The following is a 115,343-nucleotide window of genomic DNA, read 5'->3' as shown; positions in this document are numbered from 1 at the left end:
CGCTATTATTTCAATCAGATGAATCAATTTTTGCCTAAACAATTGATGCGTAACCATTCATCACGCAAACGATTGGCTCACACTTAATAAAAACCCTCCTCATTGAGATGTTGATTTTGATCTCACTACAAGTAGAATAGACGTCCAGATGTAGATACCTCTACACATATGAATGGATAAATAATCTACAATTCATATGCCCTTTATTTAATTATTAGTGGATACGCTCATGTCAAAACACCTGTTTACTTCTGAGTCAGTTTCTGAAGGTCATCCGGATAAAATTGCCGATCAGATCTCTGACGCTGTATTGGATGCCATTTTAGAACAAGACACGAAAGCACGTGTTGCCTGTGAAACCTACGTTAAAACCGGCATGGTCATGGTAGGTGGTGAGATCACAACGTCGGCTTGGGTTGATATCGAAGAGCTTACTCGCCAAACCGTCCGTGAAATCGGTTACGTTCATTCAGACATGGGCTTTGATGCCGACTCATGTGCTGTACTCAATACTATTGGTAAGCAGTCTCCTGACATTAACCAAGGTGTTGATAAGGCTGATCCAAAAGAACAAGGTGCAGGTGACCAAGGTATCATGTTTGGTTACGCCACTAACGAAACTGACGTGTTAATGCCAGCACCTATCACTTACTCTCACCGCTTGGTAGAGCGCCAAGCAGAAGTGCGCAAAAATGGCACGCTTCCTTGGTTGCGTCCAGACGCAAAAAGCCAAGTGACTTTCGCTTACGACCAAGGCAAGATCGTCGGTATTGATGCTGTTGTACTCTCAACTCAGCACTGTGATTCAATCTCTACATCAGATTTGCGTGAAGCGGTAATGGAAGAGATCATCAAGCCAGTACTACCTTCAGAGTGGCTAAACCAAGACACTAACTTCTTCATCAACCCAACTGGCCGTTTCGTTATCGGTGGCCCTATGGGTGACTGTGGTCTAACAGGCCGTAAGATCATCGTTGATACCTACGGTGGTGCAGCTCGACATGGTGGTGGTGCTTTCTCTGGTAAAGATCCATCAAAAGTTGACCGCTCAGCGGCATATGCAGCGCGTTATGTGGCGAAAAACATCGTTGCTGCAGGTATGGCTGATCGTTGTGAAATTCAATTGTCTTATGCGATTGGTGTTGCAGATCCAACTTCTATCATGGTTGAGACGTTTGGTACTGAAAAAGTACCTCACGACGTTATCATCGCAGCAGTGCGTCAGTTCTTCGACCTACGCCCTTACGGCCTACAAGAGATGCTGAACCTACTGCAACCTATCTATAAGAAGACAGCCGCATACGGTCACTTTGGTCGCGAAGAGTTCCCTTGGGAAAAAACCGACAAAGTAGACGCATTGCGCGACTTCGCAAAGCTGTAAAGCCTTGTACTTGACTGTGACATTGAAAAGCCAGAGCATTGCCTCTGGCTTTTTTTCGCTCGAGCAAACCTGTGTCGACATCGCAACAACTCACTGAAGCTGTTCAGCAGCAAATTATTCAACGTGTACATGCGTGTATAGCGTTAGCTAGCCATCGCCTGAATCGACAATTTGAACTACCGTCCATCCGCTTTAACCAGCGAGGAAAAATAGCAGGCAGTGCCCGATTGCAGAGTTGGGAGCTCAGATTTAACCTCACCCTACTCCTTGAAAATCAACCGGCCTTTCTTGATGATGTTGTGCCGCACGAAGTGGCTCACCTCATCACCTACGCACTGTATGGCAAAGTTCGCCCACACGGTAAAGAGTGGCAACAAATCATGCTAGGCGTATTCAAGCGTCCTCCCACCACCACCCACAATTTCAATATTACCAATGTGCAAGGGCAGCTCTTCTCCTATCAATGTCAATGCCAGCTTCACCAACTGACCATACGTCGACATCGCAAGGTTCAACGCGGCGAAGTCCGCTACCGTTGCAGAGACTGCGGAACGACACTCACTCCTAGCTCAGACACTCGCCAGCCTTGAGCGATGAGGAAATTGGCTCAGTTCTAACATCTCTCTGTAATTAATACTTTTATAGTTTGCATTACACTATCGCCTCACTGACAATCATCTCAATTCGTTAAGGAGTCGAGATGATTAAGACAATTTCAGTGTTCAGTATGCTCATGATCACCCCCACTTTGCTTGCCGCTACGCATCCTACTTCCTTTAGCGCCGCAAAACGCCTCCTCACCAGTGAAATTTATCACGACCATACCCAATCTTTTTATTGCGACTGTGAATTCACATGGAATGGCCGCCGTGGCGAGCCAGACTTAAACAGTTGTGGCTATACGGTAAGAAAACAGGAAAGACGTGCTAACCGTATCGAGTGGGAACATGTCGTGCCAGCATGGCAGATGGGACACCAACTACAATGTTGGCAAGAGGGCGGCCGCAAGGCATGTGGCAAAGATCCTCAATTTCGTTTAATGGAGTCAGACATGCATAACTTGACGCCAGCAATCGGTGAAGTGAACGGCGATCGCTCTAACTACCGCTTCAGTCAGTGGAATGGTGACCATGGGGCATTCTATGGCCAGTGCGAAATGAAAGTCGATTTCAAACAGCGCTCAGCAGAGCCCCCCGCAAGAGCACGCGGCGCTATCGCTCGCACCTATTTCTATATGAATGAGCGCTATCAGTTCACTTTAGCAAAAGCCCAACGCCAACTATTGCAAGCTTGGGACAAACAATACCCTGTAGATGTCTGGGAATGCGAACGTGATAAGCGCATTGCTCGTGTCCAAGGCAATCACAACCCTTACGTGCAACAAGCGTGCATGGCAGCAGGTCTATAACCGATAGTCATAATGGTAAACACGTGCTAACAACACTTGCATTCTATTCCATGCTAAGATGCCAATCAGTGTAAAAATGCGAACAAACCTATGAGAATTCCACGAATTTACCACCCACACCTTTTGCCAGACGAGGGTGTTGTTGCCTTAAGCGAAGAAGCGGCAAACCATGTAGGCCGCGTGCTCAGGATGCAAACAGGACAAGAGGTGTTACTCTTTGATGGCAGTAATGCAGAGTTTCCTGCCATTATCTCTGCCGCCTCGAAAAAGCATGTCGAGGTCACGATTCAGCAACGTATCGAGCGAAGTGTTGAATCACCACTCGACTTGCATCTCGGTCAGGTAGTCTCCCGTGGTGAAAAAATGGAGTTCACCATTCAAAAATCAGTCGAGTTAGGTGTCAATACCATCACACCGCTGATTTCTGAGCGTTGCGGCGTTAAGCTCAATGCAGAGCGATTCGAGAAAAAACGTCAACAGTGGCAGAAGATCGCCATTGCGGCTTGTGAGCAAAGTGGTCGCAATGTTGTGCCGGAAATCCGCCCCATTATGTCGCTAGAAGCTTGGTGTGAAGAAGCCTATGAGGGGTTAAAACTCAACTTACACCCACGTGCACAATACTCCATTAATACCTTGCCAGGCCCAGTCAGTAAACTAAAGCTACTGATCGGCCCTGAGGGTGGTCTCTCCGAGGAAGAGATTGCCATGACAGAAAACTATCAATTTGAAGAGATCCTGTTGGGCCCTCGTGTACTGCGTACAGAAACCGCAGCCATGACCGCGATTACAGCCTTACAAGTTCGCTTCGGAGATTTAGGATAAGGAATTGAAATGATCAAACTCGGTATCGTGATGGACCCAATAGAGTCTATCAACATCAAAAAAGACTCTAGCTTTGCCATGATGCTAGAAGCACAACGTCGTGGCTGGGAAATTCACTACATGGAGATGAATGATCTCTCTTTAGATCAAGGCGTTGCCGTTGCTCGCACTCGCGTGGTGTCATTGAAAGAAGATCCAAACGGATGGTATGAGTTTGGTAGTGAACAAGAAATTCCGCTTGCTGATCTCGATGCAGTACTGATGCGCAAGGATCCGCCGTTTGACACCGAGTACATCTACGCCACCTACATCCTAGAGCGAGCGGAAGAAGCCGGTGCGTTGATCGTCAACAAGCCGCAGAGTCTTCGTGATTGCAATGAGAAGCTTTTCACCGCTTGGTTCCCAGATCTGACGCCTACCACGATCGTTACTCGTCGCGCAGAGAAAATTCAAGCTTTCCGAGAAACGCATGGGGATGTCATCCTCAAGCCATTGGATGGTATGGGTGGCGCTTCGATCTTCCGCGTAAAACAAGGCGATCCAAACGTCTCAGTGATCATAGAAACCCTGACCAACCATGGCCAGAACTACTGCATGGCACAAACTTTTGTCCCTGACATCAGCAACGGTGATAAGCGTATCCTCGTTGTTGATGGCGAACCAATGCCATACTGCCTCGCGCGTATACCAGCAGAAGGTGAAACACGGGGTAACCTCGCTGCTGGTGGCCGTGGTGAAGCGCGCCCGCTAAGTGAAACCGATTGGGCGATAGCCAAGGCTGTCGCACCGAGCTTGAAAGAGAAAGGGCTGATTTTTGTCGGACTCGATGTCATCGGTGACAAACTGACAGAGATTAACGTCACTAGCCCGACCTGTATTCGTGAAATCGAGGCAGCCTTCGATATTTCCATCACAGGCAAGTTGATGGATGCGATCGAAAAGCGAGTACGAGCGACAAGCTAGCCATCCAATCTAACGACCGATATCACTTCTGGTACAGCTTATTTGTACCAGAAGATGACAGTTTCCATTTTCCTCTGCATACTGACGTTATTGGCCTCAATTCATACTGACACCCAATGTCCTTTGCAGTTGTAGGATCATCTGATGAATCTCAAAAACCATTTCCTTGTCGCGATGCCTGCTATGGAAGATCCGCGTTTTAAGCGTGCGGTCATCTATGTCTGTGAGCATAACGATGAAGGCGCGATGGGGCTTATCATCAATCACCCGATCGACATTAAACTCAATGCAATGCTTGAGCAGATCGAGTTAGAACGTGATCTCCCTATCGATAATCCAAACAGCCTAGAACAACCCGTGCTTAACGGTGGCCCTGTCGCCGAAGATCGGGGATTTGTTCTCCATGATCCCAGTATTCGCTTTTCAAGCAGCGAAAAGGTGAGTGAAGCGATCACGGTCACGACGTCCAAAGATGTCTTAGCCACCTTAGGGACCAAGTTGGCTCCTAACAAGTTCATGGTTGCGCTTGGCTATGCAGGCTGGGACGCAGGGCAACTTGAAAAAGAGCTGGTTGAAAATAGCTGGCTCACGGTCGAAGCGGATCCGGGGATTATCTTCTCCACCCCTATCAATGAACGCTGGGCAAAAGCTATTGAGCAATTTGGCGTCAACTCCGCGAACTTATCCAGCCAAGCAGGACACGCATGAGTCGTACAATCATCGCTTTCGATTATGGCACCAAAAGTATTGGTGTCGCCATAGGTCAAGAACTGACAGGGACAGCCAACCCGCTCGCGGCATTCAAAGCGCGAGACGGTGTCCCCAATTGGGATGACATAGAAAAACTGCTCAAAGAATGGCAGCCTGAGCTACTTGTCGTCGGTCTTCCACTCGATATGGAAGGCGGCGAGCTTGAAGCGATTACGCCGCGCGCACGCAAATTTGCTAATCGGCTACATGGGCGCTTTGGGTTGCAAGTAGAACTTCATGATGAGCGTTTAAGTACCCGTGAAGCTAAATCTGCACTCTTTGAAACGGGCGGCTATCGCGCCCTCAGTAAAGGCAATATCGACTCTCAATCTGCGGTAGTGATACTCGAAAGCTGGTTTGAACAGCAATGGGGTTAGGTAAGCCGTAGAAACAAAAAAGCTGCATAACGCAGCTTTTTTATCGTATGCTCAAGCAAACTTGAGGTGCTTGAGTCGACTACATTCGATTTTGCAACACGGTAGAGAGCTCTAACATGGCGTATCGATGTTCAATATACTCATAAACATTCCCCGCCATCGCCATTTTATACAAGGATATCGCAGAACCCTCATCACCCCGATGTTGATAGCGCTTAGCCATATAGAAATAAATTTCGCAGAGCTTTTGCGCCAGTTCGACATTGCCTTCACTGGTTCTGGCTACCTGATTCAGTAACTCCACCTCCGAGAGGTCGTCAAGATACATGGCGACAATCTCCCACCCCCATTGTGAGCGATCGGCAACATCATAACGCTTTCGCATATCCGCGTTTGCTTTAACTGGATCTATCTCGAGCTCCGTCAGGTATAACCAAATCGTACGGTATGGATCATCTGGGTTCTGGGCGTAGTGTGCCAAAAGATCTTCCGTTGCCAGTTGGTAGCGCTGACCATAATAAAGTGCTATACCCCGGTTACGTTGTGCAAAGGCATGCCCTTCTTTCAACTCCAACACAGAGTCGAACGCTTCATACGCCGCATCAAAGTGTCCTGACTGAGTGAAATAGACCCCAAGAATATTAAAAACATCTGGTTGATCAGGTTTAATCTGTAAAGACTGATTGAAGTCCAGCCTCGCCAAATCACGTAGGCCTAGCGAATCATGTAGCATACCGCGCTCAAAGTGAATCTGGGCACGGGTCACTTCATCCAAGTCTGTACGCTGCAATAATTGGTCAGTGCGTGCAAGTTGAAGCTCTTGCTGTAATGTGGACTGAAGTGGAATCGCGATCGGTGGCTGCACCCAGCCACGTTGTGCGGTTTGGGTCGCGCACCCCGTCAACGCTAAAATACATGCTACAGCCCAAAAACGTGCTCTCAATGCCTATCTCCCTGAACAAAAAAAGGGGCGTAATGCCCCTTTATACCATGCTTCGTGACCAAAAACTTAGCTTTCTGGTGTTTCATTCTGCTCTGCAGCAGGTGGGTTCAATTCCGCTTTCGCTTCCTTGATACTCAGGCGGATACGACCCTGACGGTCGATTTCCAATACTTTAACCTGAACTTCTTGACCCATTTCCAGATAGTCAGACACTTTCTCAACACGCTTGTCGTCGATTTGAGAAATATGTACCAAGCCTTCTTTAGTACCGATAACCGAGACGAACGCACCAAAGTCTACGATGCGCATTACTTTACCAGTATAGATGCGACCTACTTCGACTTCTGCAGTAATTTCTTCGATGCGACGAATCGCTTCTTTCGCTGCAGTGCCTTCCGTTGCGGCGATCTTCACCGTACCGTCATCTTCAAGCTCAATCGTTGTACCCGTCTCTTCAGTGAGCTGACGAATCACTGCACCACCTTTACCGATAACGTCTTTGATCTTCTCTGGATTGATCTTCATGGTGTGAATGCGTGGCGCAAACTCAGAGATCTCTTCACGGTGAGAGCCAATCGCCTCGTCCATCACGTTAAGGATGTGCAGACGCGCACCTTTCGCTTGGTTAAGCGCAATCTGCATGATCTCTTTGGTGATACCTTCGATCTTAATATCCATCTGCAGTGCAGTAATACCGTCGTCAGTACCTGCCACTTTAAAGTCCATGTCACCAAGGTGGTCTTCGTCACCTAGGATGTCAGAAAGGACAACGAAGTCATCGCCTTCTTTTACAAGACCCATCGCGATACCAGCAACCGATGCTTTAATTGGTACACCTGCATCCATGAGCGCAAGAGAAGTACCACAGACAGATGCCATTGATGATGAACCATTCGATTCAGTGATTTCAGACACCACACGCACTGTGTATGGGAATTCATCAGTTGAAGGCATAACTGCCGCAATACCACGCTTCGCCAGTTTACCGTGGCCGATTTCACGACGCTTAGGTGAACCAACAAAACCTGTCTCACCCACACAGTATGGAGGGAAGTTGTAGTGCAGTAGGAAGTGATCTTTACGCTCGCCAGTTAGCTCATCAATGATTTGAGCATCACGCTGAGTGCCGAGTGTTGCAGTAACCAGTGCCTGTGTCTCACCACGAGTAAACAGAGAAGAACCGTGAGTACGAGGTAGAACACCCGTGCGCACGTCAAGTGCACGCACCATGTCTTTTTCACGACCATCGATACGTGGGTTACCTGCAATGATACGGCCACGTACTGCTTTCTTCTCTAGAGAACCCAGCATGTTACGCACTTCTAGCTCATTTAGAGACTCATCTTCAGCCTGCAGAGTAGCAATCACTTCATTTTTGATCGCACCTACTTGGTCGTAACGAGCCATCTTCTCAGTGATTTGATACGCATCAGATAGACGCGTTTCTGCCAGCTCAGCCACTTTCGCTTTAAGCTCTAGATTTTCTTCTGGCGCAGTCCAATCCCATGCTGGGGTTGCAACTTCGGCAGCAAACTCTTTGATTGCGTTAACAACCGTTTGTTGCTGGTCATGACCATAAACTACCGCTGCTAGCATTTGCTCTTCGGTTAGACGGTCAGCTTCAGACTCAACCATCAATACTGCACTATCAGTACCCGCAACAACCAGGTCCAAACGGCTATCAGCCAGTTCAGTATTGCTTGGGTTTAATACCAATTCGTCGTTGATGTAACCCACACGCGCCGCACCGATTGGGCCATTGAATGGGATGCCAGAAATCGCCAGCGCTGCTGAGGTACCAATCATCGTCACGATATCTGGGTTTACGTCTGGGTTAACAGACACAACCGTTGCGATAACTTGAACTTCATTTTTGAAGCCGTCTGGGAATAGCGGACGGATTGGACGGTCGATAAGGCGAGCGATCAGCGTTTCGCCTTCAGATGGACGACCTTCACGCTTGAAGAAGCCACCCGGGATTTTACCAGCAGCGTAAGTACGCTCTTGATAGTTCACCGTAAGAGGGAAGAAATCTTGGCCTTCAGCCGCTTCTTTCTTGCCAACAACAGAAACAAATACAGAAGTATCGTCCATGCTAGCCATTACAGCGGCGGTCGCTTGACGTGCAATTACGCCAGTTTCCAGAGTCACGGTGTGATTACCGTACTGGAAAGTCTTTACGATAGGAGTCACTTGATATCCTTAATGATTTATAAGCCTTCCGGCATGGGTGCTCCAACGCTAACTTTATTCGCCATCGCGACTAATGGTAAGTCACTGTTTTCCGCCTTCAGGCGACAATGATTTGCCAATAGCCGCGACCTGCTGGTCGACAGAGACGACTGCGAATAACTCAGTGATGAAGCGAATTTTTTCGTGCTGTAGTATATACCCAAACCGCACTAATATGCGAATTTCGGCGAGTTTCACAGGCAGGTGTGAAGCGAGGATCAAAAAAAGGAGCCGAATCGGCTCCTTTTTTCTGAAATCTGGTTCGAATTAACGACGCAGACCCAGACGACCAATCAAAGATTGGTAACGGTCGTAGTCTTTACCCTTCAGGTAGTCCAGAAGTTTACGACGACGAGAAACCATACGTAGTAGGCCACGACGGCTGTGGTGATCGCCTTTGTGCTCAGCAAAGTGACCTTGCAGGTGGTTGATAGAAGCAGTCAGTAGAGCTACCTGTACTTCTGGTGAACCAGTGTCGTTTTCGCCTTGTGCGTATTCTGCAACGATTGCTGCTTTAGTTTCTGCATTCAGAGACATAATCTTTTCCTAAATGTAAAAGTTTAACTTTGTGTCAGCCAATCTCTGATTCAGCCGACACCCGAGAGCGAGAATTATACGCAGATCAATCCCTGACTGCAAGGTGCATCCTGACCTTGAATACGCTAATATTGCGCTGTTTTCTTATTCACGTACTTTCTCGAGAGTCCCCATGCCACATTACGCTATTTTGGCCAATCCCGGTCACAATCGGATCTATTTTGATACTGCGCTAACTATCGGCTGTGCCGAGCTCACCGCATTACTCACAGCGAAGGGGGTTGCCGTCAAAGATGTGGCTCAAAAAGAGATAGGCGTCCCTGCTGCTATCTGTTTTTCAACGGATGCGCCGTTGAGCGAATCGGCACTGACAGCACTAGCCGCTTCCTCACTTTATTACGCGCTATTCGAGTTGCTCTCCGATGGTTTACTTAAACCGATCACGCCACCAAGCCCGTTCACTTTTCCTGAGAGCATGAGCCAAATCTTGCGTTATACAGGCAAAACAAACGAGCAATTTACTCGATTGATGATCAATTTGGCTTATAGCGCTGCGGAAACAAACAGTGACCGACTATGTCTGATGGATCCGATGTGCGGTAAAGGTACAACGCTCTATGAAGGCTTGATTCGCGGTTTCGATGTTATTGGTGTCGAAATCAATAATAAATGGGTACATGAAACGGAAGTTTTTCTAACTAAATACATGAAACAGGGCCGATTTAAACATAAAGCCAAAAAAGAAAAACGTACTGGCTCGAACGGAAAGAAACTCGCTGATTGCTTTGTTCTCGATTGCGCTGCTGACAAAGACGCGTTCAATCAGGGCGCTGCGCAAAACCTGAAGCTACTCGCGATAGACACCCGTGAAAGCCATCAAGTGATCAAGAAAAATAGCTGCGATATGTTGGTTTCAGATTTACCCTATGGGGTACAACATGGCAGCAAGAATGCCAAAGCCCCGAAGATGGAACGCAGTCCTCTCGAACTATTGAGTGAAGCCTTACCTTCATGGAAACAGACACTCAAATCCAAAGGCGCTATCGTACTGTCATTCAATGAATTCACGCTAAAATGGAAAGAGGCGGCAGTCGCCTTTGAACAAGCGGGCTTTATTGTGAAAGATGAAGCCCCCTACGTGGATTATCTCCATCGTGTCGATCAATCCATCAACCGTAATGTCATCGTTGCGGTGAAGCCTTAATATCGGCAACACTGAAACAAAAAACGCGCCACTTCAATACTAAGTGGCGCGTTTTTTATTACTCGCGGCAAATCAGCCAGCATCACTATTCAGTAGAGCTACTCAGCGGTCTGACGAAATGCGATAACGCGTTTCGGCGCTACCATGCCTTCGGCATTGATCTCAGCAACACCGATAAACTCACGTTGCTCACCTCGAGATAGACGAACTTGCGTGCCTTCAGCAGGCAAGTTAGGTGCATTAACAGCTTGGCCATTCAATGCATAACTTGCCACTACAGGGATCAAGTTCACTTCTGGAAGATCTTGTACCGCAGTATCCGTCGGTAACAACAGCGGATCGAGCAACTCGCGTGGCTGGATCTCTTGTTCTCTCGCAGTTTCAAGCAGTGTTTCGAGCTGTTCTAACGTCACCATCTTCTCGTACGGATAACCAGAAACCCCCGTACGACGCAAATAGATAACATGCGCACCACAACCGAGCAGTTCACCAAGATCGTCAACAATAGTACGAATGTAAGTACCCTTTGAACAGTGTACTTCCATCTCGACTTCATCACCTTCAAAGCGTAACAATTCAATCGAGTAAACGGTAATCTTTCGCGATTCACGAGGCACTTCGATACCTTCACGCGCGTATTCGTAAAGCGGTTTGCCTTGATACTTCAATGCTGAAAACATAGAAGGGATTTGATCGGTCTCGCCGCGGAAAGAGGCGATACTGCGCTCTAATGTCCCACGGTCCACTTTCACTTCACGGGTTTCAACCACCTCACCATCAGAGTCAGAGGTATTGGTACGCTCACCTAACTTGGCGATAACTCGGTAACGCTTGTCCGAATCTAATAGATATTGCGAAAACTTCGTCGCCTCCCCAAAGCAGATAGGCAGCATGCCGGTTGCAAGAGGGTCAAGCGCACCTGTGTGGCCCGCTTTCTCAGCAAAGAAGATACGCTTCACTTTTTGCAGTGCATCGTTAGACGTGATCCCCGTTGGTTTATCCAACAAAATCACACCATCAACAGGACGACCGCGACGACGTGGACGACGACCCATTACGCTTCTCCAGACTCATCATCGACGTGACGATCTTCATCATCACGAACGACTTTTGATACAAGATTTGAAATGCGCATACCTTCGGTTAAGGACTCATCAAAAACGAAGCGCAGCTCAGGGGTCACACGTAGTCGAATACGTTTACCCAGTAGCGAACGAATATATGGCGCTTTCTCTTGAAGAATGCTCAACGATTCTTCGTTGGTTTGATCGCCGATGGTTAGGAAAGTCACAAAGACTTTCGCGTAACCCATATCACGAGATACTTCGACGTCAGAAATAGTTGTCATGGCTAGACGCTCTTCGCGGATCTCGCGTTGAAGGATCACGGCTAGCTCTTTTTGCACCTGCTGCGATACTCGCTGGGTGCGGCTAAATTCTTTTGACATAATAGACTTCTCTTAAGAAAGAATGGGGGGCTAAAGCCCCCCATTGGTGTATTCAACAACCTAAGTACAGAGCCTGTCGGTTATTAGTCATCAATTGAGCGTTTAATCTCAACGATTTCGAAGACTTCGATCTGGTCACCAACGCGAACGTCATTGTAGTTCTTAACGCCGATACCACACTCGTAACCATTCTTCACTTCTTGAACGTCATCTTTAAAGCGACGTAGTGATTCCAATTCACCTTCATAGATAACAACGTTATCACGTAGAACGCGGATTGGGTTGTTACGCTTGATAGTACCTTCGGTCACCATACAACCTGCGATAGCACCAAGTTTAGGCGATTTGAACACATCACGCACTTCTGCAAGACCCATGATTTCTTGCTTGAACTCAGGGGCAAGCATACCGCTCATCGCTTGCTTCACTTCATCAATTAATTGATAAATGATTGAGTAGTAACGAAGGTCAAGATTCTCGTTCTCAATAGCACGACGCGCAGACGCATCAGCACGAACGTTGAAACCAAGGATGATAGCGTTTGATGCCGCCGCGAGTACCGCGTCAGTTTCAGTGATACCACCTACACCTGAGCCCACGATGTTCACTTTCACTTCTTCAGTAGAAAGTTTACGTAGTGAATCAGCAATCGCTTCAACCGAACCTTGTACGTCCGCTTTCAGTACAACATTCAGTTCAGCAACTTCACCTTCAGCCATGTTAGAGAACATGTTCTCCAGCTTCGCTTTCTGCTGGCGAGCAAGCTTCACTTCACGGAACTTACCTTGGCGGTAGTTAGCCACTTCACGCGCTTTACGCTCATCACGTACAACAGTCGCTTCATCACCAGCCGCTGGCACACCTGATAGACCAAGAATCTCAGCAGGGATAGATGGACCCGCCTCTGTAATTTCTTGACCTGTTTCATCACGCATCGCACGTACGCGGCCATACTCTTGACCACACAGCACGATATCGCCTTTACGTAAGGTGCCAGACTGAACAAGCACTGTTGCAACAGGGCCACGGCCTTTATCTAGACGTGATTCAACAACAACACCTGTTGCCATACCATCAGCAACCGCGGTTAGCTCTAGTACTTCTGATTGCAGCAGAATAGTTTCTAGTAGCTGGTCAATGTTAGTCCCTTGTTTCGCAGAGATGTGAACAAACATGTTCTCACCGCCCCACTCTTCAGGGATAACATCGTATTGCGCCAGTTCATTCTTAACGTTGTCTGGGTTCGCGTCTTCTTTATCGATCTTGTTCACTGCAACGATAAGCGGCACTTCTGCTGCTTTCGCGTGCTGGATTGCTTCGATGGTTTGTGGCATGACGCCATCATCGGCAGCAACAACAAGAACAACGATATCCGTCGCTTGCGCACCACGTGCACGCATTGCGGTAAACGCGGCGTGTCCCGGAGTATCCAGGAAGGTGATCATACCGTTATCAGTTTCTACGTGGTAGGCACCAATATGCTGGGTAATACCACCCGCTTCACCAGACGCAACGTGAGCGCGACGGATGTAGTCAAGCGTAGATGTTTTACCATGGTCAACGTGGCCCATGATGGTAACCACTGGCGCACGAGGCATCTCGTCTGCACTGTTGTCACGGTCAGAAAGCACCGCTTCTTCAAGCTCGTTCTCTTTACGAAGAACAACTTTGTGACCCATTTCTTCTGCGACAAGTTGTGCAGTTTCTTGGTCAATCACTTGGTTGATGGTTGCCATCGCACCCATCTTCATCATCACCTTGATGACTTCAACACCCTTCACTGACATCTTATTTGCCAGCTCAGAAACAACAATGGTCTCGCCAATCACTACGTCGGCTTTCGCTACTTGTGCTTGCTTGTTAAAACCGTGTTGCATTGAAGATGGTTTAGCGACATTACCTCGCTTACCACGACCACGTTGATTACGGCCACCACGACCATTGTTGTCATCTTTATCAGATGCTTTGCGACGTTTCTTCTTACGACGACCACCTTCCTCTTGACGATCCGCTTCGTCTTCCGCTGCTCGAGCGTACTTAGAGGTCGTTGTGTGGTAATCTGCGTTTTCTTCTGCTGGGGCAGCGGCTGCTTGCGCCCAACGTTTTTCATTTACTTCTGCCATTTTGCGTGCCTCTTCTAGCTGACGCTGACTCTCTTCTTCGGCTTTACGCTTGGCTTCCTCTTCCTGACGGCGTTTCAGCTCTTCAGCTTCTTTCTTAGCCTGTTCAGCGGCTTTCTTCGCTGCTTCCTTCTCTGCAGCATCGACTTTTGTATCTTCACTGTTACGCTTAGCCGCTTCTGCTTCGCGTTTCGCTTTCTCTTCAGCGTCACGTTTCGCTTTAGCTTCAGCTTCACGTTTTGCAGCTTCTTCCGCTTCGCGTTTCGCTGTTTCTTCAGCTTCTCGTTTTGCGGCTTCTTCTGCGCGTTTAGCTTCCTCAGCGGCTAGTTGCTCTTCTTTCGCTCGCTCAACATTACGCTGCTCTTCTTCAAGAGCACTACGTTTCACGTAAGTGCGCTTTTTGCGCACTTCGACTTGAACATCTTTCTTGCCACCGGCACCTGATACGCTCAAAGTGCTGCGAGTTTTACGTTGTAAAGTAAGACGCGTCGGCTCACTGCCTGATTCAGAGCCATGCTCTTTTTTCAGGTGAGTAAGGAGCTTTTGCTTCTCATCTTGACTCACAACGTCGTCAGCTTTCTTGCTGATACCAGCATCGGATAATTGTTGAAGCAAACGCTCAACTGGGGTTTTTACCTCTTCAGCCAGCGCCTTAACGGTAACTTCTGACATGCTGCTCCTCCCTTGCTGTGTTGTAATTAGGCTTCGTCTCCGAACCAACAGATATTACGTGCGGCCATAATCAGCTCACCGGCACGTTCTTCGGTCATACCTTCAATATCTAGCAACTCATCAGTGCCTTGGTCGGCTAGATCTTCTAGCGTTACGACACCTTTTGCTGCCATCTTGAATGCAAGCTCACGCTCTAGACCTTCTAGACCCAGTAGGTCTTCTGCTGGCTCAGCACCTTCTAGAACTTCTTCTTTCGCTAGAGCAATTGTGGTAAGTGCTTCTTTAGCTCGAGAACGTAGCGCATCAATGATCTCTTCGTTCAGGCCATCCACTTCCATCAATTCGCTCACTGGTACGTAAGCAATTTCTTCTAGAGTTGTGAAACCTTCTTCAACCAATACGGTTGCAAAATCTTCATCAATATCAAGATATTTAATGAAGGCATCAATCGATTCTTGCGCTTCTTCCTGATGCTTTTTCTGCAAGTCTTCCACTGTCATGACGTTCAGTTCCCAACCGGTAAGTTGTGAAGCTAGACGAACGTTTTGACCGTTTCGGCCGATAGCCTGTGCCAGGTTACCCGCTTGTACAGCGATATCCATACTGTGGCTATCTTCATCAACGATGATAGAGTCAACCTCAGCCGGTGCCATTGCATTGATGACGTACTGAGCAGGATTCTCATCCCACAGCACGATATCAACACGCTCACCACCTAGTTCGCCGGTCACAGCTTGAACACGTGCACCTCGCATACCAACACACGCACCCACTGGGTCAATACGCTTATCGTTAGTTTTTACTGCGATTTTTGCACGAGAACCAGGATCACGAGCAGCACCCATCAGTTCGATCATCTCTTCAGCGATCTCAGGTACCTCGATACGGAAAAGCTCCATGATCATTTCAGGCTTAGAGCGAGTCATGAACAGTTGGAAACCGCGCGCTTCTGGACGTACTGCAAAGAGCAGACCACGAACACGGTCACCTGGGCGGAAGTTTTCTCGAGGTAGCTGATCTTCACGCAGAATCACCGCTTCAGCGTTGTTACCTAAATCGATAATAACTTGGTCGCGGTTTACTTTCTTAACAACACCAGTGATTAGCTCACCTTCGTTGTCAATAAATTGCTCAACTACTTGCGCGCGCTCAGCTTCACGTACTTTTTGTACGATGACTTGCTTCGCCGTTTGCGTTGTAATGCGATCAAATGTTACTGAGTCAATTTGATCTTCTACAAAGCCGCCCAGTTCGATAGTTTCATCATCGTACTGAGCCGCTTCCAATGTAATTTCTTTTGTCGGTAGTTCGACTTCTTCTACTACCAACCAACGACGGTAAGTGTCGAAGTGACCAGTTTTACGATCAATTTCTACACGTACGTCAATTTCAGCTTCATATTTTTTCTTCGTTGCCGTAGCTAGTGCAATTTCCAAAGCTTCAAAAATACGCTCACGTGGAACCGCTTTTTCGTTGGACACCGCTTCTACGACAGCCAAAATTTCTTTGTTGTTCATCTGTAATGCTCCATCTAGTCCTAGAAGGACGGAACCAAGTTCGCCTTGGAAATATTACTTAGTGCAAAGCTCTCGTCATTGCCATCAACCGTTAGGATAATTGTGTCACCCTCAACGCCAGCAATGATGCCTTTCCATTTACGACGATTACCCATCGCCATCTTCAACACCACACTCACTTCTTGACCAATAAATTGCTCGTAGTGTGCTGCTTTAAATAGAGGCCTTTCTAACCCAGGAGAAGAAACTTCTAGGTTGTAGGCAACAGTAATTGGATCTTCAACATCCATTACCGCACTGACCTGACGGCTCACATCAGCACAATCTTCGACTGTGATACCGTTCTCTTGATCAATGAACAGACGCAACGTAGAGAACTCTCCCGCACGTACAAATTCGAGTCCAACTAACTCGTAACCTAGCGCTTCAACAGGCGCTTCCAACAGCTCGGTTAATTGCTTTTCTAAGCCTGTCATGGCTACCCTCCAGAAACAAAAAAAGGGCTTAAAAGCCCAGTAAAATACCTGAATGGTCTGCTTCAGATAACAAAAAACCCCGATAATCGGGGTTAATGTTACTGGACCCTGATGTCGCTTAGCGACACCACACAAGAGAGTTGGTTTCTATGAAACGGCTATCTTGTGCGAAAGGTTGCGGTTATTGCCGCGATATTGTTTGAATAACTCGATTCGAACAATACTTCTGATTGAGTATATATGATTTTTACAGTGATAGATAAAATCGACTAGTAAAATCACACAATCAGGAAATCGGATTGGTTGCGGGAGCCGGATTTGAACCGACGACCTTCGGGTTATGAGCCCGACGAGCTACCAAGCTGCTCCATCCCGCGTCCGATATATGTAGGTTTTATCCTACCAACTGCTTATGCAGTAATAATGGTGCCGAGAGTGGGACTTGAACCCACACACCTTGCGGCACTAGCACCTCATGCTAGCGTGTCTACCAATTTCACCATCTCGGCAAAGCTATTTATTGTGGAATATCGCTGTTTTCAGTCGTTTCCACAGGAGCAACCACCTGTTCGGCTTGCTCTAGATTCTCCCATCCACTTCCTTGACCTGTGCTTTTCGCTGTCATGTTACCTAGTACAAGACTAAGTACAAAGAAGATGGTGGCAAAGATTGCAGTCATCCGGGTTAAAAAGTTTCCAGAGCCACTAGCGCCAAATACTGTATTTGATGCACCAGCCCCGAATGAAGCTCCCATATCTGCGCCTTTACCTTGTTGAATCATCACTAGGCCAATTACACCCAATGCGGCCAACAGGTAAATCACAAGTAGAATTTCATACATTTCGTTCCACCTATGTTCCAAATTGTTGAGCCAGCAGTAACGATTCACAGCTAGCGCTCGCTCTCTGAGGAGCGGGTTGAATACTAACGAAACCATTACTGGCTGACAAGCGGTTTTTTTAAATTATTCGCGACTTCTGAATCAGTTGCAGGAATTGTGAACAACTTTCACATCATTAAGGGCACTTTGCCTGCATTTAAAGCGATTTTAGATAGCACTCACCGCTGAAAGGGGAGTAGCCCTTGAAACGGGCTACTCCTTCATTAACAGTTAGCTTTCACGGCTTCGGCGATATCAAGCGCAGACTGCTGGACTAATTCGGCATCTTCGCCTTCCACCATGACACGAATCAATGGTTCAGTCCCCGACTTTCGCAATAACACGCGACCAGCATCGCCCAACTTCTCTTCAACCACCGCTTTGGCGTGCAGTACCGCTTCAGACTCTAACGGATTAGCATCACCTTTAAAACGAACGTTTTCGAGTACCTGAGGGAAAAGGCTCATGCCGTCACACAATGACTTCAGACTTTGCTTGCTCCCCACGATGGACGCTATCACTTGTAAGCCAGCCACAATGCCATCGCCCGTTGGGATCTTATTCAACAAAATAACATGCCCTGAGTTCTCAGCACCGATATTCCAGCCATGCTCTTTCAGTTTTTCCATGACGTAGCGATCACCTACTGCCGCGCGAACAAAAGGAATACCGAGATTCTTTAGTGCTACTTCCATGCCCAAGTTAGTCATCAAGGTACCCACCACGCCGCCTTTGAGCTCACCACGTCGCAAAGCATCACGAGCAATAATGAAGGCAATTTGGTCACCATCAACCTTATTGCCTTCTTCATCAACCATGATGACACGATCGCCATCGCCATCAAAGGCGATACCAAAGTCAGCTTTCTCCTCGACCACTTTTGCTTGTAGTGCACGGACATCCGTCGCCCCGACTTCGTCGTTGATGTTAGTACCATTAGGTTGGCAACCGATGGCGACAACCTCTGCACCTAACTCTTTAAATACATTTGGCGCGATATGGTATGTCGCACCATGCGCACAATCGACCACGACCTTGTAGCCAGAAAGTGAAAGTTCACTCGGAAAGGTACTTTTACAAAACTCAATATAGCGACCAGCGGCATCAGCGATACGTGTCGCTTTACCCAATTCCGCTGAATCCACACAGGTGATTGCTTTTTCGAGCTCTGCTTCGATTTCTAGCTCTACGGCGTCAGGCAACTTAGTCCCTTCTGAGGAAAAGAATTTGATACCGTTGTCATAGTAGGGGTTATGTGAAGCAGAAATCACGATCCCCGCTTCCGCACGGAAGGTTTGGGTTAAGTACGCAATCGCAGGCGTCGGCATGGGTCCAGTAAATGCCGCTTGCAATCCTGCCGCTGCGAGACCCGCTTCTAAGGCAGACTCCAGCATATAGCCGGAAATACGCGTATCCTTTCCAATTAGTACCTTTTTGGTGCCTTGCTTTGCTAATACTCGGCCAGCAGCCCACCCTAACTTTAAGGCAAAATCAGGGGTAACCGGATATTCCCCTACTTTGCCGCGAATGCCATCTGTACCAAAGTATTTTCGTTGTACCATTTGTTAGCTCCTAGCTGTTGTATTCAGCCAACCTGATCCAAGGTCATTTGACACACCTTCATGACATCTAGGGTCTCTTGAACATCATGAACACGGATAATTTGTGCACCCTTCATTGCAGCAATCGCTGCACATGCCAAACTCCCCGCGAGTGTGTCGGCTGGTTTCTTATCTAATAATTTAAATATCATCGACTTGCGGGACATGCCTACAAGTAAAGGTAGACCGAGTTGGTGAAATCGGTCTAGTTGCGCCAACATTTGATAGTTGTGCTCCAAGGTCTTACCAAAACCAAAACCCGGGTCGAGGAGCAGTTTTGACTTATCAATGCCGACATGAGCGCAAGCGTCGACACGCTCTTGTAAAAAATGTTCAACGTCTAACATCAAATCGTCATAGCTAGGCGAATGCTGCATGTCTCGAGGCTGACCTTGCATATGCATTAAACAAGCAGGTACTTGCGCCTTAGCAACGACTTCAAGCGCTCCCGGTTCGCGCAACGCTCTCACATCATTGATCAGATCAGCGCCAGCGAGAATGCCCTCTTCCATCACCTTCGCCTTGCTGGTATCAAGCGAAATCCAGCAATCAAACCGACTTCGGATAGCCTCAATAATGGGGATTACACGCGATAACTCTTCTTCAAGTTGAACATCGGGTGCACCGGGGCGCGTTGACTCGCCTCCGATATCAACCAGACTCACGCCCGCTTCAACCATGTGTTCCACATGACGAAGTGCGGTATCCAAGTGATTGAATTGTCCACCATCTGAGAATGAGTCTGGTGTCACATTTACGATACCCATGGTATGAATACGGTTTAAATCAAGGGTTTTATGTCGAGAACGTAGCTGCATAACGGTATTAGCTTATCTAGATAAAGCGGTTAATTTGAGAAAATAAAAAACCCCGCAAAATACGGGGCTTTTGTTTACTTCAAGTACGTTTAAGCACTTGGCTTGTCATTATCTGCGGATTGCGACTGTGCTGATGCTTGCTCATCGTTCTCTGAGACAGATGGCGTATCGTTATTGTCAGGTTTTGACTCAGGCTTAGAAGACGGCGTTGAACCACTGTCACCCCAACCTTTCGGCGGGCGAATCTCTTCTTTACGGGCCATTAAGTCGTGGACTTGATCAGCATCGATCGTCTCATATTTCATCAATGCATCTTTCATTGCATGCATGATGTCCATGTTCTCTTCAAGAAGCTGACGAGCACGCGCATAATTGCGATCAATTAAACCACGCACTTCGGTATCGATCAGGTTAGCAGTGTCATCAGACATATGCTTCGACTGCGTCACGCTGCGTCCCAAGAACACTTCACCTTCATCCTCAGAATAGAGAAGAGGCCCTAGTTTCTCAGAGAAGCCCCACTGAGTAACCATCTTGCGAGCAATATTGGTCGCCATCTGAATATCTGAAGAGGCACCTGTTGAAACTTTGTCGTGACCATAAATCAACTCTTCGGCGATACGACCGCCATAAGCTGTCGAAATCGCACCTTCTAAGTACTGGCGGCTCTGGCTAATCGCATCACCTTCAGGTAAGAAGAAAGTCACACCCAGTGCACGGCCACGCGGAATGATGGTGACTTTGTGGACAGGATCATAGTCAGGCATGAGGTAACCGACAATAGCATGTCCAGCTTCGTGATACGCTGTCGACTCTTTGATCTCTTCCGACATCACCATCGACTTGCGTTCAGCACCCATGTTGATCTTATCTTTGGCTTTTTCAAACTCAACCATAGAGACAACACGCTTGTTACCACGTGCAGCAAACAGTGCCGCTTCGTTAACAAGGTTGGCAAGATCGGCACCAGAGTAACCAGGGGTACCACGTGCCAATACTGATGCTTCGACATCATTATCAAGCGGCACCTTACGCATGTGAACCTTTAGAATTTGCTCTCGGCCACGTACATCAGGTAAGCCTACAACAACTTGACGGTCAAAACGGCCAGGTCGCAACAGCGCAGGGTCAAGTACATCTGGACGGTTAGTCGCGGCAATAACAATAATGCCTTCATTACCTTCAAAACCATCCATCTCTACCAGCATTTGGTTGAGTGTCTGTTCACGTTCATCATGACCGCCACCGACACCAGCACCACGCTGACGACCTACCGCATCGATTTCATCGATAAAGATGATACAAGGCGACGCCTTCTTCGCTTGGTCAAACATGTCACGTACGCGTGATGCACCAACACCAACGAACATTTCAACAAAATCTGAACCTGAAATAGTAAAGAAAGGCACTTTCGCTTCACCGGCAATGGCTTTTGCGAGTAGCGTCTTACCTGTACCAGGAGGACCAACCATCAGAACACCCGTTGGGATTTTACCGCCCAACTTCTGGAAACGACTTGGGTCACGAAGGAAGTCAACTAACTCTTTCACATCCTCTTTTGCTTCATCACAACCTGCGACGTCAGCAAACGTTGTTTTGATTTGTTCTTCACTCATCATGCGCGCTTTCGACTTACCGAAAGACATCGCACCTTTACCGCCACCGCCTTGCATTTGGCGCATAAAGAAAACCCAAACACCGATAAGTAACAGCATTGGGAACCATGAGATGAAGATGTTAGCCAGCATGCTTTGCTGCTCTGGTGGCGTACCAACGACTTTAACGTCGTTCACCAACAAATCATCGATTAACTTTTGGTCATTGAGGACAGGCAAGTAAGTCACATAGCGCGTACTGTCACGTTTGTATACCGTGATCTCGCGATCATTGAATCGTGCTTCCCTTATCTGACCCTGACCGATCTCGTTAACGAATGTTGTATAGTCGACTTGACGACCCGCATTATCGCCTGGACCGAAGCTGTTAAATACAGACATCAGAACGACGGCAATGACCAGCCACAAAATCAAGTTTTTTGCCATGTCACTCAAGGTGTTAACCTCGCATTGTTCGAATAGATGATAGTAGAGTACTACAGTTTATAACCTGTAGCTACGATGTAAACTTCTCGAGATCGAGCTCGAGAAGAATCTGGTTTGCGAATCTTGACGGCTTTAAACATGCTACGCACTTCACTTAAGTATTGATCAAAGCCTTCCCCTTGGAACACTTTAACAATAAAACTTCCGTTTGGTGCAAGAACCTGACGGCACATATCTAATGCTAGTTCAACAAGATACATTGCTCTAGGTTGATCGGCTGCTAAATTTCCGCTCATGTTAGGCGCCATATCTGACATCACTACATCAACCATATCAGGTTGAATACGATCTAACAGTGCATCCAACACGGCTTCTTCACGGAAGTCACCCTGCAAGAAACTCACACCCGGCAACGAATCCATCGGTAAGATGTCACAAGCGATGACTTGACCATCCATACCGACGATTTCAGCCGCATATTGCGACCAACCGCCCGGTGCAGCACCAAGGTCAACAACTGTCATCCCCTCTTTTAGCAACTTATCTTTGTTTTGAATCTCTTCAATCTTAAAAATGGCTCGAGAGCGATAACCTTTTTTCTGAGCTTCTTGAACGTATTTATCGTCAAAATGCTCTTTCAACCAGCGACCTGAACTAGCTGAGTGTTTATTTTTACTCATAATTGACCTGAATTCGGTAATATTCGCGAATAATGCTCATAGTCATCTAGACTAGATGGCGTTAGAATATCGCGTTTTCAACCCTTGTGACTATAAAAGATCGAGCAGAACGTATGAACCTAAGCACGAAACAGAAACAATACCTGAAAGGGCTTGCACACAACCTTAAACCCGTCGTGTTAATGGGCGCTAATGGTTTAACCGAAGCCGTACTGGCCGAAATCGAAATTGCGCTCGACCACCATGAATTGATCAAGGTTAAAGTTGCATCAGAAGATCGCGAAACGAAAGTACTGATCATCGATGCCATTGTGCGCGAAACGGGTGCTGAAAAAGTACAGACGATTGGTAAAACCTTAGTGTTGTACCGTCAAAGCGAAGAACGAAAAGTCGAAATTCCTCGCAAGTAAAACAAGCAGTTACCCTCTAAAGGCAGAGAAAAAGAAGGCTACCCATCCGGTAGCCTTTTTCTTACATACAGCCTCAGTTCACTTAGATGTACTGGACTTGGTCGATTTCTAACTCTTTCAAACCACCAGGTGTTTGAATCTGCACTTCATCGCCTTCCATTTTACCAATCAAGCCGCGCGCAATCGGCGAGTTAACCGAAATAAGGTTTTGCTTAATGTCAGCTTCATCATCACCGACAATACGGTAGGTTAATTCGTCATCCGTATTGACATCGATCACTGTCACTGTGGTGCCAAAAATCACTTTGCCATTATTTGGTATTTTTGTGACATCAATCACCTGAGCCACAGAAAGCTTATACTCGATATCGCGGATTTGCGCTTCACAAATGCCCTGCTCCTCGCGAGCAGCGTGATACTCCGCATTCTCTTTCAGGTCACCCAGCTCTCGCGCCTCAGCGATCGCTTCACTGATTAAAGGACGACGTTTCATCAATTTATCTAGTTCATCGCGCAGCGCTTGCTCACCCTGCACGGTCATTGGTACTTTTTCCATTTGCTTCAAACCTCAACATCCAAACTTTGCCGGGGCAAAAATTGGCAATAGAAAACACGGCCCGGGCACACAAAACCCAGCCGAGTCGAAATGTTGGTTTCATAGTAGCAAAATTTTAAATAGGGATGCCAGCACCGCAAGAAGAGATAATGACGTGTCGCGCAATTCCACCACCTTATTGATCTCTGTATTCGCCCAGGTAGACCTCCGAACGGCTTTTTACACTTCTCAGCAAAGTCAGCAAAATTACTTTCACTCTCAACGCAGCGTAAAAAGCAACGACGATGAGTATTCACTGAGTGAAAATGGCACGCTAGCTGTCTAACTCTGCACCATGCTCATAAGCCAAATCTGCAGCACATCCACACCACGTAACTGCCACGCAACAAATCGTTTCCGCTCAAATTATCACCAAACGCCTACTCTATTTCCTAAAAAACAAACGGGACATAAATCACGAAAGCCAATGAAAAAACAAAACTTTCACAGAAATGAAATGCGGCAAACTTCAAAAAATAGAACAATTTGAAAATGTAACGGAACTTTAACTTAGATCAGTAACATCATGTTTTTTATAGTTTTTTTATCTAAAAATCGACTAAACGATCTCAAGGCCATGATTTTTCAGTTTTTTTTACTAACTGATTTGGGAGGGAACCATTACAAAGGTTGCGAGCATTCACATACATAAACGAATGTATCCAACTAATAATCTCAAGGATATTCAAGATGAATAAAAAACTGATCGCTCTGGCAGTGGCGGCAGCTTCATTCTCTGGTGTTGCTTCAGCAGCAGAAGTTTTCTCAAACGACACTTCTTCTCTAGCTATTGGTGGCCGTGCAGAAGCGCGTCTAGCTAACAGCAAAGTAAACAGCGCAAATGACAAAGGCTACAGCACTGAGTTCCAAGACAACTCTCGTGCACGTCTAAACGTGACTGGTACTACACAAATCTCTGATAGCCTATACGCTGTAGGTTTCTTCGAAACTGAGTACGCTTCAGAGAAAGGCGGTGAGTCTTCAACTCGTCACGTATATGCGGGTGTTGGCGGTGACTTCGGCCGTGTTACTTTCGGTCTACAAGACGGTTCTGTTGGCGTTATTACTGACTTCACCGACATCATGGCTTACCACGGCGCCGAAGCTGGTGGTAAGATCGACGTTGCTGACCGTATTGAGAACAACCTAGCATACGTTGGCTCTTTCGACGCACTATCAGTTAAAGCTAACTATGTTTTCAATAACAACGAAGGCGTCTATGACCTATCAGGTTACTCTGCATCTGCAATCTATGATTTCGATATGGGTCTATCGCTAGGTGCTGGCTTCGGTCATCAAGAAGATCAGAACCAAGCGACTCGCTCTAAGATTAAAGAAGATCAGTTCTACCTAGCAGCTTCTTACACCATGGGTGATTTTTACTTTGCTGGTCTTTACCAGAATTTCGAGTCAAAAGAATCTGGTGTAACAGGTAAAGACAAAGGTCGCGGTTTTGAACTAGCAGCGGCTTACACCATGGACAAGACTACTTTCTCTGTAACTTACGGTGTTCTAGAGTCTAAAGAATACGGCGAGCGTTACACCGATGAAGCTGATGCGATCGCAATCGATGCAACACACCGTTTCAACTCTAACTTCCGTACTTACATCTCATACAAGTTCAACAACTTGAGTGCAGGTAAAGATGGTAACACTAAAGTTGATGCGTCTGACGAATTTGTACTAGGTGCACGTTACGACTTCTAATTTCGCCTTGAGATTAGACACCCAAAAGCATCGCTTCGGCGATGCTTTTTTGTTTAAGCCCGTTAAAACCTAAAAGCGCCCCCTTCTCGTTACATTGATTATTCAACAACTTTCACTTTCCATTCTGCGTTTAATCACAGTAGACTGACTGCAAACTAATCAATGCAGGCTGTTATGAATCGACTTACACGTACACTGACTTTTGCAATAGCTGGCTTCAGTGCCCTGCTACCTATCCAAGCAAAAGAGCTTCCCACGCTACCCGGCGCGAACGTTGCACTTCATATTCAAGATCTCAAAACAGGTGAAGTGTTTAACTCGTACTCAAGTGATCAGTGGATGCAACCCGCAAGCACTCAAAAGGTGCTAACCGCATTAGTGGCGAAACAACGTTTAGGGACTGACTTTCGTTACACCACGTCGATCCATCAAGATCAACGCGGCGCGGTCATCAATTTCAGTGGGGACCCAACCCTTAACCGTACCCAACTCAGCAGCCTGCTGAAACAAGCTCGCAGTCAACAGCGTAACCTCTTTGATGGCGATATCTATCTCGTTAGTAACACTTTTGTTGGTGAAAATCGCGCGGTCGGCATTCCGTGGGATACGTTAGGTGTCTGCTATGCAGCCCCTGCGACGGGAATTGCGCTGGATAAGAATTGTATTCAAGGCTCAATCTACAGTAACCGTGATGTCGGTGAACCAGCAAGGGTGCATGTCCCTGCTCATCATTTGATTAGCGTTGATAATCAAGTCACTGTCGTCAGTAAAGAACAGCAGCAGCAGACGCAGTGTGAAATGCGCTTGCAAGCCTTTGCTAATAACCACTATTTGCTCACTGGCTGCTTGGTACAACGTGACCAGCCCTTACCCTTGCGGTTTGCACTGCAAGATCCTAAGACCTATATCGCGGATGTGATTCGTGCAGAGCTTAAAAAGCAAGGTGTTAACGTTAAAGGCACTATTTATACCAGCGATAAGCCAGCCACTTCTGCAGCGTTAAGCACACATCATTCACCATCGTTAATGCCATTGTTAGCTATGGTGCTGCAAGACTCCAATAATATCCTCACTGATAGTTTGCTACGCCATATTGGCGCAAAGGATGGCAGTGGTAGCTTTAGTTTTGGGACTGAAGTAATGCGACAACACTTGGCGGCCTTGTTGAACGATGAACAGTGGCTCACCACCCCCCTGAATGACGGTTCAGGGTTATCGCGCAACAACCGCCTGACGACGCAGCAACTCGCACAAGTCATTACTTACATCACGCAACACGAACCCGAGTTACTGGCACTTTTTCCAGTGAGCGGAGAGAGTGGCACGCTTCGTTATCGCCGCAGTTTACGCGGTGATACCTTGAAAGGAAAAGTCCAAGCCAAAACAGGCTCACTATATGGGGCGAGCAATCTCGCTGGCATTGTGACAACAAGTTCTGGCAGAGAGTTGCTCGTTGTACAGTTGGTTAATGATTATTTCTGGAAATGGCAGCCACGCACAACAAGCCCGCTGCAGCAGTTTGAACGGGCACTGTATACCGAGCTCGTCACCGAGTATTAAAGTGAGTATTTGCTAACGTGACTTTCATTTCAACCGATATAAAAAAACCGCTCTATTGAGCGGTTTGAGCGGTTTCAGACTGCTGACAAAGGTCTAGCTTTCGAGCTAGACCTTTGATCTAATAGGGGTATCGAAATATGGACACTCCGTTATGCTTCAAGAGCCTACTCCGCAACAATACGAACTGGAAATGGTGACGATGGAACAGTTAGTTCCTAAAAACCATTTAGTGCGTAAAATCGATAATGCTATCGACTTCGAATTCATTCGAGATGAAGTCGCTCATCTTTACTGTAAAGATAATGGACGCCCACCTGTTGACCCTGTCCGCCTCTTCAAAATCATCTTACTTGGCTACATCTTTGGCATAAAAGTGAGCGTCAGCTCGTCAAAGAGATTGAAGTGAATGTCGCTTACCGTTGGTTCTTGCGGATGTCATTAACAGAGAAAGTCATTCACGCTTCTACTCTCAGCCAGAACCGCATTCGTCGCTTTAATGGCACGGATGTATTCGAACGTATTTTTATCAATATCGTAGAGCAAGCCATGTCGAAAGGCTTGGTCGCGGGTCAAGAGCTCTTTACGGACAGTACTCATCTCAAAGCGAACGCCAACAAGAATAAACACACCAATAAAGTCACGGCGGTTCGTGCCAGTACCTATCTTGATATGCTGGATGAAGACGTCGCTTTAGACCGAGAAAAAGCAGGTAAGAAGCCACTTAAGGCTCGGGAGTCAGAGCCAAAAACAAAGAATACTAAAACCAGCACCACTGACCCAGAGAGTGGCTTCATGACTCGTGATAATAAGCCTCAAGGCTTCTTTTATCTCGACCATCGAACCGTTGATGGTCAACACGGAATTATTCTCGATACCTACACCACCGCGGGTAACATCAATGACTCACAGCCTTACGTTCAACGCTTAGATTACACGCTTGCCACATTCCAATTGAACCCGATAGCTGTTGGACTGGATGCGGGCTACTTTACTGCTCCAGTGGCGGAGTCACTTGAACGTCGAGCTATTCTTGGCGTGTTCGGTTATCGACGTCCATCTAGAACGAAAAATACGTTCAAAAGAAGCACTTTACTTACGATGCGCAAAGAGACAGCTACCAATGTCCGAATGGTCAGGAGTTGCTTTATAAAACTACCTCACGCGATGCGTATCGAGAATACCACTCAGCCCCCAAAGAATGTGCGTTCTGTCCAATGAGGGATGACTGTACTCAAAGCAGAAATATGAAGAAAGTGATTACACGGCATATCTATAGTGACGCAGTAGAGAGGGCAAACCAAATGCGGCTCTCTTCCTACGGCAAGAAGACTTATAGACGTCGAAGTGAAACAGTAGAACGTAGCTTTGCAGACGCTAAGCAACATCACGGTCATCGTTATGCTCGCTTCCGCGGTCTAGCCAATGTGCAAATGCAATGTTGGTTGGCAGCGGCAGCCCAAAACATCAAGAAGATAGCGCTGGTGATGAACTATCTCCGAAAAATAGGCTTAAACATGGCAGAAATGAGGCAAATACTTGCTTCTGTATGCCTATGTAATGAACGGAAACTTCTGCGCACGACATAGCAAAAAATATCGCGATCGCGACCTACGGTCGCTTCCAAAAAAGAACCCCGCTTAAAAAGCGGGGTTCGTCATCAATCTGAAACCGCTCTATTGAGCGGTTTTTTGTTAGTCACTAGTACTAGTATGCGATTAGCTGTTTGCCTTGACGCGAGCATGCAGCTCTTGCACTGATGTTACTTTGCTACGGTCATCGGCGGTATGTGCCATACAAGTAGCAAACGCGGCATTCAAGGTAGTAGTGTAGTTCACTTTCTCAGCCAGTGCGCCACGACGCAGTACTTTCGAATCTTCGATAGCCTGACGACCTTCTGTGGTGTTCACAATGTAGCTGTATTCGCCGTTCTTGATACGGTCAAGAATGTGTGGACGACCTTCATGTACCTTGTTAACTAGGCGAGGGTTAATACCCGCTTCACCCAGTACAACAGCAGTGCCGTGCGTCGCATCAAGCTCAAAACCAAGCTTCACTAGCTTAGATGCCAAATCAACAACACGTTGCTTATCGCCACCACGCACAGACAGCAGTGCACGGCCACCTTTCTCTTCTTGCTTACCACAACCAAGCTCAGCTTTTGCGAATGCTTCTGCGAACGTATCACCCACACCCATTACTTCACCCGTCGAACGCATCTCTGGGCCCAATAGTGGGTCAACACCTGGGAACTTGTTGAAAGGCAGAACCACTTCTTTCACAGAGTAGTACGGTGGGATAATCTCTTTCGTAAAGCCTTGTGACTCAAGCGATTGACCTGCCATCACACGTGCAGCTATTTTCGCTAGCGGCGCACCCGTTGCTTTAGAGACGAAAGGCACAGTACGTGCAGCACGAGGGTTTACTTCAATCAAGTAAACTTCGTTATCTTTCACCGCAAACTGTGTGTTCATCAAGCCACGTACACCAAGCTCCATCGCAAGCTTCGTCACTTGGTCACGCATCACATCTTGGATTTCTTGGCTCAATGTGTAAGCAGGTAATGAACATGCAGAGTCACCAGAGTGAACACCCGCTTGCTCAATGTGCTCCATGATGCCGCCAATCACTACGCGCTCACCATCACAAATTGCATCAATGTCGACTTCGGTAGCATCATCAAGGAAACGGTCCAAAAGTACTGGCGATTCGTTCGATACGCTTACCGCTTCGTTAAAGTAGCGGCGCAGGTCTTGCTCGTCGTAAACGATTTCCATCGCACGACCACCCAGTACGTAAGATGGACGTACAACCAGCGGATAACCAATTTCACGTGACTTCTCAACCGCTTGCTCAATTGCAGTCACGGTCGCGTTTTCAGGCTGCTTAAGGCCAAGACGCTCAACAGCAGCTTGGAAACGTTCGCGGTCTTCTGCACGGTCAATGGCATCAGGGCTAGTACCAATGATTGGCACACCTGCTGCTTCAAGTGCACGCGCTAATTTCAGCGGCGTTTGACCACCGTACTGAACGATAACGCCTTTTGGCTTCTCTACACGTACAATGGCCAATACATCTTCTAGCGTCACCGGCTCGAAGTAGAGGCGGTCTGAAGTATCGTAGTCTGTCGATACGGTTTCTGGGTTACAGTTAACCATGATGGTCTCGTAACCGTCTTCACGCAATGCAAGGGCTGCATGAACACAACAGTAATCAAACTCAATACCTTGACCAATACGGTTCGGGCCACCGCCCAGTACCATGATTTTATCTTTATTAGATGGGTTCGCTTCACACTCTTCATCATATGATGAGTACATGTAAGCGGTATCTGAAGAAAATTCAGCTGCACAGGTATCGACACGCTTGTAGACAGGGTGAATGTCAAACTGATCACGTAGTTTACGGATTTCAGATTCAGCAATACCGAGCAATTTAGCCAAACGCGCGTCAGAGAAACCTTTGCGCTTCAGGGTATTCAGCATATCGGCATTCAAGCCAGCAAAGCCGTTCTGCTTCACTTCCTGCTCAAGGCGCACGAGCTCCTCAATTTGAACCAGGAACCAGCGGTCAATCGCAGTAAGATTGAATACACCATCGACAGACATGCCAGCACGGAACGCATCAGCGATGTACCAGATGCGCTCTGCACCGGCATCTTTCAGTTCATGGCGGATCTTGGTTAATGCGTCTGGTGCATCAAGATCAACCATCTCGTCGAAGCCATTTGCGCCGACTTCTAGGCCGCGTAGCGCTTTCTGAAGTGATTCTTGTTGGTTACGACCAATTGCCATCACCTCACCAACCGACTTCATCTGCGTCGTTAGGCGGTCATTCGCGCCAGCAAACTTCTCGAAGTTGAAGCGAGGGATCTTAGTCACAACGTAATCGATAGTAGGCTCGAACGACGCCGGTGTTGCACCACCAGTAATATCGTTTTGAAGCTCATCAAGCGTGAAACCTACCGCGAGTTTTGCCGCAATCTTCGCGATTGGGAAACCCGTTGCTTTAGATGCAAGTGCAGACGAACGTGATACACGTGGGTTCATCTCGATGATAACCATACGGCCATCTTTCGGGTTAATACCAAACTGTACGTTTGAACCACCCGTTTCTACACCGATTTCACGCAATACAGCTAGCGATGCGTTACGCATCAACTGGTATTCTTTATCTGTCAGCGTTTGTGCTGGTGCTACTGTGATTGAGTCACCAGTGTGAATACCCATTGGATCGAAGTTTTCAATCGAACAGACGATGATACAGTTGTCCGCTTTATCACGAACCACTTCCATCTCGTACTCTTTCCAACCAATTAGCGACTCATCAATAAGCAGCTCGTTCGTTGGTGATAAGTCGAGACCACGACGACAGATCTCTTCGAACTCTTCTTTGTTATACGCAATACCACCACCGGTACCACCCATGGTGAACGAAGGTCGGATAATACATGGGAAGCCCACCATATCGAGAACTTTGTAAGCCTCTTCCATTGACTTCGCCGTATCAGCACGCGGACACTCTAGGCCAATTGACTTCATTGCTTTATCGAAACGAGAACGGTCTTCTGCTTTATCGATCGCATCAGCAGTGGCACCGATCATCTCAACGCCGAACTCTTTCAGAACGCCTTGCGCTTCAAGCTCAAGGGCACAGTTTAGTGCCGTCTGACCACCCATCGTTGGAAGCACCGCATCTGGGCGCTCTTTCGCGATGATATTTCTCACCACTTCCCAATGAATCGGCTCGATGTAGGTCGCATCAGCCATCTCTGGATCAGTCATGATCGTCGCTGGGTTAGAGTTGACTAGGATTACGCGGTAGCCTTCTTCACGAAGTGCTTTACACGCTTGCGCGCCCGAGTAGTCAAACTCACAAGCCTGACCGATTACGATTGGGCCTGCACCCAGAATCAGAATACTTTTAATATCAGTACGTTTTGGCATGTCTCTTAATCCCCTGCTCAGGCTTTGTGTTGCTTAATGAGTTCAATAAAGTGGTCAAACAGCGGTGCTGCATCATGTGGACCTGGGCTCGCTTCTGGGTGACCCTGGAAGCTAAATGCTGGTTTGTCTGTGCGGTGAATCCCCTGCAAAGAGCCATCAAACAGTGATTTGTGCGTCGCGCGCAATGTTTCAGGCAAGGTCTCTTCATCGGCAGCGAAACCGTGGTTTTGAGACGTAATCATCACGACATCACGATCAAGATCTTTCACTGGGTGGTTAGCACCGTGGTGACCAAACTTCATTTTCACTGTTTGTGCACCAGACGCTAGAGCAAGGATCTGGTGGCCAAGACAGATACCAAAAATAGGTAATCCCTTATCAAGGAAAGTCTTGGTCGCTTCAATCGCGTAAGTACATGGCTCTGGGTCACCTGGGCCGTTTGATAGGAAAACGCCATCAGGATTCAGCGCCAATACCTCTTCGGCTGACGTTTCTGCAGGGACAACGGTCAAACGACAGCCGCGGTCAACAAGCATGCGCAAGATGTTACGCTTCGCACCAAAGTCATAGGCAACAACATGGTATGGCAATTCGCTATCCGCTTTCGCTTCAGGCAAGCCACCTTCTAGCGTCCAAGAGCCCTGTTTCCACTCATACGCTTCTTTTGTCGTCACCACTTTCGCTAAATCCATGCCTTTCAAGCCTGGGAACGCTTTCGCTTTATCAAGCGCAAGTGCTTCATCCAAGTTATTACCCGCAAGGATACAACCATTCTGCGCACCTTTTTCACGAAGAAGACGCGTCAATTTGCGTGTATCGATATCAGCGATACCCACAATGTTCTGCGATTTTAGGTAATCAGAAAGGGTTTGTTCGTTACGGAAGTTTGAAGCAATGATTGGCAGGTCGCGAATGACAAGACCTTGAGCGTGGATTGAGGAGGATTCTTCGTCTTCGGAATTGGTTCCGGTGTTACCAATGTGGGGATAAGTAAGGGTAACGATTTGTTGGGAATAGGAAGGATCAGTAAGGATTTCTTGATACCCTGTCATTGAAGTATTAAAAACCACTTCACCAACAGCTAAACCATCCGCTCCAATGGCAGTGCCACGGAACACAGTCCCATCTTCTAGGACTAATAGTGCTGACTTACTCAAGACAACCTCCAAAATCAATAAATATGCAACCAAATTGTATAAAATTTCACTAGCGAAATCTATACCTAGCGCTCCGTCACAGAACGCTGAATTTTGACAAATTGCGCGCATTCTAGGGATCGAAATGCCACCTGTCAACCAGCATATAAAAAATAAAATTTTTTATAGTGATTTGACCTGCAACTTGCCCCCAAGTGCTTAAAAAACTCAGTTTACTTAAATGTAATGGATCTCATTTGTGACCAAGTCGTCATAATTTAATCGCACCTCGTCACAAGGCATTCGACAGGCGTTAACTAAGCAGCCAAACGTTTCCCTCGCTTAGTTTAGACTGACTTTCATTCATTACTGAGGGTTTTCGTGCTAAGAAGGCGAAAAGAAGGGGTTATCTCAACCAGAATCAGGGAAATTTATGCACGTAAAATAGTGCGGCATTGCGGATAAAAGCCTATGCAAAAGAATAATGACGAGCACGCTTCACTGCATAGGCATTCAATGTATCAGTTTAAACCAAGCACATCCTGCATGGTGTAAAAGCCTGCGGGCTTATCATCTAACCAAGCCGCTGCACGCACTGCACCATTGGCAAAGGTCATACGGTCAGAGGCTTTGTGGGTGATCTCCACTCGCTCACCGATATCAGCAAACATCGCGGTGTGTTCTCCAACAATATCGCCGGCGCGAATTGTCGCGAACCCAATTTCATCACGGCTGCGTTCCCCCGTAATACCTTCACGAGCATAAACAGCGACATCGCTAAGTTTATTACCCATCGCGTCAGCAATCGCCTCGCCCATTCCAATCGCCGTCCCCGAAGGCGCATCGACTTTATGGCGGTGGTGCGCTTCAATGACCTCGATGTCGCAATAGTCACCCATGACTTTTGCCGCTTGTTCTAGTAGCTTAAAAACAAGGTTAACACCCACACTATAGTTCGGCGCCATGATCATCGGGACCTGCTGCGCGGCAGCATCCACTTGTTGACGCTCTTCTTCAGAAAAGCCAGTGGTACCAATGACGATTTTTTTACCCTGCGCCTGACAAAGGGCAATGTTATTCAATGTGGCTACGGGCGCGGTAAAATCGATAAGCACATCAAATGCATCGCTCACTTTTTCCAGATCGTCCACAATAGCAACATTCAGTTTTCCAACGCCCGCTAGCTCGCCTGCATCACAGCCAATTAAGCTTGACTCGGGGCGCTCGGTTGCCGCACCTAACTCTGCAAACTCAGAAAGATGCACAGCCTTAATCAAGTTACGTCCCATTCGTCCTGCTGCACCAGCAATCGCAATTCGAACCATTGCGTCCATTCTCCATGTTATGTTGTGAATACTCACTGTACCCAAACTTGGCCAAAATCCAAAGCCCTAATCGAATTGGATATTCGAGGATATAAAAAACCCCGCTAAACTAGCGGGGTTTCAATGAGACCTTAGTCCTTAAATATTTTTTACCTGTAACTCGCGGGGTACTTCAAAAAACATATTCTCTTCACGCCCCGTCAATTCTTCCACGACGGCACCTTGAATCTCTTGAATACGAGCGATAATTTGATTCACAAGCTCTTCCGGCGCCGATGCACCTGCCGTGACCCCCACTTTTTGCTTCCCGGTAAACCACTGCGCTTCCACATCTTCAGGGCAATCGGTTAGGTAGCCAGGCGTTCCAAGCTTTTCGGACAACTCACGTAATCGGTTGGAGTTTGAAGAGTTTTTCGAGCCCACAACGACCACGACATCGACGTCTTCGGCTAACTCGCGCACCGCATCTTGACGATTTTGCGTTGCATAGCAAATATCATCTTTTCGCGGCCCTTGGATCTCAGGAAAAACCTCGCGAAGCTTGGCGATAACTTCCGCAGTTTCATCAACGGACAGTGTGGTTTGACTGACATAATGCAAATTGGCTGGGTCTTTGACCTCAAGCTGCAACACATCTTCCGGTTTCTCTACGAGGTACATACCGCCAGTGTCGCTTGCATACTGGCCCATGGTTCCTTCCACTTCTGGATGCCCAGCATGACCGATGAGTACCACTTCCATGTTGCGTCGGCTAGCACGTGCCACTTCCATATGTACTTTCGTCACCAGAGGACACGTCGCATCAAACACCGTTAAGGCGCGCGATTTCGCTTCAGCACGCACGGCTTGAGAAACCCCGTGAGCAGAAAAAATAACTATGCTGTCATCAGGTACTTCATGGAGTTCTTCTACGAAAATAGCGCCACGCTGTTTTAGCCCTTCAACCACAAATCGATTATGTACGACCTCATGGCGAACATAGATTGGCGGCTCATACATTTCCAAGGCGCGCTCCACAATCGTGATAGCACGATCTACCCCCGCACAAAAACCACGAGGGTTAGCAAGTAAGATTTTCATCTCTATCTGTTTCTCTTAAGCTAGGATCTTTACTAAGCAAGGATCTCGACGATATCGACATCAAAAATAATATCAACCCCGGATAAAGGATGGTTAAAGTCAACAGTCACTGAATCGCCTGTTACATCCGTAATCACACCCGGGATTTCACCACCGTCAGGACCAGAAAACGCCATGATCGTCCCCACTTCAGGTTCAACATCGGCACCAAACTGCGTCCGAGAAAAGTGCTGGATATTGTCTGGGTTTGGCATACCAAACGCATCTTCAGGGGCAAGCTCAAATCTGGCCTTTTCACCCACAGCCAGCCCAATCAGGCATTTTTCGAACTGTGGCGTTAAACTACCGTCACCTAAACGAAACTTAACAGGTTGCCCTGAGGCTTGAGTCGACTCGGCCACAGACCCATCTTTGAGCTTAATTTCAAAGTGAATCAGCACTTCACTGCTGTCAGTGATTACTCCAGACATATCTATCCTTGCTCTATTTTTATATTAGATGCGAGCCTTCACCGAGGCTCGTCATCAATTTAACACTATTATTACAACAAAGCGCCACCCACGATAGCGGGTAGCGCTTTTTAATTTAGTCTAGCTATGTTTACTTATCGGTTTGCTCATCACCTTGCGGTGCTCTTCGCTCAGACAGAAAACTGTCCAAGATAATCAGTGCACCGCCGACACAGATTGCAGCGTCGGCGATATTAAAGGCAGGCCAATGATAATCACCAACATAAAAGTCGAGAAAATCGACGACATAACCGTGCACTAAACGATCAAAAACATTGCCCAGCGCACCACCAATCACCATGGCGTACGCACAGTTTTCCATACGTTGCGCGATAGATGATTTACGCATCCAGTACAACAGTACGCCACACACTACAAAAGCGATCAGGGTGAAGAACCAACGCTGCCAACCCCCGGCATCACTCAAGAAGCTAAACGCAGCTCCGTAGTTATGCACATATAACAGATTGAAGAATGGCAATATCTCGATACGTCCATTCCATCCGTACGTCATGGTATTCATGACGAGTAATTTGCTACCAATATCGGCAACAAAGACGAGGACCGCTAGCCAAAGCCAGCGGATACCTGATTGTTTAAGGGTTGGCATAGTCATTAGGCAAACTTACGCTCTTCTCCATCACCATCAACGTTGCTCACACAACGACCACAAATCTTCTCGTGTCCTGCAATTGAGCCAACATCGCTAACATAGTGCCAGCAACGATCACATTTTTCACCGTCAGACGCGCTCACAGCGACGAACAGACCTTCAAGGTCAGTCTCTTGTGCTGATGCAGACTTATCTGCCACGTCACGTACCGCGACCTTAGACGTGAGCAAGACGAAACGCAACTCATCTTCTAGCTTGTTCAATTGACTCGCTAATGCCACATCCGCATAAAGTGTGACATCCGCTTGTAACGATCCACCAATAGTTTTTTCGTTACGCGCCGCTTCAAGCAACTTGTTCACTGCACCACGGACTTGTTGTACTTGAGACCAGAATGCATCATTTAACTCTGCGTTCTCTTCTAAGCCAAACAGACCTTCGTACCACTCGCCCGTAAACACAAACTTGTCACGCTCGCCTGGCATCTCCTGCCAAATCTCATCAGCCGTGAACGACATGATCGGTGCCATCCAACGTACAAGAGCTTCTGCAATGTAGTAAAGGGCCGTTTGACAGCTGCGCTGCGCGTGTCCGCCTTTCTTCGCTGTGTACTGGCGATCTTTAATCACATCCAGATAGAAAGAGCCCATCTCGATAGAACAGAACTGCATCAAGCGTTGCGTTACCGCATGCAGGTTGTAATCATCGTATGCGGCAATGATATCCGCCTGCGCGGCTTTCGCTTGACCCACCGCCCAACGATCTAGCTCGACCATCTCATCCGCAGGGATCATATCGGTTTCTGGATTAAAGCCGTTCAAGTTAGCAAGTAGGAAACGAGCGGTGTTACGAATACGACGATACGCATCGGCGCTGCGTTTTAGGATCTCATCAGATACCGCCACTTCACCAGTGTAGTCTGTCGAAGCGACCCATAAACGAAGAATATCCGCACCCAGCTTGTTAGTAACATCTTTTGGCGCGACAACGTTGCCGATTGATTTCGACATTTTACGGCCTTGACCATCGACCACAAAGCCGTGCGTCAACACTTGTTTGTATGGGGCTTCACCTTTCATCGCCACAGACGAAATCAGTGATGACTGGAACCAACCACGGTGCTGATCAGAGCCTTCAAGATAAAGATCGGCACTGTTGCCGTTAAATTCGTCACGTGCATCAACAACAGCAGAGTGCGTGACACCTGAATCGAACCAAACGTCTAACGTATCAAGCACTTTCTCATAATTCGCGGCATCGTCTGCCCCCATGAGTTCAGCAGGATCCACATCCCACCAGGCTTGAATCCCCTTTTCTTCTACAAGTTGAGCAACCTTTTCAATCAACGCTAGGCTATTTGGGTGAAGCTCTTGGGTCTCTTTATGGACGAATAAAGCAATTGGCACACCCCAAGTACGCTGACGTGAAATACACCATTCAGGACGACCTTCAACCATGCCTTCAATGCGACTTTGACCCCATTCAGGCAACCACTGTACGCCTTTGATCTCTTCTAACGCTTTAGCACGCAGCCCCGCCTGGTCCATTGACACAAACCACTGAGGTGTTGCACGGAAGATGATCGGCGTTTTATGGCGCCAACAGTGAGGATAACTGTGCTCATAAGCATGGTGATGTAATAGCGCACCCTGCTCTTTTAGCGTTTCAACAACATTGTCATTGGCTTTGAACACGTGTTGGCCAGCAAAAAGTTCAGTATCAGGGAGATAAACACCATTGCTGCCAACTGGGTTAGCCACTTCAAGGTTGTACTGTTGACCAACCACGAAGTCTTCTTGACCATGGCCCGGCGCGGTGTGTACACACCCCGTACCCGATTCCGTTGTCACGTGATCACCCAAAATAACAGGCACATCAAAGCTGTAGAATGGGTGATTAAAACGCAATAGTTCTAAATCAGCGCCTTTACAGAAGCCGAGTTCACGGTACTCTTCGATACCCGCTCGCGCCATGACGTCTTTCGCAAGCTCAGCAGCAACAATCAATCGTTCTACCTTGTCACCCGCCGTTTGTACCAGCACATATTCAAGGTCATCACGACAAGCAACCGCGCGGTTTGCTGGCAATGTCCATGGTGTTGTTGTCCAGATAACAATGGAGATATCGCCTTCACCTTCCACTGTACCAAACTTGGCAAGCACAGCGTCCGTATCGACGGCTTTAAACTTCACATCGATCGATGGCGACACTTTATCTTTATACTCAACTTCTGCTTCAGCCAATGCTGAACCACAGTCTGTACACCAATGAACAGGCTTAAAACCTTTTAGTAAGTGACCATTGTCGGCAATTTTACCCAGCGCACGAATAATGTTGGCTTCTGTAGCAAAGTCCATTGTGCGGTATGGCTTGTCCCACTCACCTAAAATACCAAGACGTTTGAAGCTCTCTTTTTGACCTTCAACTTGGCCTGCGGCGTAAGTGCGACACTTTTCACGAAACTCAGCAGCGGTCACTTTATGACCTGGCTTGCCTACTTTCTTTTCAACCATTAGCTCGATTGGCAGACCGTGGCAATCCCAACCTGGCACGTAAGGCGCGTCGAAGCCAGACAGTGACTTCGACTTAATAATAATGTCTTTAAGAATCTTGTTTAGCGCGTGACCAATATGAATATCTCCGTTGGCGTATGGAGGGCCATCGTGGAGAACGAAAGATTTCTTACCTTTCTTTGCTTTACGGACTTCACCGTAAAGATCTTCTTTATACCAACGCTCAAGCATTTTTGGCTCGCGCTGAGCCAAGTTACCGCGCATCGGAAACCCTGTCTCAGGCAGGTTCAGGGTATCTTTATAGTCGCTCATTGATTCTCAATTCCGTTAATTGACATTACTTATTGTCAGCAAGCCATTGCCGGGCTTGCTGAGCATCACGCTCTATTTGCGCTTTTAGCTCCTCGAAAGAAGCAAACTTTATTTCGTCGCGCAGCTTTAACCGCAACACGACCTCAATTTGTTGACCATATAGGTCTTGTTGGAAATCAAATAGATGTACTTCCAGTTGTTGGCGCACCCCATTGACCGTAGGGCGATTACCAATATTTGCAACCCCAGAGTAACGGGTGTTGCTTCCCGCGATATTCACCTCAACAGCATAAACGCCGTGGACGGGAGAAACGCGCCGCTTCAAAGGCACATTCGCCGTGGGAAAACCAATTGTGCGGCCTAGCTTTCGGCCGTGCGAGACGCGTCCGGTCAAACTGTATGGACGACCGAGCAATGCCGCTGCACGCTCAAGCGCATCATTGGCTAGCGCTTCTCGAATCGCAGTGCTACTGACGCGCTGTTCTTCGACACAAAAGCTTGCGGTACTGACGACTTCAAAACCGTACTTTTTACCTGCTTGTTGAAGCATGGCAAAGTTACCATGCCGACCACGCCCAAAGCAAAAATCATCACCGACAACTAAGTATTTCACATCTAGCTTGTTAACTAACAAATCGTCAATAAAGCACGCCGCTTCCATCGCGGCAAAATGCTGATTGAAGTTAACACAAAGCTGACGATCAATTTGTTGCCCACTCAGTTGTAAGTACTTATCGCGAAAACGGGTCAGCCTTGCAGGGGCTTGTTCACCTCGAAAGACTTCTTGAGGTTGCGGTTCAAAGCTCATCACCACAGCGGGTAGCCCTAACGCCGACGCTTTATCTTTCAACTTCGATAACACTTGCTGATGGCCAAGATGCACACCGTCAAAATTACCAATCGTCAACACGCACCCGCGATGAGATGGACGTAAATTGTGAATGCCTCGAATAAGTTCCATAAGCCCGTTGAAAGTGATCACTACCAGAACCGACGGATTATAACCTAGTCAATGCCATCATTCAGCCCTCTGAGCGGAGATGATGCACTCTAAGCCCCAAAATCACCAAAATTAGCAGATAACTCAAGGCTCCCATTGCGATCAAACCGCCAAGCCAAGCAATACGAATAGCAAGTCCCATCGCCAACCAAGCCTCAAAGGCAGGCATCATATAGACGATCACAGCGCCCATTACCGCGACAGCAACAACAAGGCGCAAGGCAAACAGCAGCGTCTGACGACTTACTCGGTATACACCTTGGCGATGAAGTCCTTGATAAAGCAGGCTCGCATTCACGAGCGCTGACAATGCCGTCGCCATCGCAAGACCGACATAACCATAAAAGTACGCGAAGATCGCATTGAACACCATGTTCGACGCCATCGCAATGATGCCGAACTTGACGGGCGTTTTCGTATCTTGACGGGCGTAATAACCCGGTGCCAGCACTTTAATCAACATAAAATTGAGCAGACCAGACGCATACGCCAGTAGCGAGAGCGAGGCTTGGTTTACATCACTCACCCCAAACTCACCGCGCATAAACAACACCATAAGCATCGGTTTTGCTAGCACCATCAATCCGACCATCGCTGGCACACCGAGCAACAAGACCATCCGCACACCCCAATCCATGGTGGAAGCAAACTGGCTCGACTCAGCATCAACATGCTTACGCGACAACACAGGCAAGATAACCGTTGCAATCGCGATACCAAACAGCCCCAGAGGGAACTCTAATAAACGGTCTGAGTAGTAAAGCCAACTGATGGACCCTGAGGCGAGAAAACTCGCGATAAAAGTATCAAACAACAAATTAATCTGACTGACGGAGACACCAAACATTGCCGGGATCATCAGTGTGCGAATTTTCACCACCCCAGGATCATTCCACCCCCACTGTGGCTTCACAAGCAGACCTTGTTTGATCAAAAACGGTATCTGAAACAAAAATTGGCTTAAACCGCCTAAAAACACCCCGATCGCCAAACCCACTTCAGGTTGGGCCAAGTTTGGCGAAATAAAGGTCGCGGCAGAGATAATCGCAATGTTTAAAAAGACTGGCGTGAATGACGAAACAGCAAACTGCCCTAGTGTATTGAGAATCGCGCCAGACAATGCAACAAAAGTAATAAACCAGAGATACGGAAAAGTAATTTTTAACAGAAAGCTCGCCAGCTCAAATTTGTCCGCTGATGGGCCACCATTGATCCAGTCTAAAAACCAACCAAAACCAAATAACGCGGTAATGACTCCTGAACCGAGGACCCCCAGTAAGGTCACAATCGACACAATGACACCTAAAGTACCCGAAGCTTTAGCGATTAAATGGCGCGTCTTATCAATATCTCCACTGGCATGATACTCGGTCAGCACAGGCACAAAGGCTTGAGAAAAAGCCCCTTCAGCAAAAAGGCGGCGTAAGAAGTTAGGAATTTTATTGGCAAAGAAGAAGACATCCGCGGTTGCACCTGCCCCCATCAAGTTCGCTACAACAATATCGCGGACCAATCCCAGTACCCGCGAAACTAAAGTCATAGCGCTAACAATGACCCCAGAGCGCAATAAACGCTTACTCACAAAAAAAACCTCGTAAAAATGACCCGAAGTGGTGACGTGTGGGTCTGAATGCTGTTAGAATATGTCGCCATATTAACCGTGTTCTTCCGCTCATGCCAAGCAAACTTGGTTAGGCGGTATTTTGCACAATTTTAGTTGACATTTTGGGGTTATAAAGGCATAGTCCACCGCCTTAAAATGTCACCATGTTGGAGTTAGACCCTTGGCAAACATCAAATCTGCTAAGAAGCGTGCTATCACTTCTGAAAAACGTCGCCAGCACAACGCTAGCCGTCGTTCTATGATGCGCACCTTCATGAAAAAAGTATTCGCTGCTATCGAAGCTGGCGACAAAGCTGCTGCAACTCAAGCTTTCGCTGAGATGCAACCAGTTCTAGACCGTGCTGCGACTAAAGGCCTAGTTCACAAGAACAAAGCTGCTCGTCATAAAGCGCGTCTTTCTGCAAAAATCAACGCTCTGTAATTTATTACTTAGTGTACTTTTTGCGAAAAAAACCGGCATAAGCCGGTTTTTTTTTACGCTGAATTTGGTGAGCCTTCGTCTCACACACTCACTAGCAGTAGAGCTTTTGCAATAACTGCATCATCTCTCTTACTTCCACACTTTTAAGCGAATAAAAGACCGTTTGAGACTCTTTGCGCGTCGCGACTAACTCATCACGTCGAAGCCAAGCGAGATGCTGTGATAACGCAGATTGACTCAACTTGAGCTTCTCACATAATTGGCCGACAGACAGCTCCTGCTCTAGTAAATAGCATAAGATAAACAGCCTACGTTCATTTGCCATCGCTTTCAGCAAGGTAACAGCCTGAGGCGCATTTTTTTGCATTTGCTTCAAGTCCATTCTCTACCTCTCTGATCTACTCTTCTCTTCATTTACTGATCAATTGCCTGCCTTAACTCTCAAACAAATTGCTAAAATCCGCTTCGCAAATCCGTTTAACCGCTGGATGTTGAATCATCCGCTCAGCAAAGATCACGTAATACTCTTCCGTCAGTTCTTCTATCTGCGCCACTTCTCGCATTTCATCACTACGGCGAAACTCACTCGCATATAAGCTTGGTGCAACAAACATCGCTTGGTGCTCAATCGCAAAGGCTTTCATCAACGCCACATCATCAAACTCGCCTATGATGTTCGGTTGTAACCCCTGCTGTTCAAACCACTGGATTAGTTGACGCCCCATAGAGGACTGCGATGCGGGAATCAACACATCATGTTGCTCAAGGCATTCAGGAAAGCTCTCGACTCGAATACGTTTCGAGCTAAAGAGACTCATTTTTGAACCGCCGAGTTTTTTACTATAAACCCCTGAGTCTTGCGCCGAACCTATCGGACAATCAGACAGGATCATATCGAGTTTATGCTGAGATAGCTGCTCAAGTAGCAACTCGTGTGTCGACTCACAACAACGCAAATGAATGCGCGCATCATGGGGCATACCCACCCCGAGAATACGACTGACAATTCGCTTAGAAAGCGCATCCGCGACACCGACTTCAAACAAGGTATTCTCACGCTGGCTATAGTTGATAATATCCAACATTTCATAACTTAAGCCAAACATCTTGTCGCTATATTTGTACACCAACTGGCCTAATTCGGTCGGCTCAACATTTCTTCCGGCCCGTTTCAGCAACTTGCCGTTAAAACGTTGCTCCAATACCTTTATTTGTCCGGTCACTGTTTGAGGAGCAACAAATAGGGATTCTGCGGCACGGCTCACTGAGCCTTTTTTGCAGACCATCCAAAAGTAATAAAGGTGATTGTAATTCAGGTGAGACATAATTTTAGATCGACTCCGCTGCCCTGCTCCGCAAGAACAAGGCTAAAGTTCGCTAGCATTTAGGCACTTTAGCATAAAAAACACCGCAGTATCAGCATATGCTAATACTGCGGTGCGATTTTATGTCATCCTAAAGGTATGAAGCAGTCATTTAAGCACGTATTGCGCTTAACCACGCGTTGTTGCAGGCTTGGGTAACGACTGCCAAAGTAGGAAATAACCCACAATGGCGGCGGCACTCGAACCGATTAGAATCCCTAAACGCGAATAAGTAATAAACTCAGCCGACACATCGCTAAATGCCAGCGAGGAGATAAATATCGACATAGTGAAGCCGATACCACACAACACTGACACCGCAAATATCTGCTTCAAGTTTATGCCCTCGGGAAGCCTCGCCACCTTAAATTTGATCGCTAACCAAGAGGCCAGATAGATCCCGATAGGTTTACCAAGGAACAGCCCCAACGCAATACCTAGCGGTAAGGTATCAAGCAGCCCATCCACAGATACCCCTTCTAGTGATATGCCCGCATTAGCAAATGCAAATAGAGGCAAGATCAGGAAGGCAACCCAATAATGGAGCTTGTGCTCGACGATCTTCAACGGCGATTTTTCGCCAGGTTTACCCTCTAACGGAATCGCGAATCCGAGGACAACACCCGCGAGAGTGGCATGCACACCGGACTGTAAGACACTTACCCATAAGATAAAGCCAACAAGTAAGTACCACCGCAACTGAGTGACGTTCTTTGCGCTCAGTATAAAGAGGAGTCCGGTTGATACAAACGCAACCGTCAGCGCAAGCACAGACAGGTCACTACTATAAAACAGCGCAATAATAATGATGACACCGAGATCATCAATGATAGCCAATGCCAATAAGAAGACTTTCAAGCTCACTGGCACCCGTTTCCCCAATAGCGCCATTACGCCTAACGCAAAAGCGATATCAGTGGCAGCAGGGATAGCCCAGCCTTCAATCGCGACCGGATCTTGGTAGTTAAAGATTGAGTACACCGCGGCTGGGGCAACCATGCCGCCAAACGCCGCAATAGCAGGAAAAATTGCCTTCTCCGTGCTGTTTAGCGCACCTTCAATCAGTTCACGCTTAACTTCTAGGCCGATGAGTAAAAAGAAAATGGCCATCAGGCCATCATTAATCCAGTGCTCGATGGAAAGATTGAAAACATAAGTATGTAAGGCATGACGGTATATGTCACCGAGTCCTGAGTTCGCGATAAACATTGCTACAGCGGCAGCGGCGATGAGCACAATGCCACCCGCGGATTCCATTTTTAGAAATTTTTTTAATGTATCGGACATAGTCCGCTTCTCCTATCAACACGACTTGCAACACAATGAAACAAGGTGTTGCTAAATATTACCGCGCAGACACACTTTGAAAAAAATCGTTTCTTCCCACTCTATTACTCGGTATTTCCGAAAAATAAGATTCCAGCTACGCTGAGTCACTACTTTTCAATCCATGCTAATCAAATAGTTATAGTTCTATGTATCAGACTCTGCAAGAAAGGCAGGTGAAGAGAAGTGTGTCAGCTCAGAGACTTGGCAAACGTTTGCGACGTTGCAAAGTGACTATTTGTTCATTGAGCTTTACGTCATAAGGTGGGAAACAAGTCGAAGATTTATTCGTCAGAAAGAAAAGTGTCATATTACTGAAATATTCGATCTCTAACATCCGCCTCAGATTTCAATTCTTTGACACAAATATGACAGACAACCCTGTCATGGAGAGAATACTTATGAGTACTCAAGCAACCACAGCAGCACCGCAAGAAAGTGGTAAAAACACCCTACGCTGGCTGCAACTCGGTGTAATGCTGTACTTACTGCTGGTAGCAGTGTCTGTGGTCAGTGGCGGCTTCAAAATGGCGGTCGGCGATCAGGCAAAAACCCTATTTGAATTTGCGTCACATCCTATCGCGGGCCTAATGATTGGTCTCATCGCAACGGCACTAACGCAATCTTCTAGTACTGTTACCTCTATTACTGTTGGTCTTGTGGCAGGTGGTTTACCTGTTGAGACGGCCATCCCTATGGTGATGGGTGCCAATATCGGTACAACTACAACTAACACGCTCGTGAGCCTAGGCCACGCGCGTTGTAAGGAAGAGTTCCGTCGTGCGTTCGCTTCTGCAACCATTCACGACGTGTTCAACCTACTCGCCGTCTTTATCTTCCTTCCGCTTGAGATCATGTTTGGCCTTCTCGACAAAATCTCTGAGTGGCTCGTCTCTCCTATGATGGCAGCGGGTGACATGAGTGCTGCAAATAGCTTCAACTTCGTGAAACCGCTTACAGCGCCTGCTGTCGACGTCTTTAAGTCTCTCGGCAAAATGTTCCCAAGCACTACTGGCGGTATCGTTATGATCGCTTTGGGTATTGCTATCATCATGATCGCGATTAGCATGATGGGTAAACTGATGCGTAAGTTGATGGTTGGCCGTGCGCGTGACATCTTAAAAGCGGCTATCGGTCGCGGTCCGCTACATGGTATCGCATCAGGCAGTGTCGTTACCGTTTTGGTTCAATCATCATCAACCACGACAAGCTTGATGGTGCCACTGGTCGGTACAGGTGTCTTAAAAGTACGTGATGTGTATCCGTTCACACTCGGTGCAAACATCGGTACGTGTATCACAGCCCTTCTTGCTGCGACAGCAGTAACAGGTGAGTTTGCTGTGTTCGCACTGCAAATTGCACTGGTACACTTATCATTCAATGTTATGGCAACGGTATTCATCTTCTCGATTCCGTTCCTACGCGAGCTACCAGTGAAAGGCGCATTCCTACTGGGCGATCTCGCTGCGAAGAGCAAGATGGCAGTACTGGCTTATCTCGTCGCCGTCTTCATTGCATTGCCAGGTATCATCCTCGCAATCACCATGTAATCAAAAAGATTATAAAAAATAAGACAGATGGTTTTGCGCCTTATCACTTGATAAGGCGCTTTTTTTGTCTATCGACCGGACGCACCTTTCGAACGCTTCAATAACACAATAAGTCTCAGGGGTTGGCTCAAACCCAGTCTCAGTTGATTTTGAGAAGCAACGACAGCACTCACCTCGAATACATAAAAAAACGCCTCACATCGCTGTGAGGCGTTTTTTATCACTCATACATATTTACCGTCAGACTAGACCGAAAAAGGGTATTTAATCGCTTCGTGATGCTGATAACCGACCACTTCAAAGTCATCCAACGTCACCCAGGTTTCTAAGTCATCCAGTGATTTAATCTCAGGATTTATTTTCAACTGAGGTGATGGGAAAGGTTCACGCTTGAGCTGTACATCACGCATCAACTCGAGCTGATCTTCATAGATATGCGCATTCACGATTTGGTGATAAGCCTTACCCGCTTTTAAACCCGTTATCTGCGCCATTAAAGCAAGCAACGTAAATACTTGTACTTGGTTAAAGTTAAGGCCAAGCGGTACATCACAAGAACGCTGATAGCTGGTGAGATACAGCTTATCGCCAAGCAATGAGAACGTATGGGTGTGCATACACGGGCGTAAGCAGCCCATGTCAAACTCACCTGGATTATAGAAGGTCAGAATCTCGCCCCGATCATCCATTCCTTTTTCTAAGTTTTCGACAACCTTACGCAGTTGATCGATAGTGGAACCATCCGGTTTTTGCCAACGACGGCCTTGCACACCATAGACGCGCCCCATGTCATCCTCGCCTTTACGGTGAGGGTTGTTCAGCCATGCTGGGTTATCATTAGCGTTAGCATTCCACGTGTTACACCCTATCGCGCGGAACTGTGCCGCATTATCATAACCACGCAGGTAGCCGAGTAGCTCAGCGATAGCCGCCTTCCAAAAGCTCTTTCGGGTCGTAATCAATGGAAACTGGTTATTCTCTACATCATAAGTCAGTGTATGGTTAATTACTGTTAAACAGCGCTTACCTGTGCGCTTGTTCTCTACCCACTCACCTTCGTCAACAATACGTTGACAGAGATCTAAATACTGTCTCATGACTACAGCTACCCCAAAAATGAAAAAGACGCGGTATCATACCGCGTCTTTTCACCGATGTAGAGCGGTGTCGCTGTTTAAGCTTGCTGAGGTTTCTGGTTGCACTTATAGGCCCATACCATCATCACCAAGCCACCCAACACCATCGGCAAGGATAGGATTTGCCCCATACTTATAAAGCCACCAATCAATCCAATATGCGCATCCGGTTCGCGGAAATACTCAACGATAAACCGGAATGAACCATACCCGAACAAGAACAGACCAGACACGGCGCCAGCAGGGCGAGGCTTGCGAATGAACCAGTTGAGAATGAGGAACAGTGCAATCCCTTCCAGTGCCATTTGATACAACTGCGAAGGATGGCGCGGTAGCGCTCCACCCGTTGGGAATACCATTGCCCATGGTACATCAGCAACGCGGCCCCAAAGCTCACCATTGATAAAGTTACCCAAGCGCCCTAACGCCAACCCCATCGGGACAAGTGGCGCGATAAAGTCCGCCACTGAAAAGAAAGTTCGGCCATGCTTGCGACCATACCACCCCATCGCTGCAATCACACCCAATAGACCGCCATGGAAAGACATACCACCTTTCCAAACCTCGAAGAGATAAAAAGGATTGTCTAAGAAGAGGTCGAAATTGTAGAAGAATACGTAGCCAAATCGGCCACCAACAACAACACCGAGAAAACCCGCAAAGAGCAAATCACTGACCTGATCACGCGTCCAACCACTGTTAGGCTTATCCGCTCGACGATTGGCTAGCCACATCGCAAACAGAAAACCAAACAGATACATCAATCCATACCAATTTACCGCTAATGGTCCAAGCTTTATCAATACAGGATCAATCTGCGGAAACGTTAGATAACTTTGTGTCATTTATTGTTCATCCTAAAAACATTCGAATGCTGACCACCAGCAAAAACAAGGCAAAGAAGCGTTTTAATCGCTGAGTTGGCCAACGCGACACCAGTTTAACCCCGAAACGTGACGTAAACGTGGATGTCATGACAATCCCTGCCCAAGCAGGTAAATAAACATAGCCCAAACTGTAATCGGGTAATCCTTCACTGCCCACACCATGGCCAATGAAGCCCAACATGCCTGCGATCGCAATCGCAGCACCAGTTGTTGCTGAGCAGCCTATTGCGAGGCGCATTTCGGTACTGTGTCGATTGAGATAAGGCACAGTCAAAGAGCCACCGCCAATACCCGCTAACGTAGATATTGTCCCTATCACACTGCCTGCAGCAAAACCGCCTCCCCATCCTGGCAAAGGACGAGTCGCCTCAACACGCACTGTGAGCATCATCTGCAGGGCGAGAAAGAGTACTATAAAGGCAAAGACTTTAGGCAAAAGTTCCGTTGGAATCCAATCCGCGAGGGTACTACCCAGCAAACCGCCCACCAACATCCCTGGCAATAACAACTTCACGGCTTGTAAATCGACATTGCCCGCTTTGAGGTGATTTCGTGCCGCCGCGCTCGATGTCAGTACAATACTGGCTAACGATGTCCCTAAGGCCAGCGGCATTACCACCTCAGTGGCGACCCCAACCTCAGGTAACAAAATGCAAAGTGCAGGTACAACGAGCAATCCTCCACCTATGCCTAAAAGACCAGCAAGGACGCCAATAATTGCACCTAGAAAGAGACAAAACAAGAAAACCAGCAACGCTGGCTCAGAGAACAGTTCAACTATCATGATTTCGTTATTTACCAGCGCGGATAAACCCACCCAGCTCGAGTTCTTCAATGTAGGCGGTGAGGATGTCACGAATCGCCTCTGCCGTTACGGCCTGACGACAAGCATCTGCCATTGCGACCAACGTGCTGTGATCCGTTTTGCGAAGAATATATTTGATTTTGGCAACGTTGCGGTTGTTCATACTCAGCGCATCGTAGCCCATCCCAACCAACAGCATCGCTCCCAAAGGATCACCCGCTAACTCGCCGCAAATACAGACTGGCAAGTTATATTGCTGACCTTGTGCCAGAATCACATCCAATGCGGCAATGACCGAAGGATGAAGCGCATCATAAAGGGAAGCAACTCGGACGTTATTACGATCGACGGCAAGAAGATACTGGGTTAAGTCATTACTTCCCACTGAAAGAAAATCAACCCGGCCACGTAAATGATGCAGCTGATAGAGCATGGATGGCACTTCAATCATCACACCAATACGCGGGCGAACCAACTGGCGGGATTCGAGCACCGCTTGCTTCGCGACTTCGACATAAGCTTGGTTGATAAGCGTTAGCGCGTCATCTAACTCAGCGATACCGGATATCATCGGCAACAAGATATCCATGTTGCCCAAGTCGATACTGGCGCGCAGCATAGCCCGAATTTGGATTAGAAAGATATCTGGGTGATCCAAGGTAAAGCGAATGCCACGCCACCCTAAGAAGGGGTTGTCTTCCTCAATGCTCAAATAAGGTAATGGCTTATCGCCACCGACATCTAACGTACGCATCACGACACGTTTGCCCTGATAGGCACTTAAGATCTCTCGATATTGGTGAAGCTGATCTTCTTCAGAAGGAAAGCTGCGCTGGAGTAAAAAAGGCACCTCGGTACGATATAACCCAACACCATCGACCCCGTGGTTAATGGAAATCGTCGAATCCGCACTTAATCCAGCATTGAGATTCACCTCGATGGGATAACCGTCTTGCGTTTCACAAGGTCGACTGAGCTCTTTCTCAACCGTTGCGGTAAGTTCTTCTTCCTCACGGGCAAGCTGCCGATATTCGTCAGCCACTGCTGGGCTAGGCGCGACCAACACATCGCCTCGATACCCATCCACAACCACCAACTTACCGTGCACGAGTTTAGGTTCGAACTCAGCCCCCATAACGGCTGGGATACCTAACGCACGCAATAAAATGGCAGCATGAGAGTTAGACGCCCCTTCCATTGAAACCACGCCAGCCAATTTCTCACGCGGTATCGCCGCCAAAGTCGCAGCAGTCAGCTCGCGCGTGAATAACACCCGCACTTCTGGCCACTCAAACTGTGGCTGCGCATCATTGTTCAAGTAATAGAGTAAGCGTTGCCCTAATTCGCGAATATCTTGCGCACGCTCTTTGAGATAACTGTCTGTCATTTGGGCGAAGCGCTGAGAGTAGGCTTCCACCACTTGCCTTACCGCCCATTCAGCCTGTGCCTTAGCATTAATCTTCGCTTCTAAATCACGACGTAGCATGGGATCGTTCAGTAAATGACTGAATAGGTCGAAAATGGCTAAGGTTTCTTTTTTTAAATCGTTATCGAAGCGTTTGCGAAGACGGCGAAACTCGTTGCTTGCTTGCTCCATGGCGAGATAAAGACGATCTAGCTCTTGATCTGCATCCAAACTTGATGTTGGCAACACCTTTTCAAGCTGGGGCTGATCATCATCCCAAAACCCATTTGCTACTGCGACACCGCTTGAGGACGGCACCGCTTGCAGTTTGAGCGTCTCATTATTCTCTAGCCATACACCTTGGGCTTTAGCGTGCGCTAACGCGACAGCCAATTGCGCTGCGAGCGTGACAAGGAAGGATTCTTCAGACTCATCAAACTGTCGCTGCTCTCGCTGCTGAACAACTAACACGCCTAACACTTGCCGACGATGGATAATCGGCGTACCGAGGAATGATTGAAAAGACTCTTCGCCAATACCGGGAAGATGTTTGAAATGTTTATGTTGGCTGGCATCTGCGACGTTAATAGGCTCAGCGCGTTGGCCCACATAACCCACCAGCCCCTCGCCAAATGCTAGGGACACGGCACGATGCGATTTATTTAGCCCCTTAGTCGCCATAAGATGGTAACACTGGCTGCGCTCATCCGTGATGTACACAGAGCAGACTTCGGTTTTCATCGCACGACATGTCGAGCTAACCAACATCTCCAATGCCATTGGCAAGCTCGCTGTACCAGCAACCTGTTCTACTATGTCGCGGAGCTGTTGTAACATCGCATCGCCTCAATTCCTCGCAATCAGTTATCGCCGTTTGCGACGTCCTTTGCGCTCCCTGAATGGCATTGCTGTTGCGCTAAATTCCTTCAATGCACGACGATAAACATCCCGCTTAAAAGAGACAACTTGCCTTACCGGATACCAGTAACTAACCCAGCGCCACCCATCAAACTCAGGGGTACTGCTGCGCTGCATGTTCACCTTTGATTCATCGCATTCTAAGCTGAGCAAAAACCATTTCTGTTTTTGCCCGATACAAACGGGTTTCGAATCCCACCGCACCAGACGTTTTGGTAATTTATAGCGTAGCCAATGACGGCTTGTCGCCAAAATTTTCACGTCTTTTTTAGTAAGACCGACTTCCTCATACAGCTCTCGGTACATCGCTTGCTCAGGGGTTTCGCCTTCATCAATACCACCTTGAGGAAACTGCCAAGAATGTTGTCCATATCGTCGAGCCCAGAACACCTGACCATGGCTGTTACATATTACAATCCCTACGTTAGGACGGTAACCATCGCCATCTATCACTGGACGACCTCAATCAAAATTTTTTAATGCTTTGATTTTTTCACAGAAAGGGGTTGTGGGTAAACCTTCATTCTCACGATCTGCCACTTTTTATCGCGTTCAGTGCTGTTAATGTGCATTTACCCCCACAAAACTGACTTATAAACACTCAAATGAGACATACGCCACATTTATTCACGCTTTCTGTGAATAACTTTGTGAAGAACAACCTAAAAACTGCTTTTTGCCTTATTTTTCGTCAATACACCGATAATAACCCGATCTAACCACGAAATATTAATCTTTTAAAAACAACAAATTAAACCACCAATGCACAAAAGATCCTCAGCAAAAAAAAGATCAAAAAAACACCACCAGCTGATCGCTCAAAGATCCACCACATAGGGTTTTATCCACATCCAGAAATCTGATCTTCTCTAAATTGCGATTTTGAGCTGACTATTAAAGCAGCAAACCCCTGTATATCCAACCAAGATCACCTTTTTGATTATTTACTGCCATCTCGCTTGTGGATAACCTTGTGTGTGACTACCAAATAGCCTGTGCTTGAACAAAGATCAATCAGTGATCTTTTTTGTGCGTATACGCACTTTGCTCATACTCACGACGCAGCCGACACCATACTGCACTTGGGGATCATCGCAAGAATGATTACAATACGCGATTCAAACGAGGATACTATGCAGCAGCCCCTTCCCCCACAAAGTGAAAACGAACTTCTTCAACGTGCTTGGCAACTCGCAGGGCTCACTTTGGGTGAACTTGCTGCAGAGGCAGGTCTTCAATGTCCACAAAACCTACGCCGCGATAAAGGCTGGGTCGGACAATTACTCGAATGGCATCTCGGTGCTGAAGCAGGAAGCCGACCCGTACCCGACTTTGAACAACTTGGCATTGAACTGAAGACAATACCGATTAGCCATCTAGGAAAGCCATTAGAGACGACCTTTGTCTGTGTAGCGCCTTTGGTCGGCCTGCAAGGGATCACATGGCAACAGTGCCACCTAAAACACAAGTTAGCACGTGTGCTTTGGATCCCCGTAGAGGGCGAACGTGAAATTGCCATTAGTGACCGCCGAGTGGGAAGCCCTTTGCTTTGGAGCCCTTCAGCGGCCGAAGAGTTAGCGCTAAGGCGTGATTGGGAAGAGCTTATCGACAAAATTGTCCTTGGTGACGTCGAAAACATTACCGCGAGAGATGGAGAAGTGTTACAACTTCGACCAAAAGCCGCCAATGGCAAAGCCCTCACCGATGCTTATGGCAAAGAGGGGCAGATTATTCAAACTCGTCCACGTGGCTTTTACCTTAAAACGCAGTTCACCGCTGACATCTTAAGCCGACACTTCATACACTGAATCGTCTCCTCAACGCCAAAACGTACCCACCGACCTCCCATGAGATAGGGCGATCATCGCGATGATCCTAGCGCGCGTTTTACCCTAAACCTCAACCGAAGCTGCACCTTAACCAATCAAGAAACGCCGCGCTGGCGAGCAACGTCAACCTCCCGCTTTATGGTCTTGCTCAGCAACCGAGATTTGAACAGTCTGTCCTAAAACAAGCTATCCACTCGCGTCGAATTTCAACCATTCCTCAGAGAGTTATCATTAAAAAAATCTAGGCACGCTTTACCCCCTCAGTTATAGTCATTGAACAGGAAGTGTCCATGGAGGTGTTATGGAATACCGCAAAATACCGCATTCAACACTAGAAGTTAGCCGTATCTGCCTAGGTACAATGACCTTTGGTGAGCAAAACACAGAAGCTGAGGCCCATAGCCAACTCGACTTCGCTTTAGAGCGTGGCGTCAACTTCATCGATACCGCAGAAATGTATCCAGTGCCACCCAAGGCAGAGACACAAGGTGCAACAGAGCGCTATATTGGCTCTTGGTTACAAAAGAGTGGTAAACGCGACAAGGTGATCCTAGCGAGTAAAGTCGCAGGTCCAAGAGGCGTCCCTCATATTCGTGACAATATGTCTCTCGATCATCGCAACATTCATGATGCTGTCGAAGCAAGCTTAGAACGATTGCAAACCGATTATCTCGATCTCTATCAAGTCCACTGGCCTCAACGTCAGACCAATACTTTTGGTACCCTCAACTACCCCTACCCGGAGGAGAATCAGGGCGTCACCATACTTGATACCCTAGAAGCACTTGCCGATCTAGTGCGAGCGGGCAAGATCCGTTACATCGGCCTTTCAAACGAAACACCATGGGGTGTAATGAGCTACCTCCGACTTGCAGAAAAGCATGCCTTACCTCGTCCGGTCACTATCCAAAACCCCTATAGCCTGCTGAACCGCAGTTTTGAAGTCGGTTTGTCAGAAGTGAGTCACCATGAAGGGGTCGAGTTACTCGCCTACTCTCCACTCGCGTTTGGTACTTTGAGCGGCAAATACTTGAACGGCGCCAAGCCTAAAGACGCACGTTGTACGCTTTTCGAACGCTTCAGCCGATATTTTACCGACCAAGGTGTCGCTGCGACACAGGCTTACGTGGATGTGGCGCACAAACATGGCCTTGACCCTGCGACGATGGCACTGGCTTTTGTTAACCAACGTCCTTTTGTGGCCAGTAACATTATTGGTGCGACCAACCTGCAGCAGCTTGAAGCCAACATCAACAGTATTGATCTCAAGTTGAGTGACGAAGTGATGGAGGATTTACTCGCCGTTGGCACGCAATATTCAAATCCTTGCCCATAATCGCACGAAAGCAAAACTGAGAAGTGGGCTCTTAGAGAGCCCATTTTTATTTCTGGTTTTTTGAGACAAACTCTATCTCTTTACCCAATGCCGCAGGAAGAATATAGTCAGCCACTAACTTGAATGGCGCAGCCATAATCTTTTGAATTTTAAGGGGTGAATGCCAAGTTAAATTCGGTTTATGCAACCATTCCCCCGCAAACATCACCACGATCATCTCTTGTTCAGGAAAAATGAACAGAATCTGATTCCCGTAACCATGAGACATCAAAGCAGGTATCCACACGGGGTCAGCAAAAACACGCTGGAAGATAGACTCAGGACGAAGGCGGAAGAAAGGATGGTACCAATACCGGCTGTAGCTCATGCCAGAAGAGACATTTAGAAACGCGGCGTCATAACTCTCCTCAATCCACTGCTTATCAACCAGTTGCGCGCCATTCCACTCCCCTTGATTAAGATAGAGCTGGCCTAATTTCGCAAAATCACGTGCTGTTAGACTCAATCCCCAATCGTAAGCAATACCACCACCCGCGCGTTGCAACCAAGTATTCGTTGTGATGCCCAAAGGATTAAACAAGTATTGCGACGCAAATGCATCTAATCGCATCTTAGTTGCCGCTTCAATGCTTTTGGCTGTTAGCTCCACCGCCGCGCCACTATATTGAAACGTCTCTCCAGGCGCATAACGCATCCCCCGATTAAAAATAAACGCCATCCGATCCTTTTCCGCTATGTGCGAAAAGTCATACCAAGGGTGACCGGCTTGCAAACGGGAAGCCCCGTTCTCAACAGCTTGCCACTCATCAAAATCAATCCCTATCGCCATATCGAGGGCATGTTGCAAGGTCATGCTTTTCGCACTGCCTTGCATCAACCCTGCGTACTCTGGCAGCAACTCTACAATAGGCTTTTCAGTCGAATCGATAAAACCTTGTTGTAAAGCGACACCAGCCAATATCGACATGACAGACTTTGTCGATGAGAACAGCAGATGTGGCTGTTGGGCATCATGGTTTACATATTGGTATTGCTCGTAGCCCACCATGGTAAATTCGTCATCAAAATAACGTTCATAAGCCAAGACGCCATCCTTAACCACCAACAACGCATGCAACCGATGGGACTCTTTATCTAACGCGTCGTCGAGTTGCTGAAAAGAGTCATGGGATAACCCGACATCACTCGGCGTACCGAAACGAAACGTACTTTCGTTAGCAAGGCAAGGGAAGCCGATAAATAGTAAGAGGAAAGTAGTGAGAAGTGATTTCATAAACGTGCCTATTGGGTGTTATCTGCATTGATAGCGAGATCCTAATAGGGACGGAAAGATTGCATTGCGAGGCGGTTAACAGCAACACATTAAATAAAATTCATCTTCCCCCTCCTCCGCAGAGAAGGGGGTGATGATTACGTTATTCGTCTAGAGCTTAAGTATCGTCTGAGATGACGAACCGTTTTTGTCGCACGCTGTTTTGGCGGCGCATTGTAAGCAATTCGACCATCTGGATCGGCGCCAATGTCTCGCAACAAATGCGCATTAAGATGCGGATAGTCGATCTTCACTCGTCGATGGGCAGCACGCCACTCTCGTTCTTCACGATAGATGTCTAAGCGAATAAAAAGTACAGCAAGTTTAATGTATAGGGATTGAGTCATCATGATTCTCCGGTTTAGTTTTTGGTGCGGAGATCATCTTTAGCGAGGTATTTTTATTGCAGCGCCGCAGATGAAATCCGCGGCTAACGAGCAACGGATCAGGAGGTAGCAGTATCAGACTGCACGCGGGGTGCAGCGGTACGTTCACCACTAAAGACGACATGATCTAATGCATTGATAATAAACATTTTATCGCCTCCGTGTTGGCTATGAATCCGTTGAAAATTTCACTTGTATTGTTAATGTTTGGTGTGCAGATATCAAGCACTTATTGGTGCATTGTTAAACAAAACAATGAAGCTCTAATGTTATGAGTTATAACCAGATAATATAGATAATTACGGCAACAAAAGCCGAAGATAGTAGAAGAAAACTCGTACTCACTGACAAGCACAAAACGAGACAGTACAGTTTGTAAGATATTGTTTTTGATGTGTTTAACAATACTTCACAAACTGCACACCCTCATTCTATAACGAATCAGATGGCTCAGCGCTTCCCATAAAAAAGCACCGCGCTAGGCGGTGCTCTCATACAAGAATCTATCTTTGACTAGGCGTTGCTTGTTGCTTCAGCCTGCGCCATTTGTTCTGTGTCTAGCTCGTTCTCGCTTTTCGCAACAATGGTGTTCACTGCGGTATCGCCGACGACATTTGAACTGGTACAGAACATATCACAGATACGGTCAACAGCAGCGACAATCGCTAAGCCTTCTGCTGGTAGCCCCAGTTGGTGAATCAGTACACCGACCATAACAACACCACCACCTGGTACACCACCCGCACCAATAGACAGAAGCAAAATAGTCAGGCCTAGCGTGAAGTAGTCTGCCGTGTTAATTGGCGTACCGAAGGCATTGGCAACAAAGATGGTCGCCAATGCGATATAGATAGAAACACCGGACATGTTCATGGTTGCACCTAGAGGTACACCAAAGCCCGCGACAGATTTAGAGACGCCGATTTTGTCCGTCAAGGTGCGCATGGTAACTGGAATGGTCGCATTTGAGCTAGCCGTCGACAGTGAGAACAGCACTTGCTCACGGGTCTTACGCAAGAACTCTGACGGCTTCATCCCTGTGGTCAAAGCAACTGCCGCTGGGTAGAAGAAGAAAATCCAGAACACAAGTACAGAGATAACCAAGACAACATAACCAGCCACAGAAGCCAGCGTATTGGCGTCCAAAGTCGCACCTAGTTGCACCATCAAGGCGAATACACCGTATGGCGCAAGGCTCATGACGAGGCCAACCAATTTCATCATCACTTCATTGGTCATTTTGAAGGTACGAATGGCAGGGCCACCACGTTGATCAAGCGCTTGAATCGCAAGACCAGTCAAAATCGCCATAAAGATGATTTGCAGCATGTCACCACTTGCAAATGCCTGCACCGGGTTACTCGGCACAATATTCACAATCAGAGAAAAAATATCAGGCGTTTCAGTTGTTGTCAGTTTCACCGCTTCTGATACTGAACCAGCTAAGTTCGCCCCTGCGCCAGGTTGGAAAATAGCGCCGAGAGTCAATGCAGCTGTAATCGCGATAAGGGTATTAATAATGTAGAGTGCAAAAGTTTTTCCACCCAATCGACCAAACGCTGTGACATCTTTTAGTTCAACGATACCGCACACGATAGATACGAAGACGAGCGGGACAACAAGGAGTTTGATCAAAGAAACAAACATGCCGCCGACCCCTTCTGCTAAACCAAGCAGATAGGTATCCATGATGGCTACGCCACTAAACAGGTATTGAATTGCTGTCCCTAAGATCAAACCTAAGAACAGACCGGTAAAGATTTTTCCAGACAAAGACTTGGACATAATTTCTCCAGATGTTATGCCATTTATTGCAAAGTTATTAATATCTATCACTACATTGGCGACAGATGTTGGCATTTTACATAGATGAAACATCTGAGAAAGGTCGTTATCACTAACACAATCAGCTAGATTATCGAGCAAGTGTATCGAAATGTGGCAAAAACGCAGATAAAGGACATTGAAAAGTCACGATCATCATCGAAATTAGAATTTTCTACGCGCATAAATAATGTTCAACAACGTGAAGGGAGTCACTAACAGTTCGTTTACAGTGACGATACAAGCTGCTTATTTTCAGCAGATATTTCCATTTTTAGTTGACTGGTAGAACAAAAACCAAACAGTTCTGTCATTAAAATAGAAGTTAAAAGGATATATCGCTTTCAATAAACCACTCTTTTTGTGCTAAAGATCACAAGCGAGATCAATGAAAGCGAAGTGTCGCCAAGAGGCTGTCCAACGAAAAACAGAAGAAAATTTGGCATAAAAAAACCACCCTCATGGAGGGTGGTTTACAATGAGCATCAGCAAGAACTATTTTGCTTGAGGACGCATCGCAGGGAATAGCACCACATCGCGAATGGTATGTGTGTTGGTAAATAGCATCACAAGACGGTCGATACCGATACCCATACCCGCTGTTGGCGGCAAGCCGTGCTCAAGTGCAGTAATGTAGTCAGCATCGTAGTACATTGCCTCATCATCACCCGCATCTTTCGCATCAACCTGCGCTTTAAAGCGCTCATCTTGATCTTGGGCGTCATTCAGCTCAGAGAAACCGTTACCCACTTCACGCCCACCGATAAAGAACTCAAAACGATCAGTAATGAACGGGTTTTCATCATTACGGCGTGCCAATGGCGAGATATCCGCTGGATACTCAGTGATAAAAGTTGGCTGTAGCAATTGTGGTTCAGCCGTTTCACCAAATGCCTCTTCAAGTAGTTGACCACAGGTCATGAACTTCTCGACGTGCACACCCACCGACTTAGCAATCGCCGCCATATGCTCACGATCTTGCACTTTCTCGTAAGTCAGCGCTTGAATGTCTGCATGATCAGGATTGTACTTCTTCAACGCGTCTAGCATGCTCAAACGAGGGTATGGGCCTTCAAAGCTGATTGTTTCGTCACCGTAAGGCATATCGAAACTCCCCAATACCTCTTTCGCGATACCCGAAAGCATGTCTTCCGTAAGATTCATAAGATCGCGGTAGTCAGCATACGCCATGTAGAATTCCATCATAGTGAATTCTGGATTATGGCGAGGCGACAAACCTTCGTTACGGAAGTTACGGTTGATTTCGAAGACACGTTCGAAGCCACCCACAACCAAGCGCTTCAAATAAAGCTCTGGCGCAACACGAAGATACATATCGATATCTAACGCGTTGTGATGCGTGATAAACGGACGCGCAGTTGCACCACCAGGGATCACATGCATCATTGGTGTTTCAACTTCCATGAAATCTTTTTGGATCATGTAGTTGCGGATAGCACTCACGACTTTAGAACGGATCTTGAATGCTTGACGCGAATCTTCGTTGACGATCAAATCAACGTAACGTTGACGGTAGCGCTGCTCTTGGTCAGTCAGGCCATGGAACTTCTCAGGAAGCGGACGTAGTGCTTTTGTCAGCAGTACATACTCTTCCATGTTGACGTACAGATCGCCTTTGCCCGACTTATGAAGCGCACCTTTCACACCGATGATGTCACCAATATCGAGGCCGTTGTACTGCTCTTTCAGCACTTTTTGCACATCTTTCGCTGCATAGGCTTGAATGCGGCCAGACACGTCAGCAATCGACAGGAATGGACCACGTTTAGCCATGATACGACCCGCAATAGCAACGATATTGTTGTCTTGCTCAAGCGCTTCTTTACTCTTTTCACCGAATGCCACTTGAAGATCGGCCGCGAGTGAATCGCGACGGAAATCATTAGGGTGGCCGTTCGCCTTACAGGTTTCGCGAATTTTATCTAACTTCGCGCGACGTTCGGCAATCAGTTTATTTTCGTCTTGTAACTGTTCAGTCATTGCTTACCCTTAATGGATTACAGCCCAGACTTAAGGCTGGCTTCGATGAAACGATCTAAATCACCGTCAAGGACGGCTTGTGTATTGCGGTTTTCAACACCGGTGCGCAAATCTTTAATGCGAGAGTCATCCAGTACGTATGAACGAATCTGGCTACCCCAGCCAATATCAGACTTGGCATCTTCGTTCGCCTGTTTCTCCGCATTTTGCTTCTGCATCTCAAGTTCAAACAGTTTTGCTTTCAACTGCTTCATCGCTTGATCTTTGTTCTTATGCTGAGAACGGTCATTCTGACACTGCACAACCGTGTTGGTCGGTAAGTGCGTAATACGTACCGCAGATTCTGTGGTGTTAACGTGCTGACCACCCGCGCCAGAGGCACGGTATACGTCAATGCGTAGATCAGATGGATTGATATCAATCGCGATATTGTCGTCAACTTCAGGGTAGATGAAGGCAGACGCAAATGAAGTATGGCGGCGACCACCAGAATCAAAAGGTGATTTACGCACTAGACGGTGGACACCGGTTTCAGTACGCAACCAGCCATAAGCGTATTCACCTGCGATGCGAACAGTTGCCGACTTCAAGCCAGCAACTTCACCTTCGGACACTTCGATCACTTCGGTTTTAAAGCCTTTGGCTTCCGCCCAACGTAAGTACATACGCAGCAACATAGACGTCCAGTCTTGTGCTTCCGTACCACCCGATCCTGCTTGCAGATCGATATAACAATCAGAACTATCGTGATCGCCGGAGAACATGCGGCGGAATTCCAGCTTCTCAAGCTTCGCTTCAAGATCTTGCAACTCAGGCTCGATCTCATCAAACGTCTCTTGATCTTCAGCTTCAATCGCTAACTCAAGCAGCCCTTCCACATCGTCAACACCCGCCACCAAAGTGTCAATGGTATCAACAACAGCTTCTAACGACGCACGCTCTTTACCCAATGCCTGAGCACGTTCTGGCTCATTCCACACATCAGGTTGTTCAAGTTCTGCGTTTACTTCTTCAAGACGCTCTTTCTTCGTCTCATAGTCAAAGGTACCCCCTCAGGACTTCAGTGCGTTGTAGCACGTCCTCAAGGCGGTTTTTAATAGGATTAATTTCGAACATTGCCACTCATCACAGCCGAAATGGACACAGTGGCGAGATTCTAGCGAATTGTCGCTGGAATATACAGCGTTGAAGGGGGAGAAAGGCGATTTTTTCTTACACTATTTTTCGAAGGAATACAGCGTTGAATGCGATAAAGCGTGATACAGACCCCGAACTCAGGGTCTGCCGACACGCTACTTAGCAAGGTTCAATGTGCTCTACCATCAGCTGCACACTTTCGTTTCCACGGAAGATATTGATATCTAAGCGATAAGCCAGCTGGATGCGGGTAACCGATGCATCGGGCCAACGACGTAAATCAACATTGAAGGCGATCGCATCAATCATCTGTCCTGCGCCACCTTGACTCAAAGGCTCTAACATCAGTTTCAAATGCTTGCCGCCCACAAGACGCTGCTGTAACACACGGAACTCACCATCAAAGATCGGTTCAGGAAACGCTTGCCCCCAAGGGCCCGCTTGACGCAACATTTCTGCAGTCTGCAATGTCAGCTCATGACCCGCTAACTCGCCATCACTGAGTATCACCCCACGGAGCGAGGCTTCATCCACTTCCTGTCGGACCGCACTATCAAACGCAGCGCTGAAAGCATGAAGCTTGTCACGTGGAATCGTCAATCCTGCCGCCATGGCATGCCCACCAAACTTCAAGATCATACCGGGATTTTGGGTATCAATAAGATCAAGAATATCCCGCATGTGTAGACCCGGGATTGAACGACACGAGCCCTTGATCAACCCGTCGCCACCATCAGCAAAGGCAATCACTGGACGGTGATATTGATCTTTGATTCTCGAGGCGAGAATACCGATGACACCTTGGTGCCAGTCGCTTTGATGCAGCACGATCCCACAGGGCATTTCTTCTCCAAGCTGAAGACGCTCGCAAATAGCCACCGCTTCTTCTTTCATCCCCTGCTCGATCTCTTTGCGGGTTTGGTTGAGTCCATCCAGTTCAGACGCTAACTGTCGGGCAAGATTAATTTCCTCGCACATCAAGAGTTCAACACCGTGACTCATATCCTCAAGGCGACCTGCGGCGTTAATGCGAGGCCCCAATGCAAACCCCAAATCACTGGTAACCAAGCGACTTTGATCGCGGTTAGCCACTTCAATCAATGCTTGAATACCAGGACGACACTGGCCTGCACGAATACGCTGCAAACCTTGGTGAACAAGAATGCGATTATTGCCATCTAATGCCACAACATCGGCCACCGTGCCGAGCGCAACAAGGTCAAGTAAATTCGCTAAGTTAGGCTCTGCAATGCCCTGCTCTTTAAACCAATTGCGCTGTCGCAATTCAGCTCGCAACGCCAACATTAAATAGAACGCGACCCCTACACCACATAAGGCTTTTGAGGGGAAATCACACTCATGTAAATTTGGATTCACAATGGCATCGGCATCCGGCAGAGACTCGCCCGGCAAATGGTGATCAGTAATCAGGACTTTTAAGCCATGGGCCTTAGCCGCCGCCACACCCGACAACGACGAGACGCCGTTATCTACCGTCATGATGACTTCCGCCCCTTTGGCGATGGCTTGCTCAACGACCTCCGGGCTTAATCCGTAGCCATCTTCAAAGCGGTTAGGCACCAGATAATCAACATTGTTTGAGCCAAGTTGACGCAACGCCAAGACAGACAGTGCCGAACTTGTTGCGCCATCAGCATCAAAGTCGCCAACAACAATAATGCGCTGTTGTGCGGTTAACGCTTCCAGTAGCAACGCAATCGCATCATCAATACCGTGTAATGCTTGATAAGAAAGCAAGCCCTTAGCACTGCGCTCAAGCTCTTGTTCTGATTGGATGCCTCGATGGGCATAGATACGCTGGAGTAGCGGCGGTAGTTGGGATGAAAAGCCAGAGGTATCTCCAGCTGGTCGACGCTGAATTTCAATCATAGTTATCTACAAAAATGCCCGTTCCTTAGAACGGGCATCTTATCCTATCGTATCCGACAGCAAAACCACTGCGAAGGGGAAAATCCGCGCTTAGCCCGGATTCTGCTCTAGTGTCTGTAGCAAACGTCCAGCAGGCTGATATCCCGGAATCACATTACCGTCTTCCAAGATAATGGCTGGGGTCCCACGAATCCCCATTTGGACACCCAGCTCATAATGACCGCGCACTAACGTGTCACAAGCAGTAGAAGATTGATTAAATCCGCCCGCTTTCGCTTCGTCCATCGCGGCAATTTGATCCTCTGCGCACCAAATGGCGCTCAATTGACCAAAGTTACCTGCATTTAAACCGCTCCGTGGGAACGCGAGGTAACGCACCGTAATACCCGCATTATTGTAGTCAGCCATCTCTTCATGCATTTTGCGGCAGTAACCACAAGAGGTATCGGTAAAGACAGTGACAACATGTTTCTCATCTTTGGCTGGGTAGACAATCATTTCATCTGCCATCTCAACCATTTTCGAGACATTCACTTCCGCTTGACGACGTTCAGTCAAGTTCACCGGCTGAGCGCTCAAATCAAACAAGTGGCCCGCGAGAAAGTGTTGACCATCATCAGACATGTAAAACACACCACGATCAGTGGTGATCTCTTTAAGACCGGCAATCGGTGAATCAGCCGCGGCTTGGATAGTAAGCTGCAATTTTTTCGCCGCTTCGGTCAGTGCCGATGGCACTGCAGGCGCGTCAGTTTCTGGTAATTGCGCTGGCTCTGGTGAGGCGACAACAGAGGCTGATACTAATGCCAAGGCAACAGCACAAGAACGGAAAATTGGCATGGGTTGTCCTTATTTGAATCGGAATCTAAACAGTCTAGACCTTCATATTGATGATTTGTTGCATACAGAGCAATTATTTATCGCAAGCATGGAAGCCAAATGAACACATAATGTCCATGCTATGCACGCGGATGGTGCTCACTGTGAAGCTTCTTCAAACGCTCGGTTGCAACATGGGTATAGATTTGCGTCGTCGATAGGTCACTATGCCCCAACAACATCTGCACAACGCGCAAATCAGCCCCATAGTTGAGGAGGTGAGTCGCGAATGCATGACGCAAAACATGAGGCGAGAGTCTATCACTATCGATATTCGCACGTTGGGCGTAATGTTTGATTCTGTGCCAAAATGTCTGCCGTGTCATCTGCTTAGCGCGTCGACTAGGAAAGACGACATCACCACTCACCTCGCCCATGAGCTGCGGTCGCCCTTGTTGTAAAAACCGCTCCATCCAATCGATGGCATCTTCCCCCATCGGAACAAGACGCTCTTTGTTTCCTTTACCAACAACACGCACCACACCTTGGCGCAAACTGACATTCTCTGTGGTCAAACTGACTAACTCCGTCACACGCAGCCCAGTCGCGTAGAGCAGTTCCAGCATAGCGCGATCACGCAGTTCTATCGGATCACGTTCATCAGGGGCGTTGAGCAATGCTTCCACTTCACTTTCAGTGAGATCTTTCGGCAAACGTTTGGGTAATTTAGGGCTTTGCAATAGCGCACTGGGATCATCATTGCGCAATTTTTCGCGATGAAGATATTGAAACACGCGCTTCAACGCCGAAATCATTCTTGCTTTCGAGGTCTGCTCATACTCTTTTTTCTGCATCCACGCTTGATAACCCACCAGATCGGCACTAACCACGGTCATGAGCGTCAGCTGATTATTCTCTAGGTAAGTCAGAAAAGTACTGAGATCGTGCCGATAAGCACTGATGGTATTATCCGCCAGACCGCGCTCCATCCACATCGCATCGAGAAATTGCTCTAATAGTTGTTGATCGCTCAAAAAAACTCTCCAGCGTTAGGTGTCGTTTACTGGATATTCCAGATATGTACTGTATTAAAACACAGTACTTATGCGCAAGCTACCTCAAGATATCGGGTTCAGCAGCCCACTGAGCAACGCGAGTTCGAAGTCAACGGGTGAAAGCGTGGTTTTCCCTTGTCAAACACAGGCGTTCATGAGGCGATTTCCCCCTCCGAAATTGCATATTGAATGGACTTGAGTATAGTAACCACCAAAAGTGATATATAGGGAATTCACGCATGAAGATTGGCCTATTCTATGGCTCAACCACGTGTTACACCGAAATGGCTGCTGAGAAGATCCGAAGCACACTAGGCGAAGATCTGGTCAGTATTCACAACGTTAAAGAGAGCTCATTAAGCCTCACCAAGGATTACGATCTGCTGATCTTCGGGATTTCCACTTGGGACTTCGGTGAGTTACAAGAAGACTGGGAAGCTATCTGGAGTCACCTCGACAATCTGAAGCTAGAAGACAAGGCCATCGCCCTCTTCGGCTTAGGAGACCAAGAAGGTTACGGCGAATGGTACCTGGATGCGATGGGCATGCTGCATGAGGCCCTGCTCATGAGTGGCGCACAGATCATCGGTTACTGGCCTAATGAAGGCTACGACTTCAGCGCATCCAAAGCGTTGACCGAAGATAAAAGTATGTTCGTCGGTTTAGCACTGGATGAAGATAGCCAGTATGATCTCAGCGATGAACGTATTGCGAGTTGGTGTGAACAGATCATGCTGGAGTATAGCGAGCTGTAGTCGCCTTACCTCCTCCTTATCGCATGACTAAAAAAGGGATGCCAATGTGGCATCCCTTTTCACTATCTACTCAAGCAACAAGCACGTTATGCTTTTGCGGTTTTGGTCGCCGTCACCGCTGTTTTCTTACCAAAGATAACGGTCAATACGAGCGCCGCTGCCGTTGGCATTAACCAAGCCATACCATAATCAAACAGTGGAATAACACGGAATGCTGACACATTGAAACCAGCAACTTTTGCAGCGTCAATCATGCTAAACGACAGTGCAACCAACATCACCACACGGTAAGAAAGTACCGGGTTTGGCAATAGGCGACGCACAAACGTCAAAATCACTAGTGCCATCGCGATGGGATAGAGTGCAAACAGGGCAGGTAGCGAGATGATGATCAACTGATTAAGACCGACGTTTGCCACCACACAACAGATAACAGAGAGGATCACGACCCAGTTTTCATAAGTGATTGAAGTCAGTTTACAGAAGTAGTCCGAACACGCACTGATCAAGCCAACGACAGTAGTAAGACACGCAAGCAGTACAATCAATGACAGAATGCTCTGGCCAGCTGGGCCATAGAGTGCAGCGACGTAAATCGCAAGAATGTCACCGCCATTACTCGCTTCAGGTGCGATAGATACACTGGTCGCCCCAAGGTAGAACAGAGAAACATAAACGAACGCCAAACCAGACGCCGCGATGAGACCCGCCATCACAAGATATTTACGTGTTGCTTTCTCGTCACTGACACCCTTACTGCGTACGGCATCCACAATTACCATACCAAACAGTAACGCAGCCACTGCATCTAAGGTGTTGTAGCCTTCAACAAAGCCAGTAATGAAAGGCATATCAATGTAAGCGCCTTGCGCTGCAACGATATCACCCTGAGGGTTAACCACCACTGTTACCGCAAGTGCAATCAGCGCCAAAAATAGGATAGGCGTCAGGAACTTACCTACCATATCAACCAGGTTACCGCGCGAACGAGATAAGAAAAGCGCAATCGTAAAGAATACGACTGAGAACAGCGTCAGGCTCAACTGACCCGCATCAGCAATGAAAGGTTTCACGCCCATCTCATAAGCAACAAGCCCCGCACGCGGTGCCGCAAATGCTGGACCAATAACAATAAAGATAGTCACAGCTAATAGCGTCGCGACTTTGCTAGGTAAGTCGCGCGTCAAACCTTCCCATCCGCCCGCAACCGCAACGGCAATAATTGCAATAAGCGGTAAACTTACACCGGTAGAGAGAAAGCCCAGTGTCGCAGCTAGCAGGTTGTCACCCGCAAGTTGGCCAGCTTGAGGCGGGAAAATAATGTTTCCTGCTCCCAAGAAAAATGCGAAGGTCATAAAGCCTAACGCAAAGACATCCGTCATACTGAGTGATTTTTTCACAACAATATCCTTTATATTTGAAGCTGTTTTATTGTGTTGAGCATCTCCAGCATGTTGCAAAGGAATAGTCACAAGTAGGACAAAAAATTTTCAACTAGCAAAGAGATCATTGGCAGCATAATGAACAATCAGTCATAAACTTGCAATAGCGCAGGCTAAAACACCATTATGTTTGGCTCTAATGCCAAAAACTAGAATATATGACCAATTTTAAGGTTTTAGCCACATTAAAGTAATGATAAATTGCTTTAATTGAATTATTCACAAAAGAATAAAACAAAAATATACGGTAAATTCACAAAAACAAACACTAAAGACAACATACATAGACAGATAGATGCAAGTTTTTCAATTTAAGCAGTTCGCCGTCGATCACACTAAGTGTGGAATGCCTGTCAGCACAGATGGGATTTTACTCGGCGCTTGGGCTCCTTTGCCTGAAAAGGGCCACATTATAGATATCGGTACGGGGAGTGGACTACTTGCCTTAATGAGTGCACAGCGCTGCCCAGAAGCAAAGATCAGTGCGATTGAACTGGATGCAGAGGCGGCAGAGCAGGCAACGAAAAACGCGCTCAACAGCCCTTGGTCTCGTCGAATTACCGTATACCATCAAGACATTCGATACTGGATGAATTCCAATCACAATCAAACCTCGGGCAGTATTATTTGTAATCCACCCTACTTCAACAGTGGAGAGACATCCATCAAGGCGGGACGCGCCGTCGCTCGTCACACCGAGCACTTCAGCCATCAAGATCTCCTCACTTGCATCGCTGCCATGTTGAGACCACGCGATGAGGCACACCTGATATTGCCTAAGGTTGAAGGCGAGCAGTTACTGACCTCGCTCCCTGAGCATGCGCTTTTTTGTGTGCGGCGCTGTGACGTTAAAACAACGATCCGCAAACCTGTCAGCCGACTACTCTTATCGTTATCGCCCACAGAGATGTCATGCGACGTTAGCCAGTTGATCATTCATGAAGGCGACGGATACAGCGACGCGTTCACGGCCTTAACCTGGCCTTTCTACCTCAATATGACGTCACCTGATCACCAGAGTACAAAGATCGATATCGATAGCTCGGATGATCCTGTATCTTAAGCAGACTTGAGTATATAATCTCGCCCCTTGTAAATTGAGTACCGATTAAGTCCGGAGAAACGACGTGGTAAGAACCTTTTCAGAGCTGGATCTCGATGTAGATCTGCTTGCTGCAATTGAAACAAAAGGGTATTCGCGACCGACAGAAATTCAAGCGAAAGCGATCCCTGCCGCCATGGACGGACTGGATGTGTTGGCTTCAGCACCTACTGGCACCGGTAAAACGGCTGCTTTTTTGCTACCGACATTACAACACTTAATCGACTTCCCACGTCGTAAACCCGGACCTGCGCGTGTATTGATCTTGACGCCAACCCGCGAGCTCGCAATCCAGATCGCGGATGAAGCGCGAGAACTGGCAGCAAATACCGACCTGAAAGTGTTTACCATCACAGGTGGTATCTCTTACGACGAGCACGCTGAGATTTTAGGCAAGACACAAGATCTTGTCGTCGCCACACCGGGACGCTTGATGGAGTACATCAATGCTGAGCGCTTTGATTGCCGCGCCATTGAATGCCTTGTCCTCGACGAAGCTGACCGTATGCTCGACATGGGCTTTGGGCCGATTGTTGACAAGCTCTCTCACGAATGCCGCTGGCGCCGTCAAACCTTGCTTTTCTCTGCGACACTTGAAGGCAAAGGGGTACACGGCTTTACCGAAGATCTGTTAAATGAGCCTGAGCGTATTGAAGCGAGCCCTTCACGTCGTGAGCGCAAGAAAATTCACCAGTGGTACTATCGCTGTGACGATATGGATCACAAGATTCAGTTGCTTGAGCACGTGTTGAAGAGCGATGAATCTGAACGAACCATCATCTTCTTAAAAACCCGTGAGCGATTAGCAGAGTTGCGTGAAAAACTCGACTCGATGCAAATCCCATGTTGCTGGCTTCAAGGTGAGATGGCACAAAGTGCGCGAAACAATACCATTGAGCGCTTCAAATCAGGGAAAGTGAACATTATGCTCGCTACCGATGTCGCTGCGCGCGGTATTGATATCCCCGATATCAGCCATGTGATCAACTTTGATCTACCACGTACTGCTGACGTTTATCTTCACCGTATTGGTCGCACAGCACGAGCAGGTAAAAAGGGCTCAGCCGTGTCGCTAGTCGAAGCTCACGATCAAGCAATGATGGAACGCATCGGCCGCTATATGAAAGAGCCCGTTAAAGAGCGCTTTGTCGAAGAGATGAAGCCGAAACATAAAAAACCGGCATTTGCGGTCAAGAAAAAGAAGAAAAAGCCGATGCCAGGTGCTGCGCGTAAAGCGAAGAAAAGCAGCTAACATCCAATAAAAAAGGGCCTCTCGGCCCTTTTTTATTGTCCACAACCCTTAGCTACGTAACCCTGTTCCAGTTGAAACTAGGCGATAAGCGATACTGTATAGCGCAATCACAAACAGCGTCAGTACGCCGAACGAGGTGCTAATCGCCACATCAGACACACCTAAGAAACCGTAGCGGAACGCATTGACCATGTACACGATAGGATTAATCTGCGATACCCCCTGCCAGAACTCCGGTAATAAGCTGATCGAGTAAAACACCCCGCCTAGGTAAGTCAGAGGGGTCAGCACAAAGGTAGGTATGATACTGATATCATCGAAAGTCTTCGCAAATACCGCATTGATCAATCCGCCCAACGAAAAGACCACGGAAGTCATCAATACCGTCGAGAAAATAATCAACCAACTCGATACGGTAAGATCAACAAACAACAACGACACACAAGTAACAATGACGCCGACGGCAAGGCCACGTGCCACGCCACCGGCAATATAACCTAAAATGATGATGTGATTGGGCACAGGCGCGACCAGCAGTTCTTCAATGTTGCGCTGGAACTTCGCACTGAAAAACGATGAAGCCACATTGGAGTAGGAGTTGGTAATGACCGACATCATGATTAGGCCAGGCACAATGTACTCCATGTAACTGAAGCCTCCCATTTCACCAATACGGCTGCCGATCAAGTTGCCGAAGATGATAAAATAGAGTGTCATCGTGATCGCTGGTGGCACTAACGTTTGTACCCAAATCCGAGAGAAACGATAAATCTCTTTGATAACGAGGCTTTTAAACGCGACCCAAAACTGCTGTGTCATGATGATGCCTCCTGACTCTCTTGAATAAGTGAAACAAACAACTCTTCTAATCGATTAGCTTTGTTCCGCATCGAATAGACTGTGAAATCCTGTGCGGTCAGCTGCATGAAGACTGAGTTCAACCCCGCTTCTTTCGGTACATCGACCTCGATAGTGTGATCATCAATCACACGCATATCGACACCTTGTAGAACAGGCTCCCTGCCATTCAAATAGATATCCAACACAAAGGTTTCGACTTGCAGCTTTCCAAGTAGCGCTTTCATCGATGTATCTTCAATGATTTCGCCTTTGCTAATAATACCGATATTGCGACACAGCATTTCCGCCTCTTCAAGGTAGTGCGTGGTCAAAATAATGGTAATCCCTTGCTCTTGATTGATCTCTCGCAGAAATTCCCACATCGAGCGGCGCAACTCGATGTCGACACCCGCAGTTGGCTCATCCAAAATGAGTAACTTAGGCTCATGCATCAACGCTCGGGCAATCATTAATCGGCGCTTCATGCCACCAGAGAGGTTTCTTGCGCGTTCTTCACGTTTTTCCCACAAATCCAACTTTGAAAGGTACTTGTGAGCACGAAGGCGCGCTTCATTCCGGTCGACACCGTAATACCCCGCTTGATTGATAACAATCTGCTCTACCGTTTCAAACTGATTAAAGTTGAATTCTTGAGGGACTAAGCCAATGTGCTGTTTAGCGGCAACAAGGTCTGTATCTATGTCGTACCCAAAAACCCGCACTTTACCTGTGGTCTTATTGACGAGTGAGCTAATAATCCCGATAGTCGTTGATTTTCCGGCACCATTTGGGCCTAACAGTGCATAAAAGTCCCCTTCTTCTACCGTCAAAGAGAGCGATTTTAATGCCTGAAAGCCACCAGCGTACGTTTTGTTCAAATTTGATATTTCAAGTGCTTTCATAGAATCCACGTGTAATAAATCCAAAGTCTCAAATAATCCGACCTCTAGGCTCAGTATCTGCGGTATAGTACGCTCAGTAAATTACAAAGGCATCATCATGGCAGAAATAAAGCAACTCTTTGCAAATAATAGCGAGTGGGCCTCGACGATAAAGGAGGAAAAACCGGAGTTTTTCACCCATCTTGCTAAAGCCCAGCACCCAGAGTATTTATGGATTGGCTGTTCTGACAGTCGAGTACCTGCGGAGCGATTAATTGGCATGGATTCCGGCGAGCTCTTCGTGCATCGCAACGTCGCCAACCAAGTCATTCATACTGATCTCAACTGTTTATCTGTAGTTCAATATGCGGTCGATGTGTTGAAAGTCAAGCATATCATAGTCTGTGGCCACTATGGGTGTGGTGGTGTTGCCGCCGCCATTGCCAATCCGCAACTCGGCCTTATCAATAACTGGCTGCTTCATATTCGTGATCTCTACCTAAAGCATCGCGCTGATCTTGGCAAACTTGAGCGCAGTGAATGGGAAAACAAACTGTGTGAAATCAACGTTGCTTCTCAGGTCTACAACCTTGGTAATTCAACCATCATGCAAAGTGCCTGGGAGCGAGGCCAGCAAGTCAAAATTCATGGTTGGATCTACGGGATCAATGATGGCGTGTTAAGTGACTTGGGTGTCACCGCCAATAGTCGCGAATCGGTTGAGATAAGCTATCAAGCCGCAATGGCCAATATTTTACCAAATTAAAACGCAAACGATTCACCATACGAATAATTGAGTTATAGGCACAAAAAAAGCAGCGAAAAGCTGCTTTTTTATTGAAAATAACACCATCAAATATCGACTTAGTCTTCCAGCGGAATCACTTTTCCGATGAAAGGTAAATGTCTGTATTTTTGGGCGTAATCTATGCCTACGCCGACAACGAATTCATCAGGAATTTCAAAACCAACCCAATCAACCTCTACGTCAACTTCGCGACGCTCAGGCTTATCTAGAAGCGTACAAATACGGATTGAGTTAGGGCCGCGCAGAGAAAGAATCTCTTTCACTTTGTTTAAGGTATTACCTGTATCGATAATATCTTCAACTAACAGAACATCTTTTCCTTCGATTTCATCGTCCAGATCTTTCAAGATGCGGACATCGCGCGAGCTTTCCATACTGTTGCCGTAGCTTGATGCGGTCATGAAATCCACTTCGTGTGGTAGATCAATCGCACGGGCCAGATCGGCCATAAATACGAAAGAACCGCGAAGTAGTCCTACCATGACGAGATTGTCTGAGCCTTTGTAACACTCGGTAATTTGTTTACCCAACTCCTGTACCCGTGCCTGAACATCCTGCTCAGAAATCAATACATCAACTTTGTGCTTCATTATTGCCTCCGTGGGCGCAGTTGCATATACTGCCACTTGGTCTATTACATCAGTGTCAGCAATTATATCACAACTTTAATGCAAGTAATTGGCATGATTACAAGGACCGGAGAGGCTCATCACATAGACTAATTGCATACAATGGGTTGTATAAGTAAAGTGATGAGATATTGACCACAGATAATTATAATTTATTTGCTTTTTTGGCTAGGGAATTTGTAAGACATGGAAACTTTAATTAAAAAAACACGTACTCGGCTATCGCCCGAGAAAAGAAAACAGCAATTGTTGGATTACGCTTTGGAAGTATTTGCTCGCCGAGGTATTGGTCGTGCTGGTCACGCGGATATCGCCGACATGGCAAATGTCTCCGTTGCAACCGTGTTCAACTATTTTCCAACGCGGGAAGAGTTGGTAGAGCAAGTCCTTGCTCAAGTTGAACAAAAATTCGATGACATCCTCACTCAGTGCCTTTCGCTAGCGGACCAATCACTACGCGGTAGCATGGAATGCTTAACGCATCGTTTAGTCGATGCTGTCCTTGAAGAGAAAGAGTGGCTGAAAGTCTGGTTTGAATGGAGCACATCTGTTCGCGATGAAGTATGGCCTCGTTACATCGCTAGCAACAATCGCACGATGGAACGCATGACCGAAGCCTTCAAACCTGCAGCGGCACAGTTGAACCTCAACAACGTCGAGGACACCGCACGCTTGCTACATGGTGTGTGTTATGTGCTTTACCTTCAAGCGAACCTAACAAAAGATCGTGAGGCGCTACAGGCTCAAGCAAACAGCTATCTCGATATTCTTTGTCCAGCGCAAGCAGAAAAATCAGAATAGCGTCGATTTTTACACTGATTACTCATTAAAAAATCGCCTCAAAAAACAAAACGAGTAAAGCAAATGCTTTACTCGTTTTTTTAATGCTCGAATAACACAGTAATGGTTACTTGGCGATCATTTCTGATTTTATCAATAAGTTAAAAACCCATCTTAAGCCGCAGCAAACAAAACGGGGGCATGAGGTTCAATCACCACACGCACTTTTTGTCCCTCTTCCAACTGATGGTTTGATACTGCGGTAATGGTAAAGCCAAAGACTTCCACTTGGTAACGGCTGCTGTCTCCCATGAAGATCGCCTCAGTCACTACACCTTCACCATTCACATCAGGTTGAAGCTGAACATTTTGTGGACGCAGTAGCCACTCTGCATTGCCATTATCATCGACAAACAATGGCCTATCATCAATCGCAATGTTCCCCAACGGCGTTTGCATCACACCCTCGCCAGTAACACGCACGGGTAAGTATGATCCTGCACCTAAAAATTCAGCAACAAATCGGCTTCTCGGACGGTAGTACAGCTCTTCCGCTGTGCCATATTGCTCAATCACCCCCTCATTCATTACGGCCATTTTGTCGGCAAAGGCAAACGCCTCTTCACGGCTATGAGTAACAAAAATAGCCGTCACACCTTGCGCTTTAAAAATGCGGCGGATCTCTTTGATCAATGAATGCCTGACTTGAGTGTCAATGTTAGAGAAGGGTTCGTCCAGTAAGATAAGATCGGGCTCGCTGGCCAATGCACGGGCGATAGCCACACGTTGCTGCTGCCCTCCAGAAAGCTGATGCGGAAAACGTTCACCCAACCCTTCCAAGCGCACCAATTCCAGCATCTGTGTCACTTTCGCCTCGCGGCGATCATGGGTCCAACCTTTAAGCCCGAAGGCAATATTACCGGCAACAGTGAGGTGAGGAAACAACGCATAATCTTGAAAGATCATGCCAATATTACGCTTTTCTGGTGGCGTTTGCGTCATATCGCACCCTTTTATCGCCACTGCACCTTCATCAAGCGGAATGAGACCCGCCATGGCTTTCAGTAACGTCGTTTTGCCACAACCACTCGCACCTAACAGACAGACTATCTCATGGTCACAAACATTCAGATCGAGATCAGCGAGTATCGCTTGTCCTTGATAACTGCAGCCTAATTGGCGAATAGCAAGGGTACACTCGGTCATGATTTCTGCTCCAAGGATCGATTAACAACAATAAGCGGGATTAACCCTACTAAGACTAGCAGTATTGCCGGTAAGGCGGCATGCTCAAGTTGCTCATCTGAAGCAAAATTGAACACATAGGTGGCAAGTGTTTCAAAATTGAACGGTCGCAACAGCAGCGCGGCATTCAACTCTTTCATCGACTCGATGAACACCAACAAACCTGCAATTAAAATCCCGCGTCGAATAAGGGGGAAGTGTACACGGCGTAGCATCGCCGTCGCATTGCATCCCATCGTACGCGCTGCCATATCCATCGATGGTGGGATCTTCGCTAAGCTACTCTCTACTGAACCAATAGCCACCGCACTGAAACGGACGACAAATGCCACAATCAGAGCAAACATAGTGCCTGACAGCAACAGTCCCGGCGGACGGTAATCCAATGAACGCACAAAGCCATTAATGAGATGATCCGTTGAGACTAGAATGATCATTACGCCAATAGCGAGCACGGTACCCGGCACCGCATAGCCCATAGAGGCTATTCTCAGAGGCACGACTGCACTCGATTTATTCACCAGACGACGATTAAAGTTCACCGCAATGGCAATAAAGCACGCTATCAATGCAGCCCAAAAGGACACCGACAAACTATTGATGCTGTACTGACGAAATTCTGGTGTCCAGCTCTCAGCAAAATAGTTGACCGCGTAATACAGCAATTGAAATACAGGAAAAAGGAAAGCGGCGCCGATCAGCCCCCAACACCAGGCCGCAGCAGCCCATTTACGCCAGCCAGAAAGCGGGTAAGGCTCAGGCTGAGCACTGACTTCTTGGTGAAACAGCTTCAGTTTACGACGACTATAACGTTCGGCAGAAAGCAGCAAAAAAATCACTAACAGCATGACAGCGGAAAGCTTAGCCGCTGCCGTAAGGCTTGAGTAGCCTAGCCAAGTGTCATACACCGCGGTGGTTAACGTAGGGACAGCAAAATAGCTCATGGTGCCGAAATCACCAACCGTTTCCATGGCGACCAAAGAGGCCCCCACTGCAATCGAAGGACGAGCGAGAGGTAGAGAAAGTCGTCGGAAGCTCTCCAATGGCGAGCATTTCAACAGCCGCGCAGAATTCAGTAAAGAGGCACTTTGCTCCATAAACGCGCCGCGTGCGAGCAGATAGACGTAGGGAAACAGTACCAGCGCCATAATCAATGCTGCCCCACCGATAGAACGGATGTCAGGGAAGTAGTAGTCATGGATGGTTTGCCAACCGAACAGATTACGAAGCCAAATTTGCACGGGGCCAGCATAATCAAACCAATCGGTGTAAATGTAAGCAACAATATAGCTGGGCATCGCCAGTGGCAGCACTAAAGCCCACTGCAAAACCTTTGCTCCCGGAACACGGCACATCACCATTAACCACGCACTTGGTACGCCAAAGATGATCGCCAAGAGTAAGGTGAACGCTACGACACTAAGGGTATTCCACGCATAAGTCCCTAACACGGTACTCATTAAGTGGGCAAAGATTTCATCCGCGTCACCGATCGCGGTATACACGATGGCTAAGATCGGCAAAACCAGCAGCAGAGATAATCCCCAACTACTGGTTCGCCAGAAAAGAAATTTTTCAGTCATTGCTAGTCATACTGCCCGACTTGCAATTAAGGGGAGCCGACGCTCCCCTACAAAATTACAAGTCAAATTTTACTTCGTCTAGTAACTTCATTGCTGCAGCGTGGTTATCTGCAATTGTTTCAAGAGAAACGTCATCTGCTACGAAGTCACCCCAAGAAGCAACCAACTCAGAACGCTTAACACCTTCTTTCGCTGGATACTCGTAGTTCACTTCAGCATACATGCTTTGCGCAACATCGCCAGTCAGGAACTCCATTAATTTCAGTGCGTTCTCTTTGTTTGGCGCATATTTCGCCATCGCCATACCACTGATGTTGATGTGAGTACCGTTTGCTTTCTCACCAGGGAAGTTGATGTAGACAGATTCAGCCCATGGCACCTGCTCAGGCGTGTTCACCATTTTACCGAGGTAGTAGCTGTTACCGATAGCGAGATCACAGAGACCTTCAGACACAGCACGTACCTGCGCGCGGTCATTGCCTTGTGGTTTGCGTGCTAGGTTAGCTTTGAAGCCTTCAAGCCATGTTTTTGCTTCTGCTTCACCGTGGTTAGCAATCATAGAAGCGACAAGAGAAACGTTATAAGGGTGTTTACCGCTACGGGTACAGATTTTGCCTTTCCACTCAGGCTTAGCAAGATCAAGGTAATCGAACTCTTCGCTCAACTCACCAACACGGTCACGAGAAGAGTAAACGCTACGTGTACGTAAAGTCAGGCCGAACCACGCGTCTTCTTCGTCACGGTACTGCGCAGGAATGTTAGCTTCGATCACTTCGCTGTTGACCGCTTGAACAAGGTCTTTGTTCGCCAGTTCTGCAAGACGGCTAATATCAACAGTCAGGACAACGTCCGCTGGGCTGAATTCGCCTTCTTGAGCGATCTTCTCAGCCAGACCCTTTTTCGCAAACATCACGTTTACTTTAATACCAGTCTCTGCAGTGAACTTCTCGAACATTGGTTCGATCAGAAATGGCTGGCGGTATGAGTATACATTCACTTCTTCAGCAGCAAATGCAGGTGCGCTCAATGCAGCCAATACAGCGGATGCAGCAACTAACTTTTTCATTACATTTCCCTATCTACGGACAACAATCTAAATGATAACGTTTATCACTATTTTTTAGGAATTATAGACGTGTTCCATGCAATTTCAATCAGATGTGACAAAAAAGTATGAAAAAGCCCCGCGAGTGCGAGGCTTTGATTTGTAACAAGTTATGAATTTTGAGCTACTTTAATGAGACAAACTCTGGATAAGATTCCACACCACAGTCATGCATATCCATACCTGCAAGCTCTTCTTCCTCGGTAACACGGATGCCTACCGTTGCTTTCAGTATCGCCCACACCACCATGCTTGCGCCGAACACCCATCCGAAGATCACTGCGGCACCAAAGAGCTGTGCGCCAAAGCTTGCGTCACCGTTACTAAATGGCACTACCATCAAGCCAAACAAGCCACACACACCGTGTACGGAAATCGCACCAACAGGGTCATCAATCTTAATCTTATCCAGACCAATAATACTGAACACCACCAAGGCACCGGCAACCACACCAATGATACACGCGGCAATCGGCGACGGTGACAATGGGTCAGCAGTGATAGCCACTAATCCGGCCAATGCACCATTAAGGATCATGGTTAAGTCAGCTTTACCCCAAGTGGTTTTGCACACCAATAGCGCAGCGATAGCACCGGTTGCTGCGGCAGCATTAGTGTTCAAGAAGATTTGCCCGACCGCTGTTGCATTTTCAAAGTCAGACACCATCAATTGAGACCCGCCGTTAAAGCCGAACCAACCTAACCACAAAATAAAGGTACCCAGCGTTGCCAACGGCATGTTTGAGCCTGGAATTGGGTAGATTTGGCCATTTTTGCCGTATTTACCCTTACGTGCACCAAGGAGTAACACGCCTGCCAATGCAGCAGCTGCACCCGCTAAATGCACAATACCTGAGCCAGCAAAATCACTAAAGCCTGCTTCTGATAAGAAACCGCCACCCCATGTCCAGTAGCCTTCTACCGGGTAGATAAAGGCGGTTAAGACAACGGCGAAGATTAAGAATGACCATAGCTTCATTCGTTCAGCCACCGCGCCCGATACCACGGACATCGCTGTCGCGACAAAAACAACCTGGAAGAAGAAGTCAGACTCTAAGGAGTGATCAGCCCCCTCAGCCTGCGAACCGATAAGCATCCCTAATGATGGCAACCAACCACCTTCGCCATTATCGACGTACATAATGTTGTAACCGACAATCAGGTAACAAGTACATGCAATGGCATACAAACAAAAGTTTTTAGTTAAAATTTCTGTGGTGTTTTTGGAGCGTACGAGACCTGCTTCTAGCATGGCAAAGCCTGCTGCCATCCACATCACCAACGCACCTGAAATTAAGAAGAAAAAAGTGTCTAGCGCGTAACGTAATTCTGTAACTGTTAATCCCAACTCTTCCATCATCCTACTCCTTACAGTGCTTCTGCGTCAGTTTCGCCAGTACGGATACGTACCGCTTGTTCAAGATCGTAAACAAAGATTTTGCCGTCGCCGATTTTGCCGGTCTGCGCCGCCTTAGAAATCGCGTCAACAATGCCATCCACGGTATCGGCGTGCGTGGCAATCTCGAGTTTTACTTTAGGGAGGAAGTCGACCTGATACTCTGCGCCTCGGTAGAGTTCAGTGTGGCCTTTCTGACGACCAAAGCCTTTCACCTCTGAAACGGTCATCCCGTCTACACCGACCTCGGCGAGGGCTTCGCGAACATCATCAAGCTTAAAGGGCTTAATTATTGCGCTGATTATTTTCATTGATTGCTCCTGAGTAAGTCTGTTCTGCTTTCCTACTCAGGTAATCAAGTGGCGTGCCAAAAATATAATCTCTTTTATTTCAGCATCTTAGGGTGTTACCCTGATAAATACGGTTCTCGGTCGCACCAATCAGGTGCAGAGGAATGTTTAAAGTAGTGCAAGTGCATTAGGTTGCACCAAATTGATCGTTTCTCGTCTAGCGACTCCTGACAAAAGCACACCAATCATCCAGCATTCTGAGGAGATCTTCCAAGCCACAGAGCGCGATCTGCTCATCGTCGTAAAAGCCCAAATCTTGCTGCTGATGCAACTCATCTAACTCCGTCTCACCCTGTAAGAGCATATTTGCCACCACCGTCACTTCACCCGACTGCATGATCACCGTGTAATGCTTGCCGAGATGACGCCATTCTTGCTCTGTGACACCCACTGATTGTAGCGCTTCACTCATTGCAGTGATCACAGGGGCTTGAGTGCCTAGCTCGTCAGTCAACCAACGCCCAAGCACCTCATGGCCCATAGAGAAACTAGCGTTATAGCTGCCATCAAGGGTATTCTTTTTAAATTCGTATTCCATTTCTTCACCTCATGTACTGATACCAGTATAGAAGGTCGCTAATTGTCAGGAAACTGAAGCAAAATGCAACTTACTCACGGGATTGCTCGGCAAATCGTTGCTCGTGCTATGAAAATTATCCAATTCTCAGTCAATGTAATGGATGAAAATGGGTTGATCATTGGCTCAGGGGATCCCAGTCGGATCAATCAACGCCATGAGGGCGCGATTTTGGCACTCGCTGAGCACCGCATCGTTGAGATCCACGCCAAGAGCGACCTCAAAGGAGTTAAACCGGGCATCAACCTTCCTATTCTTCATAATGGTAAAACCATAGGTGTGGTAGGCATTTCAGGCCCACCTGATCAAGTGCACCAATACGGTGAGCTTGTGCGTATGACAGCGGAGATGATCGTCGAACAAGCGGCACTCATGGCTCAAGTGCAATGGACGAAACGCCATCGTGAAGAGTTAGTACTGCAACTTATCGAAGGCTCAACCCTCAGTGAGCAGCAGCTCTATTCTGTCGCAGAGCAGCTCGAAATGGATCTCTCGGTGCCACGTGTCGCCGCGATTTTAAAAGTGAGTCCTCGAAAAGACGAGATCGTCTCACTGGATCACTTGCGTGAAGTCGTGCAAATGCTGGAGTTTCCGGAACGCAATAACTTAGTCGGTATTGCCTCAGTTGCCCAAAGTGAGATTGTGGTACTTAAGCCCGTCACTCTGGATGAGCATGGCTGGTCTCGTGACCAAGAAGAGAAGCGTATCGCGCAATTGATGCAGCGTATTCGTGAGCAAGCGGACTATAAAGTCCGTATCGCCGTGGGTGATTTCTATCCCGGTTTGTCAGGGCTCTCTCACTCTTATCGCACCGCGTTAGCCACATTAAGAGCAACACCTGCAGGTAAAAAAGTGATGTTTTATCAAGATCATATTCTCTCCGTCACCTTGAGTGGCGTCGATAAATGGCGCAAACAGCAGCTCACCGATCCCCTTGAGCGTCTCAGACAACAAGATCCCCGTCACATGTTAGAAAAAACCCTAGGGGTGTTTTTTGAACAGAATTGTGATTTAGCGCAAACCTGCCAAAAACTCCATATTCACAGAAACACACTACGCTATCGACTCGACAAGATAGAGCAGATAACTTCTTTAAAATTCAATAATATAAATGATAAAACTCACTTATACCTTGCGGTCATTGCACTTAAGCAACACTGATCAAATTGTGCAAGCGCACAAAAGAATGCGATTTTAACCCAATGATATTTGGTGTATTGCCTAAAGCATCTCAGCCGCAGACCTCCTACATTGCACACGTCCAATAATCCAAGGAACGTGAAACTATGATTGAAGTATCAACGTTGGGTGCCCTATCAGCACTCGTGATAGCCATCGCACTTATCCTGCGGAAAGTCCCACCAGCCTACGGCATGATGATTGGTGCCCTGATTGGTGGTGTTATCGGTGGCGTGTCATTGACTGACACCGTTGGCCTAATGATTGGCGGTGCACAAGGTATTGTTACCGCTGTACTCCGCATTCTTGCCGCTGGTGTGCTGGCGGGTGTCTTAATTGAATCTGGCGCTGCCACGTCTATCGCCGAAACAATAGTAAAAAAAGTTGGCGAGACGCGTGCCCTACTCGCTTTGGCCGTTGCGACCATGATTCTTACCGCTGTCGGTGTGTTTGTTGATGTCGCGGTTATTACCGTCGCACCGATTGCGATGGCCATCGCGCAACGCGCAGATCTTTCTAAAACTGCGATATTGCTCGCCATGGTTGGTGGTGGTAAAGCGGGTAACGTGATGTCACCTAACCCAAATGCGATTGCCGCAGCCGATGCCTTCGATGTCCCTCTCACCTCTGTGATGGCTGCCGGTGTCATTCCAGGCCTTTGTGGTATGGCCGTTGCCTACTTCCTTGCTAAACGTCTGGTTAACAAAGGCAGCAAAGTCGCAGAAGGCGAGGTGATCAACGTCGATCACTCCACACTACCCGCCTTTGGTCCAGCTATCATCGCACCATTGGTTGCTATCGCCTTGCTGGCACTTCGTCCTATCGCAGGCATTAATGTTGACCCGCTCATCGCTCTACCACTTGGTGGTCTCATCGGTGCTATTGTCATGGGGCGTGGTAAAGATGCTAACCACTTCGCAGTTTCTGGTCTAACCCGTATGGCGCCCGTTGCGGTGATGCTCATGGGTACAGGTACACTGGCAGGTATTATTGCAAATTCCGGTCTGCGTGATGGTTTGATTGATATTCTCACCGCTTCAGGCTTACCGACTTACCTGCTTGCTCCTGTCTCTGGTGCCATGATGTCACTCGCAACAGCGTCAACCACAGCAGGTACAGCCGTTGCCTCTGGTGTGTTTAGTACAACTATTCTTGACCTTGGCGTGCCTGCGCTTGCCGGTGCTGCAATGATACATGCGGGTGCCACTGTGCTTGATCACATGCCTCATGGTAGCTTTTTCCATGCGACAGGTGGCGCGCTGCACATGAATATCCATGAACGCCTGAAAGTGATTCCTTACGAATCCGCTGTCGGTCTGGTGATCGCTATCGTATCTACCTTGATTTACGGTGTGTTTGGTCTGTTCGTTTAACTCTCAGTGTCCTGTTCCGTTTTTAAGAGAAGAATTATGAAAATTGTCATTGCTCCTGACTCCTACAAAGAAAGCCTAACAGCGATGCAAGTTGCTGATGCCATGGAAGCGGGGTTTCGTCATGTGTTTCCCGATGCCGAATACCTAAAGCTACCAATGGCAGACGGCGGAGAAGGGACCGTACAGTCATTGGTGGACGCATCGGGAGGTGAAATTATTCACTGCGAGGTGACAGGCCCACTCGGCAACAAGGTTGAGGCTTTTTACGGCTTGATGGGCGAAGGAGAGACCGCAGTCATTGAAATGGCGGCGGCATCAGGCATCCACCTAGTCACGCCAGAACAGCGCAACCCATTAATCACCACCACTTTTGGTACAGGTGAGCTGATCAAAGCAGCACTTGATCGCGGAGTAAAACACATCATCGTGGGTATCGGCGGCAGTGCAACCAACGACGGTGGTATTGGCATGGCGCAAGCTCTAGGTGTCAGTTTCACAGACGCTGACGGCAACGCTCTTGGCCATGGTGGTGGCGAACTGGGCCGTTTAGCCAAAATCGATATGTCCCAGATCGATCCTCGATTGGCGTCCGTTAGACTGGAAGTCGCTTGCGATGTTGACAACCCACTGTGTGGGGACAAAGGCGCTTCCGCCGTCTTCGGCCCTCAAAAAGGGGCAACGCCGGATATGGTAGCAACACTTGACGCCAACCTTGCTCACTATGCTGAAGTGATAAACGCTCAACTTGAACGTGATATCGCAAATAGCCCAGGTGCCGGAGCAGCTGGTGGCCTTGGCGCGGCTTTACTTGGTCTACTCGATGCCTCACTTCGTCCTGGGATTGACATTGTCATGGATGCTGTTGCGCTCGATAAGCAAGTGCAAGGCGCTGATCTTGTCCTGACCGGAGAAGGCCGAATGGATAGCCAAACCGTTCATGGCAAAACCCCAATCGGTGTAGCGCGCACGGCTAAGCAGCATCAGATTCCTGTTGTTGGTATTGCTGGCAGCATTACTCCAGATAGCCATATCGTACATGACCACGGTATTGATGCAGTATTCAGCGTTGTACCCAGCGCAATGGATCTGCCTCATGCACTTGCACATGCAGCTGAATTTGTTGAGCAAACGGCTCATAACGTCGCACAGCTTTGGAAAGTGCGCGGGTAACCAACTCCATAACTTGGGTGCATTTATTCTCTGCTAGAGATCTTGCCCGTTTGGCGCTCCTCCCCCGGAGCGCCTTTTTTGGTTCCGAATCAGGTTATCAACCGAGCATAATGTATCGCGCCTATCCGCCTTCCTTTCTATTACCTACAGCCATCTATGCGAATTACCGATACAAAAAAAGGGCAAGTGGTAAACCACTTGCCCTTCATCACTTTTGTGCAAATTACACGGCAGCTTGAATGATCACGTCATCCGCTTTCTTGGTGTACTGGTCCATCTTATGGAAGTTCAAGTAGCGATAAGTGTCTGCTGCTGTCGAATCAATTTGCTTAGCATACTCAAGGTACTCTTCCTTACTCGGAATATGACCAAGAATCGCACCCACAGCGGTCAGCTCAGCCGACGCAAGGAACACGTTTGCCCCTGTACCGAGACGGTTAGGGAAGTTACGTGTCGAAGTCGACATCACGGTCGCTTTATCCGCAACGCGCGCTTGGTTACCCATACAGAGCGAACACCCTGGTGTTTCGATGCGCACGCCCGCTTTACCATAGATGCCGTAGTAACCTTCTTCTGTTAGCTGATCACGGTCCATCTTGGTTGGTGGCGCAACCCACATACGGGTATCTAATTGGCCACCGAACTTCTCTAGCAGTTTACCCGCAGCACGGAAATGACCAATGTTTGTCATACATGAGCCGATAAAGACTTCATCAATGTTCGTTCCCTGTACATCAGACAAGAGACGCGCATCATCTGGGTCATTCGGCGCACACAGAATTGGCTCGTTAATTTCCGCTAAGTCGATTTCGATAACATGCGCATACTCGGCATCCGTATCGGCTTCCATCAAGCTTGGGTTCGCTAACCAATCTTCCATCGCAGTAATACGACGTTCAATCGTACGACGGTCTCCGTAACCTTCAGAGATCATCCACTTCAGCATCACGATGTTCGATTGCAGATACTCAGTGACAGACTCTTGCGACAGTTTCACTGTACAGCCTGCGGCACTGCGCTCAGCTGATGCATCTGAGAGCTCAAACGCTTGCTCAACCGTTAAGTGTTCAACACCTTCAATCTCAAGTACACGGCCAGAGAACTCATTGATCTTACCGGCTTTCTCTACTGTCAGCAGGCCTTGCTTGATTGCGTAGTAAGGGATCGCATGGACTAAATCACGCAATGTGATGCCCGGTTGCATGTCACCTTTAAAGCGCACCAAGATTGATTCAGGCATATCCAACGGCATTACGCCAGTTGCCGCAGCAAACGCTACCAAGCCTGAACCTGCTGGGAAAGAGATGCCCAGAGGGAAACGAGTATGCGAGTCACCACCCGTACCTACGGTATCCGGCAATAGCATGCGGTTTAGCCATGAGTGGATAACACCATCACCCGGGCGAAGAGATACGCCACCACGGTTCATAATGAAATCTGGCAATGTGTGGTGCGTAACGACATCGACAGGCTTAGGATACGCGGAGGTGTGACAGAAAGACTGCATCGTCAGATCCGCAGAGAAGCCTAAACACGCGAGATCTTTTAGCTCATCACGAGTCATCGGGCCAGTCGTATCTTGTGAGCCAACGGTCGTCATTTTAGGTTCACAGTAGGTGCCAGGACGAATACCTTCAACACCACATGCTTTACCCACCATCTTCTGGGCAAGCGTAAAGCCTTTGCCGCTGTCAGCAACCGCTTGAGGACGACGGAAAACATCAGATGCTTCTAAGCCTAGCGCTTCGCGAGCACGATCTGTCAGACCGCGGCCAATGATCAATGGAATACGACCACCTGCACGCACTTCATCAATCAGTACATCGGTTTTTAGCTCGAAGCTAGAAACCAGTTCATCGCTGCCATTTCGACGTACTTCACCCTTATAAGGATAAACATCGATCACATCACCCATATTGAGCGCTGTTACGTCGACTTCGATAGGCAATGCGCCAGCATCTTCCATGGTGTTGAAGAAGATTGGTGCAATCTTACCGCCTAAGACGTAGCCACCTGCGCGCTTATTTGGCACATTGGGGATATCATCACCCATAAACCACAACACAGAGTTGGTTGCTGATTTACGTGAAGAACCGGTACCGACCACATCACCAACGTAAACAAGCTGGTGGCCTTTTTCTTGCAGCGCTTCAATCTGCTTAATCGGGCCAATAGCACCTGGCTCTTCCGGCTCAATGCCTTCTCGTTCATTCTTCAGCATTGCCAATGCATGCAACGGAATGTCTGGGCGAGACCATGCATCGGGCGCAGGTGATAAATCATCGGTGTTTGTTTCACCAGTGACTTTAAATACCGTGAGGGTAATTTTCTCTGCCAGCTCTGGTTTAGATAAGAACCACTCAGCATCGGCCCATGATTGCATCACTTGTTTAGCGGATGCGTTCCCCGCTTTGGCTTTCTCTTCTACGTCATAGAAGGCATCAAACATCAACAAGGTATGGGACAGTGCTTTCACCGCGATAGGCGCAAGCTCTGCGTCATCTAAAAGGCTAACTAGGGGCTCAATGTTGTAACCACCTTGCATTGTACCTAATAGTTCAGCCGCTTTTGCTTTATCCACCAGCGGCGAACTCGCTTCACCTTTGGTGATTGCAGCAAGAAAGCCCGCTTTCACATAAGCGGCTTCATCAACACCCGGTGGAATACGGTTTTCAAATAGGTCCAATAAGAAGGCATCTTCGCCTGCGGGTGGATTCTTTAGTAATTCAATCAGACCTGAGACTTGCTCAGCATCGAGGGGTTTAGGGACAACTCCTTGGGCAGCACGTTCTTCGACGTGTTTACGGTAGGCTTCAAGCACGACGTTTTCCTCTCTTTACGGTTCCGCTCTGATAGCGAAACATCCTTGGAAAGTATTGAGCCGTTTATGCGTACAGTGAGAATAATTACGCAAATCTATCAATAAATAGCACGGCTCAAACCGTGGCAAAAGCATACCATTAATAGTCTGTAGTTAAAATATGAGCGATTTGGACAACAGGCCACCTTTTACGGAAAGAATGCAAAGTTGTGAAGTCAGTGGCGATCAATTGTTTAAAAAGTGTTACCAATGACTAAATAGAAAGAGTCATAGCCTTGCTCCGTCATCCCATAAGCTAAAATCATTGGACCTATGGGTGTGCGAATGCCGGCAAACACACTCCCGGCATTATAGAGCGTCGCTTGCACTGCAGACGTGTCATTCGAACTCCACACCCCACCACGCTCTAACGAGCCACCCACATAAATAGGCGCTTTAAACAGACCAAAATCGTTTGCCGCCAGTTGATAATGATACACCATAGCCCCAAACGCCTTTTTCGTGCCAATCAAAGAGGCGCGAGGAATACCCGACAAGTTAAGGAATCCACCCAGTTCAGCCGGTTCAATCGGCTGATGAGAACGTGTGTATTCACCTATGACCCGAAACGTGTGGCGTCCGGTGTGCGTCACCCAATTTGTTTTAAGAAACTGTGCGGTTTTCTCTCCACGGTACCCTTCAACACCGTTCCCGGTCACTTCATCATCGGTCAGCTTGAGCTGGTAGCTCAACATGAAGCCATCTCGTGCCCAAAACGTATCGTCGAGCGTGTCATAATCAAACTTCGCATAAAGCTGGTTACTCTTATGATCCGTTCTGCCTATATCCGGTGACCCCGGTACAATGATGTTACCTTCAATTTTCCTCAAGCCAGTTTGCACCGACATCCAAGGAAGAAACTGATACCCAATCCCCACATCCCCCATGATCGACTCATACTGCGCACCAACAAACTCATCAACATCTGGCAACTGGGGATCTTCACGGTTTGAAGTCAAGCTGCGTTTGGCGACTTTGTACTCACCTTCCAACTGCAGATAAAAAGGCAACTCAGTATCAAAGGGATAGTGAAAGATGGATCGAATCCCTTTGGACGTGCCGAGCTCAAACTCATTGCGCCATTCTGCGCCATGTTTACTTAACCCAGTGAGATTAATCGACGTACCCATCGAAAGATCAGTGTCGGCGTCAAAATCATCTTCTACCGAAAAACGGAAATCGATGTAGTTTGGCCCCCAGCTTTTTTCCCTGATCAATAAGTGCAGAACCTGCTCACCCTCCTCCTCATAGAGGTGGTAGTCAACACGTTCAAATCTATCCATCGCATAAAGACGTCGTACCCCTCTCTCTAGCTCTTGAAAATCCACAGGCCAGTTGGGACGTAAATTCAGTTTTTTAAACACCGCTGCATCTGAAAGAAAAGAGTTATTATCGATCACGTAACGATCCACTTTTACTAACTCTTGCGCGAGGAGATCACGGCGATATTGACGTTGAAGGTTACGCGTCTCCGCATACTCGTCGGGCTCGATGGATAACGCGGTGAGCGCAGCTGATTTATCAACTGTCGCCTGATAACCCAATCGATAAGCTTCATCCGTACTCTCAAAACCCAGCACACTAATGTGTTGGGTGTTTGGCGAGATCAATATATCGTGCTTACTCATTAAAGACTGCTGAAGCAGAGTGTTATTCTGAACCACATAGTTAGTGACCTGATCGAGAATCTTCAGGTAGCTATGCAAATCATCAGGGTCGGTATAGTCATTGCTAATATCGACGGCGATAACCACATCTGCGCCCATCTCTTTTGCAATCGCAATGGGTAAATTGTTCACCAGCCCGCCGTCCGCAAGTAGACGCCCATCGACTTCAACAGGGGCGAGAATGCCTTGCAGCGCCATACTCGCCTGCATACTTTGCGCTAATGAGCCAGAGTCTAGAATAACCGGTTGTAGATTCCCCATATCGGTTGCAACGGCGCGATAGGGAATGGCGAGATCATCAAAACTCTCAAAGTCTTGCAAATGGCCTACCGTCAAACGCAGCAGGTACGCCATGGTTTGCCCTTGAATGACCCCTTTCGGCATTTGAAAACGCCCGTCGTCAAAGCCAAGTCCAAATGAGAGCTGATAGCGCCCTTCATTCTTTTTTCGGTAGTTATCCCGCTCAGCGCGTGAGACACGATCGACAAAGCCGCGCTGCCAATCGAGGTTCTGGAACAACAGGTCGATTTCATCTGCTGACATGCCGGTGGCGTAAAGCCCGCCGATATAAGCTCCCATGCTTGCGCCAACCACATAGTCCACCGGGACCTGCATTTCTTCCAACGCTTTCAGCACACCTATATGGGCTGCACCTTTTGCTCCCCCACCACTTAGCACTAACCCCACTTTTGGGCGCATCGTAGCTTCAGAAGCGTTACTTGCCAGAGCGAGTATAGGCAGTAACGATAAGCACAAGGCTATTGAGCAGATTATTGAACGCATGTAAAACCACCGGACATGACGACGACAAATCAATGAATTGGCGCTATTTTACGCATTGGTGAATAAATTACAGTAAAAATATGCCTACACTCAACCCACCTCAAGATGCAGGATTCAGAAGCGGGCTAGCGCATCGAATTCAAGGCAAACGAGTGAAGGAATGGCTCTCGCAGAACAAGCCCCTAGAGGTGGGTTGAGGATAATCAGAAGCTCTGTGACAAAAATGCATAAAAAAGGCGCCATTACTGGCGCCCAAAACGAAAGGATTCTGTTTTATGCAATACGATTATTTTTTCTTTTTCGCTTTTGCATTTGGTAAGTCAGTGATCGTGCCTTCAAACACTTCCGCAGCCAGACCTACTGACTCATGCAGTGTTGGGTGAGCATGGATAGTCAATGCGATATCTTCAGCATCACAACCCATCTCAATCGCTAGACCAATCTCACCTAACAGCTCACCACCATTAGTACCAACAATCGCACCACCAATCACGCGGTGAGTGTCTTTGTCGAAGATCAGTTTAGTCATACCATCGGCACAGTCAGACGCGATTGCACGACCTGAAGCCGCCCAAGGGAAGGTTGCGGTCTCATAGTTGATACCTTCTTCCTTCGCTTCTTTCTCGGTTTTACCAACCCATGCAACTTCTGGCTCAGTGTACGCGATTGAAGGAATCACCTTAGGATCGAAGTAGTGCTTCTTACCTGAGATAACTTCAGCGGCTACGTGGCCTTCGTGCACACCTTTGTGTGCCAGCATTGGTTGGCCAACGATGTCACCAATCGCATGGATATGGTCAACATTGGTACGCATCTGCTTATCAACATTGATAAAGCCGCGCTCATCAACTTCAATACCCGCTTTCTCTGCATCAAGCAGTTTACCATTAGGCACTCGACCGATAGCAACAAGCACTGCGTCATAACGCTCAGCTTCTGCTGGCGCTTTCTTGCCTTCCATCGAAACATAGATACCGTCTTCCTTCGCTTCAACCGCAGTTACTTTGGTTTCTAGCATCAGGTTAAACTTGTTCTTAATGCGCTTAGTGTAGACTTTAACGATGTCTTTATCCGCAGCAGGGATAACTTGGTCAAACATCTCGACAACGTCGATTTGTGAACCTAGCGAGTGGTATACCGTACCCATCTCAAGACCGATGATACCGCCACCCATGATTAAGAGTTTCTTCGGTACTTCTTTCAGCTCTAGCGCGTCAGTCGAGTCCCAAATACGTGGATCATCATGCGGGATAAATGGCAGTTTAATTGGACGAGAACCCGCCGCAATAATTGCGTTATCGAACGTGATGGTTGTTGGCTCTTCGCCTTCAGCAACAATGGTATTTGGACCAGTGAACTTGCCGTAACCATTTACCACGGTCACTTTACGCATTTTCGCCATACCACCAAGGCCACCAGTCAATTGACCGATAACTTTCTCTTTCCACAGACGAATCTTGTCGATATCTGTCTGCGGCTCACCAAATACGATACCGTGTTCAGCCAGCGCTTTGGCTTCTTCAATCACTTTAGCAACGTGAAGTAGTGCTTTTGAAGGAATACAACCTACGTTCAAACATACGCCACCAAGCGAGTCGTAACGCTCGATAAGCACGGTTTCCAAACCTAAATCTGCACAACGGAAAGCAGCGGAGTAACCTGCTGGACCTGCACCAAGTACCACTACCTGGGCTTTGATTTCTTTGCTCATTTTGACCTCGTTTAGTCTTATATCCCTGACAGGCTGAGTAGATGTTTTTCAGACCGCAACAGTTTACAGAGATGTTAACAGCCTGAAAAATTTAATCGCTTAGCCTGTGAGCTGGTCAGCAAATCCGTTGCACACAACTCGCTTATTACGCGGGCTGCGGCAACGGCTCTGAACGATGTATTACAGTACTAGACGGCGAATGTCTGACAGCATGCCGTTCAGATAGGTAATAAAGCGTGCACCCTCGGCACCATCAATCACACGGTGATCGTATGAAAGTGATAGAGGAAGCATTAGGCGTGGTTCGAAATCTTTACCGTTCCACACTGGCTTCATTTCCGACTTTGAGACACCCAGAATGCCGACATCAGGTGCGTTAACAATCGGCGTGAACGCCGTACCGCCAACACCACCCAAGCTTGAGATAGTGAAACAGCCGCCTTGCATATCTGCAGCAGTCAGTTTACCAGCACGCGCTTTCTTAGACACGACGAGGATCTCTTCTGAGAGCTCGTGAATGCCTTTTTTGTCCACATCTTTGAACACAGGCACAACTAGGCCATTTGGTGTGTCCACAGCAATACCGATATTGACATACTTCTTCAGGATCAAGCTCTCGCCATCTTCAGAAAGTGAAGAGTTGAACGCAGGGAACGCCTGAAGCGCTTTCGCTGCGGCCTTCATGATGAACACAAGTGGCGTGATCTTCAGACCAGAATCTTTCTTCGCTTCAATCGCATTTTGCTCTTTACGGAACGCTTCTAGTTCAGTGATATCAGCGTTATCCCACTGAGTAACATGCGGGATCATCACCCAGTTACGGTGCAGGTTAGCCCCTGAAATCTTCTTGATGCGAGATAACGGTTTAGTTTCAGTCTCACCAAACTTGCTGAAGTCAACTTTTGGCCATGGTAATAAACCAAGCGCAGAGCCATCACCTTGACCAGATGCTGCAGCACCAGACTCAAGACGCTTAAGCGCTTCTTTGACGTAAGACTGGACGTCTTCTTTCAAAATACGACTCTTACGACCCGTACCTTTTACTTTGGCCAGATTAACACCAAACTCACGAGCAAGACGACGAACAACAGGAGACGCATGGGCGTATTCGTTGTTTTCTTGAAAGTCATTGCCAGACTTAGCCGCTGGAGTTTCCTCCTTTTTCGCCGCTGGCACTGTTGGTGCGGAGGCTGCTGGCGCAGCCGCTTGAGGTGCTGCGACTGGTGCGGCATCTTGCGTCTCAAAGATCATGATCAATGAGCCTGTTGATACTTTATCGCCCGCAGCTACTTTAATCTCTTTAACCGTACCTGCAAATGGCGCTGGTACTTCCATTGACGCTTTATCGCCTTCAACAGTGATCAGTGATTGCTCTTCTTCAATGCTGTCGCCAACCGCAACCATGATCTCAGTGACTTCAACTTCATCACCACCGATATCAGGCACATTGACTTCTTTGACCGCTGAAACAGCTGCAGGTGCCGGGGCTGGAGCCGCTGCTGCAACTGGCGCTGCTGCTGGCGCGGAGCCCGCAGTTTCAAAGACCATGATCAGTGAGCCAGTTGTCACTTTATCGCCAGTCGCGACTTTGATCTCTTTAAGCGTGCCCGCAAACGGTGCAGGCACTTCCATAGAGGCTTTATCACCTTCAACAGTCAGTAGGGACTGTTCTTCTTCGATGGTATCGCCAACCGCAACCATGATCTCGGTCACTTCAACTTCATCACCACCGATATCCGGTACATGCACTTCTTTTAGCTCAGCCGCCGCAGCTGGAGCCGGTGCTGCCGGCGCTTCTGGTGCTGGTGCTGGTGCAGCAGCTGCCGCACCTTCCGCTTCAAACACCATGATTAAAGAGCCAGTTGCAACGGTATCGCCCTCTGCAATTTTAATCTCTTTAACAATACCTGCTTGAGGAGCAGGTACTTCCATTGATGCTTTGTCGCCTTCAACCGTAATTAACGATTGCTCTTCTTCTACCTTGTCACCAACACTAACAAGGATCTCGGTCACTTCTACTTCATCTGCGCCGATATCTGGAACATTAATTTCAATAGCCATTGTGATTCAATCCCTTAAGCGTAAAGTGGGTTCAGTTTGTCTGCGTCGATGTCGAACTTAGCAATTGCTTCTGCAATCACAGATTTCTCAACATCACCACGTTTTGCTAGCTCAGTCAGTGCAGCAACAACGACATAGCCCGCATTTACTTCAAAGTGACGACGTAGGTTTTCACGGCTGTCAGAACGGCCGAAACCATCAGTACCGAGTACTTTGTAAGACTCTGCTGGTACGAATGCACGGATCTGCTCAGCGTAGTTCTTCATGTAATCCGTTGCTGCGATAGCTGGCTCAGTGCCTAGTACATCGGCAACAAATGCAGTCTTCTCTTCTGCTTCAGGGTGAAGCATGTTGAAGCGCTCAACATCTTGACCATCACGCGTAAGCTCATTGAAAGAGGTCACTGAGAATACGTCAGATGCAATGCCGTAATCATCACTTAGGATCTGCGCAGCTTTACGTACTTCATTCATGATGGTACCTGAACTTAGCAACTGAACTTTCTTGTCACCCGCGTAAGACTCAAGCTTGTAAATACCCTTACGGATGCCTTCTTCAGCGCCTTCAGGCATTGCTGGCATCGCGTAGTTTTCGTTCATCAAGGTTAGGTAGTAGAAGACGTTCTCTTGTTCGCCATACATGCGGCGAATACCGTCTTGCAGGATGACTGCAACTTCATAAGCAAACGTTGGGTCGTAAGAAATACAGTTCGGGATAGTACCTGCCATAATGTGGCTGTGACCATCTTCGTGCTGTAGACCTTCACCGTTCAGCGTTGTACGGCCGGCTGTCGCACCTAATAGGAAACCACGTGCCTGTTGGTCTCCTGCCATCCACGCCATGTCGCCAACACGTTGGAAACCGAACATTGAGTAGTAAATGTAGAATGGGATCATTGGAAGATCATTGGTGCTGTATGACGTTGCAGCAGCAACCCATGACGACATCGCACCTAGCTCATTGATACCTTCTTGCAGTACTTGACCAGACGTGGCTTCTTTGTAGTAAGAAACGATGTCACGATCTTGAGGGGTGTAGTTCTGACCATGCGGGTTATAGATACCGATTTGACGGAACAGACCTTCCATACCGAAAGTACGTGCTTCATCAGCAATAATAGGAACAATGTTCTTACCGATATTCTTGTTTTTCAACAACACGTTTAGCGTACGGACATATGCCATTGTGGTCGATATATCACGCTTTTGCTCTTCAAGCAGAGGCTTGAACTCTTCGAGTTCAGGCGTCACAAACTCTTGCGTGAAGTTAGGCAGACGCTGTGGTGTGTAACCGTGAAGCGCTTTACGACGTGCGTGTAGGTACTCATATTCAGCCGTACCTTCTTCTAGTTTCAAGTAAGGTAGGTTGTTAACATCTTCATCAGAAAGAAGATCTTGAAGGCCTAGACGATCACGCAGATGAAGAACATGAGTCATATCCATCTTCTTAACTTGGTGCGCGATATTCTTACCTTCCGCCGCTTCACCCATGCCGTAACCTTTAACGGTTTTCGCTAGGATAACGGTTGGCTTACCTTCAGTATCTTGTGCATTCTTAAACGCTGCATACAGTTTTGATGACTCATGACCACCACGCTTAAGCGCAAAGATTTCGTCATCTGTCATATCAGCAACAAGTGCCGCCGTTTCTGGGTACTTACCAAAGAAGTGCTCACGTACGTAGGCGCCATCTTTCGATTTAAACGTCTGGTAGTCACCGTCAACGGTTTCGTTCATGAGCTGAAGAAGCTTCCCTGAAGTGTCTTTCGCCAGTAGAGAATCCCAGTTGTTACCCCAGATGACTTTCACTACGTTCCAGCCAGCGCCTTTGAATAGGCCTTCTAGCTCTTGGATGATGCTACCGTTACCCATAACAGGGCCATCAAGACGCTGTAGGTTACAGTTGATTAGGAAACAAAGGTTGTCGAGTTTCTCACGTGCAGCAAAAGAGATAGCACCACGTGATTCTGGCTCATCCATCTCGCCATCACCAAGGAAAGCGTATACGCGTTGAGCAGACGTATCTTTCATGCCACGGCCTTCCAAGTATTTTAGGAAGCGCGCTTGATAGATCGCAGAGATAGGACCCAGACCCATTGATACTGTTGGGAATTGCCAGAATTCAGGCATCAGTTTCGGGTGAGGGTATGAAGAAATGCCTTTGCCGTCGACTTCCTGACGGAAGTTATCTAGCTGCTCTTCAGTCAATCGACCTTCAACGAAGGCGCGAGAGTAGATACCTGGTGAAATGTGACCTTGGTAATAAACTAGGTCGCCACCATCCGTTTCGTTTGGCGCACGGAAGAAGTGGTTGAAACACACTTCGTAGAAAGCCGCTGAAGATTGGAATGATGCCATGTGGCCACCCAACTCAAGATCTTTCTTCGATGCACGCAAGACAATCATGATCGCATTCCAGCGAATGATTGAACGAATACGGCGCTCTAGCGTGGTGTCACCTGGGTATGCAGGTTCCTGAGTCGCAGGGATGGTATTTACGTAGTTAGTGGTGATGCCAGTTGGCATATCCACACCGTCTAGACGCGCTTTTTCCAGTACTTGCTCCAATAGGAACTGGGCACGTTCAACGCCTTCTTCGCGAACTACTGACTCAAGGGCAGCAAGCCATTCTTGGGTCTCTACTACATCGACGTCATTGCTCATGACTTCAGACATGCGATCTATCCTTTCGTTGTTTAACTTTACAAAACAAAAAATGTTAATGCGGCCGGACACAAGTTGAGTAATTAGTCCGAACTATCCTTGCGTTGCTGTATGCGGCGAAGCGATCGCTCACGGCGACTCTCTTCACGCGTCAACTCCAGCAATGTTTCCTCGATATAAGCCAAATGAAGCTGAGCAGCTTCTCGCGCCTGTTCTGGTTGGCGAGAGACGATGGCATCAACAATATCGGCTCTATGTTTGCTCACCTTTTCCACCGCATCTTGGCGGCGATATAGGAGTTCAAAGTTTTGTAATACGTTTTGCTCTAACAAGGGGCTAAGACTGCGAACAATATGCAGTAGGACAAGATTATGTGCGGCTTCTGTTACCGCAACGAGCGACTGTGTTACGGCAGCCGCTTCTTTAGCGAGGTCGCCCTCATGTTGAGCTTCGCGGATCTGCTCATGGCAATCTTGGATCCGCTTAAAATCTTCATCATTGCCGCGTAGCGCCGCAAAGTAGGATGAAATCCCTTCCAAGGCATGGCGGGATTCCAATAAATCTAACTGGGTTTCTGGGTGGTCTGACAACATATCCAGTAGTGGATCTGAAAAACTCTGCCATAATTTTTCACTGACAAAGGTGCCGCCACCCTGGCGACGAGTAAGCAATTTTTTCGCTTCTAAGCGCTGAATCGCTTCTCGAACCGACGGACGAGAGACATCAAACTGTTTCGCTAACTCCCGCTCTGGCGGTAACTGTTGCCCAGCAGAAAGCGTGCCTTCAAGAATAAGGCGCTCAAGCTCCTGCTCGATGACATCAGAAAGTTTTGGCTGTCGAATGCGTTGATAGGTCATTTTCGTTTTTGTTATCCGTCACTGCCGTTAAGGCTGTCAATTGGTAATACCAATTTTTGATTTAGGACAAAGTTAACAAAGAAAATGACCACTGTCTACGTATGGATTGACTTAAATCATGGAATGGAGCGCTTGATAACAAAAACTTAATATTCAACCAGTATCACAAAAACAAAAATTGGTCTGACCAATAGAAGTGGGGAATCCCCCCTTATCCTAGGTCAAACCAGTGATTTGTAATACAAATACCAGTCAAAACAGTGACCCGGATCAGACTTTCGCACTGGTGAAATGGCTTGATGTGACGTAATTCGCTGTTTATTTAGTTTGGGGTAATGCTCAAACAGTGCTTTTGTAACCATCTGTAACGCATCATACTGCTGCTGCGTAAACGGAGTGAAATCACTTCCTTCCAGCTCTATGCCAATCGCATAGTCATTACACTTTTCTCTGCCATCAAAACATGACACGCCGGCATGCCATGCGCGACAGTTAAAGGGTACAAACTGAATCAAGCTACCGTCTCGACGTATTAATAGATGCGCAGAAACACGAAGATGATGAATCTCTTCAAAATAGGGATGATCATTTGGATTTAAGCGCCCCGTAAATAACTGTTCTATGTATGGGCCACCAAACTGCCCCGGTGGCAAACTGATGTTATGAATCACGAGTAACGAGACATCCTTACTATCTGGACGTTCATCAAAGAATGGCGACGGGACACATTTTGCCGATTCAAGCCAATGTTGAGATATCATAGAGACTTCCTATTGCATCAAGAACTTCTATATATAGTGCCTTGCTCTCGACAGTAAAGCGAAGACAGAAAGATTTTCAATTCAGGCCATGCATCAATAGCTGCAATAAAGGCCAAGCCAGCGTATCATAGCCGCCAAGCTCAACTGCAACGAACGCCAAAACATGACAACAGAAAAAAGACATGATAGCCAAGCGCGACTTGACTACCTCAACCAACAGCTACCTCTAGAAATCCGCCGAAGTGTCGCTGACACATTGCGAGAAGATCTCGGGGGAGAGATTGATTGTAACTTAGATATTACAGCTAACTTAATCCCCGCCGATAGCCAAGGTGTCGCCACCATTATCACCCGCGAGGCTGGTGTCTTCTGTGGCAAGCTGTGGGCAATTGAAGTGTTTAAGCAGATTGGTGACGTGTCGACGATTGAATGGCATGTTGAAGATGGCGACACTGTTGAACCGAATCAAACCCTCTGTACCCTACGCGGGCCTTCGCGTAACCTTCTCACGGGTGAACGTAATGCGATGAATTTTATCCAGACGCTGTCAGGTTGTGCAACGACAGTCAAAGCGTACGTCGATCAGCTAACGGGCACCAAGACTAAACTGCTCGATACTCGCAAAACGATCCCAGGTTTGCGTAGCGCATTAAAATATGCCGTCAGCTGTGGTGGTGGTTACAATCACCGTATTGGCGTGTTTGATGCTTACCTTATTAAAGAGAATCACATCATCGCCTGCGGCGGTATTGCGCAGGCCGTCTCTCAAGCAAAAGCCCTCAACCCGAGTAAACCGGTTGAAGTGGAAACCGAATCACTTGACGAGCTTCAGCAAGCTATCGATGCCGGCACCGATATTGTCATGCTCGACAATTTCACGACACAGATGATGCGTGAGGCGGTTGAGCTCAATCAAGGCCGTGTAGCTCTAGAAGTATCCGGCAATGTTACCCTAGACACCATTCGTGAGTTTGCCGAAACAGGGGTTGATTACATCTCGGTAGGCGCGCTGACAAAACACCTCCGCGCAATGGATCTTTCGATGCGTTTTCAGTAAACGACCCCTGTCTGTTTTAACTCACTATCTAAGTGTGATCCTCTTTCCAAAGATCACACTTAGTCCCATACTCTCCCCCACTAATTTCATTTTCTTAAATGCCTTAGCTTCATAGAACCCCCTCTTCATGACACTTCTGGATCAATATCACACTTTGTCTCATTCCCTATAGTCAACTGTGTCAATTATCAGTTCACTTTATAAGCAGACCTATCCTCTTCATATTGCTAATAAAAACAAAAGTATGAGATGGAACGGATCAAGCTATGTAACAGGATGCAAACTCCGTCAAAACTCGTTAATTGCGCCGTAATCCGATGAGGAAAAGGTGCAGTCAGCATCACTCAATGCATATTCTAGCTAAACCAATATTTTGTTGGGTCTTATAAAAAATCAACGGAGTGGATTTATGAATAAGCAGTTTAAGAAAAACAGAAAGCAGAAGGGTTTTACCCTGATTGAATTGATGATTGTAGTCGCGGTTATTGGTGTGCTCGCAGCGATTGCGGTACCTCAGTACCAAAACTACATCAAGAAATCTGAGCTAGGTGCAGGCTTAGCAACAATCGCCTCTCTGAAAGTCAATCTTGAAGATAAGATAGCTACGGTTGCAGAGTTCCCTACAATTGCAACAGCCGATGTAGCTGCAGAGCTAGGAGCTTCCAGCACACCGCTTGGTGATATTTCAACAGTACAAGATAGCGGCTCTTCGGTCGCTGGTAATATTCTTCTTACTTTTGGCACAAACTCTCAGCACAATACACGGAAGATAGCATTAAACCGTGATGCTAATGGTCAATGGTCATGTTTGACTAATGTCCCATCTACGGCATCATCTACTTACCCTAAAAACTGCAGCTACAATGCCCTGCCATAATCATGTCTGCACTACTTAACGTCCTAATTCAAGATCAGTTAATAAACTCTGAGCAAGAATCTGGGCTACAAGATTCTCTGCAAAACGAAGGCATTTCGGTGCCTTCGCTTTTAGTGTCTGAGGGCTTGTTTTCAGGGGCCGAGCTTGCAGGCCATCTTGAACGAATCTTTGCAATTCCCGTAGTTGATCTCTATCAGTATGACTATTCAAAATGCAGCCAGGATCTCAATGTAAGGGAGTTAATACTACAACATAAAATGCTACCTTTGGCGGTTACTGAGTACACCCTAACTTTAGGTATCGCAGACCCTACAGCTATAGAAGGGCAAGATGAATTTCGATTCTCTACCGGAAGGCAGGTCGAGCTCGTCTTATTAGACATAAAACAACTTGAGGGGGCAATTCGCCGTCTCTATGGTAGTGACATTGGTGAAACCTCAAATAGCCAGCAAAACATCAGTGACTCCGACCTCGATTCACTGGTTGATGTCGGTGAAGGTGAAATTGAAGTCATCGACGACATCAGTCTGGATACCGCCCCAGTCACGCGTTACATTAACCAAGTTTTGCTCGATGCGGTTCGTAAAAGCGCGTCTGATATTCACTTTGAGCCCTATGAAAAAGAGTACCGTATCCGTTTTCGCTGTGATGGGATGTTAATCGTCCAAGGTAATCCGCCCAGTCACCTTTCTCGCCGCTTGTCAACACGGCTCAAAGTGATGTCCAAACTCAATATCGCTGAGCGACGTAAGCCCCAAGATGGCCGAATAAAGCTCAAGCTGGGCCCAAGTATTACAGTTGATCTACGCGTATCCACCCTCCCTACTTTATGGGGAGAAAAAGTCGTGCTAAGGATACTCGATAGCTCATCAGCCAATCTCGATATCAATATCCTAGGTTACAACGAAATACAAAAAGAGCGTTACCTCCACGCCCTCAAACAACCACAAGGCATGATCCTTGTAACCGGGCCAACAGGCAGCGGAAAAACCGTCTCTCTCTATACGGGACTGAGTATTCTCAACACCTCTGAACGCAATATCTCCACCGCCGAAGATCCAGTGGAAATAAACCTTCCTGGTATCAACCAAGTACAAATTAACCCCGAATCAGGGTTAGAGTTTTCTGATGCCCTAAAAGCCTTTTTACGCCAAGACCCAGATGTGGTCATGGTAGGTGAGATTCGTGATTTAGAAACCGCCAGTATCGCAATAAAAGCATCGCAAACTGGCCACCTTGTGTTATCAACACTCCACACTAACTCAGCAGCTGAAACTATTACCCGTTTAAAAAACATGGGGGTTGCAAGCTACAATCTCGCTTCATCATTGAGTCTTATCATCGCTCAGCGACTCGCACGACGACTTTGCAAGCACTGCAAACAGGTTCATGAGCTACGTCCTGAAGTGCGCGAGCATTTTGGCATAACCGACGATGCGACAATTTACAAAGCCTCTGACAATGGTTGCGACGAATGTAACGGGGGATATGCTGGACGAGTTGGTATTTACGAAGTGATGCCATTTAGTCACGAACTTGGCGTAGCTATCAACAAAGACGCGACCAGTAGGCAACTTGAGATGTTAGCACAAAAGCAAGGTATGCTATCCCTGCGCGAAGCGGGCTTAGAGAAAATGGTTGAAGGCATCACTAGCCTCTCCGAACTGCAACGCGTCCTTCAACTTGATTAACTTTCCACCAACCATGGCTAAACGGAGTTATTATGTTTGGTTCCAACTCAGAGGCATTAACCTCATCAAGTAATAAACTAAAGCATTTCGCGTGGCGTGGCGTAAACAGCAACGGCAAAAAAGTCCGCGGTGTCATGATGGGTTACATTGAAGGCGATGTAAGAGAAAAGCTCGCCCAACAGCATATTCAACCGCAAAAAATCAAAACTACGACCCCATCTTTCTTCTCTTCCTTAGGGAATAAAATGAATGGAAGTGATGTTACTGCTTTCACTCGTCAATTAGCGACTATGCTCCACTCAGGTGTTCCAGTAGTTCAAGCACTCAAGTTGATCGCGGATAGCCACAAAAAAGCCGAGATGCGCGCTACCGTTTTACAAGTTTCCAAACAGGTAGAAGCAGGTATGAGCCTATCAAAGGCATTTTCATCTGCTAGCGCTAAGTTTGATAATTTTTATTGTGACCTAATTTCAACTGGCGAAGAAACTGGCCATTTACCAGAAGTATTTAGTCGCTTAGCTATGTACCGTGAGAAAAGTGAAGCACTAAGAAAAAAAGTCGTCAAAGCTATGATATACCCTACTATCGTCAGTATTGTCGCTATTGCTGTTACCGTAGGCATGTTGATTTTTGTTATTCCACAATTTGACCAAATCTTCAAAAGCTTTAACGCACAATTACCATGGTTCACTCAACAAGTAGTAGACCTATCTAATCTCCTCCAGTCCACAGGCGGCGTTATTACGGTTAGCATAGTCCTGTTTGTATTAGCATTTAACATAGCTCTGAGAAAAAGTGATTCATTTAGATATCAAGTGCATAAATTTAGTCTTAAAATCCCTATATTTGGCAATGTAATCCTTAAAGCTACAATAGCTAAGTTTGCTCGCACTCTTGCCACCACTTTTAGCGCTGGCATACCACTACTTTCAGGCCTCCAATCTGGCGCGCAAACAACCACAAACCTCCATCTAAAAACTGCTATTGAAGATGCCCACAAGCAGACGGCTGCAGGTATGCCGCTTTATATCGCCTTAAGACAAACAGAAGTTTTTCCTGAACTAATGCTGCAGATGGTTATGATTGGCGAAGAGTCAGGCGCCTTAGATGATATGCTCAACAAAAATGCTGCACTCTATGAAGATGATGTTGATAACGTTGTCGATAATTTAAGTCAAATCATGGAGCCATTTATTATCGTTATACTAGGCGGATTAATCGGAGGGCTACTTGTAGCTATGTATATGCCAATATTCAGCCTAATGAGTGTAGTCGGATAAAATCTAGATAGTTTTTATTTCAAGACAATCCTGACGCGCCGTTTTACAATGGGGCGTCATTTTTTTACCGAGAAACACATGGAACTGTTTGTATACTACCCTTGGTTATTCCCCCTCTTTGCGACCATTCTAGGCCTCATTGTTGGCAGCTTTCTTAACGTTGTCATCTACCGTTTACCTCGCATCATGGAGCGCGATTGGCATGCGGAGTGCTATGACTGTTTTCCTGATCAAATGACTGCACCACCTCAAGAAACATTCAACTTAAGTTACCCTGCCTCTACCTGTCCTCAGTGTGACAGCAAAATTAAGTTCTATGACAATATTCCCGTGATCAGTTGGCTGCTTCTCAGAGGTAAATGCCGTCAATGCAGCAATCCTATTTCCGTCCGTTATCCACTAATTGAGTTGCTCACCGGCGCAATGGCACTGACCATTGCTTTGTACCTCCCGGCTAGCTATTGGAGCTATGCGGTTATTGGATTTAGTTTCGTGTTAGTCGCCTTAACCTTTATCGACTTTGACACCCAATTACTGCCCGATCAACTCACTTTACCCTTGATGTGGGCGGGCATCGCCACCGCTCTACTTGGCTGGGCGCCTCACAGCCTACAAGATGCCGTTGTCGGCGCAATGGCTGGCTACCTCTCTTTATGGTCCGTTTATTGGTTGTTTAAACTGATCACCAAAAAAGAAGGGATGGGATATGGCGACTTTAAGTTACTTGCCGCTCTTGGTGCTTGGCTCGGTTGGCAAATGCTACCTATGGTGATTTTACTGTCATCGGTATTGGGCGCGGTTTTTGGCATCATTCAGCTTCGCTTAGCTGGCCAAGATAATCAAACCCCTTTCTCTTTCGGGCCCTATTTAGCTATCGCGGGTTGGATCGCCATACTTTGGGGCGATAACATTACTCACTGGTACTTCACTTCTATCTTAGGGTTTTAAATGACACTGATTATCGGGCTCACTGGCGGGATTGGTAGCGGCAAAACAACCGTAGCCAATAAGTTTGCTGAAAAAGGCGTCCCATTAGTCGATGCTGATATTGTTGCTCGCCAAGTGGTTGAACCGAATAGCCAAGGTCTAACGGCTATTATCAAAAAATTTGGTTCTGACCTATTGCTTACAGACGGCAGTCTCAATCGTGGTAAGTTACGAGAGTTGGTTTTTAGCAACCCAGATAACAAAGTATGGATTGACGCGCTACTGCACCCAATGATCCGCAAAGAGATGCAGCGTCAACTTGATGCTATATCTAGCGAGTACTGCCTGCTTGTTGTGCCTCTTTTGGTTGAGAATGGCTTACAAAGCATGACTGACCGGGTACTGGTCGTTGATGTTTCAGCAGAGCAGCAGCAACAACGTACTCGTGACCGCGACGGGGTCAGCAATGATCAAGTCGCACGTATTATTGCCCTACAAGCGAGTCGAGAAGAACGTTTGTCGATTGCTGATGATGTCATTGATAACAGTAGAAATACTGCCGATCTTGATCAGCAAATCAACACACTGCACCAAAAGTATCTCCAACTCGCAGCAAAGCATCGCTGAGAGATGACAGAAGCCAATTTTTCAGACAAACTATATGCCATCTTCTAAGGATTGGATAAGGTTATGCACCACCAAGAATCGTTGACGACACACTCTTCTACAAGCGTTCGCTATGAGCACCCTTTGAATGAGCGTGTTCGTACCTATCTACGTTTTGAAGCTCTGTTTCGTCAGATGCACCACAATGCGAAGATGGGTGATCAGTGGCAGCACCAACTTTTCTTTCGCGCTATTTTTGACACCTTAGAGCTGCTCGATCAAATTCAGCTAAAAGCAGAGCTGGTCAAAGACCTTGATAAGCAGCGCATAAAACTCAAGCAATGGTTAAATATCGAGAACGTCGATCAGAACACCCTTCTCAAGCTTTTAGATGAACTCGAGAAACGCCATCATGAGCTACTCAGCGCCCCACGTTTGGGACAAGGATTAAGAGAAGATCGCTTTCTTTGCAGTATCCGCCAACGTTTTAGTATCCCAGGAGGTACCTGCAACTTTGATTTGCCGTCACTACATCACTGGTTGCACTTATCTGAAGAGGAAAAATCTGCAGATATTACTCGCTGGATGGAGCAGGTTGAGCACGCAAGTGCGGCATTGTCGCTCTGGTTGCGATTGATTCGTGATTCTGGCCACTATATTGAACAACAAGCAACGCAAGGCTTCTTTCAAGATGACGCGCCGGATGCAGAATTGATTCGTATCGCTATCGAGACTCAACATGGTGTCTATCCCATGATCTCGGGTCACCGTAGTCGATTTGCGATTCGCTTTTTGCCTTTCAGTGAAGAAGGTGAGATCCCAGAAAAGCTCGCATTTTCACTAGCGCGCTGCTAATGTTCACCGCTCAATAAAATCCCTTCTGGAGAAGAGCAATATGCCAACTGAAATCACTAAGGTACCTTGCCCAACTTGTCGTCAGCCAGTTATTTGGAGCGAAGAAAGCCCTTATCGCCCTTTTTGCTCAAAACGCTGTCAACTGATTGATCTCGGGGAGTGGTCAGAGGAAGAAAAACGTATCCCAGGTGCACCGGATATGTCTGACAGTGATGGTTGGAGTGAAGACAGCCACTAATACGCTGGTTTATCTAAAACACGAAAAAGGCATCTCCACTTGGAGATGCTTTTTTGTTTGTGACGTATGCAAATGGCTTGAGAAGACAGGCCTCAACCTTTCCGTTGTAGTAGTGCCTCAATCACCACGTGATTTGCTTGCGGAAATTCAAAATCCCTCAAGGCTTCAACCCGTGCCCAAGTGTGCTCTTGCCCCTCTTTGCCAAAGGGGTGACCATCAAATTCTGTCACTAAGAAAAAATCAAACTTCAGTGCTTTATCGGGGTAGTCATGCTCTAACGCATAAAATGGCATGAGCGCAGTCACTTGAATACCGACTTCTTCTTCCAGCTCTCGAACGACGGCCTGCTCAGCTGACTCACCTTGCTCCACCTTACCACCAGCAAACTCCCAAAAGCCACCTTGATATGCTTTGGCCTCACGACGCGTTAGAAACACTTCCTGTTGATCCGCTGACAAGATAATCCCCGCCGCGATATGTACTCTTTTTTTCATTATCTTATCTGTGTACTCGTTATGTTGAACTCTAAGCCTATCAGCATCATAAAAATGATAAAACAAAAGCCGCACAAGGCGGCTTTTCGTTAACTCATTAGTCGGTCTAAGCAAAAGTCTAGTTAATTTTTCCGTGACACTGCTTGTACTTTTTGCCACTGCCACACGGACATGGCTCATTACGCCCTACTTTACGCTCTTCACGCTGGAATGTGCCAGCAGACTTTGCATCATCGTCAGCAAGTGGGTTATCGGCACTTGCATGATTCATCTGCTGACGACGCGCTGCTTCTTCAGCTTGACGACGGCGCTCTTCTTCCATGCGTTCAACTTCTTCTTGTTGCTGAACACGAACCTTCGACAAAATCATAATGACGTCAGCTTTGAGGTTTTCAAGCATCTCCTCAAATAGTGCAAACGACTCACGCTTGTACTCTTGCTTCGGGTTCTTCTGTGCATAGCCTCGAAGATGAATACCTTGACGCAAGTGATCCATCGCCGCTAGGTGTTCTTTCCATAGCGTATCAAGATTCTGTAGCATGACAGACTTCTCGAAGTTGCGCATAACAGACTCGCCAACAACCGATTCCTTGTTCTGATAAATCTCAACAGATTGGTCGTAGATTCGCTCACGCAGCGCTTCTTCGTAGAGCTTCTCTTCTTTATCAAGCCATTCTTGAATAGGTAGCTCAAGATCAAAGTCAGCTTTTAGGCGCTGCTCAAGACCTTCGATATCCCACATTTCTTCGAGAGATTGTGGCGGGATGTACTGGCTGATCACAGCATCGATAACATCAGCTCGGTTATTTTGTACCATTTCACTGATGTCATCGGTGTTCATCAACTCATCGCGCAACTCATAAACCACTTTACGTTGGTCATTGGCGACGTCATCAAACTCAAGTAGCTGCTTACGAATATCGAAGTTTCGGCCTTCTACTTTACGTTGTGCGTTCTCAATCGCCTTGGTTACCCAAGGGTGCTCAATCGCCTCGCCCTCTTCCATACCCAACTTCTTCATCATGCCGGATACACGATCTGACGCGAAGATACGCATCAAGCTATCTTCCATTGAGAGGTAAAAACGAGAAGAACCTGCATCACCCTGACGGCCAGAACGACCGCGAAGCTGGTTATCGATACGACGAGATTCGTGACGCTCTGTACCGATAATATGAAGACCGCCCGCTTCGAGTACCGCATCATGGATTTGCTGCCATGCTGCTTTTTCAGCCTCAACTTGTGCATCTGTTGGGTTATTTAGCTTATCGAGACGCGACTTAAGGTTACCGCCAAGGACAATATCGGTACCACGACCCGCCATGTTCGTTGCGATAGTAACCGCACCCGGTTCACCCGCAGAAGCGACAATTTCAGCTTCTTTTTCATGGAACTTAGCATTCAGTACTTGGTGCTTAATACCGGCCTTTTTCAAAGCATTAGATAGGAGCTCAGATTTCTCGATAGAAACCGTACCCACTAGGCTCGGCTGGCCCTTCGCAACACGCTCTTTGATATCTTCGATAATGGCGTTGAACTTTTCACGCTCAGTCATGTAAACCAAGTCACCCATATCATCACGCACCATAGGGCGGTTAGTTGGGATAACCACGGTTTCTAGGCCATAGATAGATTGGAATTCGAATGCTTCTGTATCTGCCGTACCTGTCATGCCCGACAGTTTTTCGTAAAGACGGAAGTAATTCTGGAAAGTGATCGAAGCGAGTGTCTGGTTCTCATTCTGAATCTTCACCCCTTCTTTCGCTTCGACAGCTTGGTGAAGACCTTCAGACCAGCGGCGTCCTGGCATAGTACGTCCAGTGTGCTCATCGACAATGACCACTTCGTTCTCTTGCACGATGTAGTCAACATCACGCTCAAATAAGACATGCGCACGAAGACCAGCGTTAACATGGTGCAATAGGCTGATATTGCTAGGTGAATATAGCGTGTCACCTTCCGACATCATGCCTTCTTTGATGAGTAGCTCTTCAACAAACTCTTGACCATTCTCTGTCAAATGCGCTTGCTTGGCTTTTTCATCGACGGTGTAGTGACCTTCACCGCGATACTCTTCACTGTCTTCCTTGTCTTGTTTAACAAGGTTCGGGATCAATGTATTGATCTTGATGTAAAGCTCAGAACTGTCCTCAGCAGGGCCAGAAATGATCAACGGCGTACGCGCTTCATCGATTAAGATCGAGTCCACTTCATCCACAACAGCAAAGAAACGGTCACGCATAACACGATCTTCTGCACGGAATGCCATGTTGTCGCGTAAGTAGTCAAAGCCGAATTCGTTGTTCGTTCCGTAAAGGATATCGGCTTGATAGGCGTCTTTTTTCTGTTGCGGGTGCATCCCCGGTACGTTGAATGCCACAGTCATACCAAGATATTCAAAGAGTGCGCGGTTCGTTTCGGCATCACGCTTTGCAAGATAGTCGTTCACTGTGACAATGTGGACACTCTTGCCTGTCAACGCATTCAAATACGCAGGCAAAGTTGCGGTTAGGGTTTTACCTTCACCTGTACGCATCTCTGCAATCTGGCAGTCATTAAGTACCATGCCACCGATGAGCTGAACATCAAAGTGACGCATGCCGTTCAAACGTTTAGATGCTTCGCGCACCGTTGCAAATGCTTCTGGCAAGATAGCGTCAAGGTTCTCACCTTGCTCGATACGCTCACGAAACTCGACGGTTTTCGCGCGCAGCTCTTCGTCTTGAAGCGATTCAAACTGAGGCTCTAATTTATTGATTTGATCAACGATCTTACGCAGTTTACGTAACGTCCTATCGTTACGGCTGCCAATTACTTTAGTCAGAAGTTTCTGTAACATGGGAATGCTTAATTCTCTTAATGGTCATGTGGCGAGCCACAAGGCTAAAATTCTCTGCGTGTGCGGGTTAATCCTTCATCGATTACTTCATCCCGAAGCTCTCGAAGAAGTCACGGCTATAAGACATAAGTGGGGACAATTGTTGATAACTTCAACTGTCACGGACAATTTTTATTTTAATAGCCAAGCGCTTAATCTTACGTCGTGCCAAAGCTCGACGAATCACCCTATAATAAGGGAAAATAAGGCTTCATCCTATGATAAACCTGTGTTGTTTGCTGTAGATCAGCCTTTCAACCCGAGATGGCTAAAGAATCATCGAATATGCGCGATCATCGCCCACAAAGTGCCGACCATTTGCTAGACAGTGATAACTTAACCGGTATCACGCAGCGCGCCGTTGCACTGGATAAATTGAACAAGAAAGTCAGATCTTGCCTCTCGCCTGAGCTTGCAAATCAACTCAGGGTGGCAAACTATCGACAGGGGATCCTTGTCCTAGTAGTTGCGTCGTCAGCCTGGGCGCAGCGACTAAACTTTGAACGTTTTCACTTACTTTCTTCCTTGCGCACCACAGAGTTGCCACAACTTTCTTCGATAGAGATAAAAATCAATCCGGATCTTTCTCTGCAACCACATCGACGTAAAAAGAGTAGTGAGCCAGACATTAAACAAGAACCAATCAGCCCCGTCGCTGCGGAGTACCTCAAATGCATCGCCGCGGATGCCCCTGAAAAGATTAAGCGACGACTAGAACGTCTCGCTGCAATGGCCAAGAAATAGCTCAGTGTCGTAAAAAACTCAAATCGCAGGCATAAAAAAACGAGGCATCAAGCCTCGTTCTTATCATTCATCCGACGATTAAGCCAATACCATACCTGGTTGAGCCAACGCGACAGGCACTTCCGTCTCTGTCTCGTAGGTGACCATCTCATAAGCTTCTTGGTCCGCAAGGACAGCACGCAGCAGCATGTTATTCAACGCATGACCAGACTTATAAGCGCGAACTTCACCGACGATATTGTGACCGCACATGTAAAGGTCACCAATCGCATCAAGCACTTTGTGTTTGACGAGCTCGTTATCATAACGCAGACCATCTTCGTTCAGAATACGGTATTCATCTAATACGATGGCATTATCAAAGCTACCGCCTAGACACTTGTTCTGCGACTGCAAAAACTCGATATCACGCATGAAACCAAAGGTACGCGCACGGCTAATTTGTTGCACAAACGCTTGGCTAGAAAAGTCCAATACGAGATTTTGCTGGTCAACATCGATCGCTGGATGATCAAAATCAATCGCAAAATCTAAACGGAAGCCATTATATGGCACCAACTCAGCCCATTTGTCACCATCTTCGACGCGAACAGGTTTTTTAATACGCATAAAACGCTTTGGTGCGTTTAAGGTATCAATACCAGCAGATTGCAACAAATAGATGAAGGGACTAGAACTTCCGTCCATGATCGGAATCTCTGGCGCATCGACTTCGATAATAATGTTATCGATACCCATGCCTGCCAACGCCGCATTTAAGTGCTCGACCGTTGAGATACGAACACCGCTTTCATTTACAAGCGCCGTACACAACATCGTATCGCGAACAGAGTGAGCATCGACCGGAAAGTCAACCACAGGATCTAAATCAACACGGCGGTAAATAACGCCGGTATTCGCCGCTGCTGGACGTAGAGTCAAAGTGACTTTACGGCCTGAGTGTAAGCCCACCCCAGTCGTTTTCACGATGCTTTTTAACGTGCGTTGTCGAATCATGTTTACATCCTATTCTCAATTCACGAAAGTGTGATTTGCTTCAACCACACTTAATTTAGCGTGATGATTAAGACATCATACCAGTATTTCGCTTAATAACCAAGCAATCAATTAGTCTGCTTGCTTACGTAAGAACGCTGGAATATCCAAGTAGTCGTGCTCAGTCGCATCTTTCGGTGCGGCCTGCGTTGCCTGCTGTGCACCACCACTTTGCGGTTGTGGCGCAGGTTTTGACACTTTAGGCTGCTCTGGCGCCGCTGGACGCGTTTCAACTTTCGGCGCTTCTGTCTTTGGCTGGGTCTGTGGTACTGCTGGCGCTGATTTCGCAGCGTTTGTTACCAGTGTGATATCCGGCTTCTTCTCGTTGCCAATGCCCGTTGCGACAACAGTAACACGCAGCTCATCAGACATTTCTGGGTCAAGCGATGTACCGATTACAACCGTTGCGTTATCAGACGCGAATGCCTTCACCGTGTTACCGACCGTTTCGAACTCGTCAAGACGCATATCAAAACCCGCAGTGATATTGACCAACACTCCACGCGCGCCAGCAAGATCGATGTCTTCCAACAGTGGCGAAGAAATTGCCATTTCGGCCGCTTCTTCAGCGCGGTCTTCACCAGTTGCTACGCCACTACCCATCATGGCGTGGCCCATCTCAGACATCACAGTGCGTACGTCTGCAAAGTCGACGTTGATGTGACCCGGACGGGTAATAAGCTCAGCAATACCTTGAACCGCATTTTTTAATACATCGTTTGCCTTCGCAAAGGCATCCAATAGCGTAATACCGCGACCAAGTACTTTAAGTAGCTTCTCATTTGGAATAGTGATCAAAGAATCAACATGCTTTGAAAGCTCTTCAATTCCTTGCTCAGCAAAAGCCATACGCTTTTTACCTTCGAAGCTAAACGGTTTAGTCACAACCGCAACCGTTAAGATACCCAGCTCTTTCGCAACTTCGGCGATAACAGGTGCTGCACCAGTCCCTGTACCACCACCCATACCCGCTGCGATAAATACCATATCGGCACCATCGAGCTGATCTTTAATCGCTTCACGATCTTCATACGCAGAATCGCGACCGACCTGTGGGTTAGCGCCCGCACCCAGACCTTTAGTGATATCACCACCAATCTGAATCGTAGAACTTACGTTAGTTTTCTTTAGCGCTTGGGCATCAGTGTTGACACTGATGAAGTCAACCCCTTCGATTGACTCACGTACCATGTGTTCAACAGCGTTACCGCCGCCGCCACCTACGCCAATGACTTTAATAACCGCTTCGTCTGACATATCCATCATCGGTTCAAACATGTGTTCTCTCCGTTCATCCTGTTCGCATCAGGTTTAAAATTCTTTCTTTATCCAATTAGTCAGGCGTTGCCATACTGGGACACCTGCCGCACGACGAGGTTCAATCTCTACCGTGTCATATAATTGGCTTTCCTTTCCGTAGTACAGCAAGCCGACTGCCGTCGCATAGGTTGGTGCTTTGACATACTCTGTCAGACCATTGACACCTAAAGGCTTGCCAAGCCGTACCTGATTGCGGAAGACACGCTCAGCGCACTCCACCAATCCATCTATCTGCGCGGCACCACCTGTCAGCACAATACCGGCTGCCAAATGATGCTTGTGCCCTGCACTACGCATTTGTTCTTCCACCGAGACCAATTTTTGCTTAACTAAGCCAAGCAGCTCACTGTATCTCGGTTCGATCACCTCAGCTAAAGTCTGGCTTTGCAAACTGCGTGATGGTCTTCCGCCGACACTTGGCACATCAACCTTCGCGTCCTTGCTGACCAACTCACTCAATGCACAACCAAACTTTACCTTTATCTCTTCTGCGTTGCTTGGTGGTGTTCCAAAGGCATAAGCGATATCACTGGTTACCGCATTACCTGCATAAGGAACAACTTCTGCGTGACGCAATGCGCCACCACTCCAAACCGCAATGTCCATGGTGCCGCCGCCGATGTCGACCACACAAACACCTAATTCTTTCTCATCTTCAGTCAGTACGGCATAGCTCGAAGCCAGTCCTGAGAAAATAAGCTGATCAACTTTTAAGCCGCAACGTTCGACCGCTTTCTCGATATTACGGGCCATATCGTTATGGCAAGTAATCATATGCACATTGGCATGCATGCGAACACCAGAAAGCCCAACAGGGTTTTTTATCCCTTCCTGGTAATCGATGGCAAACTCCTGCGGGATAATATGCAAGGTTCGCAGTTCATCACTCAACTTTACCGATTTCGCGGTATGAATCACATTGTCGACGTCGTCTTGCGTGACCTCTTTATCAGAAATCGGCACCATACCGTTTTCTGTCATGCAATTAATGTGCTTACCTGACAAAGACAAATAGACAGACTCAATCTGACAATCAGCAATCAATTCTGCCTTATCAATGGCCTTCTGAACCGATTTAACCACGGATTCAAGATCATTCACGCCACCTTTGTCCATACCTCGAGACGGACTATCACCATGACCAATGATATTAATAGTGTTATCCGGCAACACTTCGCCGACCAAGGCCGTCACTTTAGACGTACCAATGTCGAGCCCCACTATTAACTGCTTATCCGTTGACTTCGTCATGCTCTCTCTACTAAAACTCGTGATTACTCTGTTTTTTGCCAGCCTACTGCGGCCCCTGTGTCATAACGCAAATCGACGTATTCGACTGTCTTATTACTCCCGTTAAGCTCTGGATAGAGAGTGATAAATCGCGCTAAACGTTCTTCTAATGAACGTCGCCCTAACTCCAGTCGTATACCGTTATCCAGCCAAACGCGCCACGCACGTCGCGAGCTCAGTGTCACCCCTTCGAGGGCCACATCCAGCGGAGCCAACTGCTGTTGCATCGCTTTCCACTGAGCCATCACTTCTTGACTAGAACCCTCAGGGCCCGCCAAACGAACAAGGCTTTCCAATGAAGTCGCACGCGCAACAAATACTTCGCCATAGGTGTTTAACAAGGCATCATCATGCCATCGCGCCATGGGTTCATGCTCGACCAGATAAACCTTCAATACATCTGGCCACTGCTTGCGAACTGACGCACTTGCAACCCATGGCAAAGACTCAATCGCCGTTTGGATTTCGCCCACATCTTGCGTCATAAAGCTACCAAGCTCTCCTGACTGCAAAATGGCTTCACGGACATCATCGGTCGCAAGATACGTTAAATCACCTTGCACCACTAAATTGGCCAGCGGCAGTCGATTCGCATCCGTCATCCATTGAACGACGATAACCAACAGCGTGGCGATGAAAACCACAACAAGAAGGAAAAAGCCTAGCGCGCCATAATGCGGCCAATCAATGCTACTTTTTCCTGCAACTGCGCTTTCTGCCATTCATCCCTCGCTGGATGCACTCTGATTCACAGGTTGATTTGCTGAAACAAAGTCAAAGTTGACCGATTATACCGACCCTCTGACCAGTCTCCAACCATTGTAATGCTTTTCAGCATAGTTAGTGCAAACAAACATCCGTTTTTAGTTCAATTTGTGTTCACATTTCACAATCTTGTTGAGTATGAAAGTCAACCACTTACACAACCTTTTGTTGCATATTTGTTATATTGAGTTCAAAATCAGCAAGTTCTCGAGCAATCTTGCCCACATCCCCCGCACCTTGCGTCAATACTAAGTCATTATCTTGCAGAATATTGGCCAAGGTAGCAGGTAAATTTTCCTTGTCTGCGACAAAGACAGGATCTAATTTGCCTCGGTTACGAATTGTCCGACAAAGAGAACGTCCATCCGCACCAGAAATAGGATCTTCTCCAGCGGAATAGACATCTAACATGATGAGTACATCCACTTTATCAAGTACATTGGCAAAATCATCATAGAGATCACGCGTACGGCTATAACGGTGAGGCTGGAATATCATGACCAGTCGGCGATCTGGCCAGCCTGCGCGAGCAGCATCAATCGTCACATCAACTTCACTCGGGTGATGACCATAATCATCAACTAACATCGCTTTGCCGTTGCCAGTATCGAATTCGCCGAGATGATCAAAACGTCGACCAGTCCCACCGAAGGTAGCTAACGCATTCAGAATCGCTTCATCTGCCACTTCTTCTTCAGTCGCAACCGCAATGGCCGCGGCCGCATTAAGGGCATTGTGCTTACCCGGAACATTCAGTGTGATATTCAAGGTCGGGCGGTCACGACGCTCAATGGAGAAGTGTCCTTGATGTCCTTGCTGACGATAGTGACTAATACGTACATCTGCATCATCGGAGAAGCCATACGTGACGACTTGACGTCCCACCTGTGGGAGTAGCTCTCTCACTACCGGATCATCCACGCACATGACGGCCAATCCATAGAACGGCAGATTGTGAAGGAAGTCGATAAACGTTTGCTTAAGGACATTGAAGTCACCGCCATAGGTATCCATATGGTCTGGTTCAATGTTGGTAACGATACTGACCATTGGCTGAAGGTGCAGAAAAGAGGCATCACTTTCATCCGCCTCGGCAATCAAGTAACGACTGCATCCCAAACGCGCATTGGTCCCCGCACTCTTTACCAAGCCGCCATTCACAAACGTCGGATCAAGGCCGGCTTCTGAATAGATTTGCGTGACCATTGCCGTGGTCGTCGTCTTGCCATGCGTGCCCGCAACCGCAATACCATGGCGATAACGCATTAGCTCAGCCAGCATTTCAGCACGACGCACAACCGGAATCCTCGCCTCTCGCGCTGCAAGCAACTCTGGGTTTTCTGGGTTGATCGCCGTCGATACGACAACAACACTCGCACCTGCGATGTTTTCTGGCTCATGACCCAAGTAAATACGAGCACCTTTACTTTCAAGGCGAGCAGTCACGAGATTGGCGGCGATATCTGAACCCGTGATTTGGTAGCCTTCATTGATCAGAACCTCAGCGATACCACTCATCCCCGCACCACCAATACCTACAAAGTGAATACGTTCAACACGACGCATTTCAGGTACCATGGTTCGGATTTTTGCCAGCTGTTGATTATCGAGTTTACCCATTGTTTTGCTCTCGTTATTTCGCGTAAGAGGCAATGACATCAGCGACCTGTTGGTCAGCATCCAAAATCGCCATCTCTCGTGCCCGGCTAGCCATCTTCATCAGTCGGTCACGGTTTAAAAGTGTTAGTTGCTCTGCCAGTTTGTCAGCGGTTAAGTCTGGCTGTTCTATCATCACAGCCGCGCCTGCATCGACAAGATGGTCAGCGTTTAGTGCTTGTTGGCGGTCTTTGTGCATAAA

At 47.4% G+C, this 115,343-nt stretch carries 96 protein-coding genes, 2 tRNA genes and 1 pseudogene (1 of these 99 cut by a window edge); 33 read left to right on the top strand and 66 right to left on the bottom strand.

All coding sequences use genetic code 11. The annotated features are described in order from the left end of the window. The first annotated feature begins 229 nt into the window (after window positions 1–229). The 7 genes from metK (at window position 230) to ruvX (ending at window position 5,701) form a co-directional block, all read left to right on the top strand. On the top strand, window positions 230–1,381 hold the full coding sequence (gene metK / locus TSUB_RS02740) for a methionine adenosyltransferase (protein WP_087023887.1): 1,152 nt from the start codon (window positions 230–232) through the stop codon (window positions 1,379–1,381). Window positions 1,382–1,452: 71 nt separating this feature from the next. Then, window positions 1,453–1,971, top strand: a complete 519-nt coding sequence (locus TSUB_RS02735; RefSeq protein ID WP_192867868.1) for a SprT family zinc-dependent metalloprotease — start codon at window positions 1,453–1,455, stop codon at window positions 1,969–1,971. A 110-nt stretch (window positions 1,972–2,081) separates the two neighbouring features. After that, the gene (locus TSUB_RS02730) at window positions 2,082–2,789 is read left to right on the top strand and encodes an endonuclease (protein ID WP_087023889.1); all 708 of its coding nucleotides are present in this window, start codon (window positions 2,082–2,084) and stop codon (window positions 2,787–2,789) included. 90 nt (window positions 2,790–2,879) lie between these two features. After that, on the top strand, window positions 2,880–3,611 hold the full coding sequence (gene rsmE, locus TSUB_RS02725; RefSeq protein ID WP_087023891.1) for a 16S rRNA (uracil(1498)-N(3))-methyltransferase: 732 nt from the start codon (window positions 2,880–2,882) through the stop codon (window positions 3,609–3,611). A 9-nt stretch (window positions 3,612–3,620) separates the two neighbouring features. Continuing rightward, window positions 3,621–4,574: a glutathione synthase gene (gshB, locus tag TSUB_RS02720; protein ID WP_087023893.1), complete on the top strand. Its 954-nt coding sequence runs from the start codon at window positions 3,621–3,623 to the stop codon at window positions 4,572–4,574. A 144-nt stretch (window positions 4,575–4,718) separates the two neighbouring features. Beyond that, window positions 4,719–5,282 carry a YqgE/AlgH family protein gene (locus TSUB_RS02715; protein ID WP_087023895.1) on the top strand — a complete coding sequence of 188 codons (564 nt, stop codon included), beginning with the start codon at window positions 4,719–4,721 and terminating at the stop codon, window positions 5,280–5,282. Beyond that, a complete protein-coding gene (gene ruvX / locus TSUB_RS02710; RefSeq protein WP_087023897.1) occupies window positions 5,279–5,701 on the top strand; it encodes a Holliday junction resolvase RuvX in 423 nt (140 codons plus the stop codon). Before TSUB_RS02715 ends, ruvX begins: the two co-directional genes overlap by 4 nt. A 79-nt stretch (window positions 5,702–5,780) precedes the next feature. Here the strand turns inward: ruvX and nlpI are convergent, their stop codons facing one another. The 3 genes from nlpI to rpsO all read right to left on the bottom strand — a co-directional run bounded on the left by nlpI (window position 5,781) and on the right by rpsO (window position 9,413). Then, window positions 5,781–6,644, bottom strand: a complete 864-nt coding sequence (nlpI, locus tag TSUB_RS02705) for a lipoprotein NlpI (RefSeq protein ID WP_087023899.1) — start codon at window positions 6,642–6,644, stop codon at window positions 5,781–5,783. A gap of 66 nt (window positions 6,645–6,710) precedes the next feature. Further along, window positions 6,711–8,837, bottom strand: a complete 2,127-nt coding sequence (gene pnp / locus TSUB_RS02700) for a polyribonucleotide nucleotidyltransferase (protein WP_087023901.1) — start codon at window positions 8,835–8,837, stop codon at window positions 6,711–6,713. 306 nt (window positions 8,838–9,143) lie between these two features. Beyond that, window positions 9,144–9,413 (bottom strand): 30S ribosomal protein S15, encoded by a 270-nt coding sequence (gene rpsO, locus TSUB_RS02695; protein WP_087023905.1) that lies wholly within the window; start codon window positions 9,411–9,413, stop codon window positions 9,144–9,146. A gap of 172 nt (window positions 9,414–9,585) precedes the next feature. Here rpsO and TSUB_RS02690 point away from each other — a divergent pair, with 172 nt between their 5' ends. Beyond that, window positions 9,586–10,617 carry a TRM11 family SAM-dependent methyltransferase gene (locus TSUB_RS02690; RefSeq protein WP_087023907.1) on the top strand — a complete coding sequence of 344 codons (1,032 nt, stop codon included), beginning with the start codon at window positions 9,586–9,588 and terminating at the stop codon, window positions 10,615–10,617. Between the two features lie 98 nt (window positions 10,618–10,715). Here TSUB_RS02690 and truB read toward each other — a convergent pair whose 3' ends face one another. The 12 genes from truB to rlmE form a co-directional block, all read right to left on the bottom strand. Next, window positions 10,716–11,672, bottom strand: a complete 957-nt coding sequence (gene truB / locus TSUB_RS02685; protein WP_087023908.1) for a tRNA pseudouridine(55) synthase TruB — start codon at window positions 11,670–11,672, stop codon at window positions 10,716–10,718. Then, window positions 11,672–12,064, bottom strand: a complete 393-nt coding sequence (gene rbfA, locus TSUB_RS02680) for a 30S ribosome-binding factor RbfA (RefSeq protein WP_087023910.1) — start codon at window positions 12,062–12,064, stop codon at window positions 11,672–11,674. Before rbfA ends, truB begins: the two co-directional genes overlap by 1 nt. An 83-nt stretch (window positions 12,065–12,147) precedes the next feature. Beyond that, window positions 12,148–14,856 carry a translation initiation factor IF-2 gene (gene infB / locus TSUB_RS02675; protein WP_087023912.1) on the bottom strand — a complete coding sequence of 903 codons (2,709 nt, stop codon included), beginning with the start codon at window positions 14,854–14,856 and terminating at the stop codon, window positions 12,148–12,150. A 26-nt stretch (window positions 14,857–14,882) separates the two neighbouring features. Beyond that, a complete protein-coding gene (gene nusA / locus TSUB_RS02670; protein WP_087023914.1) occupies window positions 14,883–16,373 on the bottom strand; it encodes a transcription termination factor NusA in 1,491 nt (496 codons plus the stop codon). Between the two features lie 20 nt (window positions 16,374–16,393). Beyond that, window positions 16,394–16,849, bottom strand: a complete 456-nt coding sequence (gene rimP / locus TSUB_RS02665; protein ID WP_087023916.1) for a ribosome maturation factor RimP — start codon at window positions 16,847–16,849, stop codon at window positions 16,394–16,396. Between the two features lie 300 nt (window positions 16,850–17,149). Next, window positions 17,150–17,226 (bottom strand) — tRNA-Met (locus TSUB_RS02660). A gap of 47 nt (window positions 17,227–17,273) precedes the next feature. Continuing rightward, window positions 17,274–17,358, bottom strand: a tRNA-Leu gene (locus tag TSUB_RS02655). A gap of 8 nt (window positions 17,359–17,366) precedes the next feature. After that, window positions 17,367–17,690, bottom strand: coding sequence for a preprotein translocase subunit SecG (secG, locus tag TSUB_RS02650; RefSeq protein WP_087023918.1), 324 nt, complete (start codon window positions 17,688–17,690; stop codon window positions 17,367–17,369). A 263-nt stretch (window positions 17,691–17,953) separates the two neighbouring features. Then, window positions 17,954–19,291 (bottom strand): phosphoglucosamine mutase, encoded by a 1,338-nt coding sequence (glmM, locus tag TSUB_RS02645; RefSeq protein WP_087023920.1) that lies wholly within the window; start codon window positions 19,289–19,291, stop codon window positions 17,954–17,956. Between the two features lie 23 nt (window positions 19,292–19,314). Further along, a complete protein-coding gene (gene folP / locus TSUB_RS02640) occupies window positions 19,315–20,148 on the bottom strand; it encodes a dihydropteroate synthase (protein WP_087023922.1) in 834 nt (277 codons plus the stop codon). Window positions 20,149–20,237: 89 nt separating this feature from the next. Next, window positions 20,238–22,190 carry an ATP-dependent zinc metalloprotease FtsH gene (gene ftsH / locus TSUB_RS02635; protein WP_202819768.1) on the bottom strand — a complete coding sequence of 651 codons (1,953 nt, stop codon included), beginning with the start codon at window positions 22,188–22,190 and terminating at the stop codon, window positions 20,238–20,240. Between the two features lie 50 nt (window positions 22,191–22,240). After that, window positions 22,241–22,870: a 23S rRNA (uridine(2552)-2'-O)-methyltransferase RlmE gene (rlmE, locus tag TSUB_RS02630; protein ID WP_087023926.1), complete on the bottom strand. Its 630-nt coding sequence runs from the start codon at window positions 22,868–22,870 to the stop codon at window positions 22,241–22,243. Window positions 22,871–22,983: 113 nt separating this feature from the next. Between rlmE and yhbY the strand changes: the two genes are divergently transcribed. After that, window positions 22,984–23,280, top strand: a complete 297-nt coding sequence (yhbY, locus tag TSUB_RS02625) for a ribosome assembly RNA-binding protein YhbY (RefSeq protein WP_087023928.1) — start codon at window positions 22,984–22,986, stop codon at window positions 23,278–23,280. 82 nt (window positions 23,281–23,362) lie between these two features. Here the strand turns inward: yhbY and greA are convergent, their stop codons facing one another. Continuing rightward, window positions 23,363–23,836, bottom strand: coding sequence for a transcription elongation factor GreA (greA, locus tag TSUB_RS02620; protein WP_087023929.1), 474 nt, complete (start codon window positions 23,834–23,836; stop codon window positions 23,363–23,365). Between the two features lie 729 nt (window positions 23,837–24,565). Here greA and TSUB_RS02615 point away from each other — a divergent pair. The 3 genes and pseudogenes from TSUB_RS02615 to TSUB_RS02605 all read left to right on the top strand — a co-directional run bounded on the left by TSUB_RS02615 (window position 24,566) and on the right by TSUB_RS02605 (window position 28,728). Beyond that, window positions 24,566–25,582, top strand: a complete 1,017-nt coding sequence (locus TSUB_RS02615) for a porin (protein WP_087023931.1) — start codon at window positions 24,566–24,568, stop codon at window positions 25,580–25,582. Window positions 25,583–25,756: 174 nt separating this feature from the next. Further along, entirely contained in the window at window positions 25,757–27,142 is a 1,386-nt protein-coding gene (gene dacB / locus TSUB_RS02610; RefSeq protein ID WP_159064976.1) for a D-alanyl-D-alanine carboxypeptidase/D-alanyl-D-alanine endopeptidase, read from the top strand. A 151-nt stretch (window positions 27,143–27,293) separates the two neighbouring features. Then, window positions 27,294–28,728, top strand: a pseudogene (locus TSUB_RS02605) (IS1182 family transposase). 129 nt (window positions 28,729–28,857) lie between these two features. Here the strand turns inward: TSUB_RS02605 and carB are convergent. The 9 genes from carB to murJ all read right to left on the bottom strand — a co-directional run bounded on the left by carB (window position 28,858) and on the right by murJ (window position 42,155). Beyond that, window positions 28,858–32,085, bottom strand: a complete 3,228-nt coding sequence (carB, locus tag TSUB_RS02600; RefSeq protein ID WP_087020959.1) for a carbamoyl-phosphate synthase large subunit — start codon at window positions 32,083–32,085, stop codon at window positions 28,858–28,860. 17 nt (window positions 32,086–32,102) lie between these two features. After that, complete coding sequence (gene carA, locus TSUB_RS02595; RefSeq protein ID WP_087020962.1) at window positions 32,103–33,242, bottom strand: glutamine-hydrolyzing carbamoyl-phosphate synthase small subunit; 1,140 nt, start codon at window positions 33,240–33,242, stop codon at window positions 32,103–32,105. A 500-nt stretch (window positions 33,243–33,742) separates the two neighbouring features. Then, window positions 33,743–34,546 (bottom strand): 4-hydroxy-tetrahydrodipicolinate reductase, encoded by an 804-nt coding sequence (gene dapB, locus TSUB_RS02590; RefSeq protein WP_087016375.1) that lies wholly within the window; start codon window positions 34,544–34,546, stop codon window positions 33,743–33,745. Between the two features lie 138 nt (window positions 34,547–34,684). Continuing rightward, window positions 34,685–35,626, bottom strand: a complete 942-nt coding sequence (ispH, locus tag TSUB_RS02585) for a 4-hydroxy-3-methylbut-2-enyl diphosphate reductase (RefSeq protein ID WP_087016374.1) — start codon at window positions 35,624–35,626, stop codon at window positions 34,685–34,687. 32 nt (window positions 35,627–35,658) lie between these two features. Then, complete coding sequence (fkpB, locus tag TSUB_RS02580) at window positions 35,659–36,096, bottom strand: FKBP-type peptidyl-prolyl cis-trans isomerase (RefSeq protein ID WP_087016373.1); 438 nt, start codon at window positions 36,094–36,096, stop codon at window positions 35,659–35,661. A 130-nt stretch (window positions 36,097–36,226) separates the two neighbouring features. Then, entirely contained in the window at window positions 36,227–36,745 is a 519-nt protein-coding gene (lspA, locus tag TSUB_RS02575) for a signal peptidase II (protein ID WP_192867810.1), read from the bottom strand. A 5-nt stretch (window positions 36,746–36,750) separates the two neighbouring features. Next, a complete protein-coding gene (gene ileS / locus TSUB_RS02570; protein WP_087016371.1) occupies window positions 36,751–39,573 on the bottom strand; it encodes an isoleucine--tRNA ligase in 2,823 nt (940 codons plus the stop codon). 25 nt (window positions 39,574–39,598) lie between these two features. Then, entirely contained in the window at window positions 39,599–40,534 is a 936-nt protein-coding gene (ribF, locus tag TSUB_RS02565) for a bifunctional riboflavin kinase/FAD synthetase (protein WP_087016370.1), read from the bottom strand. A 61-nt stretch (window positions 40,535–40,595) separates the two neighbouring features. Beyond that, the gene (gene murJ / locus TSUB_RS02560; RefSeq protein WP_087016369.1) at window positions 40,596–42,155 is read right to left on the bottom strand and encodes a murein biosynthesis integral membrane protein MurJ; all 1,560 of its coding nucleotides are present in this window, start codon (window positions 42,153–42,155) and stop codon (window positions 40,596–40,598) included. Between the two features lie 202 nt (window positions 42,156–42,357). Between murJ and rpsT the strand changes: the two genes are divergently transcribed. Next, a complete protein-coding gene (gene rpsT, locus TSUB_RS02555) occupies window positions 42,358–42,618 on the top strand; it encodes a 30S ribosomal protein S20 (RefSeq protein WP_087016368.1) in 261 nt (86 codons plus the stop codon). Between the two features lie 91 nt (window positions 42,619–42,709). On the opposite strand, the gene TSUB_RS02550 is transcribed toward rpsT, so the two are convergent. The 3 genes from TSUB_RS02550 to nhaA form a co-directional block, all read right to left on the bottom strand. Beyond that, entirely contained in the window at window positions 42,710–43,000 is a 291-nt protein-coding gene (locus tag TSUB_RS02550; protein WP_087016367.1) for an ArsR/SmtB family transcription factor, read from the bottom strand. 52 nt (window positions 43,001–43,052) lie between these two features. Beyond that, window positions 43,053–43,943: a transcriptional activator NhaR gene (gene nhaR / locus TSUB_RS02545; RefSeq protein ID WP_087016366.1), complete on the bottom strand. Its 891-nt coding sequence runs from the start codon at window positions 43,941–43,943 to the stop codon at window positions 43,053–43,055. 168 nt (window positions 43,944–44,111) lie between these two features. Further along, complete coding sequence (nhaA, locus tag TSUB_RS02540) at window positions 44,112–45,269, bottom strand: Na+/H+ antiporter NhaA (protein ID WP_087016365.1); 1,158 nt, start codon at window positions 45,267–45,269, stop codon at window positions 44,112–44,114. 440 nt (window positions 45,270–45,709) lie between these two features. Here nhaA and TSUB_RS02535 point away from each other — a divergent pair, with 440 nt between their 5' ends. Then, window positions 45,710–46,858: a Na/Pi symporter gene (locus tag TSUB_RS02535; RefSeq protein WP_087016364.1), complete on the top strand. Its 1,149-nt coding sequence runs from the start codon at window positions 45,710–45,712 to the stop codon at window positions 46,856–46,858. Window positions 46,859–47,103: 245 nt separating this feature from the next. Here the strand turns inward: TSUB_RS02535 and TSUB_RS02530 are convergent, their stop codons facing one another. From TSUB_RS02530 to rppH, 5 genes are all read right to left on the bottom strand, one after another. After that, on the bottom strand, window positions 47,104–47,955 hold the full coding sequence (locus TSUB_RS02530) for a thymidylate synthase (RefSeq protein WP_087016363.1): 852 nt from the start codon (window positions 47,953–47,955) through the stop codon (window positions 47,104–47,106). Between the two features lie 77 nt (window positions 47,956–48,032). Further along, window positions 48,033–48,839 carry a prolipoprotein diacylglyceryl transferase gene (lgt, locus tag TSUB_RS02525; protein ID WP_087016362.1) on the bottom strand — a complete coding sequence of 269 codons (807 nt, stop codon included), beginning with the start codon at window positions 48,837–48,839 and terminating at the stop codon, window positions 48,033–48,035. Window positions 48,840–48,846: 7 nt separating this feature from the next. After that, window positions 48,847–49,665: a sulfite exporter TauE/SafE family protein gene (locus TSUB_RS02520; RefSeq protein ID WP_087016361.1), complete on the bottom strand. Its 819-nt coding sequence runs from the start codon at window positions 49,663–49,665 to the stop codon at window positions 48,847–48,849. 7 nt (window positions 49,666–49,672) lie between these two features. Beyond that, entirely contained in the window at window positions 49,673–51,928 is a 2,256-nt protein-coding gene (ptsP, locus tag TSUB_RS02515; RefSeq protein WP_087016360.1) for a phosphoenolpyruvate--protein phosphotransferase, read from the bottom strand. A 27-nt stretch (window positions 51,929–51,955) separates the two neighbouring features. Then, on the bottom strand, window positions 51,956–52,462 hold the full coding sequence (gene rppH / locus TSUB_RS02510; protein WP_087016359.1) for an RNA pyrophosphohydrolase: 507 nt from the start codon (window positions 52,460–52,462) through the stop codon (window positions 51,956–51,958). A gap of 680 nt (window positions 52,463–53,142) precedes the next feature. Here rppH and mutH point away from each other — a divergent pair. Together mutH and TSUB_RS02500 are read left to right on the top strand one after the other, a co-directional pair. Continuing rightward, window positions 53,143–53,817 (top strand): DNA mismatch repair endonuclease MutH, encoded by a 675-nt coding sequence (gene mutH / locus TSUB_RS02505; protein WP_087016358.1) that lies wholly within the window; start codon window positions 53,143–53,145, stop codon window positions 53,815–53,817. Window positions 53,818–54,139: 322 nt separating this feature from the next. Then, window positions 54,140–55,174 carry an NADP(H)-dependent aldo-keto reductase gene (locus tag TSUB_RS02500; protein WP_087016357.1) on the top strand — a complete coding sequence of 345 codons (1,035 nt, stop codon included), beginning with the start codon at window positions 54,140–54,142 and terminating at the stop codon, window positions 55,172–55,174. 46 nt (window positions 55,175–55,220) lie between these two features. Here TSUB_RS02500 and TSUB_RS02495 read toward each other — a convergent pair whose 3' ends face one another. The 8 genes from TSUB_RS02495 to xerD all read right to left on the bottom strand — a co-directional run bounded on the left by TSUB_RS02495 (window position 55,221) and on the right by xerD (window position 65,538). Beyond that, window positions 55,221–56,447, bottom strand: coding sequence for a serine hydrolase domain-containing protein (locus TSUB_RS02495; protein WP_087016356.1), 1,227 nt, complete (start codon window positions 56,445–56,447; stop codon window positions 55,221–55,223). A 137-nt stretch (window positions 56,448–56,584) separates the two neighbouring features. Continuing rightward, on the bottom strand, window positions 56,585–56,836 hold the full coding sequence (locus TSUB_RS02490) for a hypothetical protein (protein WP_246616390.1): 252 nt from the start codon (window positions 56,834–56,836) through the stop codon (window positions 56,585–56,587). 549 nt (window positions 56,837–57,385) lie between these two features. Beyond that, on the bottom strand, window positions 57,386–58,657 hold the full coding sequence (locus TSUB_RS02485; RefSeq protein WP_087016354.1) for a dicarboxylate/amino acid:cation symporter: 1,272 nt from the start codon (window positions 58,655–58,657) through the stop codon (window positions 57,386–57,388). Window positions 58,658–59,191: 534 nt separating this feature from the next. Beyond that, on the bottom strand, window positions 59,192–60,697 hold the full coding sequence (lysS, locus tag TSUB_RS02480; RefSeq protein ID WP_087016353.1) for a lysine--tRNA ligase: 1,506 nt from the start codon (window positions 60,695–60,697) through the stop codon (window positions 59,192–59,194). Between the two features lie 17 nt (window positions 60,698–60,714). Then, window positions 60,715–61,813, bottom strand: a protein-coding gene (gene prfB / locus TSUB_RS02475) for a peptide chain release factor 2 (RefSeq protein ID WP_107924940.1) whose coding sequence is annotated in 2 segments (ribosomal slippage) — window positions 60,715–61,737 and window positions 61,739–61,813 — 1,098 coding nt in all. Because the reading frame shifts where the segments join, the coding sequence is not laid out codon by codon here. 180 nt (window positions 61,814–61,993) lie between these two features. After that, window positions 61,994–63,724: a single-stranded-DNA-specific exonuclease RecJ gene (gene recJ / locus TSUB_RS02470; protein ID WP_087016352.1), complete on the bottom strand. Its 1,731-nt coding sequence runs from the start codon at window positions 63,722–63,724 to the stop codon at window positions 61,994–61,996. Between the two features lie 90 nt (window positions 63,725–63,814). Beyond that, entirely contained in the window at window positions 63,815–64,564 is a 750-nt protein-coding gene (gene dsbC, locus TSUB_RS02465; RefSeq protein ID WP_087016351.1) for a bifunctional protein-disulfide isomerase/oxidoreductase DsbC, read from the bottom strand. Between the two features lie 119 nt (window positions 64,565–64,683). Next, window positions 64,684–65,538 (bottom strand): site-specific tyrosine recombinase XerD, encoded by an 855-nt coding sequence (gene xerD, locus TSUB_RS02460; protein ID WP_087016376.1) that lies wholly within the window; start codon window positions 65,536–65,538, stop codon window positions 64,684–64,686. Between the two features lie 299 nt (window positions 65,539–65,837). On the opposite strand from xerD, the gene fldB reads away from it, so the two are divergent. Then, window positions 65,838–66,353 carry a flavodoxin FldB gene (gene fldB / locus TSUB_RS02455; protein ID WP_087016350.1) on the top strand — a complete coding sequence of 172 codons (516 nt, stop codon included), beginning with the start codon at window positions 65,838–65,840 and terminating at the stop codon, window positions 66,351–66,353. An 86-nt stretch (window positions 66,354–66,439) separates the two neighbouring features. Here fldB and brnQ read toward each other — a convergent pair whose 3' ends face one another. Beyond that, window positions 66,440–67,753: a branched-chain amino acid transport system II carrier protein gene (gene brnQ / locus TSUB_RS02450; RefSeq protein WP_087016349.1), complete on the bottom strand. Its 1,314-nt coding sequence runs from the start codon at window positions 67,751–67,753 to the stop codon at window positions 66,440–66,442. Window positions 67,754–68,090: 337 nt separating this feature from the next. On the opposite strand from brnQ, the gene TSUB_RS02445 reads away from it, so the two are divergent. Then, the gene (locus TSUB_RS02445; protein WP_087026367.1) at window positions 68,091–68,858 is read left to right on the top strand and encodes a tRNA1(Val) (adenine(37)-N6)-methyltransferase; all 768 of its coding nucleotides are present in this window, start codon (window positions 68,091–68,093) and stop codon (window positions 68,856–68,858) included. Between the two features lie 64 nt (window positions 68,859–68,922). After that, complete coding sequence (gene srmB, locus TSUB_RS02440; protein ID WP_087026370.1) at window positions 68,923–70,149, top strand: ATP-dependent RNA helicase SrmB; 1,227 nt, start codon at window positions 68,923–68,925, stop codon at window positions 70,147–70,149. A gap of 48 nt (window positions 70,150–70,197) precedes the next feature. On the opposite strand, the gene TSUB_RS02435 is transcribed toward srmB, so the two are convergent. Next, on the bottom strand, window positions 70,198–70,968 hold the full coding sequence (locus TSUB_RS02435; protein ID WP_087026372.1) for an ABC transporter permease: 771 nt from the start codon (window positions 70,966–70,968) through the stop codon (window positions 70,198–70,200). Next, window positions 70,965–71,891, bottom strand: coding sequence for an ABC transporter ATP-binding protein (locus TSUB_RS02430; RefSeq protein WP_087026375.1), 927 nt, complete (start codon window positions 71,889–71,891; stop codon window positions 70,965–70,967). Before TSUB_RS02430 ends, TSUB_RS02435 begins: the two co-directional genes overlap by 4 nt. A 97-nt stretch (window positions 71,892–71,988) precedes the next feature. Here TSUB_RS02430 and can point away from each other — a divergent pair, with 97 nt between their 5' ends. Further along, on the top strand, window positions 71,989–72,636 hold the full coding sequence (gene can / locus TSUB_RS02425; protein WP_087026378.1) for a carbonate dehydratase: 648 nt from the start codon (window positions 71,989–71,991) through the stop codon (window positions 72,634–72,636). Between the two features lie 98 nt (window positions 72,637–72,734). On the opposite strand, the gene hpt is transcribed toward can, so the two are convergent. After that, window positions 72,735–73,268, bottom strand: coding sequence for a hypoxanthine phosphoribosyltransferase (gene hpt, locus TSUB_RS02420; RefSeq protein ID WP_087026381.1), 534 nt, complete (start codon window positions 73,266–73,268; stop codon window positions 72,735–72,737). Window positions 73,269–73,493: 225 nt separating this feature from the next. Between hpt and TSUB_RS02415 the strand changes: the two genes are divergently transcribed. Then, entirely contained in the window at window positions 73,494–74,108 is a 615-nt protein-coding gene (locus TSUB_RS02415; RefSeq protein ID WP_087016542.1) for a TetR/AcrR family transcriptional regulator, read from the top strand. A 153-nt stretch (window positions 74,109–74,261) separates the two neighbouring features. On the opposite strand, the gene TSUB_RS02410 is transcribed toward TSUB_RS02415, so the two are convergent. From TSUB_RS02410 to TSUB_RS02385, 6 genes are all read right to left on the bottom strand, one after another. Further along, the gene (locus TSUB_RS02410) at window positions 74,262–75,293 is read right to left on the bottom strand and encodes an ABC transporter ATP-binding protein (protein WP_087016544.1); all 1,032 of its coding nucleotides are present in this window, start codon (window positions 75,291–75,293) and stop codon (window positions 74,262–74,264) included. Then, window positions 75,290–76,915, bottom strand: coding sequence for an ABC transporter permease (locus TSUB_RS02405; protein ID WP_087016546.1), 1,626 nt, complete (start codon window positions 76,913–76,915; stop codon window positions 75,290–75,292). The genes TSUB_RS02410 and TSUB_RS02405 overlap by 4 nt, the downstream gene beginning before the upstream one ends. A gap of 55 nt (window positions 76,916–76,970) precedes the next feature. Beyond that, window positions 76,971–77,981, bottom strand: a complete 1,011-nt coding sequence (locus TSUB_RS02400; protein WP_087016548.1) for a Fe(3+) ABC transporter substrate-binding protein — start codon at window positions 77,979–77,981, stop codon at window positions 76,971–76,973. A 163-nt stretch (window positions 77,982–78,144) separates the two neighbouring features. Beyond that, window positions 78,145–79,380: an ammonium transporter gene (locus TSUB_RS02395; RefSeq protein WP_192867813.1), complete on the bottom strand. Its 1,236-nt coding sequence runs from the start codon at window positions 79,378–79,380 to the stop codon at window positions 78,145–78,147. Window positions 79,381–79,388: 8 nt separating this feature from the next. After that, window positions 79,389–79,727, bottom strand: a complete 339-nt coding sequence (locus TSUB_RS02390) for a P-II family nitrogen regulator (RefSeq protein ID WP_087016552.1) — start codon at window positions 79,725–79,727, stop codon at window positions 79,389–79,391. Between the two features lie 196 nt (window positions 79,728–79,923). Next, the gene (locus TSUB_RS02385; RefSeq protein WP_087016554.1) at window positions 79,924–80,304 is read right to left on the bottom strand and encodes a YacL family protein; all 381 of its coding nucleotides are present in this window, start codon (window positions 80,302–80,304) and stop codon (window positions 79,924–79,926) included. Between the two features lie 63 nt (window positions 80,305–80,367). Between TSUB_RS02385 and TSUB_RS02380 the strand changes: the two genes are divergently transcribed. The 3 genes from TSUB_RS02380 (at window position 80,368) to TSUB_RS02370 (ending at window position 84,065) form a co-directional block, all read left to right on the top strand. Further along, window positions 80,368–81,504, top strand: a complete 1,137-nt coding sequence (locus TSUB_RS02380; protein ID WP_087016556.1) for a sugar diacid recognition domain-containing protein — start codon at window positions 80,368–80,370, stop codon at window positions 81,502–81,504. Window positions 81,505–81,629: 125 nt separating this feature from the next. After that, window positions 81,630–82,895, top strand: a complete 1,266-nt coding sequence (locus tag TSUB_RS02375; protein ID WP_087016558.1) for a GntP family permease — start codon at window positions 81,630–81,632, stop codon at window positions 82,893–82,895. Between the two features lie 36 nt (window positions 82,896–82,931). After that, window positions 82,932–84,065, top strand: a complete 1,134-nt coding sequence (locus tag TSUB_RS02370; RefSeq protein ID WP_087016560.1) for a glycerate kinase — start codon at window positions 82,932–82,934, stop codon at window positions 84,063–84,065. A gap of 223 nt (window positions 84,066–84,288) precedes the next feature. On the opposite strand, the gene acnB is transcribed toward TSUB_RS02370, so the two are convergent. From acnB to ampD, 7 genes are all read right to left on the bottom strand, one after another. Then, window positions 84,289–86,886: a bifunctional aconitate hydratase 2/2-methylisocitrate dehydratase gene (acnB, locus tag TSUB_RS02365; protein WP_087016562.1), complete on the bottom strand. Its 2,598-nt coding sequence runs from the start codon at window positions 86,884–86,886 to the stop codon at window positions 84,289–84,291. 233 nt (window positions 86,887–87,119) lie between these two features. After that, complete coding sequence (locus tag TSUB_RS02360; protein ID WP_159064766.1) at window positions 87,120–89,291, bottom strand: patatin-like phospholipase family protein; 2,172 nt, start codon at window positions 89,289–89,291, stop codon at window positions 87,120–87,122. 370 nt (window positions 89,292–89,661) lie between these two features. Continuing rightward, window positions 89,662–91,086, bottom strand: a complete 1,425-nt coding sequence (gene lpdA / locus TSUB_RS02355; protein ID WP_087016566.1) for a dihydrolipoyl dehydrogenase — start codon at window positions 91,084–91,086, stop codon at window positions 89,662–89,664. Between the two features lie 180 nt (window positions 91,087–91,266). Then, window positions 91,267–93,147, bottom strand: a complete 1,881-nt coding sequence (gene aceF / locus TSUB_RS02350; protein ID WP_087016568.1) for a pyruvate dehydrogenase complex dihydrolipoyllysine-residue acetyltransferase — start codon at window positions 93,145–93,147, stop codon at window positions 91,267–91,269. A gap of 14 nt (window positions 93,148–93,161) precedes the next feature. Then, window positions 93,162–95,822: a pyruvate dehydrogenase (acetyl-transferring), homodimeric type gene (gene aceE, locus TSUB_RS02345; RefSeq protein WP_087016571.1), complete on the bottom strand. Its 2,661-nt coding sequence runs from the start codon at window positions 95,820–95,822 to the stop codon at window positions 93,162–93,164. Between the two features lie 71 nt (window positions 95,823–95,893). After that, window positions 95,894–96,667, bottom strand: coding sequence for a pyruvate dehydrogenase complex transcriptional repressor PdhR (gene pdhR / locus TSUB_RS02340; protein ID WP_087016573.1), 774 nt, complete (start codon window positions 96,665–96,667; stop codon window positions 95,894–95,896). Between the two features lie 221 nt (window positions 96,668–96,888). After that, on the bottom strand, window positions 96,889–97,428 hold the full coding sequence (gene ampD, locus TSUB_RS02335; protein WP_087016575.1) for a 1,6-anhydro-N-acetylmuramyl-L-alanine amidase AmpD: 540 nt from the start codon (window positions 97,426–97,428) through the stop codon (window positions 96,889–96,891). A gap of 163 nt (window positions 97,429–97,591) precedes the next feature. Between ampD and nadC the strand changes: the two genes are divergently transcribed. The 8 genes from nadC (at window position 97,592) to yacG (ending at window position 104,959) form a co-directional block, all read left to right on the top strand. Next, entirely contained in the window at window positions 97,592–98,485 is an 894-nt protein-coding gene (gene nadC / locus TSUB_RS02330; RefSeq protein ID WP_087016577.1) for a carboxylating nicotinate-nucleotide diphosphorylase, read from the top strand. A 409-nt stretch (window positions 98,486–98,894) separates the two neighbouring features. Further along, a complete protein-coding gene (locus TSUB_RS02325) occupies window positions 98,895–99,362 on the top strand; it encodes a pilin (RefSeq protein WP_087016579.1) in 468 nt (155 codons plus the stop codon). Then, window positions 99,362–101,053 (top strand): type IV-A pilus assembly ATPase PilB, encoded by a 1,692-nt coding sequence (pilB, locus tag TSUB_RS02320; RefSeq protein ID WP_087016581.1) that lies wholly within the window; start codon window positions 99,362–99,364, stop codon window positions 101,051–101,053. Before TSUB_RS02325 ends, pilB begins: the two co-directional genes overlap by 1 nt. Window positions 101,054–101,085: 32 nt before the next feature. Further along, a complete protein-coding gene (locus TSUB_RS02315) occupies window positions 101,086–102,333 on the top strand; it encodes a type II secretion system F family protein (protein ID WP_087016583.1) in 1,248 nt (415 codons plus the stop codon). A 78-nt stretch (window positions 102,334–102,411) separates the two neighbouring features. Then, a complete protein-coding gene (locus TSUB_RS02310) occupies window positions 102,412–103,281 on the top strand; it encodes a prepilin peptidase (protein WP_087016585.1) in 870 nt (289 codons plus the stop codon). Then, window positions 103,282–103,887, top strand: a complete 606-nt coding sequence (coaE, locus tag TSUB_RS02305) for a dephospho-CoA kinase (RefSeq protein ID WP_087016587.1) — start codon at window positions 103,282–103,284, stop codon at window positions 103,885–103,887. Window positions 103,888–103,950: 63 nt separating this feature from the next. Further along, complete coding sequence (zapD, locus tag TSUB_RS02300; RefSeq protein WP_087016589.1) at window positions 103,951–104,721, top strand: cell division protein ZapD; 771 nt, start codon at window positions 103,951–103,953, stop codon at window positions 104,719–104,721. Between the two features lie 40 nt (window positions 104,722–104,761). Then, a complete protein-coding gene (yacG, locus tag TSUB_RS02295; RefSeq protein WP_087016591.1) occupies window positions 104,762–104,959 on the top strand; it encodes a DNA gyrase inhibitor YacG in 198 nt (65 codons plus the stop codon). A gap of 92 nt (window positions 104,960–105,051) precedes the next feature. On the opposite strand, the gene mutT is transcribed toward yacG, so the two are convergent. Further along, window positions 105,052–105,453 (bottom strand): 8-oxo-dGTP diphosphatase MutT, encoded by a 402-nt coding sequence (gene mutT, locus TSUB_RS02290; RefSeq protein ID WP_414718361.1) that lies wholly within the window; start codon window positions 105,451–105,453, stop codon window positions 105,052–105,054. A gap of 118 nt (window positions 105,454–105,571) precedes the next feature. Beyond that, entirely contained in the window at window positions 105,572–108,292 is a 2,721-nt protein-coding gene (gene secA / locus TSUB_RS02285; protein ID WP_087016593.1) for a preprotein translocase subunit SecA, read from the bottom strand. A gap of 324 nt (window positions 108,293–108,616) precedes the next feature. Between secA and TSUB_RS02280 the strand changes: the two genes are divergently transcribed. Continuing rightward, the gene (locus TSUB_RS02280) at window positions 108,617–109,075 is read left to right on the top strand and encodes a DUF721 domain-containing protein (RefSeq protein WP_087016595.1); all 459 of its coding nucleotides are present in this window, start codon (window positions 108,617–108,619) and stop codon (window positions 109,073–109,075) included. Between the two features lie 78 nt (window positions 109,076–109,153). Here TSUB_RS02280 and lpxC read toward each other — a convergent pair whose 3' ends face one another. The 6 genes from lpxC to murG form a co-directional block, all read right to left on the bottom strand. After that, complete coding sequence (lpxC, locus tag TSUB_RS02275) at window positions 109,154–110,071, bottom strand: UDP-3-O-acyl-N-acetylglucosamine deacetylase (RefSeq protein ID WP_087016597.1); 918 nt, start codon at window positions 110,069–110,071, stop codon at window positions 109,154–109,156. 111 nt (window positions 110,072–110,182) lie between these two features. Beyond that, window positions 110,183–111,388: a cell division protein FtsZ gene (gene ftsZ / locus TSUB_RS02270; protein WP_087016599.1), complete on the bottom strand. Its 1,206-nt coding sequence runs from the start codon at window positions 111,386–111,388 to the stop codon at window positions 110,183–110,185. 33 nt (window positions 111,389–111,421) lie between these two features. Further along, the gene (gene ftsA, locus TSUB_RS02265; RefSeq protein ID WP_087016601.1) at window positions 111,422–112,681 is read right to left on the bottom strand and encodes a cell division protein FtsA; all 1,260 of its coding nucleotides are present in this window, start codon (window positions 112,679–112,681) and stop codon (window positions 111,422–111,424) included. Window positions 112,682–112,704: 23 nt separating this feature from the next. Then, a complete protein-coding gene (locus tag TSUB_RS02260) occupies window positions 112,705–113,442 on the bottom strand; it encodes a cell division protein FtsQ/DivIB (RefSeq protein WP_087016603.1) in 738 nt (245 codons plus the stop codon). A gap of 196 nt (window positions 113,443–113,638) precedes the next feature. Next, window positions 113,639–115,105 carry a UDP-N-acetylmuramate--L-alanine ligase gene (murC, locus tag TSUB_RS02255; protein WP_087016605.1) on the bottom strand — a complete coding sequence of 489 codons (1,467 nt, stop codon included), beginning with the start codon at window positions 115,103–115,105 and terminating at the stop codon, window positions 113,639–113,641. Window positions 115,106–115,118: 13 nt separating this feature from the next. After that, a protein-coding gene (gene murG / locus TSUB_RS02250; RefSeq protein ID WP_087016607.1) for an undecaprenyldiphospho-muramoylpentapeptide beta-N-acetylglucosaminyltransferase crosses the window boundary here: on the bottom strand, window positions 115,119–115,343 show its end. Its footprint extends 840 nt past the window's final position; only the last 225 of its 1,065 coding nucleotides appear in the window; its start codon lies beyond the right edge, outside the window; its stop codon occupies window positions 115,119–115,121.

The organism is Thaumasiovibrio subtropicus (assembly GCF_019703835.1).
Taxonomy (GTDB): Bacteria; Pseudomonadota; Gammaproteobacteria; order Enterobacterales; family Vibrionaceae; genus Thaumasiovibrio; species Thaumasiovibrio subtropicus.
Note: the sequence above shows the minus strand (reverse complement) of the source record. Positions and strands in the feature narration are given on the sequence as shown.

What these genes read in the sequence shown, in the direction of transcription:
- metK (WP_087023887.1), top strand. Translation starts at nt 230, where the DNA reads ATGTCAAAACACCTGTTTACTTCTGAGTCAGTTTCTGAAGGTCATCCG.
- TSUB_RS02730 (WP_087023889.1), top strand. Translation starts at nt 2,082, where the DNA reads ATGATTAAGACAATTTCAGTGTTCAGTATGCTCATGATCACCCCCACT.
- rsmE (WP_087023891.1), top strand. Translation starts at nt 2,880, where the DNA reads ATGAGAATTCCACGAATTTACCACCCACACCTTTTGCCAGACGAGGGT.
- gshB (WP_087023893.1), top strand. Translation starts at nt 3,621, where the DNA reads ATGATCAAACTCGGTATCGTGATGGACCCAATAGAGTCTATCAACATC.
- TSUB_RS02715 (WP_087023895.1), top strand. Translation starts at nt 4,719, where the DNA reads ATGAATCTCAAAAACCATTTCCTTGTCGCGATGCCTGCTATGGAAGAT.
- ruvX (WP_087023897.1), top strand. Translation starts at nt 5,279, where the DNA reads ATGAGTCGTACAATCATCGCTTTCGATTATGGCACCAAAAGTATTGGT.
- rpsO (WP_087023905.1), bottom strand. Translation starts at nt 9,413, where the DNA reads ATGTCTCTGAATGCAGAAACTAAAGCAGCAATCGTTGCAGAATACGCA.
- TSUB_RS02690 (WP_087023907.1), top strand. Translation starts at nt 9,586, where the DNA reads ATGCCACATTACGCTATTTTGGCCAATCCCGGTCACAATCGGATCTAT.
- truB (WP_087023908.1), bottom strand. Translation starts at nt 11,672, where the DNA reads ATGGGTCGTCGTCCACGTCGTCGCGGTCGTCCTGTTGATGGTGTGATT.
- rbfA (WP_087023910.1), bottom strand. Translation starts at nt 12,064, where the DNA reads ATGTCAAAAGAATTTAGCCGCACCCAGCGAGTATCGCAGCAGGTGCAA.
- infB (WP_087023912.1), bottom strand. Translation starts at nt 14,856, where the DNA reads ATGTCAGAAGTTACCGTTAAGGCGCTGGCTGAAGAGGTAAAAACCCCA.
- nusA (WP_087023914.1), bottom strand. Translation starts at nt 16,373, where the DNA reads ATGAACAACAAAGAAATTTTGGCTGTCGTAGAAGCGGTGTCCAACGAA.
- rimP (WP_087023916.1), bottom strand. Translation starts at nt 16,849, where the DNA reads ATGACAGGCTTAGAAAAGCAATTAACCGAGCTGTTGGAAGCGCCTGTT.
- secG (WP_087023918.1), bottom strand. Translation starts at nt 17,690, where the DNA reads ATGTATGAAATTCTACTTGTGATTTACCTGTTGGCCGCATTGGGTGTA.
- glmM (WP_087023920.1), bottom strand. Translation starts at nt 19,291, where the DNA reads ATGGTACAACGAAAATACTTTGGTACAGATGGCATTCGCGGCAAAGTA.
- folP (WP_087023922.1), bottom strand. Translation starts at nt 20,148, where the DNA reads ATGCAGCTACGTTCTCGACATAAAACCCTTGATTTAAACCGTATTCAT.
- ftsH (WP_202819768.1), bottom strand. Translation starts at nt 22,190, where the DNA reads ATGGCAAAAAACTTGATTTTGTGGCTGGTCATTGCCGTCGTTCTGATG.
- rlmE (WP_087023926.1), bottom strand. Translation starts at nt 22,870, where the DNA reads ATGAGTAAAAATAAACACTCAGCTAGTTCAGGTCGCTGGTTGAAAGAG.
- yhbY (WP_087023928.1), top strand. Translation starts at nt 22,984, where the DNA reads ATGAACCTAAGCACGAAACAGAAACAATACCTGAAAGGGCTTGCACAC.
- greA (WP_087023929.1), bottom strand. Translation starts at nt 23,836, where the DNA reads ATGGAAAAAGTACCAATGACCGTGCAGGGTGAGCAAGCGCTGCGCGAT.
- TSUB_RS02615 (WP_087023931.1), top strand. Translation starts at nt 24,566, where the DNA reads ATGAATAAAAAACTGATCGCTCTGGCAGTGGCGGCAGCTTCATTCTCT.
- dacB (WP_159064976.1), top strand. Translation starts at nt 25,757, where the DNA reads ATGAATCGACTTACACGTACACTGACTTTTGCAATAGCTGGCTTCAGT.
- carB (WP_087020959.1), bottom strand. Translation starts at nt 32,085, where the DNA reads ATGCCAAAACGTACTGATATTAAAAGTATTCTGATTCTGGGTGCAGGC.
- dapB (WP_087016375.1), bottom strand. Translation starts at nt 34,546, where the DNA reads ATGGTTCGAATTGCGATTGCTGGTGCAGCAGGACGAATGGGACGTAAC.
- ispH (WP_087016374.1), bottom strand. Translation starts at nt 35,626, where the DNA reads ATGAAAATCTTACTTGCTAACCCTCGTGGTTTTTGTGCGGGGGTAGAT.
- fkpB (WP_087016373.1), bottom strand. Translation starts at nt 36,096, where the DNA reads ATGTCTGGAGTAATCACTGACAGCAGTGAAGTGCTGATTCACTTTGAA.
- lspA (WP_192867810.1), bottom strand. Translation starts at nt 36,745, where the DNA reads ATGCCAACCCTTAAACAATCAGGTATCCGCTGGCTTTGGCTAGCGGTC.
- ileS (WP_087016371.1), bottom strand. Translation starts at nt 39,573, where the DNA reads ATGAGCGACTATAAAGATACCCTGAACCTGCCTGAGACAGGGTTTCCG.
- ribF (WP_087016370.1), bottom strand. Translation starts at nt 40,534, where the DNA reads ATGGAACTTATTCGAGGCATTCACAATTTACGTCCATCTCATCGCGGG.
- TSUB_RS02550 (WP_087016367.1), bottom strand. Translation starts at nt 43,000, where the DNA reads ATGGACTTGAAGCAAATGCAAAAAAATGCGCCTCAGGCTGTTACCTTG.
- nhaR (WP_087016366.1), bottom strand. Translation starts at nt 43,943, where the DNA reads ATGTCTCACCTGAATTACAATCACCTTTATTACTTTTGGATGGTCTGC.
- nhaA (WP_087016365.1), bottom strand. Translation starts at nt 45,269, where the DNA reads ATGTCCGATACATTAAAAAAATTTCTAAAAATGGAATCCGCGGGTGGC.
- TSUB_RS02535 (WP_087016364.1), top strand. Translation starts at nt 45,710, where the DNA reads ATGAGTACTCAAGCAACCACAGCAGCACCGCAAGAAAGTGGTAAAAAC.
- TSUB_RS02530 (WP_087016363.1), bottom strand. Translation starts at nt 47,955, where the DNA reads ATGAGACAGTATTTAGATCTCTGTCAACGTATTGTTGACGAAGGTGAG.
- lgt (WP_087016362.1), bottom strand. Translation starts at nt 48,839, where the DNA reads ATGACACAAAGTTATCTAACGTTTCCGCAGATTGATCCTGTATTGATA.
- TSUB_RS02520 (WP_087016361.1), bottom strand. Translation starts at nt 49,665, where the DNA reads ATGATAGTTGAACTGTTCTCTGAGCCAGCGTTGCTGGTTTTCTTGTTT.
- ptsP (WP_087016360.1), bottom strand. Translation starts at nt 51,928, where the DNA reads ATGTTACAACAGCTCCGCGACATAGTAGAACAGGTTGCTGGTACAGCG.
- mutH (WP_087016358.1), top strand. Translation starts at nt 53,143, where the DNA reads ATGCAGCAGCCCCTTCCCCCACAAAGTGAAAACGAACTTCTTCAACGT.
- TSUB_RS02500 (WP_087016357.1), top strand. Translation starts at nt 54,140, where the DNA reads ATGGAATACCGCAAAATACCGCATTCAACACTAGAAGTTAGCCGTATC.
- TSUB_RS02495 (WP_087016356.1), bottom strand. Translation starts at nt 56,447, where the DNA reads ATGAAATCACTTCTCACTACTTTCCTCTTACTATTTATCGGCTTCCCT.
- TSUB_RS02490 (WP_246616390.1), bottom strand. Translation starts at nt 56,836, where the DNA reads ATGATGACTCAATCCCTATACATTAAACTTGCTGTACTTTTTATTCGC.
- TSUB_RS02485 (WP_087016354.1), bottom strand. Translation starts at nt 58,657, where the DNA reads ATGTCCAAGTCTTTGTCTGGAAAAATCTTTACCGGTCTGTTCTTAGGT.
- lysS (WP_087016353.1), bottom strand. Translation starts at nt 60,697, where the DNA reads ATGACTGAACAGTTACAAGACGAAAATAAACTGATTGCCGAACGTCGC.
- recJ (WP_087016352.1), bottom strand. Translation starts at nt 63,724, where the DNA reads ATGATTGAAATTCAGCGTCGACCAGCTGGAGATACCTCTGGCTTTTCA.
- dsbC (WP_087016351.1), bottom strand. Translation starts at nt 64,564, where the DNA reads ATGCCAATTTTCCGTTCTTGTGCTGTTGCCTTGGCATTAGTATCAGCC.
- xerD (WP_087016376.1), bottom strand. Translation starts at nt 65,538, where the DNA reads ATGTGGATGGAGCGCGGTCTGGCGGATAATACCATCAGTGCTTATCGG.
- fldB (WP_087016350.1), top strand. Translation starts at nt 65,838, where the DNA reads ATGAAGATTGGCCTATTCTATGGCTCAACCACGTGTTACACCGAAATG.
- TSUB_RS02445 (WP_087026367.1), top strand. Translation starts at nt 68,091, where the DNA reads ATGCAAGTTTTTCAATTTAAGCAGTTCGCCGTCGATCACACTAAGTGT.
- TSUB_RS02435 (WP_087026372.1), bottom strand. Translation starts at nt 70,968, where the DNA reads ATGACACAGCAGTTTTGGGTCGCGTTTAAAAGCCTCGTTATCAAAGAG.
- TSUB_RS02430 (WP_087026375.1), bottom strand. Translation starts at nt 71,891, where the DNA reads ATGAAAGCACTTGAAATATCAAATTTGAACAAAACGTACGCTGGTGGC.
- can (WP_087026378.1), top strand. Translation starts at nt 71,989, where the DNA reads ATGGCAGAAATAAAGCAACTCTTTGCAAATAATAGCGAGTGGGCCTCG.
- hpt (WP_087026381.1), bottom strand. Translation starts at nt 73,268, where the DNA reads ATGAAGCACAAAGTTGATGTATTGATTTCTGAGCAGGATGTTCAGGCA.
- TSUB_RS02415 (WP_087016542.1), top strand. Translation starts at nt 73,494, where the DNA reads ATGGAAACTTTAATTAAAAAAACACGTACTCGGCTATCGCCCGAGAAA.
- TSUB_RS02410 (WP_087016544.1), bottom strand. Translation starts at nt 75,293, where the DNA reads ATGACCGAGTGTACCCTTGCTATTCGCCAATTAGGCTGCAGTTATCAA.
- TSUB_RS02405 (WP_087016546.1), bottom strand. Translation starts at nt 76,915, where the DNA reads ATGACTGAAAAATTTCTTTTCTGGCGAACCAGTAGTTGGGGATTATCT.
- TSUB_RS02400 (WP_087016548.1), bottom strand. Translation starts at nt 77,981, where the DNA reads ATGAAAAAGTTAGTTGCTGCATCCGCTGTATTGGCTGCATTGAGCGCA.
- TSUB_RS02395 (WP_192867813.1), bottom strand. Translation starts at nt 79,380, where the DNA reads ATGATGGAAGAGTTGGGATTAACAGTTACAGAATTACGTTACGCGCTA.
- TSUB_RS02390 (WP_087016552.1), bottom strand. Translation starts at nt 79,727, where the DNA reads ATGAAAATAATCAGCGCAATAATTAAGCCCTTTAAGCTTGATGATGTT.
- TSUB_RS02385 (WP_087016554.1), bottom strand. Translation starts at nt 80,304, where the DNA reads ATGGAATACGAATTTAAAAAGAATACCCTTGATGGCAGCTATAACGCT.
- TSUB_RS02380 (WP_087016556.1), top strand. Translation starts at nt 80,368, where the DNA reads ATGCAACTTACTCACGGGATTGCTCGGCAAATCGTTGCTCGTGCTATG.
- TSUB_RS02375 (WP_087016558.1), top strand. Translation starts at nt 81,630, where the DNA reads ATGATTGAAGTATCAACGTTGGGTGCCCTATCAGCACTCGTGATAGCC.
- TSUB_RS02370 (WP_087016560.1), top strand. Translation starts at nt 82,932, where the DNA reads ATGAAAATTGTCATTGCTCCTGACTCCTACAAAGAAAGCCTAACAGCG.
- TSUB_RS02360 (WP_159064766.1), bottom strand. Translation starts at nt 89,291, where the DNA reads ATGCGCCCAAAAGTGGGGTTAGTGCTAAGTGGTGGGGGAGCAAAAGGT.
- lpdA (WP_087016566.1), bottom strand. Translation starts at nt 91,086, where the DNA reads ATGAGCAAAGAAATCAAAGCCCAGGTAGTGGTACTTGGTGCAGGTCCA.
- aceF (WP_087016568.1), bottom strand. Translation starts at nt 93,147, where the DNA reads ATGGCTATTGAAATTAATGTTCCAGATATCGGCGCAGATGAAGTAGAA.
- aceE (WP_087016571.1), bottom strand. Translation starts at nt 95,822, where the DNA reads ATGTCTGAAGTCATGAGCAATGACGTCGATGTAGTAGAGACCCAAGAA.
- pdhR (WP_087016573.1), bottom strand. Translation starts at nt 96,667, where the DNA reads ATGACCTATCAACGCATTCGACAGCCAAAACTTTCTGATGTCATCGAG.
- ampD (WP_087016575.1), bottom strand. Translation starts at nt 97,428, where the DNA reads ATGATATCTCAACATTGGCTTGAATCGGCAAAATGTGTCCCGTCGCCA.
- nadC (WP_087016577.1), top strand. Translation starts at nt 97,592, where the DNA reads ATGACAACAGAAAAAAGACATGATAGCCAAGCGCGACTTGACTACCTC.
- TSUB_RS02325 (WP_087016579.1), top strand. Translation starts at nt 98,895, where the DNA reads ATGAATAAGCAGTTTAAGAAAAACAGAAAGCAGAAGGGTTTTACCCTG.
- TSUB_RS02315 (WP_087016583.1), top strand. Translation starts at nt 101,086, where the DNA reads ATGTTTGGTTCCAACTCAGAGGCATTAACCTCATCAAGTAATAAACTA.
- TSUB_RS02310 (WP_087016585.1), top strand. Translation starts at nt 102,412, where the DNA reads ATGGAACTGTTTGTATACTACCCTTGGTTATTCCCCCTCTTTGCGACC.
- coaE (WP_087016587.1), top strand. Translation starts at nt 103,282, where the DNA reads ATGACACTGATTATCGGGCTCACTGGCGGGATTGGTAGCGGCAAAACA.
- zapD (WP_087016589.1), top strand. Translation starts at nt 103,951, where the DNA reads ATGCACCACCAAGAATCGTTGACGACACACTCTTCTACAAGCGTTCGC.
- yacG (WP_087016591.1), top strand. Translation starts at nt 104,762, where the DNA reads ATGCCAACTGAAATCACTAAGGTACCTTGCCCAACTTGTCGTCAGCCA.
- mutT (WP_414718361.1), bottom strand. Translation starts at nt 105,453, where the DNA reads ATGAAAAAAAGAGTACATATCGCGGCGGGGATTATCTTGTCAGCGGAT.
- secA (WP_087016593.1), bottom strand. Translation starts at nt 108,292, where the DNA reads ATGTTACAGAAACTTCTGACTAAAGTAATTGGCAGCCGTAACGATAGG.
- TSUB_RS02280 (WP_087016595.1), top strand. Translation starts at nt 108,617, where the DNA reads ATGCGCGATCATCGCCCACAAAGTGCCGACCATTTGCTAGACAGTGAT.
- lpxC (WP_087016597.1), bottom strand. Translation starts at nt 110,071, where the DNA reads ATGATTCGACAACGCACGTTAAAAAGCATCGTGAAAACGACTGGGGTG.
- ftsZ (WP_087016599.1), bottom strand. Translation starts at nt 111,388, where the DNA reads ATGTTTGAACCGATGATGGATATGTCAGACGAAGCGGTTATTAAAGTC.
- ftsA (WP_087016601.1), bottom strand. Translation starts at nt 112,681, where the DNA reads ATGACGAAGTCAACGGATAAGCAGTTAATAGTGGGGCTCGACATTGGT.
- TSUB_RS02260 (WP_087016603.1), bottom strand. Translation starts at nt 113,442, where the DNA reads ATGGCAGAAAGCGCAGTTGCAGGAAAAAGTAGCATTGATTGGCCGCAT.
- murC (WP_087016605.1), bottom strand. Translation starts at nt 115,105, where the DNA reads ATGGGTAAACTCGATAATCAACAGCTGGCAAAAATCCGAACCATGGTA.